68 protein-coding genes (2 of these 68 only partly in view) are annotated in these 115343 nt (G+C 56.9%); 24 read left to right on the plus strand and 44 right to left on the minus strand.

Going from position 1 to position 115343, the window contains the following annotated elements; translation table 11 throughout:
* The 3 genes from GNX18_RS10770 to GNX18_RS10780 form a co-directional block, all read right to left on the minus strand.
* Positions 1–595: the start of a TonB-dependent receptor gene (locus GNX18_RS10770; protein ID WP_166217915.1), read on the minus strand. Its footprint begins 2432 nt before the window's first position; 595 of the gene's 3027 nt are visible here — the first part of the coding sequence; the start codon lies at positions 593–595; its stop codon lies off the left edge, out of view.
* Positions 596–875: 280 nt separating this feature from the next.
* Positions 876–2105, minus strand: coding sequence for a glycoside hydrolase family 27 protein (locus tag GNX18_RS10775; protein ID WP_166217917.1), 1230 nt, complete (start codon positions 2103–2105; stop codon positions 876–878).
* Between the two features lie 129 nt (positions 2106–2234).
* Positions 2235–5138 carry a TonB-dependent receptor gene (locus tag GNX18_RS10780; protein ID WP_240913975.1) on the minus strand — a complete coding sequence of 968 codons (2904 nt, stop codon included), beginning with the start codon at positions 5136–5138 and terminating at the stop codon, positions 2235–2237.
* A gap of 571 nt (positions 5139–5709) precedes the next feature.
* Between GNX18_RS10780 and GNX18_RS10785 the strand changes: the two genes are divergently transcribed.
* A complete protein-coding gene (locus GNX18_RS10785) occupies positions 5710–7056 on the plus strand; it encodes a cellulase family glycosylhydrolase (RefSeq protein WP_166217920.1) in 1347 nt (448 codons plus the stop codon).
* A gap of 173 nt (positions 7057–7229) precedes the next feature.
* On the opposite strand, the gene GNX18_RS10790 is transcribed toward GNX18_RS10785, so the two are convergent.
* From GNX18_RS10790 to GNX18_RS10805, 4 genes are all read right to left on the minus strand, one after another.
* A complete protein-coding gene (locus GNX18_RS10790) occupies positions 7230–8840 on the minus strand; it encodes a glycoside hydrolase family 5 protein (protein ID WP_240913976.1) in 1611 nt (536 codons plus the stop codon).
* Entirely contained in the window at positions 8824–10140 is a 1317-nt protein-coding gene (locus tag GNX18_RS10795; protein ID WP_166220568.1) for an AGE family epimerase/isomerase, read from the minus strand. The genes GNX18_RS10790 and GNX18_RS10795 overlap by 17 nt, the downstream gene beginning before the upstream one ends.
* 3 nt (positions 10141–10143) lie before the next feature.
* Positions 10144–11319, minus strand: a complete 1176-nt coding sequence (locus GNX18_RS10800) for a glycosidase (protein ID WP_166217922.1) — start codon at positions 11317–11319, stop codon at positions 10144–10146.
* Between the two features lie 70 nt (positions 11320–11389).
* The gene (locus tag GNX18_RS10805; RefSeq protein WP_166217925.1) at positions 11390–13270 is read right to left on the minus strand and encodes a sodium:solute symporter family protein; all 1881 of its coding nucleotides are present in this window, start codon (positions 13268–13270) and stop codon (positions 11390–11392) included.
* Positions 13271–13572: 302 nt separating this feature from the next.
* Here GNX18_RS10805 and GNX18_RS10810 point away from each other — a divergent pair, with 302 nt between their 5' ends.
* From GNX18_RS10810 to GNX18_RS10820, 3 genes are all read left to right on the plus strand, one after another.
* The gene (locus tag GNX18_RS10810; protein WP_166217927.1) at positions 13573–14568 is read left to right on the plus strand and encodes a LacI family DNA-binding transcriptional regulator; all 996 of its coding nucleotides are present in this window, start codon (positions 13573–13575) and stop codon (positions 14566–14568) included.
* Between the two features lie 199 nt (positions 14569–14767).
* Positions 14768–15979, plus strand: a complete 1212-nt coding sequence (locus GNX18_RS10815; RefSeq protein WP_166217929.1) for an AGE family epimerase/isomerase — start codon at positions 14768–14770, stop codon at positions 15977–15979.
* Positions 15936–17321, plus strand: coding sequence for a phosphomannomutase (locus GNX18_RS10820; RefSeq protein ID WP_166217932.1), 1386 nt, complete (start codon positions 15936–15938; stop codon positions 17319–17321). Before GNX18_RS10815 ends, GNX18_RS10820 begins: the two co-directional genes overlap by 44 nt.
* A 177-nt stretch (positions 17322–17498) precedes the next feature.
* Here GNX18_RS10820 and GNX18_RS10825 read toward each other — a convergent pair whose 3' ends face one another.
* The 6 genes from GNX18_RS10825 to GNX18_RS10850 all read right to left on the minus strand — a co-directional run bounded on the left by GNX18_RS10825 (position 17499) and on the right by GNX18_RS10850 (position 29687).
* A complete protein-coding gene (locus GNX18_RS10825; protein ID WP_166217934.1) occupies positions 17499–18074 on the minus strand; it encodes an NUDIX domain-containing protein in 576 nt (191 codons plus the stop codon).
* Between the two features lie 185 nt (positions 18075–18259).
* The gene (locus GNX18_RS10830) at positions 18260–21160 is read right to left on the minus strand and encodes a cellulose binding domain-containing protein (protein WP_166217937.1); all 2901 of its coding nucleotides are present in this window, start codon (positions 21158–21160) and stop codon (positions 18260–18262) included.
* 92 nt (positions 21161–21252) lie between these two features.
* Positions 21253–22698 (minus strand): cellulase family glycosylhydrolase, encoded by a 1446-nt coding sequence (locus GNX18_RS10835; RefSeq protein ID WP_166217939.1) that lies wholly within the window; start codon positions 22696–22698, stop codon positions 21253–21255.
* A gap of 379 nt (positions 22699–23077) precedes the next feature.
* Positions 23078–26284, minus strand: a complete 3207-nt coding sequence (locus tag GNX18_RS10840) for a glycoside hydrolase family 3 N-terminal domain-containing protein (protein WP_166217942.1) — start codon at positions 26282–26284, stop codon at positions 23078–23080.
* A 176-nt stretch (positions 26285–26460) separates the two neighbouring features.
* Complete coding sequence (locus tag GNX18_RS10845) at positions 26461–27885, minus strand: sugar porter family MFS transporter (RefSeq protein WP_166220570.1); 1425 nt, start codon at positions 27883–27885, stop codon at positions 26461–26463.
* 308 nt (positions 27886–28193) lie between these two features.
* The gene (locus GNX18_RS10850) at positions 28194–29687 is read right to left on the minus strand and encodes an MFS transporter (RefSeq protein WP_166217944.1); all 1494 of its coding nucleotides are present in this window, start codon (positions 29685–29687) and stop codon (positions 28194–28196) included.
* Positions 29688–30028: 341 nt separating this feature from the next.
* On the opposite strand from GNX18_RS10850, the gene GNX18_RS10855 reads away from it, so the two are divergent.
* The 3 genes from GNX18_RS10855 to GNX18_RS10865 all read left to right on the plus strand — a co-directional run bounded on the left by GNX18_RS10855 (position 30029) and on the right by GNX18_RS10865 (position 32290).
* Positions 30029–30400, plus strand: coding sequence for a helix-turn-helix transcriptional regulator (locus tag GNX18_RS10855; RefSeq protein WP_166217946.1), 372 nt, complete (start codon positions 30029–30031; stop codon positions 30398–30400).
* Positions 30394–31710, plus strand: coding sequence for a type II toxin-antitoxin system HipA family toxin (locus GNX18_RS10860; RefSeq protein WP_166217948.1), 1317 nt, complete (start codon positions 30394–30396; stop codon positions 31708–31710). The genes GNX18_RS10855 and GNX18_RS10860 overlap by 7 nt, the downstream gene beginning before the upstream one ends.
* Before the next feature lie 154 nt (positions 31711–31864).
* Positions 31865–32290 carry a GFA family protein gene (locus tag GNX18_RS10865; RefSeq protein WP_138236835.1) on the plus strand — a complete coding sequence of 142 codons (426 nt, stop codon included), beginning with the start codon at positions 31865–31867 and terminating at the stop codon, positions 32288–32290.
* Between the two features lie 40 nt (positions 32291–32330).
* Here GNX18_RS10865 and GNX18_RS10870 read toward each other — a convergent pair whose 3' ends face one another.
* Positions 32331–33035 (minus strand): hypothetical protein, encoded by a 705-nt coding sequence (locus tag GNX18_RS10870; RefSeq protein ID WP_138236836.1) that lies wholly within the window; start codon positions 33033–33035, stop codon positions 32331–32333.
* Between the two features lie 144 nt (positions 33036–33179).
* On the opposite strand from GNX18_RS10870, the gene GNX18_RS10875 reads away from it, so the two are divergent.
* From GNX18_RS10875 to GNX18_RS10885, 3 genes are read left to right on the plus strand one after another with little or no spacing between them, the layout of a single operon-like run.
* Complete coding sequence (locus GNX18_RS10875; RefSeq protein WP_138236837.1) at positions 33180–33350, plus strand: DUF2986 domain-containing protein; 171 nt, start codon at positions 33180–33182, stop codon at positions 33348–33350.
* Between the two features lie 46 nt (positions 33351–33396).
* Positions 33397–33687: a hypothetical protein gene (locus tag GNX18_RS10880; RefSeq protein WP_138236838.1), complete on the plus strand. Its 291-nt coding sequence runs from the start codon at positions 33397–33399 to the stop codon at positions 33685–33687.
* Between the two features lie 30 nt (positions 33688–33717).
* Positions 33718–34353, plus strand: coding sequence for a hypothetical protein (locus tag GNX18_RS10885; protein WP_205827868.1), 636 nt, complete (start codon positions 33718–33720; stop codon positions 34351–34353).
* Between the two features lie 514 nt (positions 34354–34867).
* Here the strand turns inward: GNX18_RS10885 and GNX18_RS10890 are convergent.
* Complete coding sequence (locus GNX18_RS10890) at positions 34868–35350, minus strand: HPP family protein (RefSeq protein ID WP_205827870.1); 483 nt, start codon at positions 35348–35350, stop codon at positions 34868–34870.
* Between the two features lie 97 nt (positions 35351–35447).
* Here GNX18_RS10890 and GNX18_RS10895 point away from each other — a divergent pair, with 97 nt between their 5' ends.
* Complete coding sequence (locus GNX18_RS10895; RefSeq protein ID WP_138236839.1) at positions 35448–36047, plus strand: TetR/AcrR family transcriptional regulator; 600 nt, start codon at positions 35448–35450, stop codon at positions 36045–36047.
* Positions 36048–36256: 209 nt separating this feature from the next.
* On the opposite strand, the gene GNX18_RS10900 is transcribed toward GNX18_RS10895, so the two are convergent.
* Positions 36257–38521, minus strand: coding sequence for an alpha-amylase family glycosyl hydrolase (locus tag GNX18_RS10900; RefSeq protein ID WP_281282517.1), 2265 nt, complete (start codon positions 38519–38521; stop codon positions 36257–36259).
* Positions 38522–38813: 292 nt separating this feature from the next.
* On the opposite strand from GNX18_RS10900, the gene GNX18_RS10905 reads away from it, so the two are divergent.
* The 4 genes from GNX18_RS10905 to GNX18_RS10920 all read left to right on the plus strand — a co-directional run bounded on the left by GNX18_RS10905 (position 38814) and on the right by GNX18_RS10920 (position 46363).
* Positions 38814–40694, plus strand: a complete 1881-nt coding sequence (locus tag GNX18_RS10905; RefSeq protein WP_166217951.1) for a glycoside hydrolase family 13 protein — start codon at positions 38814–38816, stop codon at positions 40692–40694.
* Between the two features lie 148 nt (positions 40695–40842).
* A complete protein-coding gene (locus GNX18_RS10910; RefSeq protein WP_166217955.1) occupies positions 40843–43329 on the plus strand; it encodes a TIM-barrel domain-containing protein in 2487 nt (828 codons plus the stop codon).
* Between the two features lie 151 nt (positions 43330–43480).
* Positions 43481–45373 carry an alpha-amylase family protein gene (locus GNX18_RS10915; RefSeq protein WP_166217957.1) on the plus strand — a complete coding sequence of 631 codons (1893 nt, stop codon included), beginning with the start codon at positions 43481–43483 and terminating at the stop codon, positions 45371–45373.
* A gap of 153 nt (positions 45374–45526) precedes the next feature.
* A complete protein-coding gene (locus tag GNX18_RS10920; RefSeq protein WP_166217960.1) occupies positions 45527–46363 on the plus strand; it encodes a DUF3014 domain-containing protein in 837 nt (278 codons plus the stop codon).
* Between the two features lie 65 nt (positions 46364–46428).
* Here the strand turns inward: GNX18_RS10920 and GNX18_RS10925 are convergent, their stop codons facing one another.
* The 14 genes from GNX18_RS10925 to GNX18_RS10990 all read right to left on the minus strand — a co-directional run bounded on the left by GNX18_RS10925 (position 46429) and on the right by GNX18_RS10990 (position 66027).
* Positions 46429–47139: a hypothetical protein gene (locus GNX18_RS10925; protein ID WP_166217963.1), complete on the minus strand. Its 711-nt coding sequence runs from the start codon at positions 47137–47139 to the stop codon at positions 46429–46431.
* A 13-nt stretch (positions 47140–47152) separates the two neighbouring features.
* Positions 47153–47938 (minus strand): FTR1 family protein, encoded by a 786-nt coding sequence (locus tag GNX18_RS10930; RefSeq protein WP_166217966.1) that lies wholly within the window; start codon positions 47936–47938, stop codon positions 47153–47155.
* A 19-nt stretch (positions 47939–47957) separates the two neighbouring features.
* Positions 47958–48275, minus strand: coding sequence for a cupredoxin domain-containing protein (locus tag GNX18_RS10935; protein ID WP_166220572.1), 318 nt, complete (start codon positions 48273–48275; stop codon positions 47958–47960).
* 61 nt (positions 48276–48336) lie between these two features.
* Positions 48337–49674, minus strand: a complete 1338-nt coding sequence (locus GNX18_RS10940) for an ATP-binding protein (RefSeq protein ID WP_166217969.1) — start codon at positions 49672–49674, stop codon at positions 48337–48339.
* Positions 49674–50336: a response regulator transcription factor gene (locus GNX18_RS10945; protein WP_166217973.1), complete on the minus strand. Its 663-nt coding sequence runs from the start codon at positions 50334–50336 to the stop codon at positions 49674–49676. The genes GNX18_RS10940 and GNX18_RS10945 overlap by 1 nt, the downstream gene beginning before the upstream one ends.
* A 27-nt stretch (positions 50337–50363) precedes the next feature.
* Positions 50364–51044: a hypothetical protein gene (locus GNX18_RS10950; protein WP_166217976.1), complete on the minus strand. Its 681-nt coding sequence runs from the start codon at positions 51042–51044 to the stop codon at positions 50364–50366.
* Positions 51041–51868, minus strand: coding sequence for an SDR family oxidoreductase (locus tag GNX18_RS10955; RefSeq protein WP_166217979.1), 828 nt, complete (start codon positions 51866–51868; stop codon positions 51041–51043). The genes GNX18_RS10950 and GNX18_RS10955 overlap by 4 nt, the downstream gene beginning before the upstream one ends.
* A 1-nt stretch (position 51869) precedes the next feature.
* Entirely contained in the window at positions 51870–52541 is a 672-nt protein-coding gene (locus GNX18_RS10960) for a TenA family transcriptional regulator (protein WP_205827872.1), read from the minus strand.
* Positions 52541–54124 carry an AMP-binding protein gene (locus tag GNX18_RS10965; protein WP_166217983.1) on the minus strand — a complete coding sequence of 528 codons (1584 nt, stop codon included), beginning with the start codon at positions 54122–54124 and terminating at the stop codon, positions 52541–52543. Before GNX18_RS10965 ends, GNX18_RS10960 begins: the two co-directional genes overlap by 1 nt.
* Positions 54121–54888, minus strand: a complete 768-nt coding sequence (locus GNX18_RS10970; RefSeq protein ID WP_371808070.1) for a thermostable hemolysin — start codon at positions 54886–54888, stop codon at positions 54121–54123. Before GNX18_RS10970 ends, GNX18_RS10965 begins: the two co-directional genes overlap by 4 nt.
* Before the next feature lie 110 nt (positions 54889–54998).
* On the minus strand, positions 54999–56714 hold the full coding sequence (locus GNX18_RS10975) for an alpha-amylase family glycosyl hydrolase (RefSeq protein ID WP_166217989.1): 1716 nt from the start codon (positions 56712–56714) through the stop codon (positions 54999–55001).
* Between the two features lie 15 nt (positions 56715–56729).
* Positions 56730–58148: a DUF1552 domain-containing protein gene (locus GNX18_RS10980; protein WP_166217993.1), complete on the minus strand. Its 1419-nt coding sequence runs from the start codon at positions 58146–58148 to the stop codon at positions 56730–56732.
* 19 nt (positions 58149–58167) lie between these two features.
* A complete protein-coding gene (locus GNX18_RS10985) occupies positions 58168–63819 on the minus strand; it encodes a PQQ-dependent sugar dehydrogenase (protein ID WP_166217996.1) in 5652 nt (1883 codons plus the stop codon).
* 459 nt (positions 63820–64278) lie between these two features.
* Positions 64279–66027, minus strand: coding sequence for an alpha-amylase family glycosyl hydrolase (locus GNX18_RS10990; protein WP_240913977.1), 1749 nt, complete (start codon positions 66025–66027; stop codon positions 64279–64281).
* Between the two features lie 251 nt (positions 66028–66278).
* Between GNX18_RS10990 and GNX18_RS10995 the strand changes: the two genes are divergently transcribed.
* A complete protein-coding gene (locus GNX18_RS10995) occupies positions 66279–67121 on the plus strand; it encodes a universal stress protein (RefSeq protein WP_138236854.1) in 843 nt (280 codons plus the stop codon).
* 70 nt (positions 67122–67191) lie between these two features.
* On the opposite strand, the gene GNX18_RS11000 is transcribed toward GNX18_RS10995, so the two are convergent.
* Entirely contained in the window at positions 67192–68700 is a 1509-nt protein-coding gene (locus GNX18_RS11000; RefSeq protein WP_166217999.1) for a tryptophan halogenase family protein, read from the minus strand.
* Between the two features lie 920 nt (positions 68701–69620).
* On the opposite strand from GNX18_RS11000, the gene GNX18_RS11005 reads away from it, so the two are divergent.
* From GNX18_RS11005 to GNX18_RS11030, 6 genes are all read left to right on the plus strand, one after another.
* Positions 69621–76061: a type I polyketide synthase gene (locus GNX18_RS11005; RefSeq protein ID WP_166218002.1), complete on the plus strand. Its 6441-nt coding sequence runs from the start codon at positions 69621–69623 to the stop codon at positions 76059–76061.
* On the plus strand, positions 76061–82255 hold the full coding sequence (locus GNX18_RS11010; protein ID WP_166218005.1) for a non-ribosomal peptide synthetase: 6195 nt from the start codon (positions 76061–76063) through the stop codon (positions 82253–82255). The genes GNX18_RS11005 and GNX18_RS11010 overlap by 1 nt, the downstream gene beginning before the upstream one ends.
* A gap of 135 nt (positions 82256–82390) precedes the next feature.
* On the plus strand, positions 82391–83899 hold the full coding sequence (locus GNX18_RS11015; RefSeq protein ID WP_166218008.1) for a hypothetical protein: 1509 nt from the start codon (positions 82391–82393) through the stop codon (positions 83897–83899).
* A gap of 56 nt (positions 83900–83955) precedes the next feature.
* Positions 83956–85251, plus strand: a complete 1296-nt coding sequence (locus GNX18_RS11020; RefSeq protein WP_166218011.1) for an MFS transporter — start codon at positions 83956–83958, stop codon at positions 85249–85251.
* Positions 85252–85416: 165 nt separating this feature from the next.
* Positions 85417–86925: a hypothetical protein gene (locus GNX18_RS11025; protein WP_166218014.1), complete on the plus strand. Its 1509-nt coding sequence runs from the start codon at positions 85417–85419 to the stop codon at positions 86923–86925.
* Between the two features lie 67 nt (positions 86926–86992).
* Entirely contained in the window at positions 86993–87748 is a 756-nt protein-coding gene (locus GNX18_RS11030; RefSeq protein ID WP_166218017.1) for a thioesterase II family protein, read from the plus strand.
* Between the two features lie 144 nt (positions 87749–87892).
* Here GNX18_RS11030 and GNX18_RS11035 read toward each other — a convergent pair whose 3' ends face one another.
* The 4 genes from GNX18_RS11035 to glk form a co-directional block, all read right to left on the minus strand.
* On the minus strand, positions 87893–90673 hold the full coding sequence (locus GNX18_RS11035) for a TonB-dependent receptor (protein ID WP_166218019.1): 2781 nt from the start codon (positions 90671–90673) through the stop codon (positions 87893–87895).
* Between the two features lie 270 nt (positions 90674–90943).
* Entirely contained in the window at positions 90944–92452 is a 1509-nt protein-coding gene (locus GNX18_RS11040) for a tryptophan halogenase family protein (protein WP_166218022.1), read from the minus strand.
* Positions 92453–92604: 152 nt separating this feature from the next.
* Positions 92605–95487 (minus strand): TonB-dependent receptor, encoded by a 2883-nt coding sequence (locus tag GNX18_RS11045; RefSeq protein ID WP_166218024.1) that lies wholly within the window; start codon positions 95485–95487, stop codon positions 92605–92607.
* A 216-nt stretch (positions 95488–95703) separates the two neighbouring features.
* Positions 95704–96666 carry a glucokinase gene (gene glk / locus GNX18_RS11050; RefSeq protein WP_138237176.1) on the minus strand — a complete coding sequence of 321 codons (963 nt, stop codon included), beginning with the start codon at positions 96664–96666 and terminating at the stop codon, positions 95704–95706.
* 634 nt (positions 96667–97300) lie between these two features.
* Between glk and GNX18_RS11055 the strand changes: the two genes are divergently transcribed.
* On the plus strand, positions 97301–98458 hold the full coding sequence (locus GNX18_RS11055; RefSeq protein ID WP_166218027.1) for an AraC family transcriptional regulator: 1158 nt from the start codon (positions 97301–97303) through the stop codon (positions 98456–98458).
* Between the two features lie 7 nt (positions 98459–98465).
* Here the strand turns inward: GNX18_RS11055 and GNX18_RS11060 are convergent, their stop codons facing one another.
* Positions 98466–99161, minus strand: a complete 696-nt coding sequence (locus GNX18_RS11060; RefSeq protein WP_166218030.1) for a lipase secretion chaperone — start codon at positions 99159–99161, stop codon at positions 98466–98468.
* 523 nt (positions 99162–99684) lie between these two features.
* On the opposite strand from GNX18_RS11060, the gene GNX18_RS11065 reads away from it, so the two are divergent.
* On the plus strand, positions 99685–100572 hold the full coding sequence (locus tag GNX18_RS11065; protein WP_166218033.1) for a dienelactone hydrolase family protein: 888 nt from the start codon (positions 99685–99687) through the stop codon (positions 100570–100572).
* 392 nt (positions 100573–100964) lie between these two features.
* Here GNX18_RS11065 and GNX18_RS11070 read toward each other — a convergent pair whose 3' ends face one another.
* The 8 genes from GNX18_RS11070 to GNX18_RS11105 all read right to left on the minus strand — a co-directional run.
* Positions 100965–103535 (minus strand): exo 1,3/1,4-beta-D-glucan glucohydrolase, encoded by a 2571-nt coding sequence (locus GNX18_RS11070; RefSeq protein ID WP_166218036.1) that lies wholly within the window; start codon positions 103533–103535, stop codon positions 100965–100967.
* Positions 103536–103762: 227 nt separating this feature from the next.
* Positions 103763–105301, minus strand: a complete 1539-nt coding sequence (locus GNX18_RS11075; RefSeq protein ID WP_166218039.1) for a glycoside hydrolase family 16 protein — start codon at positions 105299–105301, stop codon at positions 103763–103765.
* Between the two features lie 247 nt (positions 105302–105548).
* On the minus strand, positions 105549–108356 hold the full coding sequence (locus tag GNX18_RS11080; protein WP_240913978.1) for a di-heme oxidoredictase family protein: 2808 nt from the start codon (positions 108354–108356) through the stop codon (positions 105549–105551).
* 183 nt (positions 108357–108539) lie between these two features.
* Positions 108540–109235: a DUF6445 family protein gene (locus GNX18_RS11085; RefSeq protein WP_166218042.1), complete on the minus strand. Its 696-nt coding sequence runs from the start codon at positions 109233–109235 to the stop codon at positions 108540–108542.
* Positions 109232–110725: a tryptophan halogenase family protein gene (locus tag GNX18_RS11090; protein WP_205827890.1), complete on the minus strand. Its 1494-nt coding sequence runs from the start codon at positions 110723–110725 to the stop codon at positions 109232–109234. Before GNX18_RS11090 ends, GNX18_RS11085 begins: the two co-directional genes overlap by 4 nt.
* A 23-nt stretch (positions 110726–110748) precedes the next feature.
* Positions 110749–111789: a cupin-like domain-containing protein gene (locus GNX18_RS11095; RefSeq protein WP_166218044.1), complete on the minus strand. Its 1041-nt coding sequence runs from the start codon at positions 111787–111789 to the stop codon at positions 110749–110751.
* 21 nt (positions 111790–111810) lie between these two features.
* A complete protein-coding gene (locus GNX18_RS11100) occupies positions 111811–112548 on the minus strand; it encodes a SapC family protein (protein WP_166218047.1) in 738 nt (245 codons plus the stop codon).
* 121 nt (positions 112549–112669) lie between these two features.
* Positions 112670–115343, minus strand: the 3' portion of a protein-coding gene (locus GNX18_RS11105; RefSeq protein ID WP_166218050.1) for a TonB-dependent receptor. Its footprint extends 320 nt past the window's final position; 2674 of the gene's 2994 nt are visible here — the last part of the coding sequence; its start codon lies off the right edge, out of view; it ends in the stop codon at positions 112670–112672.

The following is a 115343-nucleotide window of genomic DNA, read 5'->3' on the forward strand; positions in this document are numbered from 1 at the left end:
TATCGTCTTCGGTGATGGAACCCTGGGAACCTTCGACATTCATCGCACCGGTCCAGCCCGACTCCAGATCCCGCGGGTTGCGGGTTTTCAAATCCACTACCCCGGAAATACCGCCGGCGGACAGCGCCGCGCCCTGCGATTTGTACACATCCACTCCGGAAATCATGGAGGCGGGAATATCGGAGTAATTGGCCCCGACATCGGTTATGGTCCAGGGGCTCAGGAATTGTTCGCCATTCAGGGTGGTTAGAACCTGCGGCATACCGCGCACGTTGAGGCTGGTGCCCTCACCGGCAGTGCGCTGGATCTGCACCCCGGTTACCCGTTGCAGCGAGTCGGCGATGGTAACGTCAGGCAGTTTGCCGATATCTTCGGCGACAATGGAATCGACGATCACTTCCGAGTTGCGTTTGACATCCACGGACTGTCTCTGCGAAGCGCGGATACCGGTCACTTCGATCTGTTCCATCGCCTCTCCGACCTCGGCTTCTGAGCGGCCATCGGATTCCTGGGCACCTGCCGGTACTACCGCCACCCCTAGAGACAGCGCGGCCACCCAAACGGATAGCGGATTTCTGGTCAATTTATTCTTCATTATTTTCTCTCTATCTTCGCTAATTTACTGGTTATGGTTTTATCGAAATTAGGGCACGAGCCAACGGCGGGCCACTGTGGACACTCGCGGTTCTGAAGCGTTTCCGGGCGGATACATCGAGGCACTTTGCTTATCTTTATATTGTCCCCGGCGCTACTTAATCACAAACTGCGCCTTTGTGTAACCGATTACAGTAACCGGTTTCATTTTTGGCGGAAATTTCTTCTTATTCTCACTCCGAGCAGGAACCGGGACGCCCCATCGCCCCGGTACATAACATTCAATCCACGGGCGTCAGCCGCAGTACCACCACCCCATGCGCAGGAATTTCTGCGGCCAGCGGTTTGCGGGTGTCACCCTCGCGGCCCTGCCACAGGTCGCGCCAATGGAAAGTGGTCTGCGCGAAGTCGATCTGGTGGTTGCTGATGTCATCCTTCACCAGATGTGCACGCCAGTCGTGGCGGTACTTTTGCGCGATATCCGCGCGATTCAGGAACATGAAGCCCCAGTCGCCGCCCGCCAAGGGTTTCACCCAGATTTCCAGATCGCCCTCGTCGATATATTTCATCGCCTGGATGCCCAGCGCATCCTGATTCAGAGCGATGATGTCGCGGTTGGTGAGGATCTGGCGGGTCTGTTCACTCATGGTGCGCAGGTCGTTGCCGGCAATCAGCGGCGATGCGAGCATGGCCCAGATGGAGAAGTGCGCGCGGTCTTCGTCCGCGGTCATGCCATTGCCCACCTCCAGCATGTCCATATCGTTCCAGTGACCGGGGCCGGCATACTTGCGCAGGCCGTCCTGCTTGTCGAGGATGCGCAACACCCCCCAGGACGACCAGGAGCCGTGGCTGAATTCACAGTCCCAGCAGGGGTAGATATCGCCGGTGGTGCGCCAGGCGTGGCCGATATCTGTGGCCCAATCCCAGGGCTTGTTGTCGCCCCACTCGCAAATACTCAACAGCATCGGCCGCCCGGACGCGTGGATGGCATCGCGCATGGTGGTGTAGGCGCCGATGGGATTGATATTTTCGGTATTGCACCAGTCGTATTTCACATAGTCGATACCCCAGTGGGCGTAGGTGAGTGCATCCTGATATTCGTGCCCACGGCTGCCCGGGCGCCCCGCGCAGGTGGTGGCGCCGGCGTCGGAGTATATTCCGAGTTTCAGCCCCTTCTTGTGCACGTAATCCGCGAGCACTTTCATACCCGAGGGGAAATGCGCTTTGCTCGGCTGGATAACGCCCTGCGCGTCCCGCTCGTCGTGCCAGCAGTCGTCGATGTTGATGTATTCGTAGCCGGCGTCTTTCATGCCGCTCTCGACCATGGCATCGGCCGTATCGCGAATGATCTGCTCATTGATCTCGCAGTCGAAATGATTCCAACTGTTCCACCCCATGGGCGGTGTATCCGCCAGTCCCGGCGACTTGACGGCGCTGGCGGCATGACTGAACAGGGCGGCCAGTGCAATCAGCACTGAGGACAATAAAGTCTTGTGGGTTGTTGCTCGCATTTGCATCTACCTCGTCAACGGAAAAAAGCCTCCGGCGAACCGGAGGCCAATGTCAGAATGTCTGACGTGCGGTAAAGGGAGATGCGATCCTCGCCGGGCGCCGTTCCGGGAGAGGGTCGCGTACAAACATCAGAATCTGGCGCGCACCCCGAGGGTGTAGCGTGGTTCGTAAACGCTTTGCCAGGCTTTCTGATTTTCCCACTGGAGGTAGTAATCCTCCGTTTCTCCTGTGAGATTGGAGCCGTTGAGATACACGGTGATATCGTCGGTGACGTCGTAGCTGACGGATGCATCCACATACGCGGTAGGCGCCTGCATCAGGGTCAGACCGGGCGTGCCCCAGACCTGATCAAAGGCGACCACGCGCTCGCTGCGGTAGTTGTAGGCAATGCGCGCCTGCAGCTTGTCGTCCTGATACCAGCCGACAAAGTTGGCGAGTTTTTCCGAGTTGTCGATAAACGGCAGATCGTTGCCATCGATATCTTTTTTACCGGAATCGCTGGGGGAGTAGGTGAAGTTGGCGTCCACACCGAAATTGCCCCAGATGCCAGGAAGGAAGTCGAACGCCTGTTTTACCGCGACTTCCACGCCACTCAGCTCACCGCCATCGCCCTGGACATTGGTCTGCACGTCCGTGGTGCGGCGCACCACGCCATCCTGGTCCGGCAGGTCCATTTGTATCGTGCCGCTCTCGATAAAGCTGTCCACTTCCACCAGGAACAGACCGATACTCACCATGCCGGAATTACCGGTGTAGTACTCGAGCGACAGATCAAAATTGTCGGCGCGCCAGGGATCCAGTTCCGGGTTGCCATTGGCGTTGGCTCCGATCACTTCAAACACGCCGGTTTCTGAATTAATCGCGTAGGTTGGCGACAGGCCGCCACCCCACTGTTCCAGATTCAGCGGGGAGGTGGTTTTGGCATAGGCCGCGCGCAGAATCAGGTCCTCGCGCAGGTCAAACGCCAGGTTCAGGCTCGGCAGCAGGTCGGTGTAGGAGCGGCTGGTGACAAAGGCGCCGCCATCCACTTCCGGTGCACCGTAGTCACGGGAACTGCCCACGACGCGCTGCTCCACTTCGAGATCGGTCTGTACCGCACGCAGGCCTACGTTGCCGGTTACCGGTACGCCCAGCTCGGTTTCAAAATTGGCTTGCAGGTAAGCGGAGGTTTCCTGCAGATTCACGGCATAGGTCTGGCCGGGGATCACAGCCCGCTGATTGTTGGCGTAAAGCGAATTCTGGAACGCCAGCACGTTGTCCATGGCGGATGGGTTCAGGGTGTACACACCGGGAATACCTGTCACGCCACCGAAGTCGGTGACCCACTGTACATCGCTGCCGAAGGACGCCAGGGAGATCGGTTTGCCGGCGGTATAGTAGGTACCATCACCGTCGCCAAAGGAGCAGGCACCGCCACTCATAACCACGTCGGTGGCCTTCCAGCGCACCAGGCAACCGTCATCGCCAATCGGAGCCAGCAGGTGGTACTGGGTATTTTCCGCGCCGCGATCGGAGTATCGCAAGCCGGCGTCCATCGAAGTGAAGAAGTTCTGTTCGGCAAATTCGTAGGAGCCATCGAAACGGGCGATGGTCATATCGCCTTCGCGGTCGTAGTTGTTTTCCGAAGACACCGCACCAATGGAGTAGCCGTCGAGATTCCTGACAAGATCCGGCACACCGCTCCAGTGTGGCTGATCGCCGCGATAATCCACAGTGATGGACTGGTAAGGGTCGCTGTAACCGCCCGGGTTACTGGCCTGAGCGCCGCCTGCATACTGCGGATACTGCACACCCCACTGGCTGCCGTCCGCCATGTCGATATCCACATAGCTGTTCAGACGGCTCTGCTCTGCCTCGCCGTATACCAGACGCGCGCTGCCGATAAAGGCACCACCGTTGTCGTAGTTCAGTTCAATGTTGACGTTGGTGGACTCGGACTCGGTCACTTTGACATCGGAGTAGGATTTCAGGCGACGACCGTTGGCCTCGTATACCTGTACCGAGTGGATATGATCGGCCGCCTGGGAGGAAACCACCGGATCGGCCCAGCCCCACTGTTGCCACTTGTCGGAGATGGCGATACCGGCGCTGCGATCATGCTCATCCATCTGCGTATGGAAGAATTCCGCAACCACGTCGAAGCCGCTGCCCAGATCTGCCTGCAGCGAACCGTTCAGGCCGAGACGTTCGCGCTCGACAAACTGGTTGTAGGCGCTGTGCCCCTGGTAGGCGATGTAGCTGTCATCCAGGTCGCCGTCGCCATTCATGTCGTTGCCGTGATAATTCCAGTTGTCTGCATCGCTGCCCGCTTCCGACGGCATGCCAGACCAACCTGCGTCGGAACCGCCGCCGGCCATGCCCATGTAATAGTTGGCGAGATTGACATTGGAAACAGAGGCCGACAGCAGCGTGCCAACGCGGTCATTATTCCAGGCGAATAACCCGGACAGGGAGCTGTCGGTTTCCTCGGAATCGCGGCCGGTCTGCCCCTCTGCCGAGAAAGCCGTGGTCACGCCGCTGTCGAAGTCCATCGGGCGATGGGTGCGCAGGTTGACCATACCGGTGATACCGCCGGAGAGCTGGGATGCGGTGGGCGACTTGTACACATCGGCGCCGGCAAACAGCGGCGCAGGAATGTCGTTGAAATTGGGCTGTACGGTAGTCACCGAGCCCGCACCCATATAAGACTCGCCGTTCAGCGTGGTCATCACCTGCGGCATACCGCGCACGTTGATGGAACTGCCCTCACCGGCGGAGCGGCGGATCTGGATACCGGTAATCCGCTGCAGAGAGTCGGAGATGGTGACATCCGGCAGTTTGCCGATGTCTTCCGCCACAATGGAGTCGACGATGGAAGAGGCATCGCGCTTGGTATTGATCGCGGTCTCCTGGGACATACGAATGCCCTGCACGATCACCTCTTCCAGCGCCTGGTCTTCCTGGGCTGCCACTAGCGGCGATACCGACACACCGCAGGCCGCAATACTGGATGCCAAGACGGCCTGGGCAAACGGAAGTTTCTTAGCCAACATTTGATTTCCCTCATTGTTTATTATCTTGTAGCTGTCCCGTACCCCGCATCAGGGGCCGGATGGCGCGATACTTCATCGTAACGCCAACTTCCGGACGGTCTTTTCGCCCGAAAATGTAACCGGTTACAAGCAAGGGAAAAACAAATGGGCTCTAAGCCCTGTCGTTCACCCCTTCTCGTCCGCGTGATCACTCGGACTGCGCCAAATCCAAGTATCAACGCGCCATGTAACCGGTTCCATTTCGACTTTATTACAAGCACGCCTGTAGTGCAAACCTTTTGCGGAACACCGGATAACGCCCCACAAAAGCGCACAGATTCGTTACAAAACCCGCAGAATAACGTGTAACCGGTTACACAATCTGTTTCAATAGCAGACGGTAGTACCCAGCCCGCGCCCCTGGGATCGAGAGTTGCTGCTGCGCAGTAGCAGCTCCGCCCGGCTCGCGCGCCGCTGGCGGAGCCCCACAGCGCGCGGAACAAATAACTCAGTGCCGCCGGCCCGGCCCTAGAGCCCAATAGGAATTGATGACTCCAACCCCCGACAACCAGAAATAAAGAGAGAAAAACCGATGAAAATAAATACCCTTTCTTTCAAGCTGAGAGCGGTCACTGCCGGCACCCTCTTCGGCAGCCTCACTCTCGGCGCCTGCACCGCGGACTTCAACGCCGATACCACGATCACAAAACAAGGTGCCTTCGTCCAGGTGCAGGACGGCACATTTCAACTCGCGGGCGCACCCTATCATTATGTGGGCACCAACTACTGGTACGGTGCTTATCTGGCGGCAACGGACAAGGCGCGCCTGATCCGCGAGCTGGATCTGATGCGCGCGCGCGGTATTACCAACCTGCGTGTATTGGCACTGTCTGAGGAGAGCGCGCTTTCCCGCAGTGTGTCGCCGGCAATCATCAAGGCACCGGGCGACTACGATGCGGACCTGCAACAGGGACTGGACATTTTGCTGGCGGAAATGGCGGCAAGGGACATGAAAGCGGTGCTGTATCTCACCAATTTCTGGCAGTGGTCCGGAGGCATGTCGCAATATCTGGTATGGCATGAAGACATCGCGCTGAACGATCCGGATATCACAGGCAAATGGGACGAATACATCGAAAACACCACAGATTTCTACCGCTGTGAGCCCTGTCAACAGCAGTATCTGAGTGCCGCGGGCAAGCTGATCGAACGCGAAAATTCCGTGACGGGAAAAGCGTATAAGAATGACCCCACCATCATGGCCTGGCAACTCGCCAACGAACCGCGTTCCGGCGGTGCCAACTACAACCCAGAGCGCGCCGCCGATTATATCCGCTGGGTCCACACCTCCGCCGCCGCCATCAAATCCATGGCGCCGAGCCAGTTGGTAAGCAGTGGCAGTGAAGGACTTGCCGGCAGTCAGGAACAGGCTGAGGTATACGTAAAAGCCCACGACACCGAAGCCATCGACTACCTCACCGTACATCTGTGGATAAAAAACTGGGGCTGGTTTGATGTATTAAATCCGGAGCAGACTTACGGGGTTGCTCTGGAAAAAGCCACCCGCTACCTCGACACCCACGCGCAGATCGCCACAGAGCTGAACAAGCCGCTGGTATTGGAAGAGTTCGGTGTGGAGCGCGACGGTGGCAGTTTTTCACCGGACAGCGGCACCGAATACCGCGACCGCTTCCTCACCGCCATTTACACCCGTCTTGAACAGAATATTGCCGAAGATGGCCCTTTCGCCGGGTCCAATTTCTGGACCTTCAGTGGTTACGGTCGCAGTGGTAATCCTGAGTTTCTCTGGCAGCCAGGTAACGATTTCCTCGGCGATCCACCCCAGGAACCCCAGGGCCTCAACTCCGTATTCGACAGTGACACCAGCACGCTGAAGATTATCCAGGCGCACGCGACCGCGCTTGCGGAAATTCACTGACACAAAAAAAGCGCCTCAGGTCTCCCTGAGGCGCCCAACCAACGAGACCGACGAGAACAGTCTCTGAGACGAGAGGTAAAACTGCTCCGAGCATTCTTGCGAATACTCATTATTCCCGCAGACCCGATCAAAACCTGCTACCGGGCGCGCGGAATTTTCTTCGCGGTAACCGCTCAGTCCGTGTGAGCGCCGCAGAAATTTTCAACGTTGGAGGGCGCGGATTCGCCGCGTTCGTTCACCGCCGTCACGCGATAGGCAAAACACTGCTGCTCCGGCTTTTCCGTTTCGCGATACAGATCCATGGTCTGCGGGTCCCAGTTATTTTTCGCGTCGACCAGTTGATCCGCGTACAGCACCCAGTGTTCCCCTGCATCCGTTGAGCGGTAGAGACGGTAGTAACGGCCGGTAGGCGCGCCCATCCAATTGATTTCACCGGCGTCGCCCACCGGGTGCAGCCACGGTGCTTCCGGCACGGGTAACGACTGGCTGAACGCCTGCGCACGCGGGTTGGCGCTCACTTTAGCCTGCACCTTGCGCACCAGCTCAATCACTTCGGGCTCCTGATTGGCCGCATTCACTGCGAATCCCGGCAGGTGGTAGCTCATGTGGCCATCGGTTTCGTAGTGCCAGTAGAAACCGCCGGCTTCGCGATGGCCGCGGTAGCCCCACAGCAGCGCACCGGCCACCGCGGGCTCATCTATCCAGGCATCGGTAACTGCGCGAATGGTCTCCATCGGTTGTAAACCGTATTCACCGATAAGCAGTGGTTTGTTGAATTTGCGCGCCAGTGCCGCCTGCTTGCGCACAACGTCCGGCGACATATAGGGGCCGTAAAAATGGTTGGATTGAATGTCGACGTTGGGATCGAGCAGGCCGAGAAACTCGCCGCTTTCGATGTCTACCGATTCCGGCGGGCGGCTGTTGTCCGCCTGCTGATCGCCGTCCACCACCAATTGACTGGGCGCGAGACGTTTGAACAGGGCGGCGGTCTGTGCAAGAAAGGTCTTATTGGTACCGCGCAGCTCATTGCCGGTTTCCCACGCCATGATGGCTTTTTCTTCGCGGTATTCTCGCCCGCTGCAGGTATTTGTGCGGGTCAGCAGCTGCTCAATGATCGAGGTGTAGGCCGCGTAAGTTTTACTGTTTACATCGTACAGCGGGCCGTTCTCCTTGGTGTCCTGCGCACCCTCACCCACCATTTTTGCCAGCTCGTGTTTACCGCCCCACCAGCTCCAGTGATCGATAACCGGTACGATCAGGCGCAGGCCGTACTGGTCCGCCAGGTAGACCATGCGATCGAAAACCCGCATCGCAGCCTCATTCAGTTCCACCTCGCCGGTCTGCGGGTTGCGGACAATATGCGCGGGCATATTCGCGCGCATAGACTCCGGCAGTTCGATATCGTCCACCGAAAGCGTGTACACGCGAGTGATACTGTGGCCGCTATAGACCAGTGCTTTGATCCAGTTGGCCTGCTCCCGCGCGCTGGGCCAGCGGAAGTGATCGGACTTGCCAATGGTGCTGCCTTTGGAGGCCACGTCGTCTTCAATGCGGTGCAGCTCGGTCGCGTGCAGACCGATAAACCGCACCGGTTCATTGCCGTCCAGCAACTGGATACCATCGCGACGGATAAAATGTTCGAAGCCAGCAAACGCCTGCTGCGTGACGGCCGACGGCGCCGGCACCTGGCAGTGCTGTGGCAGGGATTCGCTCACGGAGTTTTCACACCCGCTCATTATCACCGCCGCCCCGGTCAGCACTAACGCTTTACACCAAGATTTCATGCCCCGTCTCCTCGTGTGACTGCTCGTTTTTGGCGGCATGCGCGGTCCGTTGCAGACGCTGGATCACTTCCATCATCGCGCGCCCGTTGTGATAGGGGCCTTTCCAGAAGCCGAGCTTGTAACGTTGATCGCCTTTGTTGGCGTGATCCAGTGACGCGTGATACAGCCATTCGCCGTCTTCATGGTCGACCTGGAATGCTTTTATGTATTTCCATACCGCGGCAAATGCATGGGCGTAATCGCCGTTTCCGGTGGTCTGCCACATATTGAGGAAGCCTACCAGCGCTTCCGCCTGCACCCACCACTCGGAGTCGAGATGCCGGGCACGAGTATGGAAATCGAAATGGTCCAGCACCTGCCCGCGATCACCGATGCCTTCGCGCAAACATGAGTCACCGAGCGCGTGCACCAGCGGCGTATAGCGCTGTGCGAACGCTTTATCGCCCAGCACTTCCAGCGCCTCCGCCAGCAACCAACTGGCTTCGATATCGTGACCGTAGGAATAGCCACCGGAAATATCCCGCCAGTCCATCTCCAGAAACAGCCGCAGGTGGCCGTTATCGAGATTGCCGATGTATTCACAGAACCACTGAATGCTCGCGCGCAGCGCAGCGGCCACTTCCTCCGTCGGCAGCGCGCGGTAGAGGCCGGTATAGGCCTCCAGCACGTGCAGATGGTTGTTCATGGTTTTCGGCGCGTTCAGGTCTTTCTCACTCAACCGGTAGTCGGCTACCGCGCTCCAGTCGCGGGCTACCGCTTCCACATAGCCACCCAGATCTCGGTCCACGCAGTTGGCTTCTATCCTGCGGAAATACTGCAGCGCTTTTTCCAACGCCAGCGCGTTGCCGGTAAGACGGTGGAAGCTGGCGAAGCCATAAATACAGAACGCCTGGGCATAGGTTTGCTTCTTCGCTTCGCGCATCTGGCCGCGATAATCCAGCGACCAGAAAGCGCCGCCGTGTTCGGCGTCATCGAAATACTGCATGAAGTAATCGAAGGCGCGCTGCGCCAGCGCAGTCGCTTCCGCGTCCGGCTTGCCGGCGGCGCGATAATGCAGCCCCAGCTCGCTGAAGAACCACAGAATGCGTGCATTCAGCACCACACCCTTGTCCGCTTGAACACGCGGAATGTTGTACACACTGACCTCGCCGAGAAACCCGCCGTGGGCTTCATCCAGCGAATAGTCCCGCCACCAGCGCGCGATACCCTCAAGGTGGTGTTCAAACTGCGGGACCAACGCTAACAGAGCGTCTTGTTGCGTCCGCGGCGGTTGCGGGATTGCTGCTTCCAGGCTTTCCATCACTTACAGGTCCCTGAGTACCGCGGCGTTGCGCTCGATCAGTTCGATGCGGGCTTGTACAGACGTGGCAGAGCGCAGCCCGTCTTCCGGGGTGTTCATACAGTAGTCCAGCAGCTGTTCGACGGTGCTGGTGGCTACGTGCAGGCGGGTATCGGAGGAGGCGTAATAGAGGTACACCTTGCCCTGATCCTGAATCCAGCCGTTGCTGAATACCACGTTGGACACATCGCCGAGACGCTCACTGCCTTCCGGTGCGATCAGGTGACCGGCGGGGCGGTGGGTCACCTGCCAGGGGCAATGGAGATCGGTCATGAACATGTACAGCACATAGCGCAGACCAGCGGCGGTATTGCGCACACCGTGAGCCAGGTGCAGCCACCCTTTGTCCGTTTTGATCGGCGCCGGGCCCTGGCCGTTCTTCACCTCCTTGATGGTGTGGTACACCTTGGTATCCACCAGGGTTTCGCTCAGCACTTCCGCCTTTTCCATCGAGTCGGTGAGACCCCAGCCAATACCGCCGCCGCTGCCAACACTGATAAAACCATCCTGAGGGCGCGTATACAGTGCATATTTGCCGTCGACAAATTCCGGGTGCAATACCACGTTGCGCTGCTGACCGCTGTGGGTGATCAAATCTGGCAGGCGCTCCCAGGTTTTCAGGTCTTTGGTGCGCGCGATACCGCATTGGGCTTCCGCCGCGGAGATATCACCGGGCTGCTTTAGGTCCTTGCGCTCGGTGCAGAAGAGGCCGTAGATCCAGCCGTCCTGATGCTGCGTGAGACGCATGTCGTACACATTGGTGTCAGGGTTTTCCGTCTCGGGCATAACCACCGGCTTTTCCCAGAAACGGAATCCGTCCACGCCGTTGTCGCTCTCGGCAATGGCGAAGAAGGACTTGCGATCGACGCCTTCCACCCGCACCGCGAGCAGGTATTTGTCACCCAGTTTGATGGCGCCCGAGTTGAATGCGGCGTTGATGCCCTGGCGCTCCATCAAGAACGGGTTGCTGGATTCGTTCAGATCGTAACGCCAGTCCACCGGAATATGGTGGCGGGTGATGACCGGATTCTGCCAGCGCTGGTAGATGCCGTTGCCAGCTGCCGCCGGTTGGTTCCGCTGTTCCAGAAGCGTGTTCTGCTGTGCAATCAGAGCGCGCACATTGTCGAGGTACTGAGTCATAAAGTGCCTGTAACCTGTTGTTACTTTTACATCTGGCGGCGCGGCCGCCTCCCCAAAAATTTTGTTGGTATCAGTTGGCGATTGCACTGCGCTGGCCACCGCTGCCGGCATTTGCAACACCGCCGTCTTCGTTTTCCGCGGCATCCGGATCATTGCGCAGGTGCCGGTACCAGTTGCGCCACAGGAACAGGCTGGCGGCGACGATCACTACCATGGCGATGGAGAATTCCGGCCAGTGGCGGATCACCAGGAATATGGGAGCCGCGGTCAGTGCGGTGTGCCACAAAATGCCCACGGCGCAGTTGGTGAGATCGCGCGCACAATCGCGATTTGCCTCAAGCCCGGGATGCTCTTCCTGTAGCGCGCGGTGTACCGGCGCCCAGAAGCCCCAGGGGCGGGTTTTGAAATAGAACGCCTTCAGCGTTTCCATATCGTCCGGCCGGGTCAGCAGCGAGCCGGCGACACTGGCGGCCACACACAGGGCGAACAACCAGGGGAAGGCATACAGCGGTGACAGGTCGGTGAACATCAGCGGCACCGCGGCAACCAGGCCGGCGAGCATGCCGTAGAAGTAGCCGAAGCCGTTCATACGCCACCAGTACCACTTGAGAATATTTGCGGCGGTGTAACCACCGTAGAGTGCGCTTACGATCCACAGAATGATGTCGTTCAGCGATGGAGCAAACAGGCCGATGCCCGTGCCCAGCACCACGAACAGAATGGAAACCATATAGCTCATGCGCATATAGGTTTTTTCGCTGCCGTTCGGGTTGAAGTAGCGCTTGTAGACATCGTTGACCACATAGGCCGGCGCCGAATTGGTGGTGGCGGCAAAGGTCGACATGAAGGTGGCCAGCAGGCCGGCAATGACCAGGCCTAGCAACCCCTGGGGCACATAATTTGCCAATGCGAACGGCAGAATCTGCTCAAAGTCCACATCGCCGCCCATCGCCCGCAGGTCGTCGGTGAAAAACACCAGCGCCAATATGGTGAGGCCGGTAATCATCATGTAGCGCGGAAACAACAACACCAGATTCACCAGCCAGCTCATTTTGGCGGCCTCCACAGGCGTGCGTGCGGAGAGAATACGCTGCATGTCGTAGTTGGGCGCAGGGCCCGCCATGCTCTGCAGGATGCCCTTCAGCAGAACCAGCACAAAGAACACCGAGAAAAAGGACCAGCCGTCGTCGATGATGCGCTGGTTGGCACTCTCAAGAATTCCGCTCCAGTCGAGATCCAGGGTGTGCCCCACGCCCATGCTGTACCAGCCCGCGGGCACTGCCGCCTCCAGCATTTCCGGAGACACCTGGACCATGGCAATTAATCCGATGGCGATACAGGCGATGGTCATTACCACAAACTGCATCACCTCGGTGAGCACCACACTGAACATACCGCCCTTCACCACATACACGGCGGTGATCGCGGTGAGGATCAACCCGTAGCAAATTTCGTTGGTGTGCGGGTCTGCCGCCAGCTGCCACGGCATAAACGCGGCGGCAAACTTGCCAATACCCACAAACCCGTAGGCGAGATACCCAAGCACCACCAGCAGCGCAAAGGCGACGATAATCAGATGGGACAGCTCCGCACCGCGGCCCTCACCGAAGCGGAAACGAATCCACGCAGCCCCCGTCATCACGCCGGAGCGACGCAACCACAGAGACAGAAATACCATCAGGAAAATCTGATTGAAGGCGGGCCACAACCAGGGGATATAGACACTTTTCAGGCCGTAGATGAACAGCAGGTACACCATCCACATGGTGCCGGAAATATCGAACTGACCAGAGGCGTTGGACAGCCCCAGGTAGTACCAAGGCAGCTTGTTACCGCCAAGAAAGTAACTCTGAATATTCCTTGAGGCCCTGCGGGAAACCCAAAAGCCGATAAACAGGGTTGCCAGCAGGTAAAAACCGATGACCAACAGGTCGATAGGTGCGAGATTCATTGCCACTCTTCTCTCTAGATCGCCTGGCACGGCTGGGGCCTGTTACCAGCCCTGGGCGGTGCTCGTTATTGTTCTCGTCGCCGGCCACTCAATCACCCGCCGCGACGTTGTTCCCTCACGCCTTGTAATAACGGACGCATGCCGTCGAAGGTTCGCGTCAGGCATCAATGTAACCGGTTACACATCAATTTACTAGAGCTCGCACAAGAATTCCGGTAAGTTTTCCCGCTCTATTTGCGACTCTGGCGCCTGCAAAGGTCGCCATTTTCTGGTCAACAGCCCGCCTGCAGTGAAACGAAAGCATGTCGAATATCAGGGAAGTCTCCCGGGCAGCCGGTGTCTCCATCGCCACCGTATCCCGGGCGCTCAGCAATCCAGAGAAGGTATCGGAAGCGGCCCTCAAAAAGGTCTACGCCGCCATCGAGAAGGTGGGCTACCGCCCCAATATGATGGCGCGCAACTTTCGCGCGGTGCGCGCCTATTCCATCGTGGTGCTGGTCCCCAACCTCTCCAACCTGTTCTTTGCCACGGTGATCCGCGGCATTGAAGACGCCGCCCAGCAGAAGGGCTACAGTGTGCTGCTAGGCGACACCCGCGACTCCACGGCGCGCGAGGAGGAGTACATTCGCCTGGTGGAAACCCGCCAGGCCGATGGCATTCTGCAGTTGCGGCCGCACACCCCGGGCAAGTCCCTGGAACCCAAAGTGGCCATTCCGATGGTCTCCGCCTGTGGCTGTGAAAACACCCCCTACCCCTCGGTGCGCATCGACAATACCGGCGCCGCGAGAGAAATCGTCGACTACCTGATTGGCCAGGGACACCGTCGCATCGGCGTACTTTCCGGTCTGGTGGACAATCCCCACGCCGTGGACCGACTGCGCGGCTATAAAGAGGCCCTGGCCGCAGCCGGTATTCCGTTTGACCCCGACCTGCAGATCAACGGCGACTTCACCCTGGGCTCCGGCCTGATGGCCGCAAGCCACTTTGCCCGCATGAAGGATCGCCCGACCGCCATTTTCTCCATGAACGATGAGATGGCCATCGGCTGCCTGCAGGGGCTGAAGTCCGCCGGCATCAGGGTACCGGAAGAAATGTCGATCACCGGTTTCGACGATATTGAGTTCGCCCGCTACAGCGATCCTCCCCTGACCACCGTGGCACAGCCCGCGGAAGAACTGGGGCGTGTGGGCTTCCAGACCCTCCTGGAACTGATCGAGGGCAAAGAACTGGGCAACGCGGAAACCGTGCTGCCCTATGAATTTGTGGTGCGCAGAAGTACCCCGCCACTGAAAGGTTGATGCCAGCGGCAACAATCCCCTTGCCCCCAAGCCGCACCCGCCCCCTCCCGATTGCACAGCGTCTTCCGGGGCGCGGCTCGACACACCGTTGTAACCGGTTACGCCAAAAGGCATAATGTCGCCGAATCCGGTTCCCGATACTAGACTCAACATGTAACCGGTTACAGATTTTGTAACAGTCACCACAAGAACATCAGACATGCTCAACGATCTCACCAAGTGGGCCGACCATCTGACCCACTGGATGTCCCGCTCCGCCCTGCCCCTGTGGCTGGAACAGGGCTTCGACCCGGAAACCGGCAGCGCCCACGAACGGCTGGATGACAAGGGCCACGCCGATCTCGCCTGCCCCAAGCGGGTGCGGGTACAGGCGCGACAGATGTTCGTATTGGCCAGCGCGCAGCAGCGCGGCTGGATTACCGATGGTGCCGCGCGGGTGGAACGCCTGGATACCTTTACCAGCCGCTTCGCCACACACCCCCAGGCGCCGGATGTGTTCGTGCACGTGCTGAGCGCGGACAATGAAATCTCCGACGCGCGTCAGGACGTGTATGACATGGCGTTCTTCCTGCTTGCCTGCGCCTGGCGTTTCCGCGCCTTTGGCGATGCGTCCGCACTGCGCAAGGCGGACGCCCTGACCCGGCACCTGGACAACTACATCAAGGGGCCCCGGGGGGGCTGGCTCGAGGGCGACTACGACAGTAAGGCCCGCCGCCAGAACCCGCACATGCATCTGTTCGAGGCGTTCATCGCCCTGTATGACGCCACCCGCGACGGTCGCTGGCTGGCCCGCGCCGGCGAGATCTTCACGTTGTTTGAAAACTGCTTCTACGACGCCGAACACGGCGTACTGCTGGAATACTTCCATCAGGACTGGCGCCCACTCAGCGGCGATGAAGGCCAGGAAGTGGAACCTGGCCATATGCTGGAATGGGTGTGGCTGCTGCACCAGTATCACCGCCGCAGCGGTGCACCGGTGCGGCGCTATACCGACCGCCTATACCTCAACGCCATAAATTTCGGGCTCGAGCCGCACACCGGACTGCTGTATGACGCTGTCGCCCTCGACGGCGCACCCCTGAAAACCACCAAGCGCTGCTGGCCCCTGACCGAGCTGATCAAGGCCAGCCTGTGCCAGGCGGAAGCCGGCAGCGAACTGGCGGAAACCCAGGCCGCACGCGCCATACAGACCCTGTTCAAGTACTACTTTTCCAACGAGATACCGGGTCTGTACATCGACCAGCTGGACGGTGCCAATCAGATTCTGAACGGAAAGGCCCCCGCCAGTACCCTCTACCACCTGATGGTGGCCACCACCGAAGCAGCGGATTACGCCGCCGCCAAGCGACTGAAATTGAGAGCCGAACATGTCCCAGCCCCCAGTGCCCACCTTTCCAGTAACAGCCTTTAAGGCCTATGACGTTCGCGGCCGCGTTCCAGACGAGCTGAACGAAACCATCGCCTGGCGCATCGGGTACGGCTTCGCCCGCCTGCTTGGTGCGCACAACCTGGTGGTGGGCCACGATATCCGCCTGAGCAGCCCCGCGCTGACCGAGGCTGTAATTGACGGCATCTGCGCAGCGGGCTGCAACGCGGTCCATATCGGCCAGTGCGGCACCGAGGAAATCTACTTTGCCACCTTCGCAGGTGACAACGCCGGCAAACGTTTCGATGGCGGTCTGTGTATTACCGCCAGCCATAACCCGGCCGATTACAACGGCATCAAGCTGGTACAGGCAGGTGCGGCACCGCTGGCCGGCGATTGCGATCTGGACAAACTGAAAGCGCTGGTCGCCGATGCGGAGATGCTTCCGGCCGCGACGCCGGGTACGGCATGTCACTGCGATTTTAAAGCCCAGTACAACACGCACCTGATGCAGTGGATCGACACCAATCGGCTGCGCCCACTGCGCATCGTGGTCAACGCCGGTAATGGTGGTGCCGGCAATATCGTGGACCGCCTGGAACCGTTGCTGCCGTTTGAATTCATCAAGCTCAATCACCAGCCGGATGGCCGCTTCCCCAAGGGCGTACCCAACCCCTTGCTGCTGGAAAACCGCGAAGAAACTGCACGTGCAGTCATTCAGAACAAAGCGGATTTGGGTATCGCCTGGGACGGCGACTTCGATCGCTGCTTCTTTTTCGACGAACAGGGCCGTTTTGTGGATGGGTATTACGTGGTGGGACTGCTCGCGCAGATCCTGCTGCAGAAAACCCCGGGCGCCGCCATCGTGCACGACCCGCGCCTTTACTGGAACACTCGTGCGGTGGTGGAAGCCGCAGGTGGAACCAGCAGGATTTCCAAAACCGGCCACGCGTTTATCAAGCAGGTAATGCGCGCAGAAGACGCCGTCTACGGCGGTGAGATGAGCGCACACCACTACTTCCGCGACTTCGCCTACTGCGACAACGGCACCATTCCGTGGCTGTTGATTACCGAATACCTGAGCGCCCGCAATCAGCCTCTGTCGACACTGGTCGCGGAAATGCAGCGGGCCTTCCCCTGCTCCGACGAAATCAACCGCAGCGTGGACGATCCGGATGCGATCCTGCACAAGATTCGCAACCACTTCGATGGGCAGCAGACGGCAACCGAAACGCTCGACGGACTGGGACTGGAATTCGATCACTGGCGGGTGAACATTCGCCAGTCCAACACCGAGCCACTGTTGCGCCTCAACCTCGAAACCCGCGCGGACAGCTGCCTGCTGCGCGAAAAAACCGAAGCCTTGCTTGCACTGATCGAACACTGAATTCGATTCACGGACCAACCAATTTTCTCGTCGCGTTGTCATTGCAACCGCAGCTTGTCTGCGGTTTTTTTATGCCCGGGCGCAGCAGCAAAACGGAATGGTTGTCGGCTTTCCATGCCGCCACTGCAAAAATTCAATCCGGTGCAGCAAGCGGCGAGAGACGATGAAATCTTTGCCCTAAGACTCTTTTAGCAAAAGATGCTGGATAAGGATGACGGTTTTCGCATCCCGGATTTCACCGCTGGCCAGCATCTCCCTGGCCCGGGTCAGCGGCAGCTCCAGCACTTCGATGTGCTCCTGCTCGTGGTCCAGACCGCCGCCAGCGCCGGTGCGCATGGCGTCGGTGCATTCCGCCAGGTAAAAATGCAATTTTTCCGTGACCGAGCCCGGCGACATGTACAGCTCAAACACCTTTTCGGCAGCGGCAATCCGGTAACCGGTCTCCTCCCAGGTCTCTCGAATAACACATTCGAGGGGGTCCTGATCCTCCAGTGCGCCGGCGCAGGCTTCCACCATCATTCCTGAGCGGTTGCCATTGAGGAAAGTGGGCAGACGGAATTGTGCGGTCAGTATCAACGTCTGCTTTTCGCGATTGAACAACAGCACCACCGCGCCGTCGCCGCGATCGTACACTTCGCGATTGTGCACCTCCCAGTTTCCATCGTCAGACAGATATTCAAACGTGTATTTTTCAAATCGGGACCAACTCTGGCAAAGCAGCTTGCCTTCCAGATTCCTGACTTTTTCGGACATGGACTTACCTCACTCTATTCGCGCACAGTCTGGCACTTGCCCGCGTCCTTTTGAATCCCTGTTGCCGTCTGTCAGCGCAGTACAGACAAAAAAACCCGGCAGAAACTGCCGGGCCAAGGGGATCACTCACGTGATCAGAGTGCGGAGGGAAATCCTCCTGAGAGAGCACTCGGTCGGGTCAAGGATTACTCACACATCTCTCCGGTAATTGCGGGCACTTCCAGTGGCTCTTCACTGGTCTTCTCCCCTTGATAGCCAAACTCCGCGTAGGTACCCGGCTGAATCACACTGTTCCAGCCAAGACCGGAGGCGGTATAGGGGTTACTGCCGGAAAGATTGGCGTTCCACAGATTGGTGATACGACTACTGCCGGTGTAGGAGAAGGTCAGCTGCCAGCCCTCGATAGGCGCATCCCCGGTGTTGGTAATGCGGATAGCGCCGGTAAAGCCGGCGCCCCAGTGGCTGCCCTCGATATATTCGCAGCTGGCAGTGCCACCGGAACTGCCACCGGAACTGCCACCTGAGCTGCTGGACGAAGAGCTGCTACCGGAAGAACTGCCACCGGAACTACTGGACGAGCTGGAACCCGATGATCCCGAGCTACCCGAACTGGATGAACCCGAGCTAGAAGAGCCCGAGCCGCCAGAACTCGAGGAGCTGGAGCTGGAGCTGGAGCTGGAGCTGGAGCTGGAGCTGGAGCTGGAAGAGCCGGAACCTCCGGAGCCCGACGAGCTGGAACTCGACGAACTGGAGCCGCCGGAAGAACTTCCCCCCCCAGGGTCTGCGTACAACAGACCGCGACCATTGGTGCCGAGATACACACGACCGTAGATGCGCGGGTCGCCGGTAATCGCCTCTCCCATATTGCCGTACTGGTGCGCGTCATCGTTGATACGTGTCCAGGTCGCGCCTTCGTCGGTGGAGCGGAATACACCGGTGACCTGATCCACCGTTCCCACCAAATACAGGGTCTGATAGCCGCTGCCCGGCGCCGCCGCACCAAGGCCGATATTCACGCCCTCTTCCACGCTGGCGATTTTTGTGAAGCTCGCACCGCCATCGGTGGAACGCCACAGACCGGTGAGCGTGTCGTCGCCAACCATTACACCACTGCCGGCAAGCCAGATATCTCCCTCAACTGCCGGGGCGGCGAGGAATTTGGCAGAGGTCGGCAAACCGCTGGCAACGGTTGCACTGAAGCTGGCACCGCCATTGTTGGAGCGGTAGAAAGTACCCGCGCTGAAACCGTAGAAAACCTGCGGGTTCACACGATCGCTCTCCACCCGCGCCCCCTCCGGCAAACCGGACGAGGCGGTCCAGGAACTGCCAAAAGTGGTGGACACATGAACGCCCGCACCCTGCGGGCTCCACACAATGGCACCGCCATCCGCACTCATTGCCACACTGCCGCCACCGGTCACTCCGGCCGGTTCCTGCCCGGCCCACCAGTTATCCCCGACGGAAGTGGAAACACCGATGTGCACCCCATCGACATTGCCCACGCGCACCATGATGCTTGGATCCAGCGCCGCGAAGTCGATACCGGTGGTGCTGGTGAGGTACGGGGTCTGATACATCAGTTCCGGCACCGCATTCACATCCACGTGTTTGAAGCCACCGATGTCACCGAGTGCGGAGAATATATTCGCGTTGCCACTGGGGGGGCTGGCGAGATCCAGCACCGCGGTTTCTTCCAACCCCTTGATCATGGGCTTGATGGTGACGATACCATCGCTGTCCCACGCGGTCAGATTGTTGGAGCCGTAGATGGTGGCGCCGGTACCGTACATGAAACGGTCGGAATTGTGCGGATCGATTTCCACCGACTCGTTCATCCAACCCAGTTTCAGCGCTTCCTCCGGCGGCTGTGGATTGGCGCCGAGGTGCAGCCAGGGCACCGAGCTGATATCCATTTCATAGCGCTTGCTGCGCTCGGGATACCCGGCCCAGTCCCAGATACGGCTCCAGGAGGCGCCGGCGTCGGTACTGCGGAACAGAACCATGTCCGGCCACCAGGAATTGAGCGAGGCGACCATCAGGGTATTCGGGTTTTGGCGGTCGATGGTGAGGCCGGAATAACCAAAGTACAGCTCGCCGCTGGCGGCGGTCATCGGGCTGATTTCACTCCAGGCCTGACTCGCCACGTCGAATTTCCACACCGCGCCCGTTTCCCCATCGTAAGGGCCGCCGGTATCGCTCATAGCCACATAGAGTGCGCCGTTCACTTCGTCGTACACGCCCTTGTGGGGAATCAATCCGGACGGTGCGCCGGGAATCACTCCCCAGGTTGCGCCGCCATCGGTGGAGCGGTAGAGCGAATACGCCTTATCCGCGACGCCGACGTAAATCACATCGGAACCTTGCCCGCTGTTGCCCGATGTGGGGTCAAACGTCACCCACACCACGCCCTGCAGCTTATTGCCGTAGCCTCCCTCGTCGTCTGGATCGGCGGCATAGGTACCGGGGTTGGGGAAGCTCTGTACCTTGTACCAGGTTGCGCCGTAATCGGTACTGCGCCACAGCCCTTCTCCCAGTTCCGCGCCGTAGTAAATGGTGCTGTTGTCGTTGGGATCGATGCGCAGTCGCTCCCCCATACCGCGGCCCGGCATATTGCCGCCTACCTTGAATGGCAACTCGGTGACCTGCCAGGTTTCGCCGCGATCGCTGGAGCGGGCAATGGCGCCGTTGTTCGGGTCCCAATCGTTGGTATACATCCCCAGCGCCGCGTAGACGCGATCCGGGTCTACCGGATCGGTGGCGATACTCATCACACCATTCCAGCCCCACTTGTCCCAACCTACCCAGTCGAGCAATGGCTCCCACTCCTGGTTCGCCTCGTTCCAGCGGTAAGCACCGCCGATATCCGTGCGCGCATAAATCAGATTGGGTTCGCTACGGTTGAAAATGATCGCCGGGACAAAACCGCCACCGTCGATACGCACGTTCTGCCATTGATACGCTTCCTGAGGCGCGGCCTCTGTGGAGGGTACGATGGAGAACACCAGTGCTGCGCCGGTACCAAGTGCCAGGCGCTGAATCGCATCTGGCAAGCTACGCAGGAAAAAATGTCTCTTGGTTTTTATCATCGCTATTACCTGTTTATTGGTGATTATTGTTAGAGGCTTTACTGATGGACCAGCGGCGTGCGGACCCCATGTTCCGCAGGCCGCGGGGGAAATTACTGAACAGTGCACCCGGGCAGGGAAATATTGCCCGGCGCGCCCTGCATACCGAAGGTCGCGCTTTGGCCCGGTTGCAGGCTTGCGTTGTACTCCACCGCATGGCCGACAATCGTGCTACCGCTGCTGGCGGCGAGCTGTACGCTCCAGGCATTACTGATGACAACAGGCTGCTCGAATGACAAAGCGGCCGACCAGTTGTCAACCGGCGCGCTGCCGCTATTGGTTATCGTCACACTGCCCAGCACAAAACCGGAACCCCAGTCGTTGAGGCCGCTTACGCTACAGGTGAGGCCGGACCCGGAAGAAGAGCCTGAAGAGGAACCGGAAGAACTGCCCGAAGACGACCCACTGGATGACGATGAACCAGATGAACTGCTGGAAGACGAGCTACTGGAGGATGAGCTGCCGGAAGATGAACTGGAACCACCACTGGATGATCCACTACCGCAGTTCGCGTATACCGTCGCGCACGTCGCCGTGGATGCGATGCCGTTGGCACCGTTGAACAGACGTTCACCCCAGGCCGAAAGATTGCCCGGGTCCCAATTCAGGGCCATATCGAGATAGGGCTCGGTATTGCCGGACCAGGACCAGCCGAGATAACCGATTCCGCGCGCTTCGGCTTCCGCGAGAATGGCATCCTCGTCTACCGGCTGCCCCTGATGCTCGTGGCCGAACTCTCCCACGATCAGCGGCAGTCCCATTTGCTGAAAGTCCTGCATATAGCTGGCGATGGTGCTGTGGTCGGCATAGACCTGATACATGTGTACGGAGAAAAGCACATTCGCCAGCGGGTCAGCGGCAAAAATTTGCGGCGCATTCGCGCGCATGTAGTTTTCCCAGTCCTGCCCCCAGCTTGAGGCATCCACCACAATAGTGTGGACCAGCCCCGCATCGCGGATACGCTGGATTGCTGCGGTAGTCCCTTCTACATAGTTGATTTCTGAAACAGAATTGCCGAAGGGTTCGTTGGCAATATTGATCAGAACAAAATCTTCCTGACCACTAAGGGCCTGGACAATGTCCGGGCTCACCCAGTATTCCGCAGCCTCGGATATATGAATCGCCGCGGCATCTTCGCCCCAGCCTGTCGCATCGTGTACTTCAAGCACACAGATCAGGGAATTGGCCTTGCACTGGTCGATCACTGCCGCTACGTTGGCGCCACTGTTCCGATTCCAGCGCCCGCCAGTGGCAAGCACCACCCGTACCGCATTGGCTCCGGCAGCGGCAATGTCCGCAAGAGCCTGTGGCGTGCGCCCCGGATACCATGTGTGGGCATGATTGACGCCGCGCATGACAAACACGTGACCATTGCCGTCCAGCAGTTGACCATCGTCAATAGAAAAGCCTGCCCATCCGTGCAGGGAGGTAATTAAAAATCCGGTGGCCACTGCACTGCGGAGCAGGGATTTCCCACCCAATCGTTGTAATAGTTTCATCTCTCTTCACCTTGTTGAATCTGCCAAATAGCAAACCGACACACCGGCCACGCAATGGACGATGCCGCGCGTGACCAGACATGCTCGATAAGGTGTGAGAAGAAACTGAGTTTTTATTTATTATTAAGTGAAATAGTGATGCGAGAAAAAAACGGGCAGGGAATACACACCCACCCAAGCTCACACCAACTCACGCAAACTACTCATGCAAAAGCAACAGAGTTTCCAGTTCACCATTAAGACGTTTCAGCAACTCAAATAATGGCAACTCTGTGAACATTAGCGCGACATTTATTGATGACATCCTCACATTTCCGCCATCTCGACAAGCATTCCCAAGGGACGCCTTAAAAGGTCCAGCAGTCCAAGCTGACAATCGTCACTGCACCAGTAATTTCGACAGCGTGGGTTCCATCGCTTCCGCCCAGATCTGATAGCCACTTTCGCTCAAGTGCAGGTAATCGGGCATAATTTCCTTGGTTAGTTCACCGTCCGGCTGCAGAAATTCACTGTAGATTTCCTGATAAAAAATCTGCTCGTTGTCTGCGTACCCCTTGATGATGTTATTGATTCCGAGATTTACCTCACGCATGGGGGTACCCGGTTTCGGATCGCGGGGGAAAATACTCAATAGCAGAATTTTCATTTGCGGTTGGCGCGCGGTGAGCTCGTCAAGCACAGCGCGGATGCCCGCTGCGGTCAACTCCGGGTCCTCCAGCCTGTGGCCGGTATTGTTGGTGCCAATCATCACCACGCCGGCTTTCGGCCTGATACCATCCAGTTCCCCATTTCGCAGTCGCCACAACAGGTTTTCCGTGCGATCACCACCGTAGCCAAGGTTTACTGCGTTGCGATCCGCGTAGTATTTTTCCCAGACATTTTTTCCCTCCCGCTCCCAGCCTTCGGTAATCGAGTCTCCCAGCATCAGCAGGTCGACCCCGCCCTCTGCAAGGCGCCTTTGATTGCGTTCAAAGCGCTCATCCCACCATCCCTGCGACCAGTATTCGTGGCGGGTAGCCGGGGTAGTGGAAAGTGTGCGGTAGTCCGGGCACTGGTCCTTGGCGCGGGCGGATTTTTCCAGGCGCACATTGGCAACCGCTACCTGACCTTTGCCGCCGGCGCGCAGAGCAAAGGGAACACTGATACTGGAGAAATCATCGCCCTCCCGTACAAAGCAGCTGAGCTTGTAGCTCTCACGCTGCCAGCCTTCGCCCTGTGCCTTCCGCGCGGGTACCGTCAGTTCCACGCGACGTTCACAGTTATCGCCACACTGGACCTCCAGCGCGAGATCGCCATTGGCGAGATCGTCCACCTTCAAGTCAAACGACAGCACGCCTTCCTCCACATAATTGGACAAGTCCAACGGGCCACCGTGTTTCAGGCTGAGCCTGGCGAGCCAGGTATCCTGCCACTTGAACGTGAGCGCATCCTCCTGCACGTCTTTATCCGTGGTAACCACACTGACGCGGCCACTGGGCAATCTGGCGAAGGCCCCGCTCAGTAGCTGGTTCTGTTCGAAGTCGTCGATCTGAATGCCCCAGGGTTGCAGTGGGCGTCCGTCATACAAGGCGTAGGATTCTGGTTCGCCGCGCACCAGGCCGGGTACATTTTCCGCAAGCTGTTTTGGCCCGCCTTTCTTATCCGCCAGGCTCAGGCCATAGCCGGAGGCAAACAGTGGTTTGTAATCGTCGTGGTGGGGGTTCAGCTTTGCCTGCAGAGGCAGGCCGGGCCAGGAGAACGACAACCGCCCGGTAAAATCGTAACGCGCCCTGCCGTGGCTATCGGCGATCAGCATGTCCGCCACGCCATCGCCTTCTGTGCCCGGCAGCCAGGCCGCCACGAAAGCATCAGAGGCATTGATTTCCGGATTGACCCAAAGCGGGCGCCCAGAGAGAAATACGGAAACCACGGGAATATTCTGCGCTTTGAGTTTCTTCAGCAGCGCCAGGCTTTTCTTGTTACCCGGCTCAAATTCCAGGGTATTGCGATCTCCCTGCCCTTCCGCGTAGGGATATTCACCAAACACGACAATCGCCGCGTCTGGCTTATTCGCAAAGTCACCATGTTCAGAAAGGACTGCATTGCCACCGGCGGCCTTCACCGCATTTTTGATCCCCGCGTAAATGGAGGTAGCTCCGGGGAATTTTTCGTTGGGGATGCCCGCACCCTGCCAGCTCACACTCCAACCACCGGACTGCATGGCGATGCTGTTGGCACCGGGGCCGGCGACCAGAATATTCTGGTCGGGCTTCAGCGGGAGAATTCCCTTTTTATTCTTCAGCAAAACCAGACTTTCGCGCACCGCGCGCCGCGCCAGAGCGCGGTGCTCCGCACTGCCCACCACACGTTCATCGCCAGCCAGCGCGCGCTCGGAGGGCTTTTTGTCGAACAGACCCGCGCGCAGCTTCACCCGCAGAATGCGCCGCACGGCGTCGTTGAGACGCGCTTCTGGGATTTCTCCACTTTTCACCTGAGCGAGGGTGTTGGCGATCATATTTTTCCAGTCGTAGGTGACCATCAGCAGGTCAATACCGGCATTGATCGCCTGCGGGCAGTTATCGTTGGTGCACCCCACCACCTGGCCGTGGCCATTCCAGTCGCCCACGACCAGACCATCGAAACCCATTCGATGTTTCAGCACATCGGTGAGAATATATTTGTTGCCGTGGTGCTTCTCACCATTCCATTCCGAGAAGCTGGCCATAATGGTCTGCACACCGCTTTCGATAGCGGCGGGATAACCGGCGTTGTGGATATCGACCAGTTCCTGTTCGCTGATCCGCGCATCGCCCTGGTCGTCGCCTTCAAAGGTACCGCCGTCGGCGAGGAAATGTTTCGCCGATGCGAGCACACGGGTTTCCGACAGAAATTCGTCACTGCCAACTCTTCCCTGCAACCCCTCCACCATGGCGGAAGCAAAGCGTCTTACGACGGCGGGATCTTCGCTGTAACTTTCGTAGGTGCGCCCCCATAAATCGTTCTGGGCAACAGCCAGGGTGGGGGCAAATACCCACTCCACACCGGTGGTGCGCACCTCGCGCGCCGTAGCCGCGCCAATCGCGCGCACAAGCTCTGGATTGCCGCTGGCGCCGAGGCCAATATTGTGTGGGAACAGAGTGGCGCCGGTGAGATTGCCGTTGCCGTGAACCGCGTCGGTACCCCAGAACACCGGGATCGCCACACCGCCATCGCGGGTGTCCATGGAGGCCTCCCAGAACGCATCCGCCAATGCCAGCCAGTCGTCGGGCCCGGCATTTTCCTTGCGTCCAGGAATGGAACCGCCGCCATTCAGCACCGAACCAATATGGTACTTCTTCACTTCTTCCGGCGTGATCGACTGGATCTCCGGCTGCATGATCTGGCCGACCTTCTCTTCCAGGGTCATTTTCTTCAGCAGCGCCTCCACCTGCCTTTCCACACTCGGGGAAACTTGCGGGCTTCGGGTTTGCGGCCAGAGGTCGAGGTTGCGCGTGGGCTCAGCTGCACTGGAAGCCGAGGGAATAGCGGCCAGTAAAATACTGGCGGCGAGCAGTTGACGCAGCGGATTTCCCTTGCGCGAAATGCCCCGGATGACGGTTACATTCATGAAGATCGCCCTCGTTATTATTTTTTGAAGGGTTAGTCTGCCCCGACGATTTAATCGGGTTAATCATATAAATTGCATCAAGCTAAAAAAATTCCCGGGCATGCCCTTTTCAGGGCAGAGGCCGCGGGTTCAAACGAGTCTTACAGACCCGTGGGGGAGCCGATGCAATCGGAAACTCAGCCCTGCATCTGCTCCAGTTCGCGACCTTTGGTTTCGCGCACGTACTTGCCGACGAAGAAGATCGAGATAAAGGCGCAGATAGCGTAGATACCGTAGCTGCCGGAGAGCTGGATGCTGACGAGCAGCACCGGGAATGAAAGCGTAATGCCGAAGTTCGTCAGCCACTGGGCCAGACCGGACACCGCCAGACCCGAACCGCGAATCTGATTGGGGAACATTTCTCCCAGCATGACCCACATCACCGGGCCCCAGGAGGCGTTGAAGAACACCACGTAAGCGTTGGCCGCAAGCAGCGCGATGGTACCGATGGAGTCCGACAGCCTGAGCGCGCCGGTTTCATCCAGAGTGGCCTGGGAAAAGGACACCGCCATGATCGCCAGGGTCACGGCCATGCCGATGGAGCCAAACCACAGCAGTGGTTTGCGGCCGATCCGGTCCACCAGTACCAGCGCCGCGATTACCGCGGCGATGCTCACCGCACCGGACACCACGTTGATCAGCAGCGCATCATTCTCGGTGAAGCCCACGGACTGCCACAGCACCGCGCCGTAGTAGAACACCACATTGATGCCCACCAACTGCTGGAACACGGCGAGGCCAATGCCCACCCACACAATGCTGCGCAGCTTACCGGTTTTGGCGTCTTTCAGATCGGACAGGCTGGGGCGGTGGTCATCGGCGAGAGAGGCGCGGATATCCCGCTCCTTCTCCGCCGCCGCGCGCGCACCAAACAGCCGGGTCAGAACACTGCGGGCGGAATCGCCGCGGCCGCTGGCCACCAGGAACCGCGGGCTTTCAGGGATGAAATACAGGCCGATAAGGAAGACCGCTGAGGGGATCAGCTCGATCCAGAACATCCAGCGCCAGGCCTCGTACCCCATCCAGAATTCTGTAGTGGAAGCCCCCGCAAACTTGGCGATGGCGTAATTGCTGAGGAACGCCGCGGTGAGGCCGCAGATGATTGCCACCTGCTGTACCGTGGCCAGCCTTCCCCGATAGGCCGCCGGCGCTACCTCGCTGATATACGCAGGGGTCATAACACTCGCGGCCCCTACGGCGAGACCGCCGAGCACACGATAGAGCACAAACTCCAGCGAACCGGTGGCGATACCGGATCCCCAGGCGGAAACGATAAACATGATGGCGGAGGCCACCAGCAACGCCTTGCGCCCGTATTTATCCGCCAGGGTACCGGCAAAGAAAGCGCCGATGGCACAGCCCAGCAGCATGGAGGCAACATTGAAGCCGGTACCGGCAGAATCGGAGTTGAATGCGGTCTGCAGGCCTTCCACGGTGCCGTTAATTACACCGCTGTCGAACCCAAACAGGAAGCCGCCGATCGTGGCCACACCGCTGATGGCGATGACCAGGCCGTGGTTGGTTTCTGAGTGGATGGCCTCTCGCTGAAGAGCCTCGGACATCTCGTTTCCGGGTGCGGCGCCAGCATTTGCATCAATGGCCGCACCACCGCTGGCGGTGGTATTCATTTTTGTTCTCTCTCTCGCTATGGGCCACTTGGCGGCTCCGATCTAATTCTCGGTCAGCCTCCTCCATACCCTTCAACCTGCTATGGGTCAGGGCGGGAGGCCGACCGCCTATTTATACAATTAATCACACGATTATGTAAACGATTACAACACCTGGTACGGGAATGGCGCGTAGAGTCACGAATCCGCCGGACACCGCCCAAAAAAAAGCCCCATCGCTGGGGCTTGTTATCCTTCTCCGGTCAGGCTGTCGCGGCTTCACCGTCGCCGTCCGCCGACGCGGTCACCGGCTCCTGTTCGCGCACAAAGAACACCGAGATTGCACCGCACACCATGAACACACCGGCCAGCATGATGATGTAGATGGCCTGGTTATCGAACAAGGTGGCCAGAATCGGCCCCGCCACCAGCGCGGAGAGAATCTGCGGCGCGGCAATGGTGAAATTGAAGATGCCCATATACACCCCGGTCTTGCTGGCGGGCAGCGCGTCGGAAAGGATCGAATACGGCATTGCCAGGATCGCCGCCCAGGCAATGCCCACGCCGAGCATCGGCAGCAGCAGGCCAACGGCACCGCTGGGCACGGTCACTTGCGTGACCAGCAGGTTTACCTGGGTGGCGTCACCGCCTTGGAACAGCATGAAGCTCATATAGCCCACGCCACCCGCAAGCAGCGACAGCGCATAGGTAAGCTTGCGCCCGATGGTATTCGCCACCCGCGCCAGCACCAGGGAGAAGAGCGCGGCAAACAGCGAGTAAGCGGCAAAAATAATGCCCACCCAGTCACCGGCAGCACCTTTGGCGGCGGCAATGTGCGCAGGAACTTCACCGACGGACGCGAGATAGTGGGAATCAAACCACTTGGCCTCCACACCCCACACGTGCTGGGTGATGGCCGGGGTGGTGTAGACCCACATGATGAACAGGGAGAACCAGGAGAAAAACTGTACCAACGCCAGCTGGCGCATGGTCTTGGGCATGCTCACTAGCAGACGGAAGAAACCGCCGAGGCGCTGGGCCAGGGACTTGCGCTCCGCCAGTTCACGCGCCACCGCGTCGGCGTCGATGCCTTTGTAAGCGTTGTATTCCGCCGGTGCGTATTCTTTGGTGCGGAACACCGTCCACAGCACCGAGCCCAACAGCACCGAAGCGCCGAGGTAGAAGGCCCAGATTACCGAGGGCGCCACCTCTCCCGAACGGGAAGTGTTTTCGAGACCGATTACGTTGGTCAGGATAAACGGCAGCATGGAACCCATCACCGCGCCGATATTGATCAGCAGGGACTGCACCGCGTAGCCCACGGTGCGCTGTTCAGATGGCACCATATCGGACACCAGCGCGCGGAACGGCTGCATGGTGACATTGAAGGCCGCATCCATCAGCGCCAGCATCACGCCGCCAAACAGGATCGGCGCAATGAATGCCACCGCGATTCCCGCATTGGGCATAAATGCCATGCCGAGTGCCGCGGCAATCGCACCGAACAGGATATAGGGATTGCGACGACCGAAGCGGTTCCAGGTGCGGTCGGACGCGGAGCCGACGATCGGCTGCACAACCAGCCCCATCAATGGCGCCACTATCCAGAACAGGGACAGGGAGTGCAGGTCAGCGCCGAGGTCGGAGAGAATCCGGCTGGCGTTGGCATTCTGCAGGGCAAAGCCGAACTGCACCCCGAGAAAACCGAGGCTGACGTTCCATACCTGCCAAAAGGGAAGCTTGGGCTGTTTGTTCATCGCATTAACCGCCTGTTTATTGTTTATGTCGGGCGTGAACACCGGGTTGATACGGTGCGGCGCTCTGGTTATGCGAGGCATTGTGTCAGCCGGAACAATGCCGGCCATCCTCCCCTGCGGGGGTGGAGGGCAACAATGTTTGCGCGCCGGCAATCCTTGCAGCGTGAGTCAACAATGGCGAAAGTCACCTGAAAAAGTTCATTAAGACCCATAAATGGGACATAAGGTCTATTTATATTAAATAAGTCCCGTATTGGGGACATTAATTCAATAGATTGCAATATCCGTAAATAGGGACATAATCCATAAAGGTTTCGCTTAAATCCCGAATAAAGCACCTTATGAACCTTGAATTGAAATCCCCCGCTGCCATTGCGGAAACTCTCGGCCAGCGCCTGAAACAGGCGCGCCTCAACCGGGACCTCACCCAGCAAGAGGTGGCCGAGCGTGCCGGCCTCGGCCGCAAGGCCGTGCTCAATGCGGAAAAGGGGAAGGCCCAGCTGGAGGTGCTGATCGCCATACTGCAGGCCCTCGATCTCACCGCCCAGCTCGACAATTTCCTGCCGCCACAACCGCCCTCTCCCATCCAGCTCGCCAAACTGCAGGGTAAACAGCGCCAGCGGGCCTCGGGGCAGCGCGGTAAGGGCAGCGATAACGAGGGGGAAGACGACGAGCAGGGGGAAGACGACGAGCAGGAGGAACCCGCATGGTAATGGAAGTCATTGAAGTGAATTATCTGGGGCGGGCCGCCGGCGCGGTCAGCTTCGATACCGATACCGGCATCGGCGCCTTCGAATACGACCCCGCATTTCTCGACAGCGGTATCGAACTCTCCCCGCTCAAGATGCCGCTGGCGCGGCGCATCTACAGCTTCCCCGAACTGCGCTTTGACACCTTCCGCGGCCTGCCCGGACTGATCGCCGACTCCCTGCCCGACGATTTCGGCAATGCAGTACTGAACGCGTGGATGGCCGCCCAGGGCAAAAACCCCGCAGACATCAGCCCGCTGCAGCGGTTGCAGTACACCGGCAAGCGCGGCATGGGCGCCCTGGAATACAGCCCCGCCACACGCATCAAAAGGCTCAACGCCTCTCAGGACATTGCCATCGACGAGCTGGTGGCCATCGCCCAGGAAGTGCTCGACCACCACAGCGGCTTCAGCGTGCATCTGGATAAAACCGGTGAAGACAACCGCGAGGCGATGATGGCATTGATGTCCGTCGGCATGAGCGCCGGCGGTGCCCGCCCCAAAGCGGTACTCGCCTTCAATAAAGATTTCAGCCATGTGCGTTCCGGGCAAGCCGAAGTACCGGAGGGCTTCACCCACTACCTGATGAAGTTCGATGGCGTCAGTGAACACAACAAGGATCGCGAAACCTTCGGCGACCCCATGGGCTTCGGCGCTATGGAATACGTGTACCACCAGATGGCCACCGACTGTGGCATCGACATGATGCCCTGCCACCTGCTGCAGGAAGGTAACCGCAGGCATTTCGTCACTGAGCGCTTCGACCGCCGCGGCAATGACAAGATCCATATCCAGACCCTGAACGGCATTGCCCATGTGGACTACAAAATTCCCGGCTCGTTTTCCTACGGCGAACTGTTTGCCGTGGCGCGACAACTGAAGCTCAGCACAAAAGAGGCCGAGCAACTTTTCCTGCGCATGGTGTTCAATATCGTCGCGCGCAATCACGACGATCACGCCAAGAATTTCGCCTTTCAGCTGGTCGGAAAAACCTGGCAGCTTGCGCCGGCTTACGACCTCGCCTACAGCTATAAGCCAGGCAGCAAATGGGTCAACAATCACTGGCTGAGCCTGAATGGAAAACGCGATGACTTCACCCGCGAAGATATCTACAGCCTGGAAAAGGTCAGCCCGCTGTTCAGCAGAAGGAAGATCGACCATATCGTGGATAAGGTGGTAGAGCAGGTATCCCGCTGGCGAAACCTGGCGGTGGAGCATGAAGTGCCGGCTTCATTGATCGACGAGATTGAGGGAAATCTTAGATTGCGCGTGTAGCCAAAAGCCCAGAAAAGGGCACAATGAGCGCATATGTGCTGGGCAACGCGGGGGTTCGAGTGCTCTGAAAAAATGCAATTGGAATCTACTGAGCGGGAGGGTCTAACATTGCCCCACCCGCCCCAAACCACATCGGGCTCAAAAGGAGAAAACCATGAGTGAACGAAACGGAAATTGCCTCTGCGGTGCAGTGAAGTATCAGATTACAGAAGATCCCATCATGACCAGAGTATGCTGGTGTCGTACCTGCCAACATATCGCAGCCAACGGCACCGTAAACCTTGTGGTCCCAAGCGAGGCTTTACACATTAACGGCGAGCTGAACAGTTATGTAAGTACCGCCGACAGCGGCAGTCAAGTCACCCGTCGCTTTTGTCCGGCATGCGGCAGCCACCTGTTCGCCAATTCATCGGCCCGCCCCCAGTTTACGGTTGTGCGTGCAGGCACTCTGGAAGATCCCTCATCGGTAAAACCCAGTGCGAATATCTGGGCCGCAAGCGCACCAGGCTGGGCCTGTCTCGACCCCACCCTGGAACGCCTCGATCAGCAACCGCTGCCACCCCGGACATCAACGGCCTGATTGGTTCAAACGCCCTCAACAGGATTTGATTGCGAAACCGTCACTGCCCTGCCAGTTTGGTCCGCTGCACCGCTGTTTTCCTCGCCAGGAAAATGGCGTGTCGCGCACCCTTGCCCGGGCGCTCACGTACGGTTACCACTTCGACTTGAAAGCCGGCTTTTTTGAGGCGAGTTGAGTACACGGCATCGGGTGACGCTGACCACACCGCCAGCACACCATCAGGGGCCAGGCAGCTGTAGATACAGCTGGTACCCTCAACGGAATACAGCCAGTTGTTGTCACTGTGGGTCAGCCCCTCGGGGCCGTTGTCGACATCCAGGAGTACCGCGTCGTAGCCACTGCCGCCTTTAAGCAGCTCGCCCACATCACCGATATGAACCTCCACGCGGCTGTCGTTCAGCGGCCGTCCGGCGCAGGCACCCAGTGGACCCCGGTTCCACTCCACCACTTCGGGAATCAGGTCGGCCACGATGACCTCGGCGCTGGGCGGCAGTGTCTCGAGTGCTGCAGCCAGGGTGTAGCCCATACCCATACCACCCACGACAACGCGCGCGTTGTTGTGGTTCCTGAGATGCGCACAGCCGAGTACCGACAGCTGCTGCTCGCTGTGAAACCGGCGGCTGTTCATCAGTTCACCGCGGGGGCCGGATAGGGAGATGGAGAACTCCTGCTCGCGCTGGCGCAGCGTGAGCAGACCGCCGTCATTGGGTATATGGGCGGTGCCGAGTTCGATCCAGGGTTTCATGTGGGGCTCACTTATGGGTTGCGGGGCGGGAAAGTGTGGGCAGCGCGCGCAATGTAGCACACGTTGGTTCGATATGCCGGTCACGTTAAAATGGGTGCACCCGCATGGACCACTAGCATATCCCCCGTACTTGTTGAGATAGTCATGAACCGCAGAAAGAAAGTGAATCAAATCCTGAAGAAGAAGGCCAAGAAGGCGAATGACAAGCTCAACCCAAAAAGCAAACCGCGCTACATATCCAAGCCAGAGCGTGCGAAACTGGGGCAGGAAGCCGGAGAGCAAGTGCCAGTGACAAGCCCTACCGATAAAAAATAAGGAAAACCAGCATTTCTGGCTGCAATTCATCAAGGAAGGCACAACTATGCACGCAATCCGACAGCTGCTCTCTGCGGCACTATTCAGCACAAGTATTTATCTGGTATTCGACCTGTTCGCACAGGGCTTTGATGTATACGTTTTCGCCGGTGCCATTGTGATCTACCTCTGTGCCTACTTCCTGTGGCCGAAAAAGGACAAGGAGTCCGACACCTTCTGGCTGGATATTGGCGAGCTGATAATCGAACTGCCATTTCGTGCGATCGCCATGCTGTTGCGGGGATTGGGCCGAGCCCTTTCCGGCAAGGGCACCCCGGACGTTGATATAGAATTCTGATCATCCACAGTAGAGCCCGGCATTAAACCTATGCAAATAATCTTACCGGCCATCTTTATTACCCTGCTGCTCTATACGGGCTATCGGGGATATCGAAATTCGCTGATTGTGAAGCGCGAGAGGCTGATCGATACCTTTCAGTTTCCAAGTACCCTCTCAACCAAGATCGTTGAGAAATACCCACACTTAAGTGAAAGGGATACCCGACGCGTTCTGAAAGGCCTCAGGGAGTACTTCCACGTTTGCAACATTGCAGGCAACCGGATGGTGTCAATGCCATCACAGGCAGTGGATACCGCTTGGCACGAGTTCATTCTTTTCACCCGCAAATACGAGCACTTTTGTAACAAGGCCCTCGGCCGCTTCCTGCACCACACACCCGCGGAAGCCATGAGCTCGCCCACCATCGCCCAAAAAGGCATCAAGCGGGCATGGAGAATCTCCTGCCACCGTGAAAACATAAAACCGAAATCCGCGCACAAGCTCCCCTTGCTATTTGCAATTGATGCAGAACTCGAAATACCAGATGGATTCAGATACACGCTTAATTGTTCCGGCCCCGGCAGCAAGGACTATTGCGCTGGCCATATCGGATGCGGAACAAGCTGCGGCAGTGGATGCGGCGGAGACACCGCAGGCTGCGGGGGTGGTTGCGGCGGAGACTAAATACGAAGCCAATCACCATGGCGGCTGGCGCCGCCAAAGCACGCCGTTAGCCGGCTACGCGATCAATGCTGCGCAGCCGCCACTACCGCCCTTCTCGCAACCTCTATCTTTTTCTTAAACAGCGGATGCATCCCATATCGATAGATATGGGGACGCTGGCCACATGGGTACCGCCTTCAATTTCTTTAAAGCGAATCGCCCCAGGGACGTCGTCGCGACTTCTCCGGCGGGCGCGCCAGTCGAGCATCAACTCCCGGCTCTTTACGAACCGGTCTATCGCTGAAGAGTGGCAGACAGGAAAGACCTATTTAGCGATGTAAAAACCGGCGATCAGCTAACCGAGAATTAACAGAAGAAAAGTTGCTTTATCGCCTTAGTTTGCAATGACTTTAGTGTCGCTACCTATATGACTCATATTATGCTAGGCCTATATTTCGTGAGCACCCCGATTAATTGAGCCACTACAAAACCAATAGTCTTCTGCAGTGCGCCTCCGGTCTTCAGAAACGTGCAGTTAAAGCCACTTTTTCGGATATGAGATCCCTGTAACAAACCGGTGATAAATCACTCCGAAAGCCACAATCAAAACTGCTCCCGTCGCCACGGGCATCAGCAGAAAATCCCAGTGTTCACCTGCGAGCATAACAACAATGGGGTTGGCTCCCGCCGGTGGATGGGTTGTATTTGTCAGTAGCATAGAGCCTACCGCCAGCCCCACCGCCAGCCCCAGCGACCAAGAGGTAACGCCCAGCGTGGAGGCAACGAATAAGCCGATCGCGGTAGTCAACAAATGTCCGATAACAATATTGCGGGGCTGGGCCAACGGGCTTTCCGGCAATCCGAAAAGAATGACCATTGTTGCTCCAAATGGCGCCATCAACCACACGGAGGGCTGAGTGACGTCACCCAGACTGCTCAGAGCGGTGATACAAAGCATCGCGCCCGCACCCGCTATCAGAGGTAGGAAATAACGCGACTTTGACAGGAATTGCGGCATGACTACATCTCCAAGGTAGACCGATCTGTCCACCAAGGTAGACAATTCAGTCTACCAATGTCAAGATGCAAGTGTCTGGTCTAGTCAGGAAGTTGCCGTGGACAAGCAGGATTTACTCATTCGCACAGCCTTTAGATTGTTCTACTCGCGCGGCATTCATGCAGTTGGCATAAATTTAGTGCTGGCTGAATCCGGAGTCGCCAAGAAAACGCTCTACCACCACTTTCCCAGCAAGGAGCACCTGGTCGAGGCGGCAGTTCGCTTTCGCGACCGCAGTTACCGCAAATGGCTTACCTCAAGGCTGGAGCAAGTTCCTGCTGGAAAACCCGCGCTATTGGAGTTATTTAATGCACTCGATGACTGGTTTCACAGTCGAGTCGCGGATATCGAAAATTTTCACGGTTGCTTCTTTATAAATGCCAGCGCCGAGTTCGGCGCTCAAGACAACATCATCCACCAGGCCTGCTCCGAGCATAAGGCCGCTATAACTGCCCTGATTCGAGAGCATGTGGATAAGTTGTCTATTCCGGAAAAGAAGAAAGATGAGATAACTCGACTAATCGTGCTCGTGAAGGAGGGGGCAATATCGCTGGCGCACGTTCAGGGAAATCTCGATGCAGCGCTCCAAGCCAAGAAAATTATTGAAGGTGTGCTGTCTGCCACTCAAGGACAAAAAAAAACCTCTATTGAAGAATGAAAGCATCGGTGCACTCAGTTTCACAGGCAATCTTATTGTTGGGCCATATACTCTGTGCCGTTTGCTTCCAGTAATGAACCCCTTGGGATGTCGCCAGATTTCAATGGCGCTACAAGATGCATAAAGTGTTGGTACGCGAATAATCCGCGTAAGATAGAAAAGGCCCCGGGAAATCCCGGGGCCTCATTGTCACCTCATTAAGGCAACACTCAGTGCAACACAATTACCTCGTTGGCATCCAGATTCAGCACTGCGGAGCCTCCGCTGACACTGACTGAATCGTTGCCCACCAGACTCGCGTACTGTCCATCCGCCAGTGCCAGGCCGCTCACATTGATCGAGGTGCTGCCGCCGCGGTTGACCGCCACGGTGACCACATCGCTGCCGGATACCCGCTCAAATACCAGAATATCCTGATTTACCCAGCGCTCGGCATAGCTGCCGGATGCCAGTGCCGGGCTCTGCGCGCGCAGGTTGGCGAGTGCGCTGATCAGTGTGAACGCGTTGCTGGTTTCGCTGAACGACGGCATACCTTCGCGATTGTATGGATCGTGCCCTACCTGGCCATCACCATTGGCGGTGAACCAGGTACTGTTCTGCTCGCTGCCGTAGTAGATGGTGGGGATGCCCGGCAGGGTCATCACCAGTGCCATACCCAGGTTCTGGCGCGCGTCTGCCAGAGCTTTGGAGAAGCCCTTGCCGGTGCGGCCGTTGTCCACAGGGCCGGTGGTCTGCAGGAACACACTGGTACGGGTGGCATCGTGGTTGTCGAGGAAGATGGGCTGCCAGCTGTCGCGGCCATCCATAGCCGCCGGGCGCGATTCGATATGCGCATTCAGCTGGGTCATGGTGATATCGCCGGCGATGGCCTGTTCGATATGGTTGCGCAGCTGGAAGTCGAGCAGCTCGGAACCGCGGTCTTCGTTCAGGAATTGCATAGACAGGCTTTCCCCGGCACCGGCGCCATACCATTCGCCGAAGATGTACACATCCGGGTTCTGCGCGCGCACCGCACTGCTGAAGCGGTTGATGAAGCCCGGCTCGATGTGTTTGATCGCATCGATACGGAAGGCATCCACACCGTGACTCATCCACTTCAGTGCGGCGTCAATCAGGTATTGGTCCGCGGCGCTGTTGCTGCTTACACCGTGGTTGAAGTCGGTGAGGTTGAACAGGGTTTTGTTGCGGAAGGCCCAGGGGTCGTCCCATTCGGCACCACAGGTGGTGGTCGGGTCACTGTCGTAGCAGTCGGAGATGGCGCCGTTGTGGTGGTACCAGGTGCCGTTGTCCTGATTCACGTCGGTAATGAAGGTGCCCTCTTTGTAGAGCGCGCCGAATTCATACTGGTCGTCCTGGTTGGTGTGGTTCAGTGCGATGTCGAGCACCAGCTTCATGCCGCGGGCTTCCATCTCCGCATCCAGCTGGTCTACCAGTGCCCAGTCGCCCAGGTGCTCGTCCACTTCATAGAAGTCGCGACCCCAGTAACCATGGTAGGCACCATCGCTGCCAGAGGCATCGATATTGTCGTTCAGCGGAGTGACCCAAATGGCGGAGATGCCGAGAGCTTGCAGGTAGTCGAGCTTGTCGATCAGGCCCTGGATATCGCCACCCCAGTATTTTTTCCACTCGGACAGGCCGCCGGCGGATTTGCTACTGGAGGTAGCCGCGGCGTTGTTGCCGTTGTCGTTACTGGTGTCGCCATTGGCAAAGCGGTCCACGAATACGAAATACATGCTGCGGTTGCGGAAGTCGGACGTTTCGAGCGGTATTTCACAACCGTTGGCATCCACATTGGCGCCAGCGGGAGTGTCGGGGCAGTTGTCCTGGCTGTCGGGTACGCCGTCGTTATCGGAATCCGGCTCGGTTGCACCGCAGTTTTCGCCAAGATCGGTGGTGACGCTGACCAGACTGTTGCTAACACCGTTTGCAACGATGTAGGTCCAGCCACTGGCGGCCTCATCCTGTGCCGGAAACTCGCCACCGGCCCAGCTGCCACTGGGGTCAATCTTGAAGCGCGGACCGCCGTTGCTATCGCCACTTGTGAAGTTGCGACAAGCGTCGTACTCATCGGTTTCGCCGATGCGGGTCAGCAGATCGCCGGCGGCCCAGCCATTGTGGGTGCCGCGCAGATGCAGGGTGGCATCCGGGTTTTCCTGGTCGTCGGCGGGAAGAATGTGGTAGTCGTGGGTGTCGGTATAGAACTTGATATCCCAGGTGCCGGCGGGTACGGGAATATTGCTCCCGCCCTGCTGGCCATTTGCGCCGTAATTTTCACTCCAGTCGCCCCAGCGGTCGAACTTGATCTCGCCGGCGCTGGTAAAGACCACATCGTCCGCCAGCATGGTGTTGCTGCCGACGTCCTGCATCTGATCTGCCTGCCAGTTGTTGTGGGTGCCTCGGAGGAACCATTCAGCCTGGGCGGCCGCGCTCGCGCAGAGCATCAATCCGGCCAGTGCCAGAGTTTTTCTAACCATTTTCATCATCTCGCGGTGGATTATTTTTATGTACATCGCCGGGCCAGAGATTGACCCTGTCTGAATGGTCGCGAAATATGGTGGGGCAAGGCCTCCTCCCCCGGTGGGGCGTGGAGGCAAAGCCGGTCAGGGCGTGGAGAAAATACGCGCCAACCTGAAACGCGGTGGAATCCGCGGAACTCCCCCTGGGCTGAGGGGGATAACAGCTGTCGCGACCTTGGGCACAATGGAGAAAATAAAAGGATAACCCTCGCCAGAGGTCCAAACAGAGAGATCCAAACAGGTGCCCGCCATGTCCAAGCCCACCAGCCGCTTTGCCGCCAGCCTGATGTTCGTGCTGACACTGCCATTCACCTCGGCCTGTATCCAGGCCCAACAGTCCCCCCAGCTGGAGCGCGTTGAGCCTCCTTTCTGGTGGACCGACATGGCGGAATCCCGCCTGCAGCTGATGGTGTATGGCGAAGCCCTCGCCGGTGCGCAGGTAAGCCTCGATTACCCGGGCGTGACCGTGACCGGCACCGAGCGGGAAGAGAATCCCAACTACCTGTTTATCAATCTCGCGGTGGATGAACGTGCAAAGCCAGGCACGCTGCAGATCCATCTGAACAAGGGTGACTGGCAACACACAATCCATTACGAACTGAAACCGCGCCGCGCCGGCTCTGCCGAGCGCGAGGGCTTCGACAGCAGTGATACCATCTACCTGATCACCCCGGATCGCTTTGCCAACGGCGACACCGGCAACGACCGCACCGCAGATATGCTGGAGGGCCCGGGCCGCGGCAATCCCGGCGGCCGCCACGGGGGCGATATCGCAGGCATGCAGGCCCATCTCGACTATATTGCCGGCATGGGCTTCACCCAGATCTGGCCGAACCCACTGATCGAAAACAACCAGCCGGAATACTCCTACCACGGCTACTCCGCCACGGATTACTACCGCATCGACCCGCGCTACGGCAGCAACGAAAGTTTTCGCGCGTTTGTGGCAGCCGCGAAAGAAAAAGGCATCGGCGTCATCCAGGATATGGTGCCGAACCATATCGGCAGCGGCCATTGGTGGCTCAAAGACCTGCCGGGCAATGACTGGCTGAATGGCAAAGGGATTGCAAAAGGGGAGTACGAGTACACCAATCACGCGCGCACCGTGCACATGGATCCCTATGCCAGCCACAAAGACCACCTGTTGTTCACCGATGGCTGGTTTACGGATTCCATGCCGGACCCCAACCAGCGCAACCCGCGCATGGCCACCTATCTGATCCAGAACGCCATCTGGTGGGTGGAGTATGCGGACCTCTCCGGTATCCGCGTGGACACCTATGCCTATTCCGACGCGGCCTTCCTGACAGAGTGGTCCGCACGCATGATGCGCGAGTACCCGAACTTCAACATTGTCGGTGAGGAGTGGACGCGCCAGCCGGCCCTGGTGGCCTACTGGCAGGCGGGCAATGAAAACCGCAACGGCTATGTTTCCCATATGCCGAGCATGATGGACTTCCCGTTGCACTACGGCCTGCGCGACGGACTGGAAAAGCCGGATAGCTGGAGCACCGGTCTCATCACCCTGTACGAATCCCTCGCCAACGATGTGCTCTACCCCGATCCGAACAGTCTCGTAATCTTCGGTGGTAACCACGACACCAGCCGCCTGTACAGCCAATTGGATGAAGACCCAGGCAAGTTCCGCATGGCGGTAGCCTATCTCGCCACCATGCGCGGCATCCCGCAGTTTTATTACGGCGATGAAATTCTCGCGAAAAGCCCCAAGCAGCGGGATGACGGCGTGGTGCGCAGCGACTTCCCCGGCGGTTGGGCCGGCGATAGAGTCAACGCCTTTACCGGCAAGAATCTGAGCAGGGAACAGAAGGAAGCGCAGCAGTTCACCCGCACCCTGTTCAACTGGCGCAAAGAGAAGGACGTTATCCACCGCGGTAAGCTCAAACACTTCGCGCCGTTGGATGGGCTCTACGTCTATTTCCGCTACGACGAAGAAGAGACGGTGATGGTCGCCATCAACAAAAGCGACAGACCTCGGGAACTGCCGTTGGAACATCTGGCCGAGATGCTGCGAGACAAGTCTTCCGCCACCAGTGTTGTCAGCGGAAAAACACAGCCGTTGAATGAATTCGTTATCGCCGCGGGCGACGTGCAGGTGGCTGAAATTCGTTAGCGAGCCTGCATACCCACGTCATTCCCGCGCAGGCGGGAATCCAGCTCCAGCGCAGCTGGCCCCCGCCTGCGCGGGGGTGAAAAATTTCAAGGAATAGAACAAAAGCGCACCCAAAATTGAAACTATATAAGCGAAAAAAGCAAAGACGATGAAAGAAAGAAAAAATCATAAGCCCACAAGGCTGCTGAAGAAATTCGGGCTGGCGACCCTCCTGCCCACCCTGTTGGCTACCGCCGTACAACCCGCTCTCGCGCAGCCGACCCCGGAAGCCGCGCGCAGCTACCAGAGCCACCAGCTGCTCGAAGACAAACTGATCATCACCACCAGCGATAGCCAGGTCACTCTGACCCCGTTGAACAACGCCGCGCTGGAAATTCACTACCAGCGCGAAGGGCTCAAACAGCTGCCCTCGTTCGCGCGCGCGGAACAACTGACGAACCAGTTGAAGAGCGACGCGCTGGCACAATTGAGCGTTTCAGAGGAAGCACTGCGCTACTCCCTCGGCGAGCTGACCGCGATCATTCATAAATCCCCCTTCGCCATTGAATACCTGCGCGATGGCAAACCACTGCTGAGCGAAGAACACGGCTTCTTCGCCAACCAGACCATGCGCGGTTTCCGCTTCAATCTCGCCGAACAGGAAAAGCTGATCGGCGGCGGGCAGCGGGTGCTGGGTATGGACCGCCGCGGCCATCGCCTGCCGCTCTATAACAAAGCCCACTACGGCTACACCACTGAGTCCGAGCAGATGTATTTTGGCCTGCCGGCAGTGATGAGCAGCAACAAATACATTCTTCTGTTCGACAACAGCGCCACCGGCACCATGGACCTCGGCGCCAGCGAAAAAGATGTGCTGCAGTTCGAGGCGGTGGCCGGACGCACCAGCTACATCGTGGTGGCCGGCGACACCTACCCAAAGCTGATCGAAAACTACGTGGACGTCACCGGCCGCCAGCCGCTGCCACCGCGCTGGGCATTCGGTAACTTTGCCTCGCGCTTCGGCTACCGTTCCGAACAGGAAGTGCGCGACGTAGTGAAGAAATTCCGCGAAGAGGATTTCCCGCTGGACGCCCTGGTGCTGGACCTGTACTGGTTCGGCCCGGATATCCAGGGCCACATGGGCAACCTGGCGTGGGATGAGAAGGCATTCCCCAACCCGGTCGGCATGATGGCGGATCTACGCGAAGACGGCATTAACACCATTCTGGTGACCGAGCCCTTCGTACTCTCCAGCTCAGAGCGCTGGGACAGTGCCGTCGCCGCCAATGCGCTGGCCAGAAACCTCGCCGGCCAGCCCAAGCAGTTCGATTTCTATTTCGGCAATACCGGCCTTATCGATGTATTTTCCGCAGACGGTCGCGACTGGTTCTGGAACATCTACAAGGGCCTGAAGGACCAGGGCGTGGCCGGCTGGTGGGGCGACCTCGGCGAGCCGGAAGTGCATCCATCTGACACCGTGCACACGGTGGGCATGGCGGATGAAATCCACAACGCCTACGGTCACCGCTGGGCGCAGATGCTGTTCGACAACGAAAAAGCAGCGAACGCGGACCAGCGCCCGTTTATCATGATGCGCGCCGGCTTTCCCGGTTCCCAGCGCTTCGGCATGATTCCATGGACCGGCGATGTCTCCCGCGAGTGGGGCGGCCTCAAACCACAGGTAGAGCTGTCCCTGCAGATGGGCCTGCTGGGTTTCGGCTACACCCATTCTGATCTGGGTGGTTTTGCCGGTGGCGAAGAATTTGACCGCGAGCTGTATATCCGCTGGCTGCAGTACGGCGCATTCCAGCCGGTGTACCGCCCCCACGCGCAGGAGCACATTGCCCCGGAGCCAGTGTTCCACGACCGCAAGACCCGCGATATCACCCGCGAGTATGTAAAACTGCGCTACCGCCTGTTGCCCTACAACTACACCCTGGCGTTCGAAAACAGCCAGACCGGCATGCCGCTGATGCGCCCGCTGTTTTTTGACAATGAAAACAATCTGGCGCTGATGGATAACAAGGATGCTTACCTGTGGGGCAACGACTTCCTGGTGGCACCGGTCACCGCGGAAGACACCGACGAAGTCGCCGTGCAGCTGCCCGGGGGGGTGTGGTTCGATTACTGGAACGACAACCAGTACGGCGGCGACAGTGCCCGCATAAAAGTGAACCTGGAAACCATCCCCGTGTTGGTGCGCGCTGGTGCGTTCATTCCCACCGTACCGGATATGCGCAACACCCGCGAATACTCCAGCCGCGATCTGCGCCTCGATTATTACGCACATGAATCCGCAGCGCAGTCTTCCGGCTATGTCTACGAGGATGACGGGGTCACCGCGGATGCGTTCAGCAAAGGGCAGTACCAGAAGCTGCGGTTTGCCGGCGAGCGCAGCGAAACAGGCATTCAGTTCAAATTTGGCCTCGAAGGTGACGGTTACACCGGTGCCCCACAGAGCCGCAATGTTGAGTTGGTTGTGCACAACTGGCAGCAGGCGCCGGCAGGTATTAACGCCGGCAGCCAGCGGATCAATCTTGTAAAAAAAGAAAATCAGCTCACAGAAAACACGGCCTGGTACGACAAGCGCGCGAAGGCCCTGCATGTGAAATTCGGCTGGGCAGAGAAAAATCAGAATCTGACAGTAACCCAATAATTCAGCTACAACGCACCCTGTAGGAGCCTGCTCAGGTAAGCAACCGGCTATGGATGGCCGGGCCGGTACACGTCCCATGGATGGCTGCCTGGTTTGCAACCAAAATATTCGCTTGCAAGCAAGCTCCTACAAAAAATCGAGCATCGAGCTTATGAAAAAATTTATTCAGTTAATTCTGGCATCATCAATTGCCGCCAGCACCCTGACCGCCTGCGACACAAAAACCGCAACACCACACGCCGATGAACCGCAGGCGATTAACGCCAGCATCAATGGCAAGCCGGTGATCTACCAGGTGATGACGCGCCTGTTCGGCAACACCAACCCCACCAACAAGCCGTGGGGCACCATTGAAGAAAACGGCGTGGGTAAATTCGGCGACTTTACACCAAAGGCCCTGACTGAAATCCGCGCACTGGGTGCGGATTACATCTGGTATACCGGCGCGCTGCACCACGCCGTGGTGCGCGACTACACCGAATTCGGCATCGCCAACGACGATCCGGATGTGGTTAAGGGCCGCGCAGGCTCCCCCTACGCCATCAAGGATTATTACAGCGTAAACCCGGATCTGGCCGACGATCCGTCAAAACGCCTGGAAGAATTCAAAGCGCTGATCGAGCGCTCCCATAACGCCGGACTCAAGGTCATTATCGACATTGTGCCCAATCACGTTGCGCGCAATTACCAGTCCCTCGACAAGCCCGAAGGGGTCCGCGACTTCGGTGCGGACGACGACACCAGCGTGGCCTACGCCCGCGACAACAACTTTTACTATGTACCCGGCGAACCCTTCCGGGTGCCGGTAGTGGAAGACGGCTACCAGCCACTGAACGGCGAAGCCCACGACCTGATTGACGGCGAATTCTCCGAAGTCCCCGCCAAGTGGACCGGCAACGGCAGCCGCGCCCCGCAACCGCAACAGGGCGACTGGTACGAGACCGTAAAAATCAACTTCGGCGTGCGCCCGGATGGCAGCCACGACTTCGCGGAACTACCGGCGGACTATGCGCAGAAAGACTACCGCGCGCACGCGCAATTCTGGGCGGACAAGGATGTGCCCAGCAGCTGGAAAAAATTCCGTGAGATCACCGACTACTGGCTCACCTTCGGCGTCGACGGCTTCCGCTACGACATGTCCGGCATGGTACCGGTGGAATTCTGGAGCTACCTCAACTCCGGTATCAAAATGCAGAAGCCCGATACGCTGCTGCTGGCGGAAATCTACGAACCCGAGGTATACCGGGATTACATCCACCTCGGCAAAATGGACTACCTGTACGACAAGGTAGGCACCTACGACGCCATTCGCGCGGTGATGGAAGGCAAGGCCGGCACCGACCCGTTGGTAGATATCCAGCAGAGCCTCTATGGGATTGAAGACCATATGCTGCGCTTTATGGAAAACCACGATGAACAGCGCATCGGCAGCCCGGAATTCGCCGGCAGTCCCCGCGCCGGCATTCCGGCGATGGTTGTCTCCGCCACCATCAGTGGCGCGCCCACTCTGGTCTACTTCGGCCAGGAACTGGGTGAGCCCGGCACAGGCGACGCCGGTTTCGGAAAAACCAGCCGCACCACCATCTTCGATTACTGGTCCGTACCCACTCTGCGTCGCTGGAATAACGAAGGCCAGTTCAATAGCGAAAACCTCAGCGAAGCCGAAAAATCCCTGCGGGATTTTTATCGCCAACTGCTGAATTTTTCTCACCAGAGCCCAGCCCTTACCGGCGAATATCTGGACCTGCATCGCCACAACCGCGAATACGGCGAGAATTATGGCGAGCAGCAGTACAGCTTCGCCCGCTGGAGTGGCGACGACCGCCTGCTGGTGATCGCCAACTTTGCGGACGGTGAACGCGCGACGACCCTGAGCCTGCCGAAGGAACTGATTGAAGCGTGGCAACTGAAGCCGGGTAAGTATACCCTCACCAACCAGCTGCAGCGTGGAACCAGTGAAATGACCGTCTCTAATGATCTGACCGGTTCTGTTGCGCTGGATCTCTCCGGCCTGTCTGGTCAAATCCTGAAAGTCACCCTCTGATTTTCCACCGGGGGCGCGATCGCGCCCCCTCCCCCTGTTCCCTCCCCCTGTATAGGTAGGCGAAACCTTCCCAAACTGATACTGTCTCAGACCTCACAGTCAGTGGATTACACTGACTTTTAGGCCTGCGGGATCAACGGGAGGAGATTGACGATGGGTGGCACGATAAAAGACTGGCTGATCGCACTGCTGGTATTGGCTGCGGTGATGTTTGGCATCTACTGGTTTGTCGTACGGGATACCCCCAAACCCGAAGTGCCCGCCCCCGTCACCGAACCCGCGCCGGACACCAAGCCCAGCGTCGATCTGGAAGAGCCCTCCGAACCCGTCATTCCGCCGGCGCCAGAACCTTCGCCCCCCAAAGAAGAACCCCGCAAGCTTCCCGCCCTCAACAGCAGCGACAGCGAAGCGCGCAAAGACATCATCAGCCTTTCACCCGACGGGGCGCTGGCGAAATGGATCGTACCCGATGAAGTGGTGCGCAAGTGGGTAGCCCTGGTGAACACCGCCACCAAGGGCGACCTGATGCCGAAAAACCGCCCATTCAACAATCTGGAAGGCAACATCGCCGTCAAGGAGCTGGAAACCCGCGCCGACGGCCAGAAAGTCTATGTACTCTCCCAGGAGAATTACCAGCGCTACGACCAGCCGGTGCGTCTGTTCGCGATGGTGGATACCGACAAGGCCGTAAGCCTCTACCAGTTCTGGTACCCGCGCTTGAAACAGGCCTATGGTGAACTGGGCCTCAAGAACAAAAACTTTCACGCCGCCGTGCTCGCCGCCATCGACCAGGCCCTGAATGCGCCGGAGATCGAAGGCCCGATCAAACTGGTGCGCCCCACGGTGTACTACAAGTTTGAAGATGAAAAGCTGGAGAAAATGCCGGGGCTGCACAAGCTGATGCTCCGCATCGGCCCGGACAATGCGGCGCGGGTGAAAGAGAAACTGCGCGAGCTCAAAGCCGGCCTGCAGAATCTGCCCACAGACTGATAGACGGATTTGGCGGAGTCACATATGCCGATGCCACCGGACCATCGGTATATTCCTGCGATGCCTCAGAAAAATTCGTATTCGACCAAAAAACGCAGTGACTGGTCGGGGCTCTCTTCGGTGAGCCCCATGATCAGCCCCACTTCCCAGTGAACCCGGCGCCCCTTCTCCAGGCGCCAGCTTCCCACCGCTACCGGACCAACACCAAGCAAATCCTCCGCAGCGTATAGTTCCACGGCAGGTTCAAATCGCTCGGTGTAGCGATAGCGCGCCTGGGCGCGAATTTCGGTTTCAAATTCGTTTTCCTCGCGGGCCCATTCGTAGATCACCGCGAGATTTCCGGTACCCGTCCAACGGCCCCACTCTTTGGCGGCGATGACCATCGCCGATGCCTCCCACTGGTTTTCCGAATACTCGCGCTCAAGCTCAAACAGCATACCCCAATCAGCGGCGTATTCGCCCTGCTCGGTCAGTTGCCATTTTGCCTCAAGTTCCACCGCCTTGAGCTCAAAATCTTCACCCGGATTTTTCTCCCCGATCGCATAGATTTCACCAAACCAGTGCTCGGAAAACCCGTAGCCGACACTGAAGTGATGCTGCCAGAAGCCGTTCAATTCTTCCTCGTCGGTATCGCGCGTGCGCACAGCACGCCACTCGATTTCCGTTTCCAACGGCTCGATATAAGGGTCGTACACCCGGTCAACCAGTTTGCCGTCGGCCATTGCGGGAAGGCACGGCAACAGTGCCACCATCAACAGCAGCCTTCGCACAGTCATTCGAATCATCCTTTTAAGGTTGCGAACGCGATTTCGCCCAGGCGACCGACAAGAGCGCGGTCATCAGCAACAAGCCACACAGATATGCAGTTACCACGTTGCGCGTAGGGGTGGCTTCGTAACCGAGCAGCGCATAGAAAAGCTGCCCCAGCACCGAGTTTTCCGATAACACCGCTGAGCTGTCCCACAGAGGGGATTGTGCGGGCAGCCAGTCTGCCTGTTCCAACAGCTGTGTCGCTTGCAGGCACAGCCCCGCGGCTACCAGCGCAAGTAGTGTCAGCGCGACGATCAGACGCCGTTTTCTCGGCAGCCCAACCAGCAGGTAATAAAACAGGGCACCGATACTGAAACCGATACCACCGCCGATAAATGCGCCCAGCAGAACGCTTTGCAGGAGATCCGCCTGGTGGCGGAAGGCCATCAGATACACATACACTTCCGATCCCTCGCGCAGGGTTGCCAGCGTCACCGCCAGCACCATGCTCCACTGCAAAAGCGGCAGATACCGTCGCTCGCCCCGTCGGTTCAAGATCAGCAGAATTCCCACGAGCAGCAGAAGCCCGTATATGGCGAACTGCATTGCCGCGTTCAGCAACTCCTGCCCCATGCCGTCGAAGGCGTCTGAGACGATGCCAATACCGGCGCCATAGACCATGGACCCCAGGATCCCCCCGGCCAGCGCCATGAAAATCCAGCGGGTTTTGAGCTCCAGGTAGTGGCTCATGGCAAGCAGGATGCTGAGCAGCAGCGCCGCCTCCAGCACTTCGCGCAAGACAAGGATAACGCTGGTCAACAACATGTTGTTCTCCCCGGCACTATCATTCCGCAATCACCTTGCCCTGGGCCGTCTTCGGGTTGAACTCGCCAAAAAACGGGTATTCCCCCGGCGCCAGCGGCCCGATGAAAATGACGGCTTTCTGCCCGCCCATGATGACCTTCTCGCGATTGAGTTCGTAGCTTTCGAATTCTTCCGGCGTGGTATCGCGGTTGATCACAATCAGCCTGACTTTGGTGTTGGCGGGCACTTTGAGAACCGACGGATAAAACAGGTGATCGCGGATCTCCAGTTGAAATTCCGGATGGGCTGCCTGTGCGGGCAACGCTGGCACCAACGTCACCACCAATGCCACCACCACCGCGACGGCCAGATTGCGAGGGTCGGTTCTTAACAGCCACCTTTTGATTCTGGATTCCACGCTACTTGCTCACTTGCAGAGGAAAAATGACCGACACCGCAAGGCCCGGCAACTGCTGGCAACCTAGGGATGAGGTGTCGAGTGAGACCCGTGCATGATGTAGTTCAGCAATGTGATGCACGATAGAAAGTCCCAGGCCGCATCCGGGTGCACGGCTCTCGTGGCGGTCGCCGCCCACCCGATAGAAACGCTCGAATACGCGCTCGCGCTCTTCCGCCGGAATCCCCGGGCCCGAGTCCTGAACCCGCAATAACACCTCTCCTTCCTGTTGTTTTACATCCACAACAACCCGACCGCGCTCCGGGGTGTATTTGCAGGCGTTATTGAGCAGGTTCTGCAGCAGCAATACCAGCGCGAACCGATCGCCGCGGATGATCGCGGCATGTCCCTGCAGCTCAATCTCCTGACCGCGCCGGGCAAAAGCCGGATAGAGCTCAGCAATCACTTCGCGGGCCATACAGTGCAGGTCGATGGGCTCAAAGCGCGCGGGATAGTGCTCCGGCGTCATCCGGAACAGATTCAGCATCTGTTCCACCAGATGCGCCATGCGTGAAATGCTTTCCTGCAACTGGCGCAGGGACTCCGGCGCCGCCGCGTCATTTGCACGCAACAGATTTGCCAGATTGTCTGCGTGCACCTGGATTGCCGCGATGGGTGTGCGCAGTTCGTGGGCGGCATCCGCAGAAAAGCGTCGCTCCCGTTCAAAAGACGCCTGCAGGCGTTCGAGCAACGCGTTGGTAGAGCGCACCAGTGGCAACAGTTCTTCCGGTGGCGCCGCCAGTGTCAGTGGCGTCAGGTCTTCCGCACGCTTGTGCCGCAGCTCGCTCGCCAGCTGGCGCAAACTGGCGAGCCCGCGGCCGATCACCAGCCAGATCAACAATCCCGCTACCGGCAGTCCGAACAGAATTGGCATCACTGATTGCAACACCACTTCATCCGCCAGCCGAAAGCGCAGATCAACCCGTTCGGCCACGCGGATTGAACGTCCGCCGGCAGCGGGGTGGTTGTATACCCGCCAGCGGAATCCGGAAAAATTCTGTTCGCTGAATCCCTCCTGCACATCACCAATGGGCGTTGTCGGCGCGTTGTCAGAGCGCATCAACAGTCGCCCATCGGCGGACCACACTTGAAAGGCTTGGAGGTCATTTTCCTCCACAACCAATGGTGCTGCCCGGTCGATGGGCAATGCCGCCAGCAGCAGCGCGGTGCCGGTAATCTGACGGTCAAACAGACGCTGCGCCTCTTCCATGCTCGCGCGATACCCGTGCAGCGCGGCAATAAAGTTCACCAGGGTGATGGTGGACAACAGCGCAACCAACAGGAACAGCCGGATGGACATCAACGTGAGGGCCCCAGCTTATAGCCGACGCCGCGAATGGTCTGGATAAAATCGCTGCTGATTTTTTTGCGCAGGTTATGGATGTGCACATCCACAGTGTTGCTCGCCACTGACTCGCCCCAGCTGTACAGTTTGTCCTCGAGCTGTTCACGGCTGAGGATATGACCGGGGCGCTCCGCCAGGGCGCGCAGCAGGCTGAACTCACGGCGCGAGAGGCGCACCGGTTCGCCTGCGTGGCTGACCGTGTGGGTAGCAAGGTTAATGACGACATCGCCGATAACCAGTTCTGCAGAGCCGCCACTGGCGCCGCGACGCTCCAGTGCGCGCAAGCGCGCCAGCAACTCGTCTACCGCAAATGGCTTGGTGAGGTAATCGTCGGCGCCGGCATCCAGCCCCTGCACTTTGGACGGCAGGTCATCGCGGGCGGTGAGGATCAGGACAGGAGTTTTTATCTGTTTTCCGCGCAGGGTCTTCAGCACGGCAAGCCCGTCCATATCCGGCAGGCCCAGATCGAGTACCAACAGGTCCGGCTGTGCGGCCACCGCCAGCGAAACACCCTTGCTGCCCGAAGACGTATGATCAACCGCGTAACCGGCGTGGCGCAATGCGGTGGTAATCCCTTCCGCCAGGGACTGATCATCTTCTATCAACAGTATCCGCATAGCTCCCCGCCAGTCGATGCTCCGTTTCTAACGCAACTTTTGCTGGATTTTCACCTGCAGCTGCTTGATCTGGCCGAGGCGCCCTTCGCTCGCCACCGGGCGCTCCAGATCCGCCGGGCCATGCTCGGCGCGGTCCGCGTAGGTCAACGCCTTGGCGTAGTCCTTCTGCTGGAAAAGATAGTCGGCATAAAAGTAATTGGCATCCATGTCTTCGGCGCCGTATTCCAGTCCTTTCAGCAGGAAGGTTTCAGCCTTTTTATCATCACCAAAGCCGATGGGCCAGCCGGGCACCTGATAATACAGCGAACCCAGGCTGGTGTAGGCGGCGCCGTCGAGCACGCTGCCATCGATCTCTATGGCTTTTTCCAGATCGGCTTTTGCCGCCTTCACAATCGGCAGCGCACCGATGCCACCTTTGGCGCCGGCATGGGATGCGCGAATGATACCGCTCCAGGTCCACACCGCAGCGTTCTCCGGATAGCGCGCGGTCAATACACTGGCCTGTTCCGCGAGCGCTGCCAGCTTGTCGGCGCGCTGCTTTTCCGGTGTACGGTACTGGATTTCAGCCCAGTGGCGCTGTAACTCGTGCACCTCCTGCCCTGCAGTCTGCGCGAGCGCCGGCACCGCCAGCGCGCCGGCCAGCAAAAACAACACGCTGCGCAGGCAAGCGCTGAGATGCATTCTGATCCCGGTGGACTGAGTCATCATGAGGTTTCTCCGTTTAAATGGTTTTGCTCTGCGAACCGGCGAATTACCGGCATTTTCTTAACCAGCGCACTGTCCACCAGTGACGGCAGCAGCGCATTGACTTTAATGAACAGGCGCTCGGGCCAGCCCATAAAACGGCGCGCACTGCGTCCGCCTTCGAGCAACGCCACACACTGCTCGGCTACCTGCTGCGGCGAGTCGGAGCGGTTTCCAAGCGCGCGATTGAGCCCCACCACTGCATCCGTGTTCAGCGACGTGTCCACCGCGCGCGGCGCGAGATAGTGCACCGTGATCTGGCTGTCGCCGAGCTCCCGGCGCAGCGCTTCCGTGAAGCTGTGCAGTCCGGATTTGCTTGCACCGTAGATACTGAAGCCCGGGTGGCCGATATGCCCGAAAGCCGAACCGATATTGATAAGAGCCGCCTGTCGGCTGCGCTGCAGCAACGGCAGCAGGTCGCGGGTGAGTGCCATGGGAACCAGCAGATTGGTTTCCAGTATCGAGCGCATAGCGGCGTCGTCGATATCCGCGAGCAATGCAAAACGGGCGACACCCGCGTTGTTGATCAATACATCCACGCCATTGGGCAGCGACCGACAGGTGCGCACTAACTCCTGACGCTGTTGCGGATCGCGCAGGTCTGCGGACACCACCAAGTGCCGATGGCTCTCTGGCAGCGACGCGCGCAGTTGGTCCAGCGCCAATGTATTGCGCCCCTGCAACAGCAGATGGTGTCCGCGCGCCGCCAGGCTGTGTGCAAGCGCATGGCCGATACCGCCACTGGCACCGGTGAGCAGAACGGTCAGCGCTCCAGGTTTGCGATCCATATCAGGCAACCTCTGGCAGCGCGCAAGTCGCCGCCACTTCGCGGAAAATATTCGCGTACAGGCGATAGATGGCGCGTGCGCTGTGCACGATGGCGCGCTGGTCTTGCGGGTTTTCGATCTTGTTCATCAACCCCTGGAAAAATTCCACGTGCCCGACGTCGAGTGCACCGTGTGACGTCAGATAGCTGAATGCTCTGTTGGGCAGGCCGAGGGATTTCTGGATGGCGCCGGCCGCCATATCGGCGAGCTGGATGCTGGTGCCCTCCAGCACATTCACCATGCCGAAAAAGCCGAGAGGGTTGCCGCGGGTGATGGTGTCATAGGCGTAGGCCACCATCAGTTCGGTACTGAAATTCGGCTGGCTGTGGCGCACGGCTTCGGCATCGGCACCACAGGCGGCGATGTCATTCAGAATCCACTCCTGGTGACCGGTTTCCTCTTCGATGTACTCCGCCAGCGCTACCCGCAGCCACTCCTGGCTGTCGGTCAGGCGGCTGCCGCAGGCCATCATCAGCGGTACCGTGTGTTTGACGTGATGATAGGCCTGGGACAGGAATCCGACATATTCCTCCAACGTAATTTCACCACGGGCGCCGCGCTGGATCACAGGCAGGCTGAGCAGCTGCTGGCGCTCGGATTCGGTTTCACGCTGTAACTGGTCAAAGAAATTCATCAGGCAACTCCTGGGTTTTGTTCACCGGACCGGCGGTTGTCGGCCGGAGACGGCGCCGGTGTAGAGGGGGAAATTTTTTGCGGCTCGCCGACGTAGAGATCTTCGATCACCCGGGCATAGCGCTCGGCAATACGATCGCGACGCGGACGGCCATTGGCGGTGAGCAGGCCATCGGCGAAGGTGAGCGGCTGCGGCAGAACGGCCCAGCGGCGGATGCACGCGTAGTCCGGCAACGCGCGGTTGACCGTTCCGATCCAGTCTTCTATCTGCCGTACGTCGGTGCCGGGCCGCGGCAACAGCAGCGCACTGCAGTAAGGGCGCGCGTCGCCAACCACCACACACTGCAGCACATCCTGCGCGCGCAGCAGCTCGCTCTCGATCCACTCCGGGGAAATATTGCGACCGTAGGAACTGATCAGAATATTTTTCTTGCGCCCGGTGATATGCAGGAAGCCATCGCTGTCGCGGGAGCCCAGATCGCCGGTGGCGAGCCAGCCATCGCTGCGCTCGCCAGGATCTTCTGTCACCCCCAGATAACCGAGATAGTGCGGACCCCGCACCACGATCTCGCCATCCCGCAGCGCGATCTCACAGTGCGGCAGTGTTTTGCCCGCCGCCCCCTCGCGCACTGCACCGGGAAGGTTCAACGCGACCACCGAACCGCACTCGGACAGGCCATAGCCCTCGTATACCGGTAAGCCCCGTTTGGTTGCTTCGCGCAGCAAATCGGCGGCGACCTTGCCGCCACCCACCGCTACAAACCGCAGGGTGGGCGGGGGCTGCCAGCCGAAGTTATCCACCTGCTCCAGCAGTGATTTCAGAATCTGCGGCAACAGGATCAGACTGTCCGGCTGGTGTTCGTCAATGCAGGCACACAGCCGCTGCATATCCAGCTGCGAGCTGCCGGAGAAACCGAGCCGCTCCAAACCGGGCACCAGCAACGTGCCCGCCAGCAGCCAGCAGGTATAGGCGCCGGCCACATTTTCCAGCAGGGTCGCGAGCGGCAGCAGGCACATATGGGTGGCGCATCGCAGCGGTGCGAGACTCACGGCCAGCGCCTCGGCGGTAGCGAACTGGGTCTCGTTGGAAAGGCATACCCCGCGGGGCGTGCCGGTGGAACCGGAGGTAAACGTGATCTTGGCGGTCTCCGCTGGCAGTGTCGCAGGCTGCACCTGCTTGCAGAGCAGCAGCGTCATGCCGGCCAATGCCTCACCTTTGCCAAACACCGGGACATCCGCGAAATAACCGGGCATGTCCGTAAGCAGCCCCTGCAGGCCACTGGCACTGATGGTGTGTTGAAGCTGCTGCACGGAGAAGAAGCCGGGCAGCGGCACCAGTGTTACCCCGGCCAATTGGCAGGCGAGATCCACCAGCAGCCAGCGAGGTCCGTTGTTGGCAAACAGACCGACCACATCCAGATTGCGATTGCGCATCGCTGTGGCAATAGCGGTAACCTCCTGCAGCAACTCGGCGTAGGTAAACCCCTCGCAATCGCCGAGCAGAGCGGCGCGACCGGGACAGGACTCTGCCGTGGCCTGCAGGCTCTGCAGCAATGGAGAGTGGGTATCGGTAATTCCGCTCATAGATCGGCCTCCGCCAGCTGCCGGGCGAAGTCGAGCGCCTGCGGCCGGCACTCCTCCAGCAGATCGCTGATCAGCGGGCGCACCAGACTGCGCTCGCGCTCGGCCCTGACGTTGACCGCGACCACTGCGGGGCGGGTATTGTAGTAAGTGCCCCACTCCGCCAGCTCTGCGCCCAGGCGGGCGCCGTCGGCGCGGCACAGCACCAGCTGGTTATCCGTGAGTTTCCGCAGCAGGTGCTGCACCTCGGGAGTGGCGGTGAAGATGGCCCAGGTGAGGTCGGCGGCAGCGCACAGCTCCGCCAGCATAAGAAACAGCAGGCGGCTGCCGCCGCGTGCGGTAGCCACCAGGTTGCCGACTTCGACGATTTCCGCACGGTTTACCGGCACACCCGCCTTTTCGGCGAGCACCGCTTCCACCGGTAGGTCGAGATACTGTTCGAGAAACAGAGGTGCGCATTCCGCGCGGCGCAAGCCCAATGCGCCCTGCATGTCATTGGAATTGCCGTAGGAGAGCAGCCATGGCATGAAGTGCTGCAGCCGGGCGCCGTATACCTCTTGGAATCTCGTACCAATATAAGCTTCTACCAAGGCGCGCCCGTTGCTCTCAGAGTGCCTTAAACGAAAGGGAGGCCCCCCTCTTCCGGATCCCAGCCCCCCTATAGCCGCAACCTCCATCTCGGTTCCAACCGTCTCATTGCCGAGACGGTTGCACGGTAACTGGGTCGGCAATTCAAACTGGGCACAGACATCCGGCGCCATATCCATTTCTCCTGCTGGGTATTGGATATGGGCAGTGTACGGCGGAGAAATTAAGACAAACTTAAGAGATGCCCGAGGTGCAGGGCTGGCGGACTAGACCTCGGGAACATAGGGGATTACTTGGCGACCTCCATTAGAACCAACGGGAAAGCGCTATTCAGCGACACGACGCCATTGCGCACGGTGGCGGTAGCCCCCGAATAGGCGTCCTTCAGCTGTGTGCCATCGGCAAAGACATCCGACACCACGACAGTCTTGTCACCCGGCGCCAAATCCATAGCTATCACCACGCGATCATCATCCAGAGCGCGGACGAAGGTGTACGGGGTGTGCGAGATTTCCCGGTGCTCTCCGGCACCCACGGCTTTATGCGCCTGCCGGAATCGCAACAGTTTTCTCCAGTGGTCATGCAACTGCCGGGTGTCGGCATTTTCCAGATTATGCCAGTTCATCGGTGTGCGCAGTTCCGCATCATAGAGCGCTTCTGCATCCATCAGTGGCCGGGCCAGCTCATCACCGTAGTAGATCTGCACCGCACCGGGACTCAATAAAAGTTTGGAGGCGGACTCATAGGTGCGCGCGCGTTCGCGGTCGAAACTGTCCATATCGTCATGGGAGCTGATATAGCTCAACACGCCCGCGCCGTTCAGGCCACCAGCAGTCAAATCATCGGCATACTGCTGGAATAGTTCTGCGTAGCTCTGTTCCGCGTGGCGGACAAATCCCATATTGATCAGGGCATCGAAACCGAATTGATAGAAATCCACCAACCGATCACCGAAGCCATACTGGCGCCCGCGGCTGGCTGAAAAATTGTCCACACCAAAGCCGTACACTTCGCCGAGCATAAAGAAATCTTTGTCATCGATTTTTTTGTCGGGATTATCCTGCTTCCACTGCGCCAGCGCGGCACTCGCCTCCAATTTAAGCTCGCCCCAGAACTCCGGTTCCACATGCTTGGCGGTGTCAACGCGGAAGCCATCCACACCGTATTCCCGCACCCAGTCGGTCAGCCACTTCATAAGATAATAACGCGGTGCGCGCGGGTGGCCGGTGCGTGCAAAAAAGGCATCGAGCTCTGCCTGCTCGGTTTCCAGTCTGCCTTCCTGCTGCCACTTCTCTTGTAAAAACTGCGGCACTTCCACCGGGACGTTGCTTTCAGTACGAATGTCGGGTAGATGGTCGGTCAGCGTGCAGGTCACATTGCCGACAAAGTTCTGCCAGTCACACACCGGAGAGGTACGCACCCATTCACTGGGCCAGAGTGGGTCCTGGGCGGTTTCCGGTCCGGTGTGGTTGGCAATCACATCGAGCAGCACGCGAATTCCCTGGCTGTGGGCCGTGTTGATTAACTCTACGAGGTCGGCCTCCATACCGAAGTTCGCATCCACGGTAGTCCAGTCTCTTGGCCAATAGCCGTGATAGGCGTAGGTGCGGCCGGAGCGCTCGAGATAACCGTGCACATTCTCGATGATCGGGGACATCCAGATGGCATCCACGCCGAGATCGGTGAAATAGCCCTCGTTCAGCTTGTCGATAACACCACGCAGATCGCCGCCGTGGAACCCACGCAACGGTGCGCCATCACCCTGGCGGTCGTAGGCCAAATCGTTGGTGACGTCGCCGTTGTTGAAGCGGTCCGGCAGCAAAAAATAGATACTGGCATTGCGCCAGAATGGGTCTACAGTGATATCTGGTAGCGGCTGCGGTTCGGGCTCCGGTTGCGGACTGCTCTGAGACCCACCACCGCCGCCGGCACCACAGCCCTGCAATATCGCCAACGCCAGCAACCAGCCAATGCCCACCGTCAAGCGGTACCACTTCACTGCCATCGTTTGTCCTTCCTTTTAAACAACGCCGCCGCTCCAAGGGCCTTCCATCACCCCACTCACGCCCAGATATCTGGCCACGTCGCCAAACAGCTGATGCGTACCGTAAATTCGCTGCCCATTATTGACACCGTCGCCACAATTGATGATTCGCCCCATTTGCAGTGCGCCGCCGGCACCACCCGCGAGAGTGACGGCGCCAGCAGCGCCGCCGTGTTTGGAGCCGTCGCCCACCTCACTGAACATCACCACCAGGGTGTCGTCGAGCAGGCCTTTGTTATCCAGTTGCTGCAGGGTGTACGCCAGCAGTGCGTGATACCAGCGCACCTGCGCGGTATGGGGAACATCACCGGGGCGATGCGAGGCGCTGTGGCTGGCAAATTCGTTGTACCAGCGGGAGATGGAGCCGACGGTACCGCTGTCACTACTGTGCTGAATACCCTGGCTGATGGCCCTCTGGGCCATTTCCCAGCATTCGTCATAGGAGTAGTTAACCAGGTTACCGTTCTCATCGCCCTTGGAGAGCTGCAGGGTGGCGACACGGTGCAGTCCACAGGAAAAAGCGCCGACGATATTGTCTACCTGCGCCCGCGCCAGATGGGGAAACATTTGCCACTCCGTGGGCGTAAGCTGGCTGCTGGAATTGTAATAGGGATCACTCATCACATTGGTGTTGAAGCTGCACTCGCCCACCTGATTGCCGGCAAGGTCCCGCAGGCGCTTTAATGCATTTTCGTGCAGAGTGAGTTTGTCGCGGCGCGCGTTTTCCAGTGTGACGTCAGCGAGGCTGCCAAAGTCATTGAGAATGGCTTCGTAGTATGCCTGTTTGTCGCCATTGTCCGTTGTGCCACCTCCGGCGATACCCACAGCCAGCTTTTGCGCGGCATCCGCCGGATCGTTGTTGGGAATCGGACGTGTGTCACTGGCGTAACCGCGCGGCTTGGAAATCATAATGTCCGAGCGGCTGCCGGTGCGCACACCGAGACTCAACACGCCTTCACTGCCCAGCTGCTCCGCAATCAGGTGATCAATGCTGGCGCTCTCGCGGCTGATCTGGTTGTTGCCGGTGAGAATACCGCGCATATCGTTGTAGTGGGCACCAGCGCCACTGCCGATATCCAGTGTGAGGTTTTGCAGCACAATCATGCGGTTGTGCCAGGGGGTGAGGGGACCGAGGCCGAAGCTCAATTCCTGGCTACCGCTGATGCTGCCCGGCCCCTGTTGCGGCAGCCAGTTGTAGGGAACGACGCCATTGGGGTAGTAGAGAAACAATACCCGCTGCGCGCTGCCACTCTGCGCGAAAACCCGCTGCCCCAGCATGCTGCCGGCCAGTGGCAGCAGCATCCCGGCCCGGGCCAGGTTGCGCAGGAATTTTCTGCGGGACTGGCTGGTGGATTCTCTCGCAGAGGTAAAACCAAATTTATTCAGCAGTTTCATTATTTTTATCTCCCGAATTTCAGCGGCGTAAAACGAAGGCATCAGACAGAACGAGGGTACGCAGCATGTCGCGCATACCACCGCCGTTGCGCAGGTCTTCGCTGGCGTGGTGAATGATCAGATCATCACTCGCGCCTTCCTCGCGTCCCACCACATAGCGGTAGAACTGCCGCGCAAAACAGGCCTCGCCCTGATCGCTGCCGGCGATGAGCGCGGCCAGTTCCGGTACCGAGTAGAAGTCGTAACTCGGGCTGGTGGGGTCCATGACCGTGGCCGGGGTGTACAGGCTCTTGATGCTGCCGCTATCGTCGATCTCCCGCTGCTCTCCGGTACCGATGGTTTCGATGGTGCGGTACAGGGCATCGCTGCCGAAACGCTCGAAACCGAATCCCACTCCGTCGATAAACTGGTGGCAGGCAGAACAGGCCGGATCGGACGTGTGCCGCGCGGTGGCCTCGCGGTTGCTGTCGGAGTCTTCAAATACCACGTTGAAGTCCGCCGCCGCCGGTGGCGGGAATTCCTGGCACATCAGCACTTCGCGCACATATACACCGCGCTTGATTGGCGCAGGGTTGACGGTGCTGGTGCGCGAGGCGAGGAAGCTGCCATGCCCCAGCAGCCCACTGCCACTGCGTGGATCACCTGCCGGGAAGGTGCGCATCGACCAGTTGCTGTTGCTGCTTTCGAGACCGTAGTGGGCCGCGAGGGCGCCATTGGCCCAGGTGTAATTGGCGGAGAGCAATTCGCTGAAGGCACTGTTGCCACGGATATTTTCCAGCACGAAGCCCACCGTCTCTTCCTTGAACGCCGCAATCAGGTCCGCGCTGGTGATGGCCGGGAACGGATATTGGTTGTTGATCAGCCAGCCGCCGATAAAGCGGCGCAAACCACGCTCCGCGCGCGGGTCGGCCAGCAACCGGTCCACCTGCGCCGCCACATCAAAGCTCGCTTCGCTGGCCGCGAGCAATAGAGCATCGTCCGGTGTGGTGACCCAGAAGGTGTAGGAAAGCAGCGTGGCGATTTCATAATGAGTGAGCCGGTAGAGGCCGGTGGCGGCATCGAGTTCGCCCAGCTCAGAGCGGTACATGAAGTGTGGCGACATGAGCATGGCCTGTATCGCCAGGCGGCCATCGTCTTCCGCGCTGTACAGCGCCGCATAGCGATTGACTTCATCGCCGGTCAGTGGGCGGCGGAACAGACGGAAGCCGAGCGTATCGATTACACAGTGGTTGTCGCCGCAGCCGCTGACCAGATTGCCGAAGCCAGACTGGGTAATAACAATATCCGCAACCTGCTCGGCCACCAGTTCATAACCGAGGGTGCGGTCGTTGCCGGCGGTGAGGAATGACGCGGTATCGAAGTTGCGGTAGCGACCGTCGGCCGGCACCGGTCCCATCAGTGACAGATCAAAGTCGATACCGAAAATATCCCGCACGCTATTGAGATACTCCTCGCGGGTGAGCAGCCGCAGATTGCGCCCATCAAGATTGCTGCCATCGCAATCGCTGCCGGTGCAAGCACTGGTATTCCAGGCTTCATCCACCATCAGGCGCGCGATTTCATAGGCACAGGCACCGGACTCATTGCCTGCGCAACTGGCGGCGGCGTCCATAGGCATGAAGTCTTCGATGTATTGCGTCAGGTCACCGAGCTGCCAGTTGGTACCGGTGCCCGCGAGCGCCGGGGCCACATCCCCCTGCCCCTGATCACCGTGACAACCCGCGCACTGGGCCGCGTAAAAGTTCTGCCCGGCTTCGTAGGCGTTGCTGATACTGGGGAACAGCGCCACCAACGACAAATCGTGCCGCGGAATCAGCAGTTGCACCTGCGGCAGCGACGGATCGCCGACGATATAGGGTGCGGCATCACCACTCCAGCCACCGAACGCCGTTCCCAGCGGCGGCACATCCGCATTCACAGTGATGACACTGCCGATCGAATAATCCCGTTCACCGTCGGCGGTGCTACCGCCAATTACGGACACCCTTGAGGTATCGCCACCCACCGGGGCCTCCGGCGTCCAGGGCTCCCAGGCACCCGCGACAAAACTCGAAGATTCAGCAATATTGCGCTGGTCGCCTGTCTGCTGGCCGTTGCCGCTGTTGAACACCAGATTGACTTCGCCACCCGGAAGATCTTCTTCATCCACATAATGCGTCCAGAAGCCGTCTTCATCCGGACCGGCCATCAATACGCCGGGCCACTGGGTCAGTGCCTGGTCCTGGCCGTTGACGGTGATCCACAGGTGCACATATACCTGCGCCCAGCTGTCCGGATTGTCGAAACGCAGGGCAATTCCATCGAAACCCTCCGCCAGGGTTGCGCTCGCGGTGAATTCCCCGAGTTGCACCTGCACCGTCACATCGCCATTGCCGGTGCGGGTAACAAAGCCATTCTGATCCACCGTTGCCGGGCCACTGACAACGGACCAACTTACCTGCCCGTACAGGTTCTTGCGGGTACCGTCGGCGCGCACGCCGAAGGCCACCAGCTGTCGGCTGCCATTCAGTGCGATATCCGTCGGTGCGATTTCCAGGCGGGTAATACTGGTATCCACGCTGGTGACGGAAACAGTGAGCGTTTCACTGAACCCTCCCTGCTGAACGGTGATGCTCGCGCTGCCGGTGGCACCGGCACGCAGCACGAACGCACCTTCAGTAACAGACTCCACGGCGAGAACTGCGGGATCACTGGAGGAAACACTGGGCATACCGTCGACCGGTACGGTAAAACCATTGTCGTACAGCGCATGTACTTGCACCGCAAGCGCATCGCCGCTATTCAACCGGTCGCTGTCCGCGTGCAATGCGATGCCGCTCTGCACGGCATCGGCGTTGCCAATCCAACTCCGGAACAGCGCTTCCGCCACCGGGTTGGTATAGCGGGTGCCCTTGGGCATACGGTTGTTGTCGGTAGTCTGGTATATGTACACCAGGCTGTCGGCGTGATCGAAAGGCCGCAGGCGCGCGGCGCCGCCGGTGGTTTCCACATTGACCAGGCGCATGTCCGCAAGCGGCGTATCGTAGCGCAAGTCCATGAAGCTGCTGGCGTGACAGTGGGAGCAGTTGGTATCCAGATAGGTGCGCGCGCGTTCGTTCAGATCCGCACCGGTATCTGCGGCATCCACAAAAGCATCGTGACTGGCTGCACCGCCAATGTCTTGCGAAAACAGAGCGATGGTATTGAATACGTCCAGCTGGTTGGCAATGGTTTCAGAGCCTTCGCCGTACTGGAAATCCCGGTTCAACTGCCGGGTGTGGACCGCCAGGGGCTCGCGACTGCCACTTCCGATGTGGCAGGATCCGCAGTCAGCGGCAGACTGCACGGCCCGCTGGCGGCTTTCTACACCGCCGTCCATCACTGTGAGGGTTTCGGTCACCAGGTCAGCATCGGTACCAGCGCTGTTCCAGTAATAGTTTGCCGCCTGCCACTTGCCGGTGTCCTGGCGGAACAGCACCGAGGTGGTAAACGGCTGCGCGGGATTATCCGCGGTGGCAATGCTCTGGTGTTTCACCAGTACCGTGCCGATCGGAAGATCCCAGTGATCGGTTTCAGCGAAGGTGATCTGGCTGTCGTTTGGCAACGCGATAAAGTGGCGGGTGCTGGCGCCGTCGAACCAGCCCTGAGTATTCAGGCTGTATTCGAGCACACCGGAAACCGGCTGCAGGTTTTCCAGATCGGCAAACAACCCGGTTTCGGAAAGCTTTGCGGGGATGACAGCCGATTGGGCTTCGTCGTCCACCACTTTGTAAATCGTGGACTGGCCGCCGTACTCCACGCCGTAAGTGACAACCAGCAGGGTATCGCCACTCAGGTCGGTACCGAAGGAGGCGATGTTTTCCGGGAAGGCATCACTGATCAGTGCCTTTGCCTCGCCGTCGACGATGGACCAGATGCGCTTGGTGACATAATCCCCGAATACGAAGTGCCCGCCCAACCCTGGCAGGGTACTGCCGCGGTACACCACCCCGCCAATAATGGAAAAGCCGGTGGGGTGGGCATAGCCGTCCCGGGGTGGTTCGAAATCCGTGCTGCAGTTTTTGCCCGGATCACCACCCAGGTCACCGCGGTTGTTAGTGCCTTCGCAGATGGGCCAACCGTAATTTTTTCCTTTTTCAATCAGGTTGACCTCTTCAAAGCCCGCCTGCCCCACTTCCGTTTCCCACAGGGTGTAGGGCGCCTCGGTGTCGAAGCTCCAGCGCCAGGGATTGCGATGGCCGTAGGACCAGATTTCGCCGCGGAAGCCGGGCACACCGACGAATGGGTTATCTGCGGGGATTTCGTAATATTTTCCGTCCACCGGCTGTGCCAGGGGTTTGATGCGAATAAAAGTGCCCAACAGATTATCGGTTTCCTGGGCGCCGTTATTGGTGCGCGGATCTTCCGGATAACTCATGGTGGCACTGTGACCGTAAGCACCGTCGCCGATGCTCAGATACAAGTACTTGTCCTCCGGGTGGAACTGCATCATGCCACCCTTGTGGTCGGGACCACGCTGGGGTACACGCAGAATTTCCGTGCTGGAGCCGGCGATTACCTGGGTAGGATTGTTCGGGTTGTCCACGGTCCAGCGCTCAAGAATGGCATCGCCATAGCTGCCATCGGGCGCGCGCACATTGTCGTCAGTGCCGTGGATGTAATAGATGTAGATAAAGCCGTTACTGGCGTAATCCGGGTCAAAGGCCATGCTGAGCAGTCCCTGCTCGTGGTAATTGCGCACCACACCGTTGATATCCAGCAGCGTACGCACTTCCGTCGGAGCCACCTCCTCGCGGTTTGGAAACACAAAAATGGAACCGGTCTTGTCGACCACATACAGCAGGTCGCTGATGCCATCGGGAATCACCATCACCGGCGACATGAACTGACCTTGCAGGTTCGGGTAGGCCACCTCAAAACGGTAGCTGCCACCGGAAACATTGCCGGAGATCGGGAAGTTCAACGGCTGTGCCAGCAGTGGACGCTTGGTAGGCGGCTGGTCAACGGGCGGCTCTTGATCCAGCCCACAGGTTTCCGCACCCTGCCACTGGCCGGCGAGATAACAGGGATCACCACTGTAGGTCTGATCTGCAGTTTGTGAATTGCCGTTGTCGTTGAAAATGACATTCAGGGAATCCGGCATCGTGCCGTTGGCCAGATGCGCAGCGAAGTCGTAACAGAAATTTTCACCGGCTGCGGTCATGGCAAGCCCAGGCCAACCGGGAAGGTTGCTGACACTGCCGGCGGGCTGCGCATTCCAGAAATAGATATGTGGTGCCGCGTAATTCTGCGGATTGTCAAAGCACAGGCTGGTGGACGTGCTCTCCGGCGGTGGTTCGACGATTTCCGTTACCGTGATGGCCTTGCTGGCATCGTCAAATGCGATGCGATAACGACCATTCGCTACCAGATAATCATTGGCCGGATAAGCTTCATTCCAGTTCTGGTAATGGCTGATTTTAAAGCGGGAATTGGCGCCATCAAAGGTCTGCTCGGTTACCCAGGCGCCGGTGTCGCTATCATAGGTCATTGCGGTAGCGCCCCAGTCGTTCGGGGTGCCACGGAACCAGGCTTCAGACCAGATTTGCGCGCTGGCGTGCACAGGTAAGAGCAGTACCCACGCGGCAAAAAGGCGCAGGCATAGTTTAGCAGCGGAGTGCAGCACTCCGGCCATCACAGGGGCAGAAATCATCGCTATGCTCCGGGAGTTATTGTTATCCGGATAACCGTCATGCGTTATTAACATGCGGTATTTATTATTTATTCGCTGACGACCTCTCAGCGCAGTGTGCGCGAACCACTGATACGCAGTTTCACGTTACTCGTTTTATACAACATTACCTCCTCCTCCCCTGGGGGCGTAGACCTCCCCTGGGGGCGTAGACCTCCCCCATGCCATATTTACGCGCCGATACACACCGCGCAAACTTCAAGGCAAAAAAAACCGGCGATAGAACAATCTATTGCCGGCAAATCTTTCGACGAGAAAGAGAGGGTTGGGTTCATCACGGAGACGATGAAGGCATTACAAAAAACGAACAATCTCCCAAGTCATCCCCGCACAGAGAAGTGTCGCGCCTGACTTTTCTGGTCGGGATCCTGCGCTTGCGGCGCCTGGAATCCCGTCAGCGCGGGAATGACACAGATTTATTTAGCGAGTAGTCAACTCCTGGGGCTCTGGGCTACCCAACAGCAGGATGTCAAATCCGGTATCAAACTTCAGTGTGCCATTTTCCACCCGCGCTTCTGCGCCGGAGTAGTAATCCTTCACCAGGGTACCTTCGGCAAATACCGTGCTTGCATCTACAGTCTTTTCGCCCGCCGGCATATCCAGCGCAACCATGACACGGTCATTTTCCAGCGTGCGCGAAAACACATACGGTGCGGCGCTGAGCTGTTGATGGACCCCGGCACCCACCGCAAGGTGAGACTGACGGAACTGGCCGAGCTTCTGCCAGTGACTCAGGATCTCACTGGTTTTGCTCTGCTCAATGCTGCTCCAGTCCATGGGCACGCGCATGGACGCATCGCCATAGGCCTGATCGTCGATCATCGGTCGCGCGATTTCATCACCGTAATAAATCTGCGCAGCGCCCGGTGCCAACATAAGCTTCAGCGCTGCGCTTTTCACCTGCTTGCGCTCGCGGTCGAAGGAGCCCTGATCGTCATGAGAGCCGAGGTAATTCAATACAGATACCCCCTGCAGAGCGCCATCGTGAAGGATGCTGGAATACTGACTGAAAATGGATTCCATATCCTGTGCGGCGTGGGCAGCAAAGCCCATATTGATCAGGCTGTCGAACCCATAATTGAAGAAGTCGACCTTGCGATCACCGTAATCGTAGAAGCGGCCATCGCTGTTAGAGAAGTTATTCACACCGAAATGGTACACCTCGCCGACCATGAAAAATTCGCGATCATCGAGCTTGCGATCTGCATTGGCGGCCTTCCATTCCGCCAGTGCAAGGCTGGCTTCTTTCTTCAGCACCGCCCAGATTTCCGGTTCGGTGTGCTTCACGGTATCCGCACGGAAGCCGTCCACACCGTATTCACGCACCCAGTCGGTGAGCCACTTGACGATGTAGTACTTCGGCGCGCGCGGATAACCGGTGCGCTCGAAAAAGGCATCCAGCTCTGCGACCTCCTGCTCAAGCCGGCCCTCGCGCTGCCATTTTTCTATCAGCTGCGGTGGCAGCTCAACGGGTTTCTCACTCTCAGTTAGAATGTCCGGCAGGTTGTCTGTCAGTGCGCACTGCACATTCTGAGCGAAGCTGCTCCAATCGCACTGGGGATTGGTGCGCACCCAGTCCGAGGGCCACAGCGGGTCTTCCGCCGTAACCGGACCTGTGTGATTGATGATGACATCCAGCAGGATGCGGACACCCTTGCTGTGGGCCTTCTCGATCAACTCGGAAAGCTCTGCCTCGGTGCCTAAGTTGGCGTCTACACTGGTCCAGTCTTTCGGCCAGTAGCCGTGGAAAGCATAGGTACGCTTGTCGCCCTCATCGTAACCATGGACATTTTCGATGACCGGCGACATCCATAGGGCGTCTACACCCAGATCGGTGAAATAGCCCTCCTCCAGCTTCTGGATGACACCGCGCAGGTCACCGCCGTGAAAACCGCGCATATGGGCAGCATCATCTTTGCGACCATAAGAAAGGTCATTGTCCGGATTACCGTTGTGGAAACGGTCCGGCAGCATGAAATAGATGGTGGCGTTGTTCCAGAAGGGATCCGCCGAGAAACTGTTGACCTGGGTCAAGGCGGGGGCGGCCGTCTCCGGCGAAGATACCGCACCGGCCTGGGCCCCCGGGGCCTGGGGTTCGCTTTCGGAACAGGCGGCCAGGGAAAGGGCAGCCGCGGACATCACGGCACTCAGGCCGAACATTTTTCTCATTATCTTCTCTCCGCCGTTATCGTACAGTCATCACTGCAACCTACTGTACGCACACCGGCCGCAGATTCATCCTCCTGCCACGGGGCGTAGATGAGAATGGCGCAGGTGAAAAAAGCAGCGGCCGGTGGTAGTCTTGACCTCCCGGTCATGGGGCCGCCCACAAACCGCTCAGCGGCATATATAAAACAGGGTGGCATACGCACGCCGCAAGGCAGAGAGAAAACTTAGGGACCAGATTTGAAGGAGTGATCATGCAGGAAAAACCCATCGTATTCGTCGTTGTCGACCCCAATGACGACCGCCATGTAGCCCTTGAGCGCGCCCTGGCGACCGCGCGCGAGCGCACCCCGCAACCGAAACTGGCGGTATTTGTGGCAGTTGATGGCGAAGCCGTCGATACCCGCGCGGTGAACGACCACCTGTTCCGCGATGAATTCTGGTTCCGCGACCAGATCCGCAAGCCAATAGAAGATGCCGGTGTCGAGTTCGAGATTAGCGTGTGCTGGTCCAGTGACTGGCAGGCGGCCATTATTCAGGAATCCAAACGCTGCAACGCGGAAATGATCTACCTGCCTGTGCACGCCAGAACCAGCCGCCGCTTCACCTTTGCCGAATCCAAGTGGCAGGTGCTGAAACACGCCAAGTGCCCGGTGGTGCTGATTCGCCCCGGCGCCAAGGACCGTCGCAAGGTGGTGCTGGCCACTGTTAATTACCAGGCCCAGAGCACCCAGCAGCGCCAGCTAAACCGCCAGATCACTGAGCGCGCCGGCTACATAGCCGAGGTATATGGTGCCGAACTGCACCTGGTCAACGCATTCCTCGATTCCATGCTCTACCCGGACCGAGGGCAACTTGCCAAACTGGCGGAAAAGACCGGCGTTCCCACCGACCGCATCCACGTAAAACAGGGCTACACCAACGAAGTGGTCGCGGAGATAGCCAAGGAAATCGACGCGGACGTGGTGGTGATGGGCACCCTGAACCAGTACGGCGAGACCGGCTCACTGCTACGCGGCAATACCGCCGAGCGAGTGATTGGCTCACTGGAGATCGATGTGATGGTATGTAACGCGTTTACCACTACTGGACACTGAACACCCAGCGGCTCAGGCCCCGCACTCGCGGGGCCTTTTGCACCACAGGCTCGTCCACACTATCAACCGGCTATTTGACACCGGAGGCCAACAGTGAGGACAAAAATGCCTCATGGGTCGGCAACTGCCTGACCGTCCCCTGGATCAGGATTTTCAGGCTCTGCAGCAGGTCGCTCAGCTGCGTGTCGCTCATACCGTCCGCAATCCCGTGATAATCCTCCGGCAGTACGCCTTGCCCAATCAGCACCTGCTGCCACGCCACTTCCGTAAACAGATCGTCGTAATCCCGGAATACCTTGCCGGTCGCGCGAAAGAGCTCCATTTTATATCGCAGACTTTCCGGAATCGCCATGTTTTCGCAGTGCCGCCAGAAGTCACTGTCGCGTCGCTGATTGGCCTTGTAATGAAGAATAATGAAGTCCCGAATACGCTCCATCTCCAGCCGTGACTGGCGATTAAATTCCGTTACCTCCTCGGTACGGATACCGCGGTGCGGGAAACATTTGACCAGCCGGGTAGCACCGGATTGCACCAGATGGATAGACGTACTTTCCAATGGCTCCAGGAATCCGCTAGCAAGCCCAAGACTTACCACATTCTTTTCCCACTGATTACGCCGATGACCGGTACGAAACGGGATCACCCGAGGCTCCGCCAGCGGCTTGCCCGGCAGAGTGCGCAGCAGCATCTCGCGGGCCTGCTCGTCACTGCAGTGGCTACTGGAATACACCAGCCCGTTGCCGATGCGATGCTGCAGTGGAATCTGCCATTGCCAGCCGCAAGCGCGGGCGATGGAACGTGTATAAGGGACGATAGACGCAGTCGACTCACTGGGGACTGCCATGGCACGATCGCACGGTAGCCATTGCCCCCAGTCTTCGTACTCGCTGCACACAGCCTTGCCGATCAATAGACCGGCAAACCCAGAGCAGTCCACAAACAAATCGCCCTCAACAACCTGACCACTCTCCAGCGTCAGCCCCTCAACGTAGCCGCTGTCATGATTGCAGCGCACATCGAAGACCTTGCCCTCAACCCGCTCGACACCTTTGGATTCGCTGTATCGACGCAGGTATTGCGCGTAGAGCCCAGCGTCAAAATGATAGGCATAGGAAAGTCCCGGGAGCTTGGTGTTGGGAATATTGGTGAGATGGGAAAATTTGTTGTGCTTTGCAGCCTGATAATTCAGCGAAAAGTCCCAGTAACAATCATTGCCGCCGAGTGCGCGGTTGCGCAGCCAGTAGTGATGAAAATCACAAAAGGGAAAATTCTTACCGATGCTACCGAAGGCGTGCATGTAGTTCTCGCCCGGGCGAGACCAGTTTTCGAACTGAATACCGAGCTTGATAGTAGCTTTAGTCTCGCGCAGGAAATCCGCCTCATCGAAACCGAGCGCACCGTTAAAATTACGAATGGGAGGAATGGTTGCCTCGCCCACCCCGACAGTGCCGATCTCGTCAGACTCCACCAAGGTAACCGCTACCGTTCCCGCCATGCTCTTGGCCATCATTGCCGCGGTCATCCAGCCTGCGGTACCGCCGCCCAGAATCACCAATTTTCTAATATTCTTATTGTTCACATCAAAACCATCAAATGGTTACTAATAAACTACAGAGCGTATTCCAGCCAGGGTTTACGCAAAAGAGGCATGATCTATCTGCACCCCAATCACGCTGTCCGACTGAAACACAAACTGGCTCAACCCAGCTCCCCCTGCTTGAGGGCGTAAAACTACCGTACCAAGTAGGCTCGGAAAAATTTCAGACTGGAAAACGCATTTTTATTTTTATGTAGATTGCATGAGCCCAGACGGCACCCACCAAGCTCAGTGGGTAAGAGATTTTTCGGGATTGGTTACCCTGCCCAAGATTACATTTCCAACACTAACTACGCGTCGAGGATAGGCGCAGTTGAATTGCCCGCCACCAACATTAGCAAACACCTTTCTACTCCCTCCCCGGGGGCGCAGGCAAAATCGCAATTACAAGTGATACAAATATACCAGTTAGCTCGCCGGGGCTTCAGAGTACAAAGGTAGCGACCGAATAGAGAATAAATAATTCAACAAAGCCTGCCTGCTCGGATTATTCACTTCCGAACGCGCGCCATGCGTCGGCTAGCTTTTGATTCCCGGTGTACCAACCCCAATTGCTGAACAAACGCTGGCCCTCTGATACCAGCGAAAATTTTCGACGATCCAGATAAAGCCAAAAACGTTTATCTGGTTTGCAAAAGTGAAATCCTAGTGACGCCAGTTTGCAACAAAACCTTCGCACAGCCCACATGGAGATGCAACAGCGGAAACACCATAAGTAGCGGCTTCAAGGCCTTCTAGTCAACGGAACATTCCAGTAATCCAAGTTTGTCTATCAACGATGTCCGAAGAGGTCTTCTGGAACCAGCGCGAGCCTCCGCGCTGGTGTTCCGTTGTTAAAAAAGCCCGTAGAAAAAGTATTGGCGAACCCAGAACGTAAACCAAAGAGCTTAGTAAGGGAAGTAATGAGCGATTCTTATACTCAACTAGAACCACACGGTAACGATCACAACATTATGGAAAACGACATTGCGATTGTAGGCATGTCCTGCCGGTTACCGGGTAACGTCAACAACCCGGAATCATTCTTTGCGTTTCTTCTGGATGGCGGCGATGGAATTGTCGAGGTCCCTGGCGACCGGTGGGAAAATAGCGCCTACTACGATCAGGACAAAGACAAGCCGAACAAGATGTATGTCAATCAAGGCGGCTTCATTAAGAATATAGATCTATTCGATCCACAATTTTTCGGAATCTCGCCAAAGGAAGCACCCCATTTAGACCCGCAGCATCGCTGGTTGCTTGAGCTGGCGTACGAAGTATTTGAAAACGCAGGCATGAAAGCCTCAGAACTGAAGGGAAGTAATACGGCAGTCTATATTGGGCAGTTCATGCACGATTACGAGCAGGTACAGCTTTCCTCATCAGCGCATAAATTGATGACTAGCCACTCGGCTACCGGGCCGTCAATGACACTGACAGCTAACCGAATTTCCTACACCTTCGACTTTACCGGGCCAAGTGTATCGCTCGATACAGCCTGTTCATCATCGCTCGTTGCTCTGGATCTGGCATGTAAAGCGATTCTTACCGGTGATAGTGATATGGCTATTGCCGGCGGCGTAAATATTCTATTACGCCCCGAACTTACCATGTCGATATGTAAAGCCTCCATGTTGTCACCAGACTGTCGTTGCAAAAGCTTCGACGCGGCAGCCAATGGCTATGTGCGCAGTGAAGGTGCCGGATTGGTACTGCTTAAAAAACGCGAGGCAGCCGAGCGAGACGGTGACAATATTCTCGCCGTTATTAAGGCTACTGGAGTGAACCAGGATGGGCAAACAATCGGAATTACCGTTCCCAACGGGGAATCACAAAAAGCACTATTGAAAAAGTCATTACAGAGAGCAGGCCTCTCACCGAGCACTATTCAGTATGCCGAAGCACACGGTACCGGAACAGCGGTTGGAGACCCAATTGAGGTAAATGCCCTGGGGGAAGTACTGGGCGATCGGTCTATTGATACTCCGAGTTGTGTCGTGGGTTCTGTGAAAAGCAATATTGGCCATAGTGAAGCTACCGCAGGGGTGGCGGGCCTGATGAAAACGGTCATGGCCATGCGTGCCGGCCGTATCCCGCAGAATATTCATTACCATACGCCAAACCCGGCCATCGACCTTGAGAAACTCAATGTACGAATAGCCGATAAGCAGATAGATTGGCCAGACACTGACGGGCAGCCTCGACGAGCGATGGTAAATTCATTCGGCTTTGGGGGCACAAATGCTAACGTGATTCTACAGCAGGCGCCCGCCATAAAGCGGGCGCCGGCCACCCAGGCTCCCGTGGTGAATGGTGAAATCAAGCTTCTACTGATAAGTCATAAAACTGAAAGCGGCTTGAAGCAGCAAGCACAAAAGATGGCTGGCTATCTTCAGCAGGACTTGCTTGATAGGGACGACGCCGACGCATTGCTACACCATGTCTGCTACACCTCCGCCATCAAACGCGAGCATTTCAAGCATCGCCTGGTAGTTAGCGGGGATAGTGTGTCAGCGATGATCGCTGGCCTCGAAGATTTTGTCGAAGGCCGGGCATCCGGCAGTTACATACAATCGTCTGCGGAAGAAAGTCCAGCGAAAAAGCCCTGCTTCGTATTTTCGGGGATGGGCCCACAATGGTCGGGTATGGGGCGCAGGCTTTATCAGAGTGAACCCGTTTACCGTGCAGCATTGGACCGCTGCAGCGAAGCGCTCTCTCACTATACCGGCTGGTCGCTTGTCGATGCCATTTTTAACAGCCAGGATCAGGAAGAGATCCATCAGACCTGCATCGCTCAACCGGCAATATTTGCAACCCAGGTGGCACTGTCAGAGCTACTCGCCTCATGGGGAATTGAAGCTGGCTGCATCGTCGGTCACAGCGCTGGGGAAGTCGGTGCGGCCTATATTGCCGGCGCGCTCAGTTTTGATGACGCTATTAAAGTCATATATCACCGCAGCCAACTGCAGCACACCACCGAAGGTATGGGGAAAATGCTCGCGGTGGGGTTGAGCGAAGCGAATTTGGTGCCCTATCTTGCCGGATTAGACGAGAAAGTTTCCATTGCCGCTGTAAACAGTGAAGAGGCTATTACCCTCGCGGGTGATGCTGAAGCACTCGCGCGTATCGCGGAGCAGCTGGATGAGCAAGGCATCTTTGCGCGCTTCCTGAGCGTCGGCGTACCTTATCACAGTCCGGTTATGGACCAGTTGAAAGCGCCTTTGCAGGAAGCTCTCACCGGTATAGTGGTACATACGCCAACTACACCGCTGTATTCCAGCGTCAGCGCCAAGCCTACATGCGAAGGCGATTGGGGTGCGGCATACTGGCCGGAAAATGTGCGTGCACCGGTGCGCTTTAAAGATGCCATAGAGAATATCTTTAACGATGGATATACAACATTCATTGAAATATCCCCGCACCCTACGCTGATCAGCTCCATTACTTCCTCCCTGAAGCAATGCCGTGTTGTATCAACCTTGAACCGCAAGCATGCCGATGACGTCATCCTGCAACATACTCTCGCAGCCATGCATGCGAAAGGCATTTTGGTAAATTGGTCCGCGCTTTACCCCAATGCCGGTTGTTTAATGCCTTTGCCAAACTACGTCTGGCAACACGCGAGCTACTGGAGCGAGGCAGATGACGTAAAGCAGGCTCGCCTTAAGAACATTCAACTCGGTGCGGGTTACGCCGAGCCCGTGCATCCACTGCTCGGAAGTCCGCTCAAAACTTCGGCCCCCGCCTGGCAAAAAACCGTCGATCTCCATGAAATTCCGTTCCTGGATGGTCACAAGGTGGCTGAGGACGTTGTCTATCCCGGCGCTGCTTATATAGAGAGTGCGTTAGCCATGGCACGCCTTCGCCACGGTCGAAACGATATAACACTGGAAAATTTGGAATTCATACGGGCGTGTTTTATCGACAAAGATAATCCCGCGCAGTTTGAAAGCCGTCTGCTTGAAGGCGAGTACGAGTTTGAAATCAACGCGTTAGATACATCCTCAAACTGGATCACGTATTGCCGCGGTGGTATCAGCGCCCTTACGAAGCAAGCACCGAGGGGGCAGGTGAGCCTGGAAGAAATCACCCAGCGCCTGTCCAGACATATGGACAAATCTGCCTTCTATGCGCACTGCCATGCATTGGGACTGTGCTACGAAGACGCGTTTCAGCTGGTTGAACAAGCGTGGTATGTCGACGATGAGTGTGTGGTGGAAGTACGCCCACAGAGCGCCATCATTGATACGGGCGCCGACTACCTGCTACACCCCGTACTTCTCGACGGTGCATTTCAAGGCCTGTTCCCTACCGTACAGAAGGGCTACCTTCCGGTAAAAATCGGCGCATTGCACTTTCATCGAGCGCCAGGTGCACACTTCTATTGTCACCTGGTAACCGATTACAAAGATGAGCACCGCATTGTTGGGCACTTAACCCTGTTTGATAAAGACGGGAATATACTGGTCGAAGTTGACTCGATTGAACTCAGGGCTCACCAGCCCGTGGAGTCAGGCGACGCCGACAAGGCAATCGAGTACGACTATTTCTGGGAAAGAATGCCACTCAATACCGACCACGCCGCATCCAATAACGGCGTATGGGTTGTGTTCGCCGATAACCAGGGCATTGCCGACAAACTGGTCTCCACATTAGCCGCTAAGGACGTCGCGGTACACGTTGTACCTGCAACTACCGAAATCAACGGGCCGGATGACTTTCTACCTGCGTTGCGAGCGGTGAACAATCATTGTGCCGGCATCCTGTATATGTGGGGCATCGACAATCCTAACTGCGAAGAACAGTCCTCAGAGGAAGTCCTGGCAAGCTGCCGCGTCACGTCGGTAATCCCCATGTACTTAGTGCAGGCGATGAACAAACTGGACTGGCCTAACGCGCTAAAGCTGTTCTTTGTTACCCAAGGAGTCCACAGGCTTGGTGGAGATACTCATCTGCCTCAACCTTCGCAAGGAGCCCTGTGGGGTTTTGCGCGGGTTTTGGCTTCCGAGCATGCGGAATACAGTGTTTCTCTGCTGGACCTGGCAGACACGGTTGACGATTCCCTGATCCATACCCTGGCAGACCATCTGCAAAGTGATCAGTACGAGCAAGAAACTGCGCTGAGAGCGGGCGAAAGGTATGTCGGCCGTCTTCGCAAAGTGAACGCCGCCATACTGGACGAGTACGCTGATGGTGAAACTGTCATTGACGCAAGCGATGGGTACCAAGTTACCGGCTACAGCGATCAAGGTATCGCTAGCGTACGTTTACACGCCCTGCGAATGCCGCCGCTCGATGACAACCAGGTAAGAGTACGAGTACGGGCAGCGGGCCCGGATCAGGGCTCGATACTCGCCGGAGTTGTGGAGGCGGTGGGCAGTTCGGTCAAGGCATGGTCGCGCGGAGAGAATGTCATCGTACTTGGTGAACAAACGCGCGCTTCTCATGTTCATGTCACAACGGATTCACTTATCCCGCTACCTGTCGGATTGAGCTACATACAAGCCGTAGCGGTAGGTGAACATTTTTCCGTTGCGTATTACGCCCTCAATGAACTCGCGATTCTACGCGCAGGGGAAAAAGTACTGATTTATGGCGGTGACTCCGCTGCCGCACATGCCGCTGCGCAACTCGCTCGCGCGAAGAATGCAAAGGTGTATGCCGCAGCGGATACAGAAGAAAAGCGCCAGCGACTTTCCGCCACAGGTGTTCTCCGGGTTCTCGATTCATCTACCTACGAATGCTCATCTCAGCTGATGGAAGCATTACATAGCGACGAAGGAGACACGAATTTCGATGTCGTTCTCAACTTCGAGGAGGGTATCGGGTATGAAAGAATTGCATCCTTAATCGATGATTTTGGACGTTTTGTAGACCTCAGAAAAACCGCTACCGGTTGCGGGCGCAGTTTCATTGAGAACCTGACCAAAAAGAATGCGTCATATCATCGAGCCAACACACACGATCTGGCGCGAAAACATCCTGAGCGATACCGCTGCCTGATACAGGAAGCCGTAGATGCCTTTGCGAAGATTTCGAATCAGTTCTCGCAAAATCTGATTGATGTGCATGTCGTTGGAATGGATGGAAATACCGAACTACCCAAGTCGGAACCGATACCGACTGTGCTCGATTTCAATGCCGCAAAAGTAACTGCGGCGCGCGGCATCAACCCTGATCTCATCAAAGCCGATAAAACCTATCTGGTAACCGGTGGTCTTGGCGGTCTTGGGCTGGTGATGTTGGACTGGCTTGTATCGAGTGGTGCAACCTCTGTTGCACTCACCGGCCGCAGTACTCCCAATGAAAATGCACAGCAAAAGATCGCCGAAGCTCAGTCCCGCGGTGTCGACGTTCATATTGTGCGCGCGGACGTATCGGACGCCCGTGCCATGGGTGACGCTCTATCAGCATTGAAGACATCAGACAAACCGCTTGCAGGCATTGTTCATTCGGCTGGCGTGCTAAGCGATGGCGTGATCGCCCAGCAAACCGAAGAGCAATTTCAGCGTGTACTCGCGCCGAAGGTGAGCGGTACCTGGAACCTGCACACATTAACTAAAGACATTGATCTGGATTTCTTTGTCTGCTTTTCCTCCATCGCTTCGCTTGTCGGCTGGTCCGGTCAAAGTAACTACGCCGCGGCCAATGCGTTCATGGACACGCTAGCCTTTCACCGCCGTGCGCTCGGACAACCCGCTTTGAGCGTTAACTGGGGACCATGGGCGGAGGCAGGCATGGCGGCAAGTCTTGATGAACGTGATATCCGGCGGATGAAGGACGCCGGCATGACACCGCTAAGTCCCGAGAGCGGCGTCAGATCAATGACCCGGTTGCTCGCGCACCACGTACCCCAGGCTGGTGTATTTGAGCTGGATTGGTCGAAGATTCTCAAGCAATACGCCGATCCGCGTAAGAAAACCCTTTTCTCCAATTTTATTGATACGGATGTTCTTAAGAACGAAGCTGACTTCCTTGATCTTCTAAATAGTGCGTCGCAGCTTGAAAAGGAGTCTTTACTGAGCGGGAGAGTAACGACGCTTCTGGCGGATGTACTTGGTATTGAAAACGCGGAAAGTCTCGATCCCAACTGCAATATTTATGAGTATGGATTGAATTCCTTGATGGCGCTCGAGTTCTCCAATCGTCTACAGGGCGTTTTGAAAGCGAAGATCTCTTCGACACTTGTCATGAAGTATCCAACCATTAATGGCCTGGTAGATTACGTTGTTTCTCATGTGGTGACTGCACCAGGTGCCGTCGCCTCAGCAGACACTTCGACAGAGCAAGAAACAAAAACAGTGATTGCAGGTAACGCGCTGCTGAATGTGGATGATGAAAACAACGTTGAGGTGGAATGGTAATGCGCGAGATAACCGCTGTAATTGAGCAACTCACCAGCGCAGGCGTCTACATCTTCGCTGAATCTGGAAAGCTCAAGACAAAATGTCCAAAAGAGAAGCTGACACCGCACGTTGTCGCGCTGATAAAGAATAACAAGGATGGGCTTCTTCGCTATCTCGCGCGTCAAGATTCTTTAAGTAATGACATCGATATCACAATCAGGCGCCGCGCCCTACGTTCAGCACCGCAGTCATTTTCGCAGCGACGGCTTTGGCTTCTTGACCAGATTGAAGGAGGTAGCCCTCAGTACAATATGGCGCGCGTACTGCGTTTTAGCGGAGAGCTTGACATCTCCGCCCTGCAAAGGAGCTTCGAGACGCTCATTCAGCGTCATGAGAGCCTGAGAACCACATTTCGCATGAATGGCGAGCAAGTTCCAGTTCAGGAGGTTCACGACGCTGCTGAGTTCAGTATCCCTACACATGATATCTCCCAGCTCGCGGACGCCGATCGCGAGACTGAAATGGCCCGGTTGATCGCCTTTGAAAGCACCAAGCCATTTGACCTGAATTGCTCTCCGATGCTACGCGCTAGTTTGATCAAGCTGGGCAAAACTGAACATGTACTGTTGTTTACAATGCATCACATTTCCTCCGATGGATGGTCGATTGGATTGGTGATGAAAGAACTTAGCACGCTCTATAGTGCCTACCTTCTTGGCGCGAACAATCCCTTCCCGCCACTGGAAATTCAGTACTCAGATTACGCGCAATGGCAGCTGGACAACCTGCAAGGAAGCGAGCTTGATCGACAAATCGGTTACTGGAAGAAAAAACTGTACGGTCTTCCTGCCGTGCACAATCTGCCTCTAGATGGTCATCGCCCCCAGAAGCAGAGTTTCGCGGGATCAACCCATGTTAGCTATATCGATAAAGCAGCTACGGCAGCGTTGCGCACCCTGTGCCAGCGGCAGGGTGCAACGCTTTTCATGGGCTTGCACGCAGCATTCTCTACGCTTCTCTCCCGCTACAGCAGGGAGCACGATATCGTCATTGGCACGCCGGTCAGTAACCGCGAGCAGACACAGGTCTCGGACCTGATCGGTTTTTTCGTCAACACGCTGATATTGCGCACTGATTTTTCTGGCAGGCCTACATTCAATCAGTTACTGGAGCAGTGCAAGACCACCACCCTGGAAGCGTATGAGCATCAGCAGATTCCATTTGAAGTGCTGCTGGAAGAACTAAAGCCTGCTCGCAGCCTAGCGTACAGCCCCCTTTTTCAGGTCATGTTAGTGTTGCAGCCTGTCGCCCTGAAAGAAATTGACCTGCCGGGAGTGAAGGTCAGTTTCGAAGGAAGAGAAACACAAGTCTCAGTATATGACCTGACGCTGAATGTTACTGAGAACGAAGCCGGTATGGAGCTGGAGTGGGAGTTCAATAGCGATCTTTTCGAGACTGAAACAATTACACGGATGTCGCAACACTTCGATTACTTGCTGTCGGGACTTGTGCGTCAACCCGCGACCCCCATTGACGAAATTCCGCTCCTGTCACCCAGTGAGCAACAGGACTATGCTACCCGCTGGAACCCGGCCTACACAGAGTATCCAGACAAGGATTGTATTCATACCCTGTTCGAAGCACAGGTACAAAGCTCACCTGACGCGGTGGCGCTGATTTTCGATAACGTAGCAGTCAGCTACGCAGAACTGAACAGCCGCGCCAATCAGCTTGCGCACCTCCTTATCACGGAACATAAAATCGAGCCAGACACCCGAGTTGGTATTTGCCTTGAGCGCTCGCTTGACATGGTGCTGGCCATGCTGGCGATTCTGAAGGCGGGCGGTGCCTATGTACCACTGGACCCCGCATATCCCCGTGCACGACTGGCGTACATGGTTGACGATGCGAACCTGAATACGGTGGTCGTGCAAACGTCAACTCAGGAATGCATACCACTTACGGAGGTGCGCGCACTATGCCTGGACGATGTGTCGACGGCGGCAGCGGTGGCGCAGTGCCCGGGGAGCAATCCCACCAGGGAGCTCACTGGCGTTGATCCGCGGAGCCTCGCTTACGTCATATACACATCCGGTTCCACCGGCGCGCCCAAAGGGGTAATGGTTGAACACGCCAACATCGTCAATTTCCTGACAAGTATGGCCGTAGCTCCGGGCTTAACGTCTGCGGATTGTTTGTTGGCTGTCACGTCTATCTGCTTTGATATTCACGGTCTAGAGATTTTCCTGCCTTTGATTCGCGGAGCAAAGCTAGTACTTGCCTCAAAAACTGATGCGAGCGATCCCGAGCGGATCAAGCGCAGTTTGCGCCAGCACAAGGTTTCGATCATGCAGGCAACTCCAGCGACCTGGAAAATGTTGATCGAATCAAATTGGCAGGTCGAGCATCCAATAAAGATACTTTGTGGCGGCGAAGCGCTGACTAAGCCACTTGCAAAAGCTCTGCTGCGCCGGCCCGGTATATCACTCTGGAATATGTATGGGCCTACAGAGACGACAATCTGGTCTTGCGTAAACGAAATAGGCTACGACGACGAACGCATACTTGTCGGTCAACCTATCGCCAACACTCAGGTTTATATCGCTTCAGATGACATGACACTAGCGCCTATCGGAGTTCCAGGAGAGCTGCTCATCGCTGGGCACGGCGTAGCCAGAGGGTATCTGAATCGGGAAGAGTTAACTCGGGAACGGTTTATTCACAATCCATTTCGCAGTGAATCGGAGAAAGGGGGAAGTGGGCGACTGTATAGAACAGGTGATCTCGCTCGCAGGCTCTCCGACGGAAACATTGAGTTCCTGGGGCGCATAGATCAGCAAGTTAAGGTTAGAGGATTTCGCATAGAGTTAGGCGAGATTGAAGCGACACTAATATCTCTATCTGAGGTGAAAGATGCTGTTGTTGTCACTCACTCTATTGGCGAAAGCGAACCAATGCTGGTGGCGTATGTCGTTAGCGAACAACAACATAGTGAACAGGAGATAGACCTTAGCGGGCGGTTGCGCGACCACCTAACACTTCGTTTGCCCCATTACATGATTCCAGCTTTTATTGTGCGCTTGGATGCGTTGCCTTTGACCGCAAACGGCAAAATTGACAGGAACGCCCTACCTAGTCCAAATGTAGTACTCAATGAAGAAGAATTTAATGAGCCCACGACGGAGTGTGAGAAAGAACTGGCCGAAATCTGGAAAAGCGTCCTGAAAATCGAAAAAGTGAGTGCAAACGACCAGTTTTTCGATATTGGAGGAGATTCGATCAGTGCGATACGCCTGATCAGCCGAGTGGAGGACTTAGGGGCAACCTTAAGTGTCCGCGATATATATGAATTTCCGGATCTCTCGGCGTTGGCACGCCATGTTGAAAAGCAACGCCGGTCCAACGTAGAGACAGGTAGCCGAAGTCCCGTTACCAGCATGGGCGAGCAAAAACTGCTACCCAAGCAGTTGCAGCTTCTCAATGCCGACAACGGCATTGACGGAGATCTGATTGATTATATTTTATTGGATGCTCCACAAGCCCTCGATAATGACTTTCTTCTGGCGTGGCTGATGGCGATGCACGAGTGCCATCCAGTGTTGAACGTACGTATTTTGGCACCAGATAGCCGAACAGACACCCATTGGGGTAAGGATTGGAAAGCTGTTTATCAGCAACTCGACCCCGCAGACATTCAGTCAAGGATTCATGTTGCGGATGTGAGCAAGCTATCTGTCGAGGAAAAGGAAGACTACATCTCAGCGCAGAAACAAGCTTTGCAGCAGTCACTGACCTCCATTGGCGGACCAATGCTAGAGGTGGTGCTGATCAAAGATGACGAAAGTACTGGTAAGTCTCACTTGCTACTGGGCATTCAGCGTTTGTTACTTGATCGAGCATCAATTGGAGTCCTTCTGGACGATCTGGAGTCGGCCTATCAAGACTATCTGAATGGTGGAAAAATCGCTCTTTCGAAAAGTACTTTTTCATACCAGGAGTATGGGGAATCTGTTAAAAAACTTGAACAAAGCAAACATCTGCTTGCCAAGCGTGACACTTGGCTAAGTATTCTACGCACACCCAGTGAAAGCCTGTGCGTTGAAGATTTAACGCGAGAGCCGCCAGTAGAAACCAGTTTTACGTCTACCACCCTAAGCGATAAACACAGTGCAATTCTGTTGACACACAGCATAGAGATGCTGAATGCCACGGTGGAGGAACTTGTATATTCTTCGTTAAGCCATGCCATTTACTGCTGGCAGGGGACCGAACTTACGCTTCGTGTCGATGTAGAGAGATCCGACAGGCTGGACTCCGCAAAAGATAAGAACATGAGACGTCTGCTCGGTACGTTTGAGTATACATACCCCACTGTAGCCCAATGTTCGCCATTCGGTGGTGTGAAGAGAGTTCCTGAAAAAGCCTCGTCCGAAATCGGGAGAATTTCACGGCAAGGTCTCGATTATGGACTTATTTCACAAGCCTGCGGCGATAGGCAATTCAAAGATCAGGCAGCGTCAAATCAGGCCGAAATTTTCTACAAATACCACGGACAAATCGATCCATCCCTCCGGTCAGAAAATTTCGAGGTTATCGAAGGGATGTCACTCAGCACGCTGGAGCCGAGAAACGCCAAGTCCTATATGCTTTCGCTTAATGTTGCGATTGCAGGTGGCAGAATTCATTTGATAGCAAATTACTCAAGAGGCATTACTAACACTGAGGCGCGTAGACTGCTGGACGATCTGGAAGGTCAGCTGAATCAATACGTCAACTACATTTCCGATCACCTACCCGACAGCACCAGTCTCAGTTGCTCGCCAGTGCTTATGGCACCAACCGTGCGCTATCTTTTGGAGAATCAAAAGTGGCGAACACATTTCAACGTAAAGTTCATGATGGGCTTTCGGAAGAGCAGCTTTAATATGGCACTACTTGAGGAAAGCTTTAATCGACTTGTTGAGCGTCACGATGGTCTACGTTTCCGAATAGTTCAACAAGACGAGGCTTTCTCCCAGTATATCGCACCAAAGGGCATACGTTATCGCTTTGAAGAAATAGATTTGTCTGCATACGATGCCCGCGAAGGAGTCGCAAGGCTTGAAGCAGCCGCAAACAGGCTGCATCAATCATTTTCCTTCTCTCTAGATCAGCCTTTGTTCAAAGTGGCCCACATCAAACTGAATAAAGATCTCGGTGATCGCTTGCTACTGATTTTCCATCATATGATTGTTGACGGCGCCTCTATACGATCGATTGTCAAGGAACTTTACGTAGGATACAGCATTCTGCTGAACCAAGCTCAGATTGAAATACCCGGATCCTCCTCAGTCTCATGGCTGGAAAACTACTACGATGCGTTTGATCGCGCGGATAGAGATCAGGAACTCACTTTCTGGAAAACGATGCCCTGGGATGAACTCGCTTCGGTCAAGTACCTCAAGGACGCCGATACACTTGCTCGCGGGCGGGAGAGTACTTCTTCTCAAAATATCCCGCTACTAGATGGGGGGGAATCCGAAAAGCTTACCAACTTGATAGCGAGAGATGGTAGTTCATTACTGTTTGAAGCGTTGATTCTCGGTTTCTATCGCGCATTCAAGCCACGCCTGACGTCCACGCGAGTGCTGATGGAACTAGTGAATGACAACCGTGGAGTTAGCTCTCTTGGGAAAATGTCACGCAACATCGTTGGCAATGTCACGAGCAATGATTTCTTGCTCTTTGATTTCTCCGTGGAGGATCAATGCGGACTGTTGGAAACGCTCGAGAACCTACGCGAGCAGCGGCTCGGCTTTAAAGCCAGAGAAAAGAGCTTGATGACGCTTCTGTATGGTGAAAACAGGGCCTATTTTAACCAAGATATGTCGACATATTTACCGTTGATTGGGCTCAATTTCATGGTCGAAGAGAGAGATCGCAGTTCTAGTTTGAAGGATGATATGCCTTCCTATATCTGGCCGGCGGTCGAGGGCACGGGCAATTTTGAAAGCCGCGAACTTGATGGAGTTCGTACGCATGCAATGTTCGTAGGAGTTGTTCTCGTGCCAGGAGAGGGACTCAGCGCAAAAACAGATATTAATCAAGGAGCATTACTTAACATTGAGGCGGAGCGAGTACTACAAGAGTATCAGTTGGCAATGAAGAACATGGTTCACAGACATGCAACGCCCCTTAACTGCGACCACACCGCGGTAGAAACAACCGCGTAGTTTAGCTGCTTAACCAAGCGAACCCATCCGTTGGTGTTGCACATAAACTGCAATTACCTGTTTATTGAAAGTGCGAAGGTAAACTCGGCCACCTTTTCACTGGCATATAGAATAAGTGCCGAAAAATGGTTGGTTATGTTAACTACAGTAAAGTATTGCTTCGTCGGGTTGGTGCTCGCAGCTTCTTCGCTCACTTTTGCTGCCGATAATTTTCAGAATGGCAGTGACACCAGACAGGGCCATAGGGATCTAAATGACCTGAATGAAATCAAGAGAGTCGTCAAGCAGCTGGCAAAACCATTTAATAAGAATGCTGAAAGCGTTCTGTACGCAGAAAATCTACAGGATCCAATTTCGGATTATGAGACGATTTTGCCTAACAATAGTAAATGGCTAGTACCGCCGTTGGAGAAGGCCATATTAGCGGCCTATCTGGACAATCCTGGAGACGTAAATCTAAGTCAATTGAATGCTGCATTTCATTTACTCCGTGCGTCTGTATTTTCGCAGAATGGCAGAGTTCATGGAGGCCCTACTGTTCGCAAACTGCAACATACTATCTATGCTCAGTACTTCCTGCATCGCTCAAGGCAACTCGGTTCAGACGCCCCCTGGATAGAGCGCTCTCTGGCCATAACCGAGACACGGCTTTCGCAGTGGTTACCTGTGGATAATCCGCTAGATCATAGCTACGGCTCCTACTCTCAGAACTTTTTTCTAGATGCATTCACAAAGAACGAATACGAGCGCCACGAAGCGAACCACCTACTTCTGAAAGAAGTGCTTGACAACCCTGTCAACCTGAAAACGAATTTGTATGTGGCCGCAGTCAACTTATGGATTAGTGGCGAGTCCGGATATGACGACCCTACCGTTCTGTATGGCTATCTACTTTCGGCCTATTTTGGTGAGCGTACTCAATTTCTGGCACAGATTGCTGAAGCAGCCTGGTCCGAGAATCCTGAGAACAACCCGCTTTTTCGTCTTGCCAATGAAGTCGGCTTCTTTACCATACCTAACCGACGCTGGTTGACAGCCTTACATGGCGATAACGAAGCCAAAGATTCAGTATATATAGAACTAGATCAGTGGTTTTCGCGCTTCCCGCAATTGTATGGATTTCCCTACGCGGCCGCCCCATTTGTCGATCCGGAAAGATTTTCAGATGGGATGTCAGCCTACTTCTCCAGCATCGACGCGTGTAGTAATGATTTCATTCTACCCTGCGGCGACACGCCAAAGGCGCCTTACAACCGGCTTGCCTATACTCTACTGGGTGCCGATTACCTTTTGAAAGCTGGCGATCTGAATACCGCGCACGGTTTTCTCAGTTTCCGTTGGTTTCTTGGCGATTCGTTCGACACCTGGCTTCTCGGGCAGAATTCATGGTTGCATAGAGAAGCTAATGCGGAAGAAATCCTCGCCCGCTACCAGAACTATGACCCTTCTGACGATCCGGTTAATGTTTTTATAAAACGCCAGAAATGGGGCGTTTCAACCACCTGCCAGCTCTGTCATCAACAACAAGGCAAGTACATCCCCAGCGAGACCGTCTTTATACCGTCGCCGGTCGATGAGCAGAGATTATTCATTGGCAATTGGCCAGAGTATACCGTTAGTTGGTTCGGTGAACGCATTCAGTAATTTGACGCAGTTCTATTGATCAGCCGCACAAGTTAAGTATAAGGCGGTGGTAATTTATGAATGATTCACTATTCGGAAAGCGCGACTTTGTATTGCATTGGGCTAGCACTGCCATTGCCCAGGTGGGTAGTTTTTTCAGTTTTGTAGCGCTGCCCTGGCTGGCTCTAAACCTAACTGAAAACGACCCGGTAATCATGGCGGCCGTTATGGCGCTGGTAAGCCTACCACAGGGTCTATTTATTCTCTTCGGTGGTGCGCTTGCCGACAGACTTTCACCACTACGTGTCCTTCTAGTTACTCGAGGCTTGTTTTTCATTTTGATGCTCAGCATGGCAGTTCTTGTTTACTACGAGAGTTTTCCTTTATGGGCTCTGTTTTTGTACTCGCCGGCGTTAGGTATTCTGGGAGGATTTTCTGTACCAGCGGCACAATCGGTTCTGCCTTCGCTTATCCCTAGCGTGATGTTAGGGCGAGCGAATGCGATGGTTGTGGCGACAACGCAGTTGGCGCAGACACTGGGCCCGATGCTGGGTGGCTGGCTAATCTGGTTCACTCAGCAAACGGTCAGTGAGCAGTCGGGGAAACATGCAGGGCTCGCGATGGCGTTTGCGGTTGATGCCTTTACCTTGCTGGTATCGCTAATGTTCATGCAGTTTATGCGTGCTGCCCCTGCTGCACAGACAAGCTGCACCCATGGACTTTGGGAGATGTTCTATGACGGCGTTCGCTTCTGCTGGTCGGATCACGCTATGCGAGTTGTGCTGGGATACCTTGTGCTTATTTCGTTCTGCCTGCACGGGCCGCTGATGACCAGTATTCCAATATTCATCAAGGTGGATCTTGGGCTGGAAGCTGAGGCATATGGCACACTTTACGCGATGATTGGTCTCGGGACACTTACCGGTGCTGGATTCGCTTTCAGTAGGAAGTTCACCAATTCCCAGATGGGTCTTTTGGTACTGTGCTGCGATCTAGGCGCGGGTGCAGCGTTGTTTTTTCTTGGAAACCAGACAAATCCCTGGGTTGCCGCAATATTTCTGATTTTAATCGGATTTTGTATCGGCACAATGATGGTTGCGGGAACCACGTGGTTTCAGCTGCGCACACCGGGCGCTTACATGGGCCGGGTTATGTCTCTCCTCATGTTTGCCATTGCTGGTTTGATTCCTGTGTCTACGGGTATCACGGGCTACCTGATAGAGCTGTATTCTTCTGGCACAGCAATGAATATAGCCGGCGCCTTGATGATAACGTTCGCCGCCGTAGGTTTGGCGACACCTTATATACGTAACATGGGGTTGCTGCCTGGTCCGGCCATCCAACCGACGACACAGGAGGTACATGCGCAATAGCTGATGGAGATTGTGCAGACCGACAAGAGACATGCGCCAACGTTGGAAGCTTATTAATACAAGTCGGCCACCATCCGGAAACTAATACCCTCAAGGATTGCGCTACTCGACTGAACCTCCAGTAGCGTGAAAGTACTTCTTTTTAACCTGTAATGTGAATGGATTATGAACAAGGTACTGAAGCAGCTAACTTCATTGATCACTCTGGGCTTGGTGATTTTCGCTAGTACAAGTCAAGCGCGGGGCGTTGACCACACCGACTATGACGGCTTGGATAATCGGGAGGTAGCCGAAATACGGTCTTTTTTGAGTCATACCGTAGGCGATATACTGCGTGAGAACAAAACACTTTCCAGCGAATTAGAAGCGGGGAATGTGTATGATCCGATTTCAGACTATGAGACCTGGCTTCCCCATGAGTCTCAGATTGAAATTCCGCGACTGGAGTCGGCCCTATTGACCGCTTATCTCAACGATCCCAGCAGTACGGTCTTGAGTAAAGCTATGGCTGCGTACCACGTGGTCAAACTGCCTAAATGGCGGGCGACTCTTTATGGTAGAGACAGAAAGAGCGTTCGCTCCGTCAAGCATGCTGTCTACGCGCTTTATTTTTTGCGACGGGCGCAGCACCTGGGTTCTGAAGAAGCATGGCTGACGCGTGCGGAGACACAGATTTCTGACCAGCTCTTATTATGGTTGCCAACGGATCTTCCGATAGATATATCAGAAGGCCACGATGCCCACACATACTTTTTGGAGTCTTTTAACTATAAAGAAGTGAATCGCTATTTGGCGACCGAAAAATTACTGCAAGATCTTCTCGATAACCCCACCAATCTGACCACAAACGCCTATGCTATCGCCTCCAATATCTGGAATGGTGGTGAAGCGGACTACGATGATCCGACTATTTTGTACAGCATGGTGATGAGCAGCTATCTGGCACAGCGGGCCATTCCCTTGTACCAGCTGGCGGAACAGGCATGGGAAGCGGACCCGGAGAATAATCAGCAATTTCGCCTAACTACTCTCCTGGGCGGGTGGACGGTTCCAGCTCGCCTCTGGTTGGCCAAACTGCACGGTGACAATGATACCGTCGAGTTACTGGATGCGGAGCACCGCGAGTGGTTTGCGATAAATCCATATTTCCATTCCGCCTCTATCGGCTGGATGCTTTTTGACGACCCACAGAAAGTTATGGAGGGTTTCCAGTCGGTACTCTCTGTAATGGGCTGCGCAGACAACCGGTCGTGCATGGATCGTCCGCGTTTTTCATTCAACATCCTGTCGTATTTGCTGCTGGTCACTGATTACTCCCTGAAACTCGGTGACGCTGGAACAGCAAGTTATGTCCTTTCGTTCCGACACAACCCCTATTTCGAGTATGATTCCTGGCTGCTTGGACAGGAGGCCTGGGAGCATCGAGAGAATAACATGATGGAGATCATCGCTCGTTATCAAAATGACGATATAAACGATGATCCAACAACCGCTTCTTTAAAGAGCCACAAATGGGGGCCAAACACGATCACCTGCCAGCTGTGCCACCAGGCGCAAGCACGGGAGTGGAGTGATGAGGACAAGGCAACTATTTTCTATCCCAGCGAGGCACACGGCTATGTGGGAAATTGGCCGACCAGACTGGTAGATTGGGACGCGTTGCTGGCCGAATAATCTGAGGGATATTCAAGTAACCCGCGCCAAATCAATGGCGCGGGTTTTTTCGTTTATTGGTGGACGTATGCAAAGTAATTGGTTTGTTATAAATACAAAAAGGGAGTATGCAAAAATCCGCTTGTTTTGCTTTCCTTACGCGGGCGGTTCCGCTCAAGTTTTTCATGGATGGGAAAGGCATCTTCCGGAAGATATCGAGGTAGTGTGTATACAGTATCCCGGCCGGGCCAATCGCTTGCATGACCCTTTAATAGACGACTGCGCGGGTATGGTTGAATCACTGGTTAATGAGATTCAACCGTTGCTGGATAAGCCATTTGCGTTTCTGGGCTACAGTATGGGCGCCTTGGTCAGTTTTGAGCTCGCTAACGCACTTCGCGAACGTGGAAATTTCCATCAGATTTTTCATTTCCTATGCGCCTTTAAAGCAGCCCACCTCTGTAAAGCAGATCTCGAGCGCTATCGCCTGTCAGATGATGACCTTAAGCAGGAGTTGTTAAAGTTAGGTGGCCTGAATGCGCAGTTACTACGGGATGATGATTTTATGAGTTTCATCCTGCCCATCATTCGATCAGATTTTCATTTGGTAGATAAGTACGACGGAAAATTTGCCGGAAAACTTCGTAGCAACGCGCTGGTGATTTACAGTAGCGATGACCACAGTATGACGCCAGAGGACGCGCTCCAATGGGAATCACTGATATCCGGGCAAGTTCGGTTCCGCGAGATCAAGGGCTCGCATTTTTTTATTAACACTCATACTCACGAACTCCTGTCTATTGTTGGGCAAGAGGTACGCGCATTAGCAAGCGCGTACTTGTAACTGCTCAATCCGCCGCTCCGACGGCGCACTAACCTGAAGTTAACAAACGTGCCATAAGCCACATAAAAAACCGCCCGTCAAGCAGCGCTCAACGGGCGGTTTTCCGGGATGTCCCGAGGCACGCCTCGGGACAGGTACTGCTGCTTAGAACGTGTAGTTCGCACCCAGGAAGTACTGACGGCCAAAGTACTGAATAGTACCTGTTTGCGCTTCATTGCCGAAGTAGGTCTTATTCGGTTCGTCGGTCAGATTGTTGACCTGGAATACGATTTCGACACCATTCTCCAGCTGGTAAGAAGCCTGATAGTCGACGACAGTTTCAGAATCAAAGAATGCTAACTGACTGTCAACTGCCAGCTGCTGTCCAACATAGCTATCACGGTAACGCGCACTTACGCGAGTAGAGAAACTATCATAGTCATAGAACACAGTCGTATTGAACACATTCTTTGACAACCCAGGCATGGGGATTGTGATAGATTCACCGCTCAGGCCAGTTTCAGCATCTATCTCACTTTCGGTGTACGAGTAGCTCGTCGTCAAACCAAGTCCAGACCAGATACCGGGCAAGAACTCAAACGTTTGCGTATAGGCCAGTTCGATTCCTCGAATGTAGCCTGCATCTTCATTGTTATAGGCAGTTTGGAACTGGCCACCAACAAAAGGATGTCCGCTTGCCGGGTTAACGTCGGGAATATCGATGCCCGCAGCTTCGAAATCAAATGGGTCAATCGTGATATCGGTTACGAGTGACTCAATATCCTTATAGAAGAATGCAGCAACGATGGCGCCTTCGGTTTCTTCAAAGTAGTGCTCGTATGAGACGTCAAGCTGATTGGCGTACATCGGATTCAGCAGAGGACTGGTATTACCCCATACGTTAAATCTGTCTTCTGTAGCGCCTTCTTCAACCCATGATCCGCCACCAGCTTTGAGCTTGTCGATCGGCGGGCGAGACATCACTTTAGCCAGCGCAAAGCGCAACTGATCGCGATCAGTTAAGTGGAAATTCAAGTTGGCCGAGGGCAGGTAGTCGGTGTATTCCTGCCCTACCCGGCTGGCGATGTAATCACTACTGGTAACGCCGCGCTCATCGGTGATTGGAGTACCGAGCCCGCCGCCAATCTGGAGAAGGCCGGTGCTGTATTGTTCGGTGTCGACAACACGTACACCCATGTTACCAGTTACGCTGATACCAAAAAGCTCAGACTCAATATTGGCCTGGAAGTAAGCGGCAAGCACATCTTCATTTACTTTGCCACTTTGAATCATGGTCCAGTTATTATCCCAGTTTGAAGTCGCTTCAAAGGGATCTCTTCCCGCTTCTGCATTGGCAGCATTTACCAAGGCAACAGCATCATCAAAGTCGATCGCCAGGAAATCCGGATACCCAGACAGCTCTCCGCCGAAGCTAACCACGTCAACCATGTCAGCCGTTAACTGAATTGGCAACTCGGTTGGGTGACCGCCAAATTCCCAGCCATATCCCGCTTGCTGACGCTGGGCGGAAAACTCCCGCTCTGAATAGCGTACGCCGGCTTCAACAGAAGAAACAAAGCCCATATCCAGCTCGTACTTCATGTCGAATTTGTAGGCGTTAAGCTCATTGCGGTTAATATAGGGCCACATGCCCACTTCGGTTAAAGCAATGGTGTTCAGGTCTGTGTAGGACTGATCGGCCGTAAAGGAAGCCGGGTTAAGGCCATTCAGCAGATAGTGAATCGTCTCTGGCGCCCGGCCAGAGGTGGGATTGCTGGCATCGTTGTAAAGAATCGCCCGGGTTCCACCGTTGACGAATTCACCGTCCGCTTCTGAGTAGGAGATGTCTGAAGAGAGTGTCAGGGGGCCCTGGTTCCAGGTTACATTGATTCCGCCAGACAAAACCTCAGTGTATCGGGAGTCGTTGTCGTTGATGTTGAACACGGCAAAGCTGCCGCTTCCATCGCCTGAAACTGTTGCGCCTGTTACAGCGCCGTTGTTTACCGTCTCGTTGCTCAGCGTGCCATTTTGCAACGTCTTCACACGAAAACCGCGGGCATAGTTTTCGGAGTCAAACTTGGAGTGGAACACATCCCCTTGCACACTCAAGTTCTCATTAGGCTCCCACTGGATCGCGCCCATAAAGCCATCGCGGGTTTCTTCGCCGCCTCGTACTTGCGCTTCGAAGCCCTCACTGACCGCTACGGATTCGCCATCAACAACACCTGAACCGTTGTATTGGAAACCGACAAACTGGCTCGAAGCGCTTGGCTGGTACAGACGCGCATAGCCCAGGGCGACCCCCAGGGTATCGTCCGCAAATTTTCCCTGATACGACGCGGTGAACCGGTGGCCAATTTTGTCCGCGTCGTCAATTTCGTTACCACGGTCATTTACCATGCCGCGAGTACTTACGTGAAAGGTGTGATCTTGAGCGTTATCCAGTGGGTTGGCGGTCTTTAACTCGACGGTGCCCGCAACACCACCTTCAATCAGAGACGCCTTGGGTGACTTGTAGACTGTCGCTTGAGAAATCAGCTCTGACGGGTATTGATCGAATTCGATAGCCCGACTACCGCCGGTAGTTACCTGCTCTCTACCGTTTAGGCTGGCGAAAACAAAACCGCCGTCCATACCGCGAATATTAAGTCCACTCGCCTGACCGCCAGTACGCACCGCGGTAACACCTGGCAACCTGGTTAAAGCATCCGCGATGGAGGAATCAGGTAGTGACGCGAGGTCGCCGGCGTCGACAACTTCGGCAACCACATCTGAGTTCCGCTTGGCGGATACGGAATCAACAATACTGGAACGAATACCGGTTACTACTACCTCTTCGAGTGCCTCATCCTGCTCCTGGGCAAAGGAGCCCATGGATACACTCGTTGCAGCTGCGATGGCCGCGGACAGCAGTGCCGGCCGGAAACGATTATTAGTCAGACTCATCATCTTCTCCCTGGATTTATCGTTATGGTGAGGATTCCAATCCTAGACCTCCCGATATCCGTCGCCCTCCCCCCCCAAGGGGGGGGATGGGGGGAGCACTCATGCCACCGGCGGGGAGAAAGCACTTATAATTCCATAACTCTTTGTTTTATATAAGTTTTCCCTTGAAGCAGATCATTTCGTAGAGAAATAGCGCCAGCAAAAGGGGAAGCTGACGAACAAGATCGCCGCCTTTGACATGTATAACTTCGCTCGGAATATCCATTGATATTATCCGCACAACGACTCGATCTGCTTCAGATGCGGCTTGAAATTCAATGCACAGCGACGAATAAACTCGCTGATATCCTCCATCCTGTACTTGTGCGCGAGCTCATTACCCGGACGCAACTGTTCCTGTGTCGGGTAGAGCCCCTTGCCAGTCAGGAGGCAGTTCCAGGATACGTTGGGAAAATAGACATCCAGCTTCTGATCCAGCAGCTCGTCGGTGATATTCTTGCCGCTCATCCAGGCCATCAGGATCGACCGCAAGGATGGCGAGATTTTTTCGTTGCTACCATTCGCAATCCAGTAGTCTGTGTCGGTGCGCGAAGTAATGCGGTAGTGGCAGACAATATAGTCGCGCACCGCATCAAAACGCGCACTGATTCGATTGTTGAACTCGCTGCGGAATTTGTCGGTGTGGCTACCGTTATTGTACGCCTCGATAAAGCGCGTTACCGTCTCCTGCACCATATCCAGCGCCGTCGCCTCAAGGGGCTCAATGAAGCCCTGCGACAGCCCCACTGCCAGGCAGTTCTTAGCCCAATGTTGCTCCACGCGCCCGACCTTGAACTTCAGCCGGCGCGCTTCGACGTCGCTGTCTAGCAGCCCCAGATGCGCGCGGAATTCGGTTTCCGCCTTGTCATCGTCGACGAATCTGGAACTGTACACATAGCCATTGCCGTTGCGGTTGGTCAGTGGAATTTTCCACGCCCAGCCGTATTTAAGCGCCGTGGAAATGGTGTGCGGCCCGAAGTCGACATCCTGCTCCGTCGGGAACACTACCGCAGAGTCATTGAACAGGCTTTCAGCGCAACTCTGGAACGGTACATTGAGCGCTTGCTGGATCAGCTGTCCGCGGAAGCCGGAACAGTCTACGTACAAATCGGCTTTTAGTGTCTCACCCTCCGCGGTTTTCAGGCAGTCGATATTGCCCTGCTGATCCAGCAGTGCATCTGTCACCTTGGCAGTCTTGTATTTCACGCCTTTCCTCGCCGCAACGCGCGCAAGAAATTGGCCCAGCAGACCGGAATCAAAGTGATATCCGTAAGCGATTTCAAACGGAAAGTTCTCTGGTGCAACCGGTGCCAGCTTCTGCCTGATCAGTTCGGTGGCGAGGAAAAAATGATCCGGATGCCCTTCCAGATCGATACCTTTACGTCGCAGGAAACTATTGTGAAAAAATGCGGGCGCCGTGAACTGATCCGGTTGCGCCAGAAAAGGATGGACATACTGTGTGAAGCCCGGCTTGGTCGACCAGTCCCTGAAAGTAATGCCGACTTTATAGGTGGCGTTACACTCCGGCATCCACTCGGACTCTTCTACACCGATTACATCCATAAAGGCTTTCAGTGGCGGCGTGGAACCCTCACCGACACCGATAATGCCAATATCTGGCGATTCCACCAGAGTGATGTCGAAGCCTTTGTCCTGCCAGTGGGTAGCCATCAGGTTGGCAGCAATCCAACCGGCGGTACCGCCACCGAGGATGATGATGCGCTTTTTATCTGTATTCATAGAGTCTTTTCAAATCAGCGAGTCCGCCACTGGAGCAGAGAAAATATCGAGTGATCCACAACAAAAAACCGCCCGGCAAGCCAGGCTCGACGGGCGGTTCCCTGTGAGCCCCGGAATATCCGGGGAATCACTGATGCGCTAATTGTTTGGTATTAGTACTTATAGTTTATGCCCAGGTAGTACTGGCGACCGAACTCGGAGTACTCACCGAGAATGCCCTCTTCACCGTAGGACACAACGTTCGCTTCGTCGGTCAGGTTATTGGCCGAGAAAACCACGTCGATACCGTTTTCAAAGGCGTAAGACACCTGCGCATCAACAGTAGTGTACTCCTGAGCCATGACCGGGGTAGAGCTGCCCGGGATTGGCATATTCAGGATAAACTCGTCGCGGTAGCGAACGTTCACGTGACTGCTGAAGTTGCCGATGTCCCAGAAAACAGTGGTGCTCCAAACGTTTTCGGACAACCCAGGCAGCGGCAGGTTTTCGCCATAGAAGTTGCCACCGCTGACCTCCGTCTCACTCTCCGTGTAGGAGTAGCTTGCGGTCAAACCCAGGCCAGCAAAAGCACCCGGCAGCTGATCGAAGGTCTTGGTACCGGCCAGCTCCAGACCGCGGATGTATCCGCCCTTGTCGTTGTTGACGAAGGTTTCGAAAGCACCAGCCTCCAGACCCGCTGGAATTTCGATACCTAATTGGTCAAACAGCGCGGTCCGCTCTGCCTGACTATCGAGGTAGAGATACTGCTTTTCTACCAGACTGTCGATATCTTTCCAGAACAACGCTGCAGTTACCGCACCGCCATCTTCAAAGTAGTGCTCGTACGCAAGATCAATCTGGTTGGCACGGAAAGGATCCAGATACGGAGAGCCTTTGGTCCATACGTTGTATTCCAGGTCGCCAGCGGAGTTGCTGCTGTTCCAGGAACCGGCACCGCCTTTCAGCTGACCAGCCGGCTGACGTCCCATTACCTTGGCTGCGGCAAAGCGCACAATGTCTTGCTCGCTCAGCTCAAAGCTTAGGTTGAGGGACGGCAGGGTATCGGAAAACTCGGGCCCGTATTTGACATAGCCATAGTTATTCTGAGTCACACCCACGTCATCGGTGATCGTTTGGCCATTGCCGGAGCCAACATTCTGAAGACCGCTGGACTTGATATCGGTCTCGACATAGCGCACACCGAAGTTGCCCGTCACCGGGATGCCGGCCAGTTCGGTATCCAGGTTGGCCATCAGGTAATAGGCGTTGATTTTTTCTTCTGCCAGGCCGGACTCAACAAAAGTCCAATCCTGACTGAATACCTGCTTACCTTCGTAGTTGCCGGCACCGAAAATGCTGGTGGCCAGGCCATCGAAATCGTTGACCACCAGGTGATCGGGTGCACCGGTAACAGACCCAACAGTTACGAAACCGTCCAGCTCCTGCGGCATACAGTCAACGTAAGTTGCGTCCCCAGGTTGACCGGTCAGATTATCCGCACAGTAACCGTTGAACTGACCATCGCGGCTGCCATACAGGAATGCACCGCGGCGGGAATCAAACGCGCGCTCGGAAACACGCAGGCCAGCTTCGATAGAGGAAATGGCCTTCCACTCCAGGTCGAACTTGTAATCCACCTTGTAGCTGTCCACCTCATCGGTGTACAGATGCGGATACTCCTCGTAGCGGGAGAGGCGCATGGTGTTAAGATCGGTGAAGTCTACACCCGCAAATTCTGCGGAAGGCATGCCTACGCCGTTGGAGGTGTAAGTCATGGACTGAGGAACTTCCGCCCAGGTGCTGCCATCGGCACTGATGTCATAGGCATGCATGGACACCACACGGTCCTTGCGGGTTTTGGTGCCCTCGCTGTGGGCAATATCAAACACCACGGTGTTGCGGTCGCTGATATTCCACTCCAGGTTAAAGCCGATGCTGTCGCTGTCCGCCTGAGTGGACTGATCTTCGCTGCGCGCCTCGAACCAGGGAGCGGCCTTGTCGCCAGTGGCGGGGTTGATCGGGGAAACAGTAGCGCCGGTCACGATGCCGTTGGACACCACTGCATCAGTGATACTCAGATTGCCGGCGTTGGCATCCTTGAAACCGCTTGCGGTAATACCGTGGCGCAGGTCTGTGCGCTCGAACTCGGATTTAAAGTAATCCAGCTGCGCCTTGATGCTGTCGGTAGGTTGAAACACGATGCTGGCCAGGTAGCCGTCGCGGGTATCGGAACCGTTACCGGCCACCCACTGGAAGGCGCGGGCGCGGGCATCGGCATTGCCGTCGCCATCGTAGTCGACCGTACGATCATAGCCGACGTGGTCCGCATCGTCGGCACCCGCACGGCTCATGGTAAAGCTGTTCGGCTGATCCAGGTGGGAATAGCCGAGGGAAACGCCCAGCTTGTTGTCCATAAACTTGCCCATATAGGACAGGCTTACACGATTGCCAAACTCATCGGCACCAACTTCTTCAGCGGCGTCGTTGTACGAGCTGCGAACGTTGGCAGTGAAATTGTGCTGATTGGGTGCATCGAGCGGGTTGGCGGTCTTCAGCTCGACCGTACCGGCTACGCCGCCTTCAATCAGGGAGGCCTTCGGAGACTTGTACACCGCCGCCTGGCTGATCAGCTCAGCCGGGTATTGATCGAAGGAGATCCAGCGAGTGCTTTCGGTATAACCGGCGGTGGACGCCTGCTCACGACCATTCAGGGTGGTCGCCAGGAAGTCGCCATTCATACCGCGGATGTTCAACTGCGAGGACTGGCCATTGGAGCGCACGGTGGTCACACCAGGCAGGCGTCCCAGGGCGTCGGCAATGGACTGGTCGGGCAGCGAACCCAGCGCACCAGCATCGACCACATCGGCCACTACGTCGGAGTTACGCTTGGCCTCAAGAGAGTCAAGCACACTGGTGCGAATGCCGGTTACCGTAATCTCTTCAAGTGCCGTGCTCTCCCCACTCTCTTCTGCATATACGCCGAAAGATGCGGTCACAGCAGCCGCGATGGCAGCGGAAAGCAACGCCGGCCGGAAACCTTTGTTTGTCAGACTCATCATCTTCTCCCTTGGACTTATCGTTATGGTGAGTAACGCCATCCTAGGCTTACCCGAAGTCCGTATCCTCCCCCCCGAGGGGGGGAGGAGGGGGAGAAACCGGGGTCGGCGGAGGATGGGGCCGGTCCCGGGTCACCATGGGAGGGGATTATACGCGGCGAACAAAAAATGTTCAGCCCCAAGGAGAAGTTCGCCAGTCGCGGCGGAACCCTGTGTCTATATCTCCAGCCAGGCAGCGGCGCCGATCAGGGCCGGGTAGCCTGCCTTCAGCACTTCCACCCGCACCCCCTTTAGCCATTCGCCAAGACGGCCCTTGGTGGTGAAGCGCTGCTCGAACTGGCTCTCCGGCAGCAGGGATTCGATGCGAGGCAATACACCACCGCCGAGGAATACGCCACCGCGGGCGACATAGTAGAGGGAGGCATCGCCGGCGGCGCTGCCGAGGAAATTGAGGAAATCGATCAGGGTTTCCCGGCACAGCAGATCGGAGCCATCCAGACCGCGGCTGCTCACATCCGGCGGCGTCAGCGCTTCCGCCTGGCGACCGTGCAGGGCGCACACTGCGCGATACAGGTTGACCAGGCCGCCGCCACTCAGCACATATTCGTTGTATACGGGCATCTGGTCGCGGGCCAGGATCCGCAGTAGCTCCAGCTCGCGGTCGCTGCCCGCAGACAGGTTGGCATGCCCGCCCTCCCCCGGTACTACTCGGTAGTTACCGCCGTCATGTACCAGAGCAGCCACACCGAGGCCGGTACCGGGGCCGAGAACGACCATGGGGCCACCCGCTTGCGCGGGCACATCCCGCAGCGCCCACTTGTCTTCTTCCGGCAACCGCGGCAGCGACAGGGCCAGGGCGGCGAAATCGTTGACGACCAAGGCGCGGTCCAGCGAGAAGCGCCGGCAAAGCGCTTCAGCACGTATGTCCCAGCCCAGGTTGGTCATGGTCACCCGACCACCTTCGGGTGTTTTCTCCACCGGTCCGGCGACGGCAATACAGGCCTGGGTCGGGCGCGCGCCCTCCAGACCCTCAATCCACTGACCCATTGCGGAATAGAAGTCATCAAACATCGCGCAGTTCACCACCTGAACGGCTTCCAGCCGGTAGCCACCCTGATGCGAGTGGGCGACAGCGAAGCGGGCGTTGGTACCGCCGATGTCCGCAACGATTCTGGTCATGACAATTTCCTTAAACGAACTTTTATATAGGCCGGATAGACAAGCCCGGCGCACGCTGATCGGATAGCCTGGCGCACGTGGCCCGGAACCGCCACAAGTGCGGCTGCTGAAAAAAAGGCGCTATAAGGTAATGATTTACCGACAAAAACTCCACCCCTCCCGCCGATGGGAGACACAAATATGGGGGGATGAGGCGCCTGTAACATCCTGTGGCGTCCGGCGGTTCAGTTTTTGCGAGCGTATCCGGGGAGAGAAAAAATTCCGGCAGGTTTAACCTGCCGGCCCAGCCAGTTCAGAAGGTCGACGAGAAAGACCTATCAGCGGGAGAAGAGAGATGATGTCGGGCGTCGACGCGGCGGGATTCGCCGAGGAGTTCAGTTGGGAACTCCACGCCAGCACACCGGTTACGGGAAACCCGATGACGACAGTGTGCTGGGCGCCTCCAGCCACGTCGCCCCACTTTGGATAATTCGCCAAACTGGGCAGTGTCACTTTCACAAAAACGGCAAGCGGGATGGCCTGGCGACGGCAGGGTCGCGGTCCGCGCTCCTACCCCGGGGAGAATTCTCATATACTCCCGCCCACAAGAGCGATAAAAAACCATAAGAACGAAATTTCGATCGGCGATGTCTCAATGAAACAATACATATTTAATATTCACGACGTGGTTCTGCTGATGACCGCGGCGGAGTGCCTGCTGCTGGCCGTTTTCCAGTCCATACTCCCCACCCGCACCAGGCACGACGGCCGTCTGCTGACCGCCTTTCTGCTGATTGTTGCCGTAGCCTCCGGTTGCACCCTGCTGCTGTGGAACGACCAGTTCACAATGGCGCCGTGGTTTGAGCAGGTTTTACTGCCCTACCTGTTGTTCGCGGCACTGCTATTGAAAGGACCGGCAATTTATCTCTACTTCTGCTCTCTGACCCAGCAGAAGTTCCACTTCAGCCAGCGCCAGGCGCTACACCTTCTTCCCGCGCTGGCGGTGCTGCTGTGTATTGCGATCTTCAGTATTTCCAGCAGCGACCTGCGCCATATCGCGGATGCAGGCCAGTCCCTGCCGGATACCGCCATCGAATTTATCTGGGATCTGGCCTCCCTGGTGCCCCTGGTCTACGCGGTGGCGGCGCTGCTGCAGATCCGCCGCTATCGCCATGCATTGAAAGATGAGTATTCCCACTATTCGGAAACCGAGCTGCACTGGCTGTCGGCGCTGGCGTGGGGGGTGTGCATCTCCTGGACCTGGACCATGGTGGTGCATGTGGTGGCGAAATTCTCCAGTGAGGCGGTCGCGGACTATATGGGTATTGCCGACAACTACCTCTCCTTTATCCTGATCAATGCGTTCTTCGCCTACAGCCTGACCTATGCCCACCGGCTGCTGGTGACGCAGCCAAAGGAGGAGGCCCGCGAGACCACAGTGGACGAGGAGCCCTCGGAACCGGCGATCGAAAAGGTGCGCCATGCAATGGAGGGCGACAAGATTTACCTGAAGAAAAACCTGAACCTGGAGCAGTTTTCCGAGCGAATTGATCTACCGGCAAAAGAGGTCTCGGCGGTGATCAATAAGCATTTCGGCACCAACTTCTTTGAGTATGTGAACAGTTACCGGGTCGAAGCGGCCAAGGCGCTGCTGTCTGACCCGGAGAAGGCGGATATGACGGTGCTGGATGTACTACTGGAATCCGGATTCAACAGCAAATCCGCGTTCCACCGGTTCTTCAGCCGCCTGGTGGGCATGTCGCCGACGGAATACCGCAAGCAGTCGTTGGCAGCGGGAACGGCAACCCAATAACATCGTTTTATTCATGGGCGCCGGTCTCTTTGGGCCGGCTTCCTTCCATCTGATCCCGCTCTGCCAACCGCTGTGCCTCCGCACTCCCCAACACTTCTTCGCGCACGGCAAACACCTCATTCTCTCCGGCTCCACCCGCGCGCAACCGCGCCACCTTGGCTTCCAGCACCTTGCGGGCCAGTGGTGAGTCCATACGGCTCGCGCTGTTGTTGAATGCCTCCTGCAACTCCGCCAAACGCACTGCGCGCGCTTCTGCACTGAGACTCTTATCCCGCGCCACTGCAAATGCCGAAATCATATAGGGCACCTGCGTCTCCTCTTCCGCGAACAATTGCCCGGCTGTGTCCTCGCCGAGATAGGTACGCCGCAATGCCACCAGTTGGCGATAACTCTGCATAGGGTCATTACTTTGCTGCGCTGCGGCCGCGCGCACATCCTGCTCCGCCTGGCGGTATGAAAAATATTGCCGGGTCATTTCCAGTAACTGCACCGCGGCGGCCGCAGGTAACGCCTCTTCCAGTACCGACTGTAACTCTGCAAAAGCATCGGCACCGGCATCCTGGCCCAGCGCGGCGTAAATGGTCTGCAGAGCCGCAAGGGTGTTGCGGTCCACCAGCAATTCGTCCTCGGCAAAATTCAGCACCAGCAGAGCATCGTAGACCGGCAGCACATCAAACAGCGCCGTGATCCTTGTCTCTTGCACGATCGCGACTGTGTTATTGGCAGCAGGCGCTGCTGCTGGTTTCCGCACAGCCATTCTCTCCCCTGGCAATGCGGTCTGCGCAACCGGTTCCTGTTGCTCCGGCCCCGCTACTTCCGCGGGGCCACTAATATCTCCCGGCTGTGCAGCAGAAAACACAATCGCGGCAACGAGCGCAATAACCGCGCAGGTAATAAAAATTTTCACGGCACTACCCTTCAGGTAATCAGAAAAAATCACACAGCCACCAACACGGTAAAAATCGCTTATGCGAACCGTCTGCGCAAGGACATTTGGCGCTTCAAAGAAATGGAACAAACGCCAGTGTGACAACAGAGGACAGGAAAAGGCCTTTTTGGTGTTTTATGTGCTTTCTGCGAAGAATCGTTCCAGCCTAATCTTTTCCCTGCTCGCGGTATTCCAACTCACATAAAAAATGTCCAAGAGCAGAATGGCCAGGCTGAAATCGGCTGTAAAAAATCCAACCAATAATGAGGCTAATGCGATAATGATGAAGAGAAATACGTTGAAACACCTACTGCCCACACTGGGTGCCATTCTGGGTATAGGTATAGGTGGGCTGTTCACCGCTGCTGCACAGGCGCAGAGTTGCCCCACCAATGCCATTTGTCGCTATGAAGATACTCCGGGAAATTACAGTGACAATGGTCCCTATGGCTACGACAGCTATACCATGCCCTTCCTTTCCACCCCCGGCGGCGCCACCGTGTATTATCCGCGCACCGCACAACCGCCCTATTCGCTGCTGGTGTTCACACCGCCCTACACCGGCACCCAGATTATGTACCGGGACTGGGGCCCATTCTTTGCCTCACACGGCATTGTGTTGGTGACCATGGACAGCCGCACTATTTATGACAGCGTCGACTCGCGGGCGCGACAGCAGCAGGATGTGCTCGATGCAATGAAGGGGGAAAATACCCGCTTCGGCAGCCCGCTGCGCGGCAAGCTGGATACCAGTCGCTTTGGTGCCACCGGCTGGTCCATGGGCGGCGGCGCCACCTGGATCACATCCGCCGAATACGCCGGGTTGAAAACCGCCATGTCGTTTGCCGGCCATAACCTGACCGCTGTCGACAGTGACTCCAGTGGCCGCAATACCCGTATCCCCACCATTCTGTTCAACGGCGCCTTGGACACCACTTATCTCGGTGGCCTCGGTCAAAGTGACGGTGTGTACAACAGTATTCCCTACGGTGTGCCCAAGCTGTTTTACGAAGCCTCCAACGCCGGTCACTTTGCGTGGGGTGGCCCGGAAGATGCCAACCGCTACGTGGGTGAGCTGGCGCTGGCTTTCCAAAAAACCTATCTCGACGGCGACAGCCGCTGGGCGCAATTCCTCGACCGCCCCCCGTTTTATGTCGCTACGTTCGCAAAAGCCAATATTCCCTGAGTCATGCGCTAAAAAATTTCCCAACAGAACATCCGTTCTGATAGGCGTTTGGGTACCGACTCCGGTCGGTGCCCCTTTTTTATCCGCCCGCCCTGCGCTGCTCGGTACACACCAACAGTTGCTACAGACGATGTCATGCCACTGACCTCGCGCGCCAATGCCGGCCCTAAGAATCTGGGCACATTGTGAGATTGCTACTGCTCGGAATCTGCCGGAACCGCTGGCAGAGGGGGTACCACTGTTTGATCCCAGGAATCAGAAAAAGGACGGCGGTAAATTCAGAATTTACTGGTGTTTTGGCATCGGCTCACACCGTGTGAGCGCGTCAAGAATCGCGGCTGCCGCACAGGGATCCGTTGCGGCAGCCGGGGATGTCAGGTTAGAGGGTTTGCTCAGCCACAGTGGATATCCGCATCCACCCCAGATTCGGCTTTGGAGGCAATATGGATATTATGCACGGTCATATCCAGCGCGCCCGCAGTGCGCACATAGAACGGCGAAAGCACCATATCCAGTTTCGCGCCGGCTTCCGCCAGGCACTGCAGATCTACCGCGACGGTTTTCCACTCGCCCGGCGTAGCGCCCTTGAGCAGTTCGGTGATGGACTGCTCGGCACCGCAATCCGTACCGCAATTCATGCCGAGGCTTACCGCGGCGCTCGGTGCAGCATCCACTTTCACATCAAACACCAGTGCGCCCTGCTTGCCGAGATAGCTGGTGAGATCGGTGCGGCTGTTGGCGAAGAGGCCGACCATGGCACTGCCCTCACCGCTCCACCGCAGGCGACGGCTGTCTTCCTGTACCTTGCGATCCACGGATTGCACGCTGATGCCGGAAAGTTTCGCCACGCTGCTGGAAATCGTCGACAGATTGTTCGCCGTATCCATCACCTGGAAGCTCCAGGGGTCCAGAGCGCGGCCATTGAATACCGCCAGCGCCTCTGCACTGTCGGACACTTTCAGGCCGCTCTGCTCGGAGAGCGCGGCGATTTCGACGGTGTCGCCATAAGTGAGGCCATAGCCGAAATTAAACTGGGCCAGCGCCTCGTTTTCTCCGGGGTTGCGCACAGTGGGCTGCGCATCGTTCGGCCAGGAGAAGGTGAGCTTGCCTTTGAAGTCGTGGTTCACCTCGCCCTCGGCGTTGCGGAAAATCACATCCGCCACACCGGCGCCTTCGCTGCCCGGCTGCCAGATGGCTACAAAGGCATCGGAGGCATTTATCTCCGGATTCACCCACAGCGAGCGACCGGTGATAAACAGGGCAACCACAGGAATATTCTGCGCACGCAGTTTTTGCAGCAGCGCAAGATCCGCATCGCCCTTGTAATCCAGGTTCGACACATCGCCCTGCATTTCCGCGTAGGGGTCTTCTCCGAATACCACGATGGCCACGTCCGGCTTCTGCTCAAAGCTGCCGTCCACCGACAACTCGGCGGTACCGCCCGCTGCTTCCACCACTTCGGCAATGCCGCCGTACACGGAGGTGGCGCCGGGGAAATCGCTGTTCTGGTTGCCAGTGCCCTGCCAGGTAATACTCCAACCACCGGACTGCTTGCCGATATTGTCGGCGCCGTCACCGGCGACAAGCACACGCTGGTCACGCGCCAGCGGCAACAGGTTGCCGTTGTTTTTCAGCAGCACCAGGGATTCACGCACCGCCTGGCGGGCGACGGCGCGGTGTTCCGGCGCCCCGATCAGGGATTCATCGGCGGCAAACGCGCGTTCGGATGGCGCGCCCGCTTCAAACAGACCCGCGCGGATTTTTACCCGCAGGATGCGGCGCACCGCGTCGTCGAGGCGCGCTGCGGGAATCTCGCCGCTTTTCGCCTGGGCCAGGGTGTTCTTGTACAGTTCCTTCCAGCTGGGGTCCGGCGCCATGAACATGTCGAGACCGGCGTTGACGGACTGCGGGCAGCTCACGTTGCTGCAGCCATTCACAAACTGATGACCCGCCCAGTCGCCAACGATGAAGCCGTCAAAGCCGAGGCGGTCTTTCAATACGTCGGTCATCAGGTATTTATGGCCGTGCATCTTCTCGCCGTTCCAGCTGCTGAACGAGGCCATGACCGTCTGCACACCGGCTTCGATCGCCGAGAAGTAACCCTGGGCGTGTAGACGCACCAGTTCTTCCTCGCTGATGATCGCGTCGCCGCGGTCGATGCCGTTCAGCGTGCCGCCGTCGGCCAGGTAGTGCTTGGCGGTGGCGATAACATGCTTAACCTGCAGCAGGTCTTCGGCATCCGGGTTGCCCTGCATACCGGTCACCATCTCGCCGCCGTAGGCGCGGACCAGCTCGGGATCTTCCGAATAGGATTCGTAAGTGCGGCCCCAGCGGTCGTCGCGCACCACCGCAAGGGTCGGCGCAAAGACCCAGTCAATGCCAGTCGCGCGGACTTCCGCCGCGGTGGCGGCGCCGATCTTGCGCATCAATTCCGGATTGTGTGCAGCACCCAAGGCGATATTGTGCGGGAATAAGGTCGCACCGATCACATTGTTGTGACCGTGCACCGCGTCGGTGCCCCAGATCATGGGGATGGCGACGCCGCCGTCGCTGGCATCCATGGATGCGTGGTAGTAGGCATCCGCCAGCGCCACCCAGTCGGCCACGCTCGCGTGCTTGTTGTCATTGGGGAAGGAGCCGCCGCCGTTCAGGATCGAGCCGATGTGGTACTGCTTCACATCCTCTGGGGTGGCGGAACGGATTTCCACCTGGATCATCTGGCCAACTTTTTCCTCGATGGACATTTTGGCCAGAAGCGCGTCGATGCGGGCTTCCACCGAGGGATCGCGGGCAATACCGCTGGTCAGTTGCGGCCAGTGGGCGCTCACACCTGTGCTGCTGTCGGAACTGCTGGACGACGGTACGCCGGCCATCTTCTGAGTACTGTTCTGTTCCGAGCACCCCGCGAGTCCACCGCCCGCTATCAGACCGGAGATGATCCCCAGCAAAATTCGCTTTTTCATTGCCGCAAAACTCCCATTCATGTTCGCTATTTATTCTTTGCGTCATCGAGTGACCTTCTGCCGCCGATCAGTCCCATTCATTGAGCCCGAGCATCCAGCTTTTCCAGCCTCCGTTGTACGGCCTGTGCGAAACACGGTCGTCCCACTTCCCCCAGCCGGCGCAAAATGGCGCAAACCACCTTGCCACCCTGTGTCGATCGGGAAAATGGGACATTCCGGGAAGCGTGTTATTTGGTGAGTTTCACATTATCCAGCTGCAGTACCGCCCCCATCTGGTTGTCCCACCCGGGGGAGATGACGAAAGGGGTATTCACATTGGCGGTGTTGAGCCCCATGTCCGCCAGCTCCTGCATCGGAATCTGGAAATGGGTCCACTGATCCACCGCGGGCATATCCAGCGGGTAATCGCCGGAGGAACAGGGGTGGCCACAGTCTGCGCGGAAAGTGAGCGATGCGGAGCCGGCATCAGCCGGCTCCGCCAGAACCCGCAGGTCAAACTCCACGTAGGTGTAATCGCTCAGGTCGTAGCTGTCGGTGGACTGGAAAAAGCCGATGCCCTGATCGGTGTTCCAGGTGACCTGGCCAACATCGCCATAGTCGCCACCGGCATCCACCACCTCAAAGTCCACAGTGCCGAAGGCGGTCCAGGTGAGCCACTGGTAGGGGGCTTTGACCTCACCGTTAAAAACGGCCGTTTCCTCGCCCTCCGGCGCCGCGGGTGGCGTAGTACCCGGGTTCAGCACGAATTCGCCATCGGTACTGGCGCAGCCCTTGCCGGTGTCGAAATCCTCGCTGCACTGGTACACGCGCACGTAGTCGATCACGAATTCCTGCGGAAACGCGCTCTCGTCGATGCCGGTGTCGTTGACGCTCGCCGGCCAGTTGCCGCCCACCGCCAGGTTCAGAATCAGGTGGAAGCTCTCGTCAAACGGCGCATTGGCATTATCCAGCGCCGCGCTGGTGTACCAGCCGTCTTTGGTCTGGGTAGCGTAGTGGTCGCCGTCCACATACCAGCGGATCTCGCCCTCTTCCCACTCCACCGCGTAGGTGTGGAAATCGTCCGCGGGATTCAGGCCCCCGGGAATCTGGTAGGCCTCGCCGGAGTACTTGTTACCCGGCCAGGCGTCACCATAGTGCAGGGTGCCGTGAATACGGTCCTCGCCGCCCACTTTCAGATTGACCGCCTCCAGTATGTCGATCTCCCCGGAGAGCGGCCAACTGCCGTACTTCCACTCGCTCGGCAGCATCCAGAAAGCGGGCCAGCTGCCCTGACCCTGCGGTAGCTTCGCGCGCATTTCAAAGCGGCCGTATTTCCAGTCGCCCATGCCTTTGGTGCGCAGGCGCGCGGAGGTGTAGGTACCGCTGCCGCTGGTGTCGTTCGGATCGTAATTCGAATCGTCGTCTATCTGATTGGGACCCGTGGCATCCTCGCGGATCGCCTTGATGTGCAGCATGTCATCGGCAACCCAGGAGTTTGCCGCGGCGTCGGTGTAGCACTGGGCTTCGTTGTTGCCGCCGCCGGTGCAGTTTTTTTCGCGGGACCATTTTTCGCTGTCGATGGCCTCACCGGAAAATTCGTCTGCCCACACCAGGCAGTAACCGCTGTTCAGCGGATCTTCCAGGCACTGTTCCGGCCGCTCGTTCACGGGCGGATCGTTGGGAATATTGACCTGGCCATCGTCATCATTGCTGCTGCCACCGCCACCACAGGCGGTTGCGGCCACAGCCATTGCCAGTACGGAAGATCTGAACAGGATTCTGGACATCGCTGTTTCCTCATCAATTGTTTATTGTTTTGGTTGTCTGTAAATCAGAGTTCTCGCGCGCGAGAGCGTTTCTTTTAACGCGCCAATACAAAAAAAGTCGCCCCACCTTCCACTGGAACAGAAGGTGGGGCGATCAAGTGCAGAAATTTTAAAAAATCTTTCTCGTCACGCCCGCTAAGCCGGGGGGCCAGCTACGGCGGGTTTCTGGATTCCCGCGTTCGCGGGAATGACGATTTTTAGACGCGCCCTAGAGAGATTTCAGGAATTCCAGAAGATTCTGCTTATTGGCTGCGGACAAGGACTGATAAGCATTTTTCGCCGCCTGCCCCTCGCCGCCGTGCCACAAAATGGCTTCTTCAATGCTGCGCGCGCGACCGTCGTGCAGGTAGCTATGCACCGGTGTGCACACTTCATTGCCCTGGCCGCCGATCGGATTTTCCACACCACCGGTCACACAGGCGGAGAGACCCAGGCCCCACAGCGGCGGTGTGCGCCACTCGGCACCGCTCGCTTCACCTTCGCCCAGATTGTCCGCCAGGCCCGCGCCCATATCGTGCAGCAGCAGGTCCGTGTAGGGGTGGATGGTCTGATTGCGCAGCTCCGCAAGCGGGTGGAAGGCGCTGGTCTGCAGAGTCGGGGTATGGCAGTCGGCACAACCGATATTGGTAAATACCTGCTCGCCGCTGACCACAGCCGCGTTGTCGTAATTGCGCTGCGGGCGCACGCCCAGCAGGGAAATGTATTTGGTCAGATCCCGCAGGTGATTGTCCGCAAGTTCCACGCCGCTGCTGCCGCAGTCGCTCTGGCTGCTGCCGCAATCCGGATTGGGGAATACGGAAGTCATAACCCCCATATCCGTATTGAATGCGCGTGCCAGCTGGTGGCGAACGCTGGCGGCACCCGCCTTCCAACCAAAGCGGCCGAGACGGGTTTCGCCGGTTTCCGGATCGACCACGCGATTGACGCGACCGGAAATGCCGTCGCCATTGCTGTCACCAGCATCCGCCAGCGCGACGATGGAGGATTCCGCAATCGCTTCCAGCAGCCCTATACCCACCAGATTGGGCGCGATGCGCGCGGAGAAGCGCGCGGGCGTTACCCCGGTAAAGGCGTAGTTCGGCGAGCGCAGACCGTTTTGTTCCGTCCAGTAGGCAATGGAGACACTGCCCTCACTGGCCGCACCACTGCGCGCTTTGGGTTGCAACGCAGAACCGAGAAATGGATCGGGATTGCCGTTGGCGTCCGCCACCTTGAAGGTCCACTTGTCCAATGGCTCGCCTACCGGTGCCGGTGCTGCGCGACCATTGCGCTCGTGGCAGCTGCCACAGCTGGTGTTGATGTAGTGGGGCCCGGCGAGATTGACCATGGGCGCGAATGCGGGATTCTCCAGTGGCTTTTCGTCGTGTACACCGTCAATGGCGGAGCTGTGCAGCACCCGGCGTCCGAGCATGAACGGCTGTGCATTGTCGTAGCCGATGTTCGTCGCCATCTGCAGGAAGTGGTTATCTGTCTCCCCTGAGGTGGACGCGTGAATGGTAGTGTCGCCACCGAGCCACGCTTTCTCCGCAATTTTATAGGAATCCTTGATGCCGCCAAACGGTGTGGTGCCACCTACATCCCAGGGCACCAGTCCCTCGCCAACGATATACAGGAATGTGGTTCCGTAATAATTCGCACGACCATTTGGCACACTGGCATCGAGGAACTGGCTGATTTCAAACTCCAGTTTGTCGCCAATCTGGATCGCGCGGTTTTCGCGGCAGTTGAAACTGCGCTCCTTGTAGTAATGGTAATTGTCCACCACGGTCATGGTGCCGTTGTCGCAGTACTCGGCTACGGTGCCCACGCCGCGATAAAACCAGCGGTTCTCCGCTTCGGTATCGCTCAGCTTGAACTGGGTACGCACATTCATCCGTACTGTATCCCCACCCTTTGCCACTTCATCAATAATCTCAATGGAGGCGGTGCGGTCTTCCCAGTAAAAACTCAGGTAGTGATCGTAGGCCTGGAAGTGATCTTCCTTGGCGTGACGGTCCCGCGCTCGGTCAGAGAAACGCGTGACCAGGGCCGTGGGTGTCTCGAAGGTGATGGCGGGCTCAAGCGCCGTACCACTGTTATAGAGCGGAACGATATTTCCGAGATCCGGATTGCCGCCGGAAGAGGAACTGCTGGAACTGCCGCCGGAGCCGCCGCTTGAGGAACTGCTGGAGCTGCTGCCACCGGAACCTCCCGAGCCGCCCGATGAAGAAGAAGATGATGATGAGGATGAGGATGAAGAGGACGACGATGAAGAACCACCCTGCCCGGTGAAAGTGAACTGTATGGGATCGGTAGTTTCGCCCACGCCCGCGGTAATCTTGGTGAAATATACTGTTACCACATCACCCGGCGACAGATTCGGAATATTGTGCGTCCAGTTACTGCCATCCTGCGTCATGCGCACATTCAACTGGCCACCACCGTTTATGGAGTAATGCACATCCACGATATCGCCACCGCTCATGCGTGCCTGCGCAGTGGTAGCATCCAACTCCACCAGACAGCCGCTGTCGCAATTGGCAGGGGACCCGTACACACCCAGTTCCCAGATGGAATAGCCCCACTGGTTGCCGGCACTGCGGCTGATGCCCTGAATACGCACCTGCTGATAAATACCATCCACCGCTACCGTATCTGTGCGGTGGCCGAACACACCGCCGGTCTGCGTGGACAACGTGGTCCAGTCGGTGCCGTTATTGGAGCCCCAGATTTCATAAGTGTCCGGATTGGCCGCCTCCCAGAAAATCTCCACCTGATCCAGATCGTAGGGTTGGCCGAGATCCACGGCAATCCACGAAGGGTCCGTCTGCGCGGCGGAAGCCCAGCGTGTGCCGGTGTTGCCGTCGACAGCGTTGCTGGCGGGAAGATCCGCAGTGCTCGCGGTAACCGGCGCGCCGGTGGCAAGATTGGTCGACTGTGCCTGCACCGGCACACTCATCGCAGTAAATACCGCGGGCGCGAACAGGAAAACAGCGGGCGCCAACAAGGCTCCCCGCCATTGAGGGAATATACGCATCATCGTTCCTCGCTTTATTCATTATTTGTGTTTGCGAGCGTTATTGCTCTCATATCGCGAGGTTATTATTTACACTTTCCAGCTTGGCAGGCGTCCCACTTTCGAAATTTCGCCAACCTGGGGCACCACTCCCGAGCGTTAATGGAACAAACAGCGCCAGTTGTGATCAACGTCAAAAAAATTCTACGCAAATTCAAAAAAAAGATTGGCGGTCAGACGCCCGCTTTCAGGGTTGGCGTCGATGTCGGTTTCTTCATCAACCAGAATGGAATGCAGCAGATTGCCGGGGTAAATGACCATGCGATGCTGGCGATAACCTACCTGATGGAACAGCTCGAAATCGTCCCTGCTCTCTGTAACATAACCGGAAGAAGGACCCTGCTGCTTTTGCAAAAACTGCTCAGCGACTGAGAAGTAGGTACCGATACGCGACTCATCCACCCGTTCGAATCCGGTGCCTTTGTGGCGAAAAAATCCAGTGCTGCCATGAAATCCGGGGTTGAGATACAAAAGAAGGGCAAAAAAGTGCGGATTGGATGTATCGAAATGGGGAATACGCTGCAGATGCGATAACTGGTCCGGTGCACTGGCAATCAGTGAAAACATTGCACCGGTCGGCTTTAGACGCCGTCCCGGCGAAATGCCATAAAGCGAATACAGTTGGCGATAAACACCCTGCAAAATGGCAATTGCCGCTTCCTTCGGCATAGGAGCGCGCACACCGGGATAATAGGTTTTCCGATCTGGAACAAACTGCGCTCGTGCAGCTGCAGCCTGCAACGGTGCGGTAAACAGGTCGAAATCATCAAGCGTGAGTACCGGGGTCTGTTCCCGCCCAATTCGCTCAATCGTCGGCTTAAGGTGTTCAGCGACTGTCATTCCGCTCTGGCTTTACAGTAGTGGTTGATAAATTCCATATGATGCGGCCAGGTGTCCACGGTGGCCCGCACCTGGGTGCGAATACCGGAGAGGAAGCGAGCCAACTCGTCATTGCTCATCATGTCCACAATAGGATGATAGGTCTGCGGCATCAACCCCTGTCCAAGCAACACCTGTAGCCAGGAACTCTCACCGAACAATTCAGTGCCATTCTGGTAGACACGCCCACTCTCTTCAAACACCTGCATGCGCAGTGCGAGAGAATCGGGTATCTGCATACCACGGCAATACCGCCAGAATTCTGTGTCTTGGCGGTCGGTGAGTTTGTAGTGCAACACCACAAAATCACGCACGTTTTCCGTTTCTTCACGGATCAGTTTGTTGAACTCGTCAACGTCTGCCTGAACAATGCCGTTTGATGGGAACAAGGTCATCAGCCGCACAATACTGCGCTGGATCAGGTGAATACTGGTGGATTCCAGCGGCTCGATAAACCCGGACGACAGGCCGATGGCCACGCAGTTTTTGTTCCAGTGCTGGCGACGGGTACCGGTGCGGAAGGGAATCACCCGCGGCTGGATCAGCGCCTCGCCTTCCACATTCGCCAGCAATTGTTCGGTGGCTTGGCTTTCATTCATATAGTGGCTGCAGAACACCAGACCGTTGCCAGTGCGCGATTGCAGCGGAATGCGCCACTGCCAACCGGATTCCCGCGCAATGGAACGGGTAAAGGGCACCGGGTCTTCGCCTTTGCTCGTCTGCACTGCCACCGCGCGATCGCAGGGCAACCAGTGGCCCCAGTCATCGTAGCCGGTGTGCAGCGCCTGGTCGATGAGCAGCCCGCGAAAGCCGGTGCAGTCGATAAACAGATCGCCTTCCAGCAATTTACCGCTGTCGAGCCTCAGCGCGTCGATATGTCCTGTATGGTGGTTCAATTGCACCTGCTCGATCTTGCCCTCAACACGCTTTGCGCCGTGTTTTTCCGCCAGTGCGCGCAGGAATTTTGCATAGAGACTGGCATCGAAATGGTAGGCGTGGGTGCGCTCGCTGCGCGGAGATACGGCGAAGCGTCCTTCCCTCGACCCCAGGTGCTCCTTGGTGTAGTCGCCGATCTGATAGTGAATACCCAGCTGCCGACCCTTGACCCAGAAGTGGCTGAAATTGCAGGCCCAGCAGTCTTTGCCGGCGGCACCGAAGGAGTGAATATAGCTATCGCCTACCGCCTTCCAGTTTTCAAACTGGATACCCAGTTTGAAGGTGGCATTGGTATAATACATCATTTCGCGCTCGTCGATACCGAGCAATTGGTGGAAAAGATGCAAGGTGGGAATAGTGGCCTCACCCACGCCCACAGTGCCAATAGTTTCCGACTCTACCAGGGTAATATCGAGGTTCTTGCCCAGCAGTTTGGAGAGCGCGGCCGCCGTCATCCAGCCAGCAGTGCCACCACCGGCAATAATGACCTTGCGAATTCTTTTCTCGTCGTTCACTTCGGTTTCTCTCGGATAATTTTTTAACGCTTTAGATCGTTCTGTAGCTTGGCCCGCAACTGCATAGCGGCTTCGATTCCCAGCGGTTGCTGCAATATGCCGCGCGCATGAGGCGCGATATGATCCGCCGCGCCCTCTTCCGCATCAAAAATATAGTAATCAAACAGTGTCTTCCATGCCTTGCGTTGCGGCGCAGGCAGGTTGCGCAGGCCGAGCACCGCGTGCAAAAGTGCATTAGTGGGGCGCCCCATATAGGCTGCGGAATCCCGCCACCAATGGGTATACAAGACGTTGAGAACCCCGAGACTTTCCACATGGTGCCACCACATACCGGGAATATACAGGGCATCGCCGGCATCCAGCTCAGCTACCTGAGCGTGTGCCAGCGCTTCGCGAAAGCGGGGGAATCTTTCAAAGTCCGGATTGTGAAAATCCACCAGACTTACCTCCTGTCCACCGGGGGCAAACTCCAGTGGCCCGGGATAGAGGTTGGCAATCTGCGCCGGCGGCAGCAGGGTAAAGCGACGACGGCCTGCAATGTTGCAAGCGAGGTTGTTGGGGAAATCATAATGGGCAGCCACCCGCACTCTATTGCCGAGCCACAGGGAACCAATGGGGGAAACGCTGTTCACCCCCGCATCATTGGCGGCGGCGAAGTGCGGAAACCAGTAGGACACTTCGCTGGAAGGCATATAGCGCATTGGCAGCTCCGCAGCGCCGGTGGAACTGAGAATATCTTCCAGCAGATCACCGAGTGGTACCCGGCGGCTGTCAAAATTGAAGCCGCTCATGTCTTCGTTATAGAAAATCCGGCCACCGGTATCCGCACCGCCATAACACCCGATCACCGGATTTCCGCTGTATTGTTTCAGCAGGTATTCCGACATCACCTCCGGCGATTTTTTTCCGGCTTGTACGGCAGGGAAATGGGTGCAGAAGTCGCGCAGAATCACCGGGCGGGAAAAATTCGCAACAGTTTGCAGCACATCGTCAGGAGTTACCCCGCTCAATTCCAGGGTAGTGGGCAGGTTAGCGGTCTCAATAAAGGGTTTTCTCGCGGTCATCACGCTATTCCACCCTGGGCGTTATTGTACGGAGAGGCGACGATTTTTTTCATCGATCAAACGGCGCAGTTGCGATTGGGATGCTATCGCCATGTAGATCGCCTCGAGAAAGCCGGCATTGTGCAACTCGTGCAGGTCGTCAGCATTCAATGCGCGCAGGCGCTCCTCGTCGATGGTATAAAAGCCCTTGAGCTGATTGCTCTCGCCATTGTTGAGCGTGACGTCCAGAGTAAAGAGCTCCAGTAGGCCGTGAATCTGCAGTGCTCGCACGAATTTTTCGCTCTGCTCGATACCGTGGTGAATCGCTTCCAACATATCCGATACGCTGTCCAGAAACGGCGAGTTGCCACCGTATTCAAGGAACAGCGGCTCGCCCTGCTCGCGGCTGATTCTTGGGCTGTCCATGTCGATATGGATGACGCGGCGGGTTTTCTGCACACCGTCTTCGACAAAGTTCTGCCGTCCGATCAGAAAAGGCTCACGACGCACGGTGAGAGGAATGTAGGACGCGGCCCATTCTGCTTTGCCATCGCGCAGGTAGAGGTTTTCGTCAGGTCGCAACCCCAGCAGCACCAGCGGAAAGAAATTGCCACTATTGGCATCCTTCTGAAAAAAAATCGGGTATTGTCCCTGCAGTGCGCGAAATTCCAGTGGAAAGGTAAGCGCGAACCAGCTGTTGTCCCCCAACGCGGCGGAACGCTCTGTCACTACGCGCAGATCGCGGTGTTCCACATTGTTCAGCAGTACGGCATTGGTCATATTACTTCTCTCGTCTATCGTTATTGTTCTTTTGATATAACAATCACTATTTACCAAAAAAGCCGCTGGCCCAAAGACCAGCGGCTTTCCATTGCCTTAACAAACCATCCTGTGAAGTGGTTTAGAAGGCGTAGCGGGCGCCCAATTGCCAGCGCTCACCGCCCTGGTACAGCCCCATGATCTGACGATCATCACGACCATGTACGCGAACGTACTCGTCGGTAACGTTGATACCTTCCAGGAATACCTGCAAGCCTTCAATTTGCGGCACTTCGTAGCTGACATTCAGATCAATCTGGCTGTATGCCTCGGTGTACTGCGGGTTGGCACCGGTACTCTGCCCGCGAGAGTTCAGGAACTCGTCGCGCCAGTTGTAGGCGATACGGGCCTGGAAGCCGTTCTTATCGTAGAAGCCCACCAGGTTGGCGGAATCGCTGAGGCCGATCATTGCCTCCTGATCCACCAACAGGAAGGGATTGTACTCCAGCTCGGAATCCACAATGGTGTAGTTCGCCTGCATACCGAAGCCAGACTCACCGAACATGTGCTGCACCATCAATTCAACACCGTCAATGGTGTTTTCAATGTCACCATTCACCGGAGTGTCGAGACGGAACACCATGTCGTTATCGGTCTCAGGATTACCGGTAATGAAGATCTTGTCGATAGTGACACCGTCTTCCAGGTAAGTGACTTCCACATAGGGGCTGTCAGCGTAGTTCGCCGCGATGTACTCACGAATCGCCTGCGCGTCATTGGCACCGTTTGCACGGGCCTCATCCACCAGCGCGCCATCTGCCGGATTGGGGATGTTGAACAGATTACTGTCAACCTTGCCGGAACTGATGAAGTTGGACACATCCTTCCGGAACAGACCCACGGACGCGTAGCTGGTCTCGCCGTAGTACCACTCCAGAGAGATGTCGTAGTTGATGGATTCGAACGGCAGCAGACCCGGGTTACCGGTGGAGCCTCCGCCAATACCACCATTGGCGATTGTGCCGATGGTGGTGCCGCCCTTGATCGAGTTGTAATCCGGACGGGTGATGGCCTTGCTCACCGCAGCTCGAGTAACCAGCTCTTCACTCAGCTCGAGTTTGAACGCGAGGCTGGGCAGCCAGTAGTCGTAATTACCTTCTTCGGTCAGGTAAACCTGAGAGCCGTCACCAAGGATGGTTACTTCGTTATTGGAGTTCCACTCGGCGCGATTATAGGCCGGCACCACTGACGTGGATTCCACGTCGGTCTGTTCATAGCGCAGACCAGCGTTCACCTGATAAGGCATGCCCGCCATTTCTGAATTGAAGTTGTACTGAGCGTAGGCCGAGGTGGAGGTTTCGGTGGTGGCGCGGTCGGTGTCGGAGCCGTAGTCGGTAGAGGCACAGAATGCGGTGCCGCAGTCACCAACACGGTTGGCCGTGGCGCGGTCCGCGGCATTGTCCGCATACAGGTCCTCGGCTATACCGCGCACGGTGTCGAAATCGAACACGAAGTAGGTGTTGAGCGGGTCGAGACCGCCAAGTTCGGAGAAGTCACCCCAGGACATGTCGAACTTGTCGGAGATGCTTTTCGCCTGGAACAGTTCGTCTGGCAGGTCGGAAGCGGGGCCCGCGCCGCCCCAGTTGTTGCGCTGTACAAACGCAGACTGGGTCCGGTTGTAGACTTCCTGGCGGGCGATACCGAAATCAATGTCGCTGGACTCGTTGATCTCGAAATTACCGCCAAAGCGGAACTGGTCCACCTCTCCTATATCCTTGGTATTTGTGAATACAGAGCCGGTTACCTGGATATCGGAGGCCTTGATGCCGTCATCGGTATAGACGTAGATCGCTGGCAGATCTTCGGTATAGTCCACGCTGCTACCGTTGCGAACCATCGCCGCCAGAGTAAAGGTATTGGAGGTACCCCAGGGGCTGTCGGGGCGGCGCTCTGCTTCCGAGTGCTGACCGTCGAAGAACAGGTTCAGTCTGTCGTTGACCTGCCACTCCAAGTTGATGCCGAGCATATCGCCTTCGTGCACTTCCGCCATGCTACCGCCACCGATCGCCACATCGCTCGGAGAGCTCTTGAACTCGGTGTAAATATCCGGAGAGGAAATGGGACCGTCACTCCAGATACCGCGCTGGTCACCGTCCCAGGAGTGATAAACGGAAATATCATTGAACTGCTTGGCGATTTTATTCTGGTAGTAGTTGTAATCCAGAGTCGCCGTGATGTCGTCGTTCGGTGCCCACTGCAGAACCAGCTGACCGTTGGTGCGCTTGCGCTGCTGCTCTTCAAACTTGTAGGCGGTGTTTTGGGGAACAGAATAGATATCCCCCTCACCCGGGCGGTTGACCTGGTTGTCTACCGGTACCGCGCCCCACTGGTCGTTGACACCGTCCCAGTTATTGTCCATCTGGCCTTCAACACTGATCCAACCGCCCGGCACTGTGGACTGGGCACTGCCACTCTCGCGCTCCTGCACAGAACCGGAGATGGCCACACCGAATTTGCCGTCGGCAAAAGTATCGGAGTAGAAGCCGCTGTACTCGGGAGTGATGTTGGCGTCTTCAGAAGACTCATCCATTACACCTTTTACACCAAAGCGCATGGTGCGCTCGGGGGTGTTCAACGGACGCGCCGTCAGCAGATTGATGGTGGCGCCCATGCCGCCCGAGGGCAGGGTGGCGTCGCTGGTTTTGGCCACTTCCACACCGGTGACCATGTCGGAGGCGATGTTCTGGAAGTCGAAGGAGCGCCCACCGGTATTGGTGGCCATCTGACGGCCATTCAGGGTCACCAGGTTGAAGTCG

The organism is Microbulbifer sp. SH-1, assembly GCF_011326135.1.
In the GTDB taxonomy this organism is placed as follows: Bacteria; Pseudomonadota; Gammaproteobacteria; order Pseudomonadales; family Cellvibrionaceae; genus Microbulbifer; species Microbulbifer harenosus.

What these genes read in the sequence shown, in the direction of transcription:
- GNX18_RS10810 (WP_166217927.1), top strand. Translation starts at nt 13,573, where the DNA reads ATGTCGAATATCAGGGAAGTCTCCCGGGCAGCCGGTGTCTCCATCGCC.
- GNX18_RS10925 (WP_166217963.1), bottom strand. Translation starts at nt 47,139, where the DNA reads ATGACTGTGCGAAGGCTGCTGTTGATGGTGGCACTGTTGCCGTGCCTT.
- GNX18_RS10910 (WP_166217955.1), top strand. Translation starts at nt 40,843, where the DNA reads ATGAAAGAAAGAAAAAATCATAAGCCCACAAGGCTGCTGAAGAAATTC.
- GNX18_RS11075 (WP_166218039.1), bottom strand. Translation starts at nt 105,301, where the DNA reads ATGTCCAGAATCCTGTTCAGATCTTCCGTACTGGCAATGGCTGTGGCC.
- GNX18_RS11095 (WP_166218044.1), bottom strand. Translation starts at nt 111,789, where the DNA reads ATGACCGCGAGAAAACCCTTTATTGAGACCGCTAACCTGCCCACTACC.
- GNX18_RS10775 (WP_166217917.1), bottom strand. Translation starts at nt 2,105, where the DNA reads ATGCGAGCAACAACCCACAAGACTTTATTGTCCTCAGTGCTGATTGCA.
- GNX18_RS10830 (WP_166217937.1), bottom strand. Translation starts at nt 21,160, where the DNA reads ATGATAAAAACCAAGAGACATTTTTTCCTGCGTAGCTTGCCAGATGCG.
- GNX18_RS10985 (WP_166217996.1), bottom strand. Translation starts at nt 63,819, where the DNA reads ATGATTTCTGCCCCTGTGATGGCCGGAGTGCTGCACTCCGCTGCTAAA.
- GNX18_RS10960 (WP_205827872.1), bottom strand. Translation starts at nt 52,541, where the DNA reads ATGAATTTCTTTGACCAGTTACAGCGTGAAACCGAATCCGAGCGCCAG.
- GNX18_RS10825 (WP_166217934.1), bottom strand. Translation starts at nt 18,074, where the DNA reads ATGTCCGAAAAAGTCAGGAATCTGGAAGGCAAGCTGCTTTGCCAGAGT.
- GNX18_RS10855 (WP_166217946.1), top strand. Translation starts at nt 30,029, where the DNA reads ATGAACCTTGAATTGAAATCCCCCGCTGCCATTGCGGAAACTCTCGGC.
- GNX18_RS10840 (WP_166217942.1), bottom strand. Translation starts at nt 26,284, where the DNA reads ATGAATGTAACCGTCATCCGGGGCATTTCGCGCAAGGGAAATCCGCTG.
- GNX18_RS10850 (WP_166217944.1), bottom strand. Translation starts at nt 29,687, where the DNA reads ATGAACAAACAGCCCAAGCTTCCCTTTTGGCAGGTATGGAACGTCAGC.
- GNX18_RS11070 (WP_166218036.1), bottom strand. Translation starts at nt 103,535, where the DNA reads ATGAAAAAGCGAATTTTGCTGGGGATCATCTCCGGTCTGATAGCGGGC.
- GNX18_RS11080 (WP_240913978.1), bottom strand. Translation starts at nt 108,356, where the DNA reads ATGCGTATATTCCCTCAATGGCGGGGAGCCTTGTTGGCGCCCGCTGTT.
- GNX18_RS11045 (WP_166218024.1), bottom strand. Translation starts at nt 95,487, where the DNA reads ATGAGTCTGACAAACAAAGGTTTCCGGCCGGCGTTGCTTTCCGCTGCC.
- GNX18_RS10835 (WP_166217939.1), bottom strand. Translation starts at nt 22,698, where the DNA reads ATGAAACTATTACAACGATTGGGTGGGAAATCCCTGCTCCGCAGTGCA.
- GNX18_RS11015 (WP_166218008.1), top strand. Translation starts at nt 82,391, where the DNA reads ATGTTAACTACAGTAAAGTATTGCTTCGTCGGGTTGGTGCTCGCAGCT.
- GNX18_RS11020 (WP_166218011.1), top strand. Translation starts at nt 83,956, where the DNA reads ATGAATGATTCACTATTCGGAAAGCGCGACTTTGTATTGCATTGGGCT.
- GNX18_RS10800 (WP_166217922.1), bottom strand. Translation starts at nt 11,319, where the DNA reads ATGACTCAGTACCTCGACAATGTGCGCGCTCTGATTGCACAGCAGAAC.
- GNX18_RS10950 (WP_166217976.1), bottom strand. Translation starts at nt 51,044, where the DNA reads ATGATGACTCAGTCCACCGGGATCAGAATGCATCTCAGCGCTTGCCTG.
- GNX18_RS10875 (WP_138236837.1), top strand. Translation starts at nt 33,180, where the DNA reads ATGAACCGCAGAAAGAAAGTGAATCAAATCCTGAAGAAGAAGGCCAAG.
- GNX18_RS10940 (WP_166217969.1), bottom strand. Translation starts at nt 49,674, where the DNA reads ATGTCCATCCGGCTGTTCCTGTTGGTTGCGCTGTTGTCCACCATCACC.
- GNX18_RS10885 (WP_205827868.1), top strand. Translation starts at nt 33,718, where the DNA reads ATGCAAATAATCTTACCGGCCATCTTTATTACCCTGCTGCTCTATACG.
- GNX18_RS10820 (WP_166217932.1), top strand. Translation starts at nt 15,936, where the DNA reads ATGTCCCAGCCCCCAGTGCCCACCTTTCCAGTAACAGCCTTTAAGGCC.
- GNX18_RS10995 (WP_138236854.1), top strand. Translation starts at nt 66,279, where the DNA reads ATGCAGGAAAAACCCATCGTATTCGTCGTTGTCGACCCCAATGACGAC.
- GNX18_RS11085 (WP_166218042.1), bottom strand. Translation starts at nt 109,235, where the DNA reads ATGACAGTCGCTGAACACCTTAAGCCGACGATTGAGCGAATTGGGCGG.
- GNX18_RS10880 (WP_138236838.1), top strand. Translation starts at nt 33,397, where the DNA reads ATGCACGCAATCCGACAGCTGCTCTCTGCGGCACTATTCAGCACAAGT.
- GNX18_RS11035 (WP_166218019.1), bottom strand. Translation starts at nt 90,673, where the DNA reads ATGAGTCTGACTAATAATCGTTTCCGGCCGGCACTGCTGTCCGCGGCC.
- GNX18_RS10930 (WP_166217966.1), bottom strand. Translation starts at nt 47,938, where the DNA reads ATGTTGTTGACCAGCGTTATCCTTGTCTTGCGCGAAGTGCTGGAGGCG.
- GNX18_RS10990 (WP_240913977.1), bottom strand. Translation starts at nt 66,027, where the DNA reads ATGAGAAAAATGTTCGGCCTGAGTGCCGTGATGTCCGCGGCTGCCCTT.
- GNX18_RS10980 (WP_166217993.1), bottom strand. Translation starts at nt 58,148, where the DNA reads ATGAAACTGCTGAATAAATTTGGTTTTACCTCTGCGAGAGAATCCACC.
- GNX18_RS10870 (WP_138236836.1), bottom strand. Translation starts at nt 33,035, where the DNA reads ATGAAACCCTGGATCGAACTCGGCACCGCCCATATACCCAATGACGGC.
- GNX18_RS10970 (WP_371808070.1), bottom strand. Translation starts at nt 54,888, where the DNA reads ATGGATATGGCGCCGGATGTCTGTGCCCAGTTTGAATTGCCGACCCAG.
- GNX18_RS10860 (WP_166217948.1), top strand. Translation starts at nt 30,394, where the DNA reads ATGGTAATGGAAGTCATTGAAGTGAATTATCTGGGGCGGGCCGCCGGC.
- GNX18_RS10785 (WP_166217920.1), top strand. Translation starts at nt 5,710, where the DNA reads ATGAAAATAAATACCCTTTCTTTCAAGCTGAGAGCGGTCACTGCCGGC.
- GNX18_RS10805 (WP_166217925.1), bottom strand. Translation starts at nt 13,270, where the DNA reads ATGAATCTCGCACCTATCGACCTGTTGGTCATCGGTTTTTACCTGCTG.
- GNX18_RS10965 (WP_166217983.1), bottom strand. Translation starts at nt 54,124, where the DNA reads ATGAGCGGAATTACCGATACCCACTCTCCATTGCTGCAGAGCCTGCAG.
- GNX18_RS11010 (WP_166218005.1), top strand. Translation starts at nt 76,061, where the DNA reads ATGCGCGAGATAACCGCTGTAATTGAGCAACTCACCAGCGCAGGCGTC.
- GNX18_RS10890 (WP_205827870.1), bottom strand. Translation starts at nt 35,350, where the DNA reads ATGCCGCAATTCCTGTCAAAGTCGCGTTATTTCCTACCTCTGATAGCG.
- GNX18_RS11025 (WP_166218014.1), top strand. Translation starts at nt 85,417, where the DNA reads ATGAACAAGGTACTGAAGCAGCTAACTTCATTGATCACTCTGGGCTTG.
- GNX18_RS10945 (WP_166217973.1), bottom strand. Translation starts at nt 50,336, where the DNA reads ATGCGGATACTGTTGATAGAAGATGATCAGTCCCTGGCGGAAGGGATT.
- GNX18_RS10920 (WP_166217960.1), top strand. Translation starts at nt 45,527, where the DNA reads ATGGGTGGCACGATAAAAGACTGGCTGATCGCACTGCTGGTATTGGCT.
- GNX18_RS11005 (WP_166218002.1), top strand. Translation starts at nt 69,621, where the DNA reads ATGAGCGATTCTTATACTCAACTAGAACCACACGGTAACGATCACAAC.
- GNX18_RS10915 (WP_166217957.1), top strand. Translation starts at nt 43,481, where the DNA reads ATGAAAAAATTTATTCAGTTAATTCTGGCATCATCAATTGCCGCCAGC.
- GNX18_RS10790 (WP_240913976.1), bottom strand. Translation starts at nt 8,840, where the DNA reads ATGAAATCTTGGTGTAAAGCGTTAGTGCTGACCGGGGCGGCGGTGATA.
- GNX18_RS10780 (WP_240913975.1), bottom strand. Translation starts at nt 5,138, where the DNA reads ATGTTGGCTAAGAAACTTCCGTTTGCCCAGGCCGTCTTGGCATCCAGT.
- GNX18_RS10955 (WP_166217979.1), bottom strand. Translation starts at nt 51,868, where the DNA reads ATGGATCGCAAACCTGGAGCGCTGACCGTTCTGCTCACCGGTGCCAGT.
- GNX18_RS10865 (WP_138236835.1), top strand. Translation starts at nt 31,865, where the DNA reads ATGAGTGAACGAAACGGAAATTGCCTCTGCGGTGCAGTGAAGTATCAG.
- GNX18_RS10905 (WP_166217951.1), top strand. Translation starts at nt 38,814, where the DNA reads ATGTCCAAGCCCACCAGCCGCTTTGCCGCCAGCCTGATGTTCGTGCTG.
- GNX18_RS10975 (WP_166217989.1), bottom strand. Translation starts at nt 56,714, where the DNA reads ATGGCAGTGAAGTGGTACCGCTTGACGGTGGGCATTGGCTGGTTGCTG.
- glk (WP_138237176.1), bottom strand. Translation starts at nt 96,666, where the DNA reads ATGACCAGAATCGTTGCGGACATCGGCGGTACCAACGCCCGCTTCGCT.
- GNX18_RS10815 (WP_166217929.1), top strand. Translation starts at nt 14,768, where the DNA reads ATGCTCAACGATCTCACCAAGTGGGCCGACCATCTGACCCACTGGATG.
- GNX18_RS10900 (WP_281282517.1), bottom strand. Translation starts at nt 38,521, where the DNA reads ATGGTTAGAAAAACTCTGGCACTGGCCGGATTGATGCTCTGCGCGAGC.
- GNX18_RS10845 (WP_166220570.1), bottom strand. Translation starts at nt 27,885, where the DNA reads ATGTCCGAGGCTCTTCAGCGAGAGGCCATCCACTCAGAAACCAACCAC.
- GNX18_RS11055 (WP_166218027.1), top strand. Translation starts at nt 97,301, where the DNA reads ATGAAACAATACATATTTAATATTCACGACGTGGTTCTGCTGATGACC.
- GNX18_RS11100 (WP_166218047.1), bottom strand. Translation starts at nt 112,548, where the DNA reads ATGACCAATGCCGTACTGCTGAACAATGTGGAACACCGCGATCTGCGC.
- GNX18_RS11030 (WP_166218017.1), top strand. Translation starts at nt 86,993, where the DNA reads ATGCAAAGTAATTGGTTTGTTATAAATACAAAAAGGGAGTATGCAAAA.
- GNX18_RS11040 (WP_166218022.1), bottom strand. Translation starts at nt 92,452, where the DNA reads ATGAATACAGATAAAAAGCGCATCATCATCCTCGGTGGCGGTACCGCC.
- GNX18_RS10795 (WP_166220568.1), bottom strand. Translation starts at nt 10,140, where the DNA reads ATGGAAAGCCTGGAAGCAGCAATCCCGCAACCGCCGCGGACGCAACAA.